Raw genomic sequence first — 114,135 nt, forward strand, 5'->3', positions numbered from 1 at the left:
GCGGCGTGCACCCGGTAGGAGTGCACGAGCTGGCGCCAGGAGCCGGCGACCGCGTCAGCCGAGTTGAACGGGGTGGCGCGGCGCTCGAAGGGCTCCGCAGAGGCCCAGGAGCGGCGCTGGCCGAGTCCGCGTCCGCGACGGTCGCCGAGGCTCAGGTCCAGGTCGTCCACGATCTCTGCAGCCACAGCCCCACACCCCCGATCCGCCAAGTGGAATGGGCATGAGGCTATACGCGCCAATCGCGTAGTTCATCACCTTCTGTCCGGTTTCACCCGATGCTCGCGCAGGTGGGGGACGCCTTCACCCCTTCGTGTGAAACCGGAGCTGCGCGGCCTCGAGCCCGTCCAGGACGAGCAGCTCCACGGCGTCCGCCGCCGCGTCCAGCAGCCAGGGCAGGTCCTTCAGCTCGTTCTTCGCGAAGTCGCGCAGGACGAAGTCCGCGGGGTCCATCCGACCGGGCGGGCGGCCCACCCCCACGCGCACCCGGACGTAGTCCTTGGTGCCCAGCGCCTTCGTGGTGTCGCGCAGGCCGTTGTGGCCGCCCTCGCCGCCCCCGCGCTTGAGGCGGAGGTCGGCGAACGGGATGTCGAGCTCGTCGTGCACCAGCACGGTGCGCTCCGGGGGCACGTCGTAGTACTTCGCGAGCGCCGCCACGGGGCCGCCCGAGACGTTCATATAGGTGGTCGGCTTCGCCAGCACGACGCGCGGGCCCGGGGCACCGCCCGGCAGCACCCCGAGGCGCGCCTCGGCGACCGCCGCCTGGGGCCGGCGCGAGAGCAGCCCCGACGCGCGGGCGCCGAACGTGGCGCCCGTCCGCCGTGCCAGCTCGTCGAGCACCATCTGGCCGACGTTGTGGCGGTTGCCCGCGTACTGCGGGCCGGGGTTGCCCAGGCCGATCACCAGCCACGGTCCGTCGCTCATCGGGTCTCCTCGTGCGGGGTACGTGCGGGAACGACGACGCCCGGCACCGTCAGGAACGGTACCGGGCGTCGCGCAGCGTGCTGCTGGGTCAGCTGCCCAGCTCGGTCTCGGAGGCGGCGGCGGACGCAGCGGACTGCGACGCGGCCAGGTCCGCCGCGGCGGCGTCGGCGGCGACGTCCTCGGCGGAGGCGTGCGGGACGCTGATCGCGATGACGGTGAGGTCGGGGTCGCTGAGCAGGGTGGCACCCTCGGGCAGCGTGATCTCGCCCGCGGTGATCGTCGAGCCACCGGTGAGGCCCTCGATCGAGACCTGGACCTCGGACGGGATGTGCGTGGCCTCGACCTCGAGCGACAGCGCCTGCGTCTCGAAGACGTGGATCGTGCCGGGGTAGGACTCGCCGACCACGGCGACCTGGACGTCGACGGTGACCTTCTCACCGCGCGTGACGATGAGCAGGTCGACGTGCTCGATGGTGTTCTTCACGACGTCGCGCTGGACGTCCTTGGTGATCGCCAGCGTGGTCGTGCCGTCGAGCTCGATGGAGAACAGGGCGTTGGCCTGCTTGACCGCGAGCATCGTGGCGTGGCCCGGAAGGGCGACGTGCAGCGGGTCGGAGCCGTGCCCGTACAGGACGGCGGGGATCTGGTCGGCGCGGCGCAGGCGGCGCGCGGCACCCTTGCCGAACTCGGAACGGGTGGTGGCGACGAGCTTGACCTCGGACACGTGTACTCCCCAGTGCTGACGTCGGCGCAGTGTCGCCGACGTGACGGTGTGATGGCGTGGCGTGCGCGGCAGGAGCCGGCGACGCGGATCAGACAGGTGTGGTGGCCTCGACGCGGGACGCAGGACGGGCACGCGGAGGCGCTCGCCCAGTCGATCACGGAGCGCAGGTGGTCGTGGAACTTCGTCGACCGTCCTTCGTCCCTCGCCGAGGCAACCTGGAGAGCCTACCCGAGCGAGCGCGTGGATCCCAACCCGCGGGTCAGGGGGACGAGGTGTCCTCAGCCCACGCCCACCGCACGGTCACGTCCGCGGACACGGTCTGCTGGCCGGCCTCGACCGGTACGGACATGGCCTTGGCGACGCCCATCGTGCGACCCATCCGCAGCGGGGCGGCGTCGGCGCCACCCTCGGTCACCCACTGGACCTCGCCCAGCCGGCGGCCGGACAGCGTGGCCCAGTGCGTGGCGCGCGCGACGGCGTCCGCCCAGGCTGCCTCGCGCGCCAGGACCCGCGGCTGCGTGGGATCGCTGACCTCGAGCCGGATGCCGTCCATCCGCGCCGGCTCCCCGCCGGCCACGACCGCGGCACCGACCACGTCGCCCGCCACCGCGACGTCGTGCAGCCGGACCTGGAGGCCCAGCCGCGCCACCACCCGCGACGACCCGCGCGCGGACCCGTCGGTCCAGGTGCTCGACTGGGTGGTTCGCAGGAACCGGTCCTCGACGCCGGCCTCACGCAGCACGGCACGCATCCGGTCCAGGCAGTCGCCGGCCTCGGCCAGCGCCCGCTCCGCGTCCACCGCCCGCGCCTCGGCCCCGAGGTCCGCGATGGCCACGTCCGGCACGGCCTCGGCCTCGCCGAAGCCCGTGACGGTCACGCCGCCGCGCGGGCCTCGACGGCCGGCGTGCTCGTCGTCGCGCCCGGTCATCGGTCAGGCCTGGCCGTCGAAGAGCGACGTCACCGAGCCGTCGTCGAACACCTCGCGGATCGCCCGGGCGATGAGCGGCGCGATGGACAGCACGGTCAGCTGCGGGAACCGGCGGTCCTCGGCGATGGGCAGCGTGTCCGTGATGACGACCTCGCGGGCGCCGCAGTTCTGCAGCCGGTCGACCGCCGGGTCGGACAGCACACCGTGCGTGGCCGCGACGATGACGTCCTTGGCCCCGGCCTCCATGATCACGCGGACGGCGCCGGCGATCGTGCCGGCGGTGTCGATGAGGTCGTCGACGAGCACGCAGCTGCGGCCCTCCACGTCACCGACGACGCGGTTGGCGACCGTCTTGTTGGGGCTGCGGATGTCCCGCGTCTTGTGCACGAACGCCAGCGGCCCGCCGCCCAGCTTCGCGGCCCACTGCTCGGCCACGCGGATGCGGCCGGCGTCGGGCGAGACGACCGTGACGTTGGAGGTGTCGACGCGGCTACGCACGTACTCCGTGAGGATCGGCATGGCCCACAGGTGGTCCACCGGGCCGTCGAAGAAGCCCTGGATCTGCGCGGCGTGCAGGTCGACGCTCATCAGCCGGTCGGCACCCGCCGTCTTGAACAGGTCCGCCATCAGCCGCGCGGAGATCGGCTCGCGCCCGCGGTGCTTCTTGTCCTGGCGGGCGTAACCGTAGAACGGTGCGACGACCGTGATCGTCTTGGCGGACGCGCGCTTGAGGGCGTCGACCATGAGCAGCTGCTCCATGATCCACGTGTTGATCGGCGACGAGTGCGACTGGAGCACGAAGGTGTCGGCGCCGCGCACGGACTCCCCGAACCGGGTGTAGATCTCCCCGTTGGCGAACTCGTACGTCGTGGTCGGCAGCAGGTCGATGCCGAGGTGGGCCGCGACGCTCGTGGCCAGGTCGGGGTGTGCCCGACCCGTCAGGAGCACGAGACGCTTCTCGCCGTCCGAGGAGATGATCCCGGTCATCGTGCGGAGTCCTTCGGGTTCGAGCCGGTGGAGTCCGGCAGTGCAGGCGGCGGGGTCGGGGGTGCGTCGGCGGCTGCTGCGGTGGCGCGTCCGCGCTCAGCGCGGGCCTGCGGGGAGAGCTCGGTGTCGTCGCCGCCCGGCCGACGGACCACGGCCTCGGCGGCGGGCGTCCCGGCACGGGCGCGCGCGACCCAGCCCTCGATGTTGCGCTGGGCGCCGGCGCTGACGCCGAGGGCGCCCGAGGGCACGTCACGCCGGATCACGCTGCCGGCTCCGGTGTAGGCACCGTCCCCGACGGTGACCGGGGCCACGAACATGTTGTCCGCACCGGTGCGCGCGTACGAGCCGATGGTGGTGCGGTGCTTGTTGACGCCGTCGTAGTTGACGGTCACCGACGCCGCACCGATGTTCGTGTGCTCGCCGATCGTCGCGTCACCGACATAAGAGAGGTGCGGGATCTTGGAGCCGGTGCCGATCTGCGCGTTCTTGGTCTCGACGAACGTGCCGATCTTGCCCTGGTCCCCGAGCACCGTCCCCGGCCGCAGGTAGGCGAACGGTCCGACGCTCGCGCCGGCGCCGATGACGGCCAGGTTCCCGTGCGTGCGCACGACGCTGGCCCCCGCACCGACCTCGACGTCCGTCAGCGTGGTGTCGGGGCCGACGGTCGCGCCCTCCCGGACCACGGTCGCTCCGAGCAGCTGCGTGCCGGGCAGGATCGTCACGTCCCGTTCCAGCTCGACGTCGACGTCGACCCACGTGGTGGCCGGGTCGACGACCGTGACGCCCTCGCGCATCCAGTCCTCGAGGATGCGGCGGTTCATCTCGGCCCGCAGCACCGCCAGCTGGACACGGTCGTTGACACCCTCCACCAGCACCGGGTCGTCGGTCCGCAGCGCGCGCACGTGGCCGCCGTCGGTCCGCGCGATCGCCAGCACGTCGGTGAGGTACATCTCGCCCTGCGCGTTGTCTCGGCCCAGGCGGCCGAGCGCGCCGCGCAGCACGTCGGCGTCGAACACGTAGATGGAGGAGTTGATCTCGGTGATCGCGCGCTGCGCGTCGTCGGCGTCCTTCTCCTCGACGATGCCGAGCACGTCGCCCGTGCCGGGCTCGCGCAGGATGCGGCCGTAGCCGGTGGGCTCCGCCACCTCGGTGGTGAGCACGGTGACCGCGTTGCCGTCCGCGTGGTGGGCGGCGAGCAGCTCGTGCAGCGTGGCGGCGTCGAGCAGCGGGACGTCGCCCGCGATGACGACGACCGCACCCGCGACCTGCGCGTGCGTGGCCGAGCCGGCGGTCGTGTCGTTCGCGGCGTCGGCCTGGGCTGCGGCGTCGAGCGCCCTCATGGCCGCCTGGACCGCGCGGCCGGTGCCGGGGATCGCGTCCTGGTCCGCCAGCAGCGCCTGCGGGTCGATCTCGGTCACGTGCGCGGCGACCTGCTCGCGCTCGTGCCGGACGACCACCAGGACGCGGCCTGGCTCCAGGGCGCGGGCGGTGGCCAGCGCGTGGCCGAGCATGCTGCGACCGGCCAGGGTGTGCAGGACCTTGGGAGTCGCCGAGCGCATCCGGGTTCCTTCACCTGCGGCGAGGACGACGACGGCGGCCGGGCGGGGGAACGTCACCAGCGGGTGCTCCTCGCGGATCTGCCCGGGTCTCGGGCGGTGGATCTCGTGCGCACGGTGCACTCTACCCGGGCACGGAGGTCGCTCCCGACGGACCATGGTCCTCCGGCGCCTCCGCCGGGGCCGGGGTGATCCGGGGCCGCACGGGCGGCGGAATCCGTCTCTGGCGGACGATCAGCACACCGGTGACCGCGGCGCCGATCGCCGCCACGACGATCACGCCGGTGCGCACTCCGACCTCGGTGGCACCCGCCAGGAGGTCGACGACCTGGGACACCACCGCGAAGAGAAGAACACCGAGAAGAAGGTACAGAGCACGCGTCGAACGAGTCGTCGCCATGCCACGCACCGTACCGCGTGGCTCCGCCCCCAGGATTCGAACCTGGACTGCACGGCTCCAAAGGCCGGCGTGCTGCCATTACACCAGGGCGGACCGACGCCCTCATGCGTCGTGGCCGCCAAGTCTGCCAGGCGGGGCGGACCGGTCACGGCATGATGGGCGCGTGGCCAACGACAGCAAGCGCGCAACCCGCTCCCGCATGACGGGGACGCAGCGGCGGGCGCAGCTGCTCGACGTGTCGCGTCGCCTGTTCGCCGAGAAGGGCTTCGACGGCACCAGCGTCGAGGAGATCGCCGCGCGCGCCGAGGTGTCCAAGCCCGTGGTGTACGAGCACTTCGGCGGCAAGGAGGGCGTGTACGCCGTCGTGGTCGACCGCGAGATCCAGGCGCTCACCAGCGCGCTGACCGGCGCGCTCGAGGAGGGCGGCCACCCCAAGGCGCTGGTGGAGCGGACCGCCCTGGCGCTGCTCGGCTACATCGAGGCGTCCGAGGACGGGTTCCGGATCCTGGTGCGTGACTCGCCCGTCGCGCAGGCGACCGGCACGTTCTCGAGCCTGATCGGGGACGTCGCCACGCAGGTGGAGCACCTGCTGGCGGACCAGTTCAAGAAGCAGGGGCAGGACCCGAAGACGGCGCCGATCTACGCGCAGATGCTGGTCGGGATGGTGGCGCTCACCGGGCAGTGGTGGCTCGACGCCCGCAGCCCCAGCAAGAACGTGGTCGCGGCGCACCTGGTGAACCTCGCGTGGAACGGTCTGTCGGCGCTCGACCGCCGGCCCACGCTCACCCGCACGGTCTGAGGGGATCTCTGTTGACGTCGAGTAATCTCACGTCATGGTGACACGCACCTCCCCGGACGCCCCGGGGGCCCGCGACGAGGTCGATCGCATCGTCCTCGCCTGGGAGCGCGAGCGCCCCGACCTGGACGTCCGACCCCTCACCGTGCTCTCCCGCGTGAGCCGGTTGGCCCGCCACCTCGACCTGGCCCGCCGCTCCGCGTTCGCGCGGCACGACCTGGAGACGTGGGAGTTCGACGTCCTCTCCGCGCTGCGGCGGGCGGGGGCCCCGTACCGGCTCTCCCCCGGAGCGCTCCTCACCCAGACGCTCGTCACCAGCGGGACGATGACCAACCGGATCGACCGGCTCGCGGAGCACGGCCTCGTGCAGCGGCTGCCCGCCCCGGACGACCGCCGCGGGGTCCTGGTGCAGCTCACCCCGGCGGGCCTCGAGCGCGTGGACGCCGCGTTCTCCGACCTGCTGGACGTCGAGCGCGGGCTGCTGGGCGACCTGGACGAGGCCGACCGCGACCGGCTGGCCGACCTGCTGCGCGAGGTGACCGCGCCCTTCGACGCGTCGTGAGGGCATGACGGCGGCACGGTCCGCCGCCCGTGGACTCCTGCTCGCCGCCGTCCTGCTCTACGCCCTCAACCTGCGGGCCCCGATCACTGCCCTGGCGCCGGTCGTCGACGACGTCCGCCGCGATCTCGGCCTGAGCGCCGCCGGCGTCGGGGTGCTGACCGGCGTCCCCGTCCTGTGCTTCGCCCTGGCCACACCGGTCATGGCCGTGCTGCTCGGGCGCCTGGGCACCGGGCGGGTCGTCGCGGCGTCGCTGGTGACCGTGCTGGCGGGGACGCTGCTGCGCTCCGCCGACGGGTTCGGCACCGCGCTCGTCGGCACCGTCCTGATCGGCGTCGCCATCACCGCGGGCAACGTCGCCGTCCCCGTGGTGATCGGTCGCGACTTCCCCGGGCACGTGCCCCGGGTGACCGGCCTGTACACCGCGGCCCTGAACGGCGGCAGCGTGCTGACCACCACCCTGACGGCGCCGCTGGCCGACGTGGTCGGCTGGCGGTGGGCGCTGGCGTCCTGGGGGCTGCTGGCCGTCGTCGCCCTCGTGGTGTGGCAGCGGGCGTACCCGTTCGGCCGGCCCGAGCCGGTCGTGGTCGTGGCCACCACCGGAGCGCCCGACGTGTGGCGGCGGCCCGTCACATGGTTCCTGGCGGTCGCCTTCGCCGGGCAGGCGTTCGGCTACTACGCCGTGAGCGCGTGGCTGCCGTCGCTCCTGCACGACACGCTCGGGCTCGAGCGCGCCGCGTCCGGGGGCGCCGCGGCACTGTTCCAGCTGTTCGGCATGGTCGGCGGGATCGCGGTGCCGGTCGCGCTCGGTCGGCGCGCACCCGTCGCCGCCGTGTCCGCGGCGATCACCCTCGGGTGGGTGGCGCTGCCGGTGGGCCTGCTGCTCGCACCCTCGTGGTGGCCCGTGTGGTGCACGTTCGCGGGGGTCGCGCAGGGCGGCAACTTCGCGGTGATCTTCACCGTCATCGCAGGCAACGCCGGGTCGCAGGCGGCCGCGCGCCGGATGTCCGCGACCGTGCAGAGCGTCGGCTACGGCTGCGCCGCCCTGGGCCCCAGCCTGCTGGGCGCGGTGCACGCGGCCAGCGGCGGGTGGACGGCCCCGCTGCTCGTCGTCCTGGCCGCGCTGCTGGCGATGGGAACCGCGTCGGGGCTCGCGCTGCGCAGCGTGCGCCGAGAGTCCTAGCCGACGATCTCCGCGGCCTCCAGCCAGGCGACCTCGAGCTCGTCCTTCTCGGCGGCGAGGGCCCGGAGCTCCTCGTCGAGCACCGCCACCGCCTGGTGGTCCGTCGCCTGGTCGGACATCCGCTGGTGCAGGACGGCCTCCTGGTCGGCGATGCGCGACAGCCGCCGCTCGATCCGGGCGATCTCCTTGCGGGCGGTGCGCAGGTCCGCGGTCGAGACCGCGGCGGGCGCCTGCGTGCTCACGGGCCGGGCGTCCAGCGGCGACGAGACAGTCGACGACGCGGCACGGCGCAGGTCCAGGTACTGCTCGACGCCGCCGGGCAGCTGGCGCAGCAGTCCGTCGCCCAGCAGGGCCATCTGCGTGTCGCACACGCGCTCGAGCAGGTACCGGTCGTGCGAGACGACGATCAGGGTGCCCGGCCAGCCGTCCAGCAGGTCCTCGAGCGCGGCCAGCGTGTCGGTGTCCAGGTCGTTGGTCGGCTCGTCGAGGAGCAGCACGTTGGGCTCGCCGACGAGCAGCCGGAGCAGCTGGAGCCGGCGTCGCTCACCACCGGACAGGTCCCGCACGGGGGTCCGGGAGCGGTCGCGGTCGAACCCGAGCCGCTCGACCAGCTGCGCCGCCGTGAGCTCCTTGCCGCCGACGACGACCGACCGCTTCTCGCTCTCGATCACCTCGATGACGCGCAGCCCGGCCAGCTCGTCGAGGTCCTCGACGTCCTGCGTGAGCTCCGCCACCTGGACCGTCTTGCCGCGCTTCACCCGGCCGGTCGTCGGCTGCTGGCGACCGGACAGCAGGCGCAGCAGGGAGGTCTTGCCCGCGCCGTTGACGCCGACCAGCCCGACCCGGTCGCCCGGGCCGAGCCGCCACGTGATGTCGTGCAGCAGCACGCGGTCGCCGTAGACCACCGACGCGTCCTCGATGTCGAGCACGTCCTTGCCCAGCCGGGCCGTCGCCATCCGGGTCAGGCTCAGCTGGTCGCGCGGCGGCGGCTCGTTCTCGATCAGCGCGTTGGCGGCGTCGATCCGGAACTTGGGCTTCGACGTGCGCGCAGGCGCCCCGCGGCGCAGCCAGGCCAGCTCCTTGCGCAGCAGGTTCTGCCGCTTCTCCTCGGTGGTCGACGCGGTCCGCGCCCGCTCGGCACGCGCCAGCACGTACGCCGCGTAGCCGCCCTCGTACTGGTCGACCCCGCCGTCGTGCACCTCCCACGTGCGGGTGCACACCGCGTCGAGGAACCAGCGGTCGTGGGTGACCACCACGAGTGCGCCGTTGGTCCGCGTGTAGCGGTCGACCAGGTGCGCGGCCAGCCACGCGACGCCCTCGACGTCGAGGTGGTTGGTGGGCTCGTCCAGCACCAGCACCTCGTCGTCGCGGACCAGCAGGGCGGCCAGGGCGACGCGGCGGCGCTGCCCCCCGGACAGGGTGGCGACGTCGGCGTCCAGCGCGACGTCGGCCAGCAGGCCGGTGTGCACGGAGCGGATGCGGGAGTCGGTGGCCCACTCGTGCTCGTCGGCGGACCCGTGCACGACGTCGAGGACGGTGCTCCCCGCCAGCAGGTCGTCGCGCTGGTCCAGGATGGCCACCCGCACGCCGCCCGCGCGGGTGACGCGGCCGTCGTCGGGCTCCTGGAGCCCGGACAGGACGCGCAGCAGGGTGGACTTGCCGGCGCCGTTGGGGCCGACGACGCCGATGCGCTGCCCGTCGTCGAGCCCGAGGGAGACGCCGTCGAGCAGGGTGCGCGTGCCCAGCGCGAGCGTGACGCGATCCGCGCCGAGAAGGTGAGCCATTTCCTGTGAAGGCTACCCGTACACCCGCACAGGTCCTCCACTCAGACGGCCCGCACCGCTGCTGACCTGCGCACTAGCGTCCGGAGGATGACGCAGCACGCGCGGGCCGACCGGCGGACCTGGCCTCGGGCGATCGGCCTGGGGGTCGTCGCCGTCCTGGTGTTCGGGGCCGCCGGCGCGGCCGCGGTCTACCTCGAGCTCCAGTCGAACATCGGCGAGGTCGACCTCGCCGGCCTGGTGGGCGACGAGAGCGCGCGGCCCGAGGTGACGCAGCCGCCGCCCGGGGACGCGCGGGCCGGTTCGCCCGTGAACCTGCTGATCGTCGGGTCGGACGATCGCAGCGGCGAGAACGCCACGCTCGGCGGCGAGGAGGAGGGCATGCAGTCGGACACGACGATCGTCGCGCACGTGGCCGCGGACCGGTCCCGCGTCGAGCTGGTGTCCATCCCCCGGGACCTGCTGACCGACCGGCCGTCGTGCTTGATGACGGACGGCAGCACGACACCGGCACGCGAGGCCCGGCAGTTCAACGAGGCGTTCCGGATCGGCTGGGACCACGGCCACGACGTCGCGTCCGCCTCGGCGTGCACGTGGAAGACGGTCGAGAGCCTCACGGGGGTGCGCCTGGACGGTCTGGTGCTCGTGGACTTCGTCGGTCTGCGCGACATGGTCGAGGCGATCGGCGGCGTCCCCATGTGCCTGGCGACGGACCTCGACGACCCCGAGTACACCGGCCTGCACGTCAAGGCCGGTGCGCAGGTGTTCGACGGCGCCACAGCCGTGCAGTTCGCCCGCGCCCGGCACAACATCGGCGACGGGTCCGACACCGGCCGGATGAAGCGTCAGCAGGACCTGATGGCCGCCATGGTCCGCTCGGTGCTGAGTCGCGAGGTGCTGACCAGCCCCACCGCCCTGTTCCAGTTCGCGCAGGCCGCGACCAGCTCGCTGACCGCGAGCTCGGGGTTCCGGGACCTCACCGACCTGACCGGGTTCGGGCTCTCGCTGCGCGGCCTGCAGGCGGACCGGATCGTGTTCGCCTCGATGCCTACCGTCGCCTCGACGAGGCAGCGCTACCGGGTCGAGGCCACCGCGGACTCCGCGGAGCTGTGGGCCCGGATCGCCGCCGACCAGCCCGTGGGCGAGGCACCAGCCCCGCCGGCCGCGCCGACCGACCCGGCCGCCCCGCCGCCGCCTGCGGAGACCCCGTGGTCCCCGCCCGGCGGCGTGCTCACCTCGGCCGACGACTCGTCCGCCTGCGCCTGACCTGGGCCGTCAGCGCGCGAGGTACTCCGCGAGCATGTCGAAGATGCCCTGGAAGCCGGCCTCGCGCTGGCTGCCGTCCTCCTGGCCGTCCAGGAACACCCCCTGCTCGGTGTACGTGAGCCGGGTGCCGCCCTCGACGGCCGTGAGCTCGGTCGTCGTCAGGGACGTGGAGAGGTGCGTGCCGCCCACCCACATGTCGTAGGTGGACACGATCCGCTCGCGCTCCACGATGTCGGTGTACGTGGCGACGTACCGACTCGTGGGGCCGTCGTGCCACTGCCCGTCCTGCACGGCCTGGCCGCCCACGCGGAAGTCGTCGGAGGCCTCGGACTCGGTGAACCCGGGGTCGCTGCCGAACCACTGGGCGTGCTGCTCCGGCACGGCGAACGCGTCCCAGACCCGGTCGAGGGGCGCGTCGAACGTGCGGTCGACGACGAAGGTCGCGTGGGCGACCGAGCTCGTGGCGGTGGTGTCGGTGGTCTCGGTGGACATGGTCAGGCTCCTGTCGTCGGGGTGTCGGTGGTGAGGAAGTCGCCGAGCCGGTCCAGCCGGCGCTCTGCCGGGAGTCGTTGGCGGCCCATCCACTCCCCCGCGCCGGTGAGGGCGTCGGGGGCGAGCTGGACCGTGCGGACGCGGCCGATCTTGTGCGAGGTGACGATGCCGGCGTCCTCGAGCACCGCGAGGTGCTGGTGCACTGCCGGGAGCGACATCGCGAACGGGGCGGCGAGCCCGCTGACCGAGACCGGGCCGCGCACCAGTCGTTCGACCATCGCGCGGCGGGTCGCGTCGGACAGGGCCTTGAAGACCTTGTCCAGCTCGCCATTGTTAAGCATGTGCTTAAGTATTGCTCCTGGCCGACGATTGTCAAGAGAGAGAGGAGTCAGTCGGTCGTGCTGACGACGCGCGCACCGGCGACCGGGCCGGAGGCCGTGAGCACGCGGTCCGCGACCCCGGAGGCCGTGAACGCGGCCGCGAGGACGAGGGCGTGCTGACGGCTGCGTCCCAGGGCGGCGACCGTAGGCCCCGAGCCGGACACCACCACCCCGAGCGCCCCGGCGTCCTGCGCGACCGCGAGCGGCTCGGCAAGCCCCGGGTCGAGCTCGAGCGCCGCCATCTGGAGGTCGTTGTGCAGTGCGGCGCCGAGCGCGCGCGGGTCCCCGGCGCGCAGGGCCTGCATCAGGGGGACGTCGTCCTCCGGGTCGGGCGGGACGGCCCCACCGTGCAGGTCGTCGTACGCGGCGTACACCGCGGCGGTGGACAGCCCGCGGTCCTGGACGGCGAACGCCCAGTGGAACTCCCCCCGGCTGAGCGCGGCCGTCAGCAGGTGGCCGCGGCCCGAGCCGACCGCGGTGTGGCCGGCGAGCGAGAACGGCACGTCCGACCCCAGCTGCGCGGCGAGCTCGAGCAGGTCGTCGCGGCTGAGCCCGGTGCGCCACAGGGCGTCGCACGCCACCAGGGTCGCGGCCGCGTCGGCCGAGCCGCCCGCCATCCCCCCGGCCACCGGCACGCCCTTGGTCAGGTGCAGGTGCACGCCGTCGTCGACGCCCGCGTGCTCGGCGAGCAGGTCGGCCGCGCGCAGGGCGAGGTTGGTGCCGTCCGTGGGCACCAGCTCGGCCTGCGGGCCGCTCACGCTGAGCGTGCGGTGCTCCGACGAGGTGGCGACGACCTCCTCGAACACCGACACGGCCTGGAAGATCGTCGACACGGCGTGGTACCCGTCGTCCTCGCGCGGACCGACCCGCAGCGAGAGGTTGACCTTGCCGGGCGCGCGGACCTTGACCTCGTGCTCGGGCAGCGGGGCCACGGGGGTCAGCGTCACGGCTCCACTGTGCCAGGTCGGCCGCCGACGGGCTCGGGGTGCCCGAGGTGCTCGGCGATGCGCGCGAACCCCGCGATGTCCACCCGCTCGCCGCGCGCCTGCGGATCCACACCGGCCTCCTGGAGCGCCACGACCGCCGCCTCGGACGAGCCGGCCAGGGCGGACAGCGCGGACCGCAGCATCTTGCGGCGCTGCGCGAACGCGGCGTCGACCACGGCGAACACCGCCTCCCGGGACGCCTCGGTGACGGGCGGCTCGCGCCGGTCGAAGCGGACGAGCGCCGAGTCGACGTTGGGGGCGGGCCAGAAGACCGTGCGGCCCACCGTGGCGGTGCGGCGGGCCGACGCGTACCAGGCCGCCTTGGCGGACGGGATGCCGTAGGTCCGGCTGCCCGGCGGCGCGGCGAGGCGGTCGGCCACCTCGGCCTGCACCATGACGAGCACCCGCTCCAGCGAGCCGAACCGCTCGAGGAACGTGAGCAGGACGGGGACGGAGACGTTGTACGGCAGGTTGGCGACGAGGGCCACGGGCGGCGGTCCCGGCAGCTCGTGCAGGTCCAGGGCGTCCGACAGCACGATGGTCAGCCGGTCGCGGCCGTCCTCGTCGCGCAGCACCACCGGCTCGTCGTCGGCCCCCGCGTGGACCGTCAGCCCGGGGACGTGACGGGCGACCGTGCCCGGCAGCAGCCGCGCGAGCGTGGGGTCGATCTCCACCGCGACGACGTCGGCACCGGCCTCGAGCAGCCCCAGGGTCAGCGATCCCAGGCCGGGGCCGACCTCGACCACCCGGTCCCCCTCGGCGACGTCGGCCTGCCGGACGATCTTGCGCACCGTGCCGCCGTCGAGGACGAAGTTCTGGCCGAGAGCCTTGGTCGGGCGCACGCCCGCGCGCTCGGCGAGCTCGCGGATCTCCGCAGGCCCGAGCAGCGTGGTGGTGGTCGGCATGCGCACGAGCCTAGGCGAGCGGGGACGACGAACCCCCCGCCCGGAGTCCGGGCGGGGGTTCGAGGGTGCGTCAGGTGAAGAGGTTCTTCCCGCAGTGCGGCCACTGGCCGGCACCGGAGCGGTTGTAGAGCATCTTCGCGCGGGCGGTCTGCTCGTCGGCCGAGGCCTGCGAGGGCAGCCCGGCGCCGCCGACGGCCGCCCACGTGCTCACCGAGAACTGGTAGAGCCCGTGGTACTTGCCGGTGCTCGAGACGGCCGTGGGGTTGCCGCCCGACTCGCACCGGGCCAGCGCGGCCCAGTTGAGCGAGTCGGCGTCGCCCCCGGCGGTGACCGGGGTTCCGGTCGCCGCTGCGGCGGGCGCCTTGGCGACCACCGGGCGGGTCTTGGTGCCGACGCTGAGGACCTCGTCCACCGGGGCCTGGGTGACGGCGTCCGACAGGGTGACGCGGCCGGACTCGACCCCGTCCACCGTGGTGACGCGCTCCACGAGCGTGCGGACGCCGGGCACGCCGGCCGTCAGCGTGCGCTTCTGGTCGGTGTACCGCGCGGCGTCCTGCTGGGTGCTGGACGCGAAGGCGACCTCGGCCGTGGTGGTGACGTCCTGCACGGCGACCCGGTTGACGACCACCTGGACACGCCCGGTGTCGCTGTGGACCACCGAGACCCGGTCCAGCGGGTTCAGCGTGACGCCCAGCTCGCCGAGCACGTGCGCGACGCTCGCGTCGGCGTCGGGGACGGCGAGCGTGGTGCCGTCGACGACCACGTCCGCGGGACCGTGCAGCGCCAGGTCGAGCGAGAGCGAGGGGCGGCCGCCCGCAGCGGACCGGGAGGCGACGAGCGCCACGGCCTGACCGCGCGCGGACAGCGAGTCGAGGGCCTCGTCGGCGGACAGGGCGGTCGTCCACACGGACGTCTCCTGGCCGTCGATGGTGACCGCCACCTGGTGCGCGTGGCGCACGACGATCTCGGCGCCCTCGGGCAGCGTGCCCGTGCGGCTCACCTCGTCGCGGGCCCCGACGACCACGCCCTGGTCGTCCAGGAGCCCGTCGACCGAGCCGGCGAACGTGCTCAGCCGGGAGATCTCGCCGTCGACGTCGAGCGTCACGGACTTCTGCGCGTGCGCGAACGCGGCCGAGCCGCCGGCGAGGACGAGCGCCACCGCGGCGGCGGTGATCGGCAGGACGCGCGTCCGACCGGACCGCTGGTCCGTCGGGAGGAGCTCGTCCGGGGTGGTGTCGGGCTCGGACGTGGCGCGGGATCGCGCGGACAGACCAGGGATCAGGGTCGAGAACTGCACGGGGCTCCAGCCGTCGAGGTGCCCGGGCACGGGGTGCGGAGCGCGCCGCGTGAGCAGCAACCCGGCGGTGATCCTCACGTTCGAGGCTCTGCGGACACCCGGAGGGGGGCGTCTCCCGTCGGTCCCGGATCCCCGATCCGGCCGTCACGGCGGCCCGCCTGGAGCGGGCGCCGACCACTCGGCAGGAAGGACGGCCGCCACCGAGGGGGTTGCCGTCCAGATCACCGAGCGTGCACGACCGTAACCGGATCGTGACCGAAACGCCAGGCGCGCCTCCCGCCGAATGCGCTAGGAGCGTCGCTGATCCGGCCGTTCTCCCACGTCAGAGGGCGTGAGCACCGTCACAGGGGCAATTGCCCCGGACCCGTGCGGATCAGTACCAACCCTTGGCCTGGCTGTGCGCGTACGCCCCGCACGGGTCGCCATAACGGGCGCCGATGTAGTTCAGGCCCCAGGTGATCTGCGTGGCCGGGTTGGTCCGCCAGTCGTCGGCCACCGTCGCCATCTTGGTGCCCGGGAGGGCCTGCGGGATGCCGTAGGCGCCGGACGACTTGTTCTCGGCGTTCACCCGCCAGCCGCTCTCCTTGTTCCACAGCGCGAGCAGGCAGGCGAACTGGTCGTCGCCCCAGCCCCGGGCCGCCGCCATCTCCTTGCCGAGCGCCTGCGCGGTGCCCGGCTCGACGGCGACGACGGAGGGGTCCGGCAGCTCGGCGGTGCCGACCTTGGTGACCTGCGCGACGGGGGCGACGGTCACGACCGAGGCGATCGGCGTGCGTCCGACGACCACGCCGCCGACCACCTGGAGCTCGTAGGTGGTGGTGCGGACGCCGGCCTTGCCCTTGGTGGCGATCACCGTGTTGCCCTTGACCATCCCGGGGTCCTCGACCTCCTGGGACTCGAACGGCATCGCCTCGGTGACCGTCTCGCCGCTCGTGCTCGCGCGGGTGACCAGGACCACGAGGCCGTCGACGGCCGTGGCGTCCAGGGAGACCGACAGCTGGTCGCCGTCGTTGAGCACCAGGCCGATGTCGCGCAGCGAGTCGCGCACGGTGGCCGCGCTGCTCACGCCGTCGATGATCTGTCCGTCGACCACGAGGTGGAGGGTCTTGAGCGTCGAGACGCGCAGGGTGTCCCGGCCGAGGGACGCGGAGCGGGACGCCGAGAGGCGCACCTCGTCGCCGCGCAGCCCGAGACCGTCGACCGCCTCGCCGACGGTCAGCGCCGTCGTCCAGACCGAGCGGTGCGATCCGTCGACCTCGACCGCGAGCTCGCGCCCGTGCCGGACGACGATCTGGCCGGACCGCGCGATGGGCTGGTCCACGGCGGGGGCGACGAGGTCGCGGTCGCCGACCTCGATGTCCGCGCTGGCGAGCATGTCCCCGACGGTGCGCCCGAACGCCTCGACCTCGACCGAGGAGCCGTCGACGTCGACGGTGACGGTCTTGTGCAGGACGGCGAAGGCGCTGGTCGCGGCGGCGACGACGGCGAGCACGGCCGCCTGGGCCACCACACGCGCAGCACGTCGACCACGGAGTCCGCGACGCCCGGTCGCACGCTCCTGGTCCGGCCTCACGCGGTAGGTCCTCTCGACGTGCTGGAGGCGTCCGTCCTGGACGCAGGTCCGACCGTAACCGATCCGTGACCGACGCGGTAACCCGAGGTCCGCCCTCCGGGACCGGGATCACCCGACTGTCCGGCGACAGACCGGGTCATACCGCTCACCACGAGCCGTAGACCGCCTCGGACGTGGCCGCGAGCGCCGTGCACACGTCGTCCAGCGGTCGACCGGTGACCTCCGCGACCGTGCGGACCGTCCCGGGCAGCAGGTAGGGGGCGTTGGGGCGGCCGCGGAACGGGTGCACGGTCAGGTAGGGGGCGTCCGTCTCGACCAGCAGCAGGCTGGGCGGGACCTCGCGGAGCGCGTCGCGCAGGGCGTCGTTGGCGCCGAACGACACCGGGCCGGCGAACGAGAGGTACCACCCGTGCGCCACCGCCAGGCGGGCCAGCCCGGCGTCGCCGGAGAAGCAGTGGAAGACCGTGCGGTCGGGGGCACCGTCGGCCAGCAGCACCTCGACCACCTCGTCGTGCGCGTCGCGGTCGTGGATCTGCAGGGCCAGGCCCAGCTCCTTGGCCAGCGCGACGTGCGTGCGGAACGCCTCACGCTGGACCGCGCGGCCACGCGGCCCGGCGCGGAAGTGGTCGAGGCCGGTCTCCCCGATCGCGCGGATGCGGGGGTTGCCCCTGGCCGCTCGTTCCACGACGTCGATCGCGTCCGCGAGCCCCACCTCGTACGGCTCCTCGGGCTCGAGCCCGTCCGGCGCCGCCTCGACGACCCCCGCGTGCCGGACCGCCTCGTTCGGGTGGATGGCGACGGCGCCGAGCAGCTGGGGGTGGTCCTGGACGACACGGTCGGTCCACGCGATCGCCTCGACGTCGCACCCCACCTGCACCATCCGGGTCACCCCGACGGCCGCGGCGCGCTCCAGGTGCGCGGCGAGGTCCGCCGCCGGTCCGTCCGCCGCCCTGCCGTCGCCGTCGCGGTGCCAGCCGTCGGCCCGCCACGTCACCACCGAGTCGAGGTGGGTGTGGTTGTCGACGACCGCAACCGGCAGTGCCTCGGGCGGCGCGGGCCAGCCGCGCTCCCCCTTCGACCGCGCCATCAGGCCTGGCGCAACCGCTCGAGCTCCTCCTCGACGATCGAGTCGTCGAGCTTGGTGAACACCGGCACCGGCTTGGCGACGGCCGTCCCCGGCACGACGGGTGCCGACGCCCAGGGCGCGACCGTGCGGCCGAGCTCGTAGTCGCCCGTGATGATCGGGTAGTGGCGCGAGTCGTCGTCCAGGTCCGTGACCTCGTCGATGCGCGGCAGCGGCGAGAACGTCCCCGTGCGGCCGAACGTCTCGTGCACCGCCTGCGCCGAGTGCGGCAGGAACGGCGCCAGGAGGGTGTTCGCGTCGCTGATCGCCTGCGCGGCCGTGTGCAGCACCGTGCCCAGGCGGTCGCGGTCCTGGGTCAGCTTCCACGGCTCGGTCTCGGAGATGTACCGGTTGGCCTCCTGGACCACGCGCATCGCCTCGCTCACCGCGGCGCGGTTGCGGTGGGTGCCGAGGAGGTCGCCGACCTTGCCGAAGCCCGCCGACGTCGTCGCGAGCAGGCCCTGGTCCACGGGCTGGAGCTCCCCTGGAGCCGGGATCTCGCCGAAGTTCTTGTGGATCAGGCTCGCGGTCCGGTTGACCAGGTTGCCCCAGCCCGCCACGAGCTCGGAGTTGGTGCGCGTCTTGAAGTCCGCCCACGTGAAGTCCGAGTCCTGGTTCTCCGGCCCGGCCACCGACAGGAAGTACCGCAGCGCGTCCGGCTGGTACCGGGACAGGACGTCGCGCACGTAGATGACGACGCCGCGCGACGAGCTGAACTGCTTGCCCTCCATGGTGAGGAACTCGCTGGAGACCACCTCCGTGGGCAGGTTCAGCGTGCCGAACTGCCCCGGCGAGCCGCCCTTCGTCCCGCGACCGTCGTACGCCAGCAGCTCGGCCGGCCAGATCTGCGAGTGGAAGGTGATGTTGTCCTTGCCCATGAAGTAGTAGCTCAGGGCCTCGGGGTCGTTCCAGAACGGGCGCCACGCGTCCGGGTCGCCCTGGCGGCGCGCCCACTCGATCGACGCCGACAGGTACCCGATGACCGCGTCGAACCACACGTACAGGCGCTTGTTCGGGTTCTCCTCCCAGCCGGGCAGCGGCACCGGGATGCCCCAGTCGATGTCCCGGGACATGGCCCGCGGGCGCAGGTCGTCGATGAGGTTGAGCGAGAAGTTCAGGACGTTCGGGCGCCAGTCGGTGCGCGTCCGCAGCCACGCCTCGAGCGCGCTCGCGAACGCGGGCAGGTCCAGGAAGAAGTGGGTCGACTCGACGAACTTGGGCGTCTCGCCGTTGATGCGGCTGTGCGGGTTGATCAGGTCGATGGCGTCCAGCTGGTTGCCGCAGTTGTCGCACTGGTCGCCGCGCGCACCGTCGTACCCGCAGATCGGGCAGGTGCCCTCCACGTACCGGTCCGGCAGGGTGCGACCGGTGCTCGGCGAGATGGCGCCGAGGGTGGACTGCTCGATCATGTAGCCGTTCTTGTGCACCGTGCGGAACATCTCCTGCACGACCGCGTAGTGGTTGCGCGTCGTCGTCCGGGTGAACAGGTCGTACGACAGGCCCAGGTTGGTCAGGTCCTCGACGATCACCCGGTTGTACCGGTCCGCCAGCTCCTGCGGGCTCGCGCCCTCCTGCTCGGCCAGCACCAGGATCGGCGTCCCGTGCTCGTCGGTGCCGGAGACCATGAGCACCTCGTTGCCCGCCATCCGCATGTACCGGCTGAAGATGTCGGAGGGGACACCGAACCCGGCGACGTGACCGATGTGGCGGGGGCCGTTCGCGTAGGGCCACGCGACGGCCGAGAGGATGCGAGACATGCGCCCGATCCTAGGTGAGCAGGGCGACGGCTTTCAGTCGACGACCACGCGCAGGATGCGGTCGTCGCCCGGGCGCGGGTCGCCCCGGCCGTCGGTGTTCCCGGTGATCACCCACAGCGATCCGTCCGGCGCCGGCTCGACCGCCCGCAGCCGGCCGCGCTCCCCGTCGAGCAACGCGTGCGGGGTGCCGACGCCGTCGTCGGTCAGCGGGACCCGCCACAGCCGCTCGCCGCGCAGCCCGGCCAGGTAGACGGCGTCGGCGGTCACGGCCAGGCCGCTCGGTGACGCGTCGTCGGTCGCCCAGACGGCCACGGGCTCCACGAAGCCGTCGACAGCACCCGCGCCCTCGACCTCCGGCCACCCGTAGTTGCCGCCAGGCTCGATCAGGTTGAGCTCGTCCCACGTGTTCTGGCCGAACTCCGAGGCGAACATGCGTCCGTCGGGCGCCCAGCCGATCCCCTGCACGTTGCGGTGCCCGAGGCTCCAGACCGGTGAGTCCTCGTCCGGGTTGCCGGGAGCGGGGTCACCGTCGGAGGTGAGGCGCAGGATCTTGCCGTTCAGGCTGTCCGGGTCCTGCGCGGAGGGCGGGTCGCCGGCGTCGCCGGTCGTGACGTACAGGTACCCGTCGGGCCCGACGGCCAGCCGGCCGCCGTCGTGGTTGCCCGCCTTGGCGATGCCGGTGACGATCGGCCGCAGCTCGCCCAGGGTCGACCCGTCGAGCGTCCCACGTAGGACCCGGTTGTCGTCGGCCGCGGTCGCGTACAGGGCCAGGTCCACGGCGCCTCCCGACGACCCGAGCACCGCGACGCCCAGCAGCCCGCCCTCACCGCTCGGCACCACGACGTCGGCGAGCTCGTCGGCACCCGGTCCGGTGACGTCCGTCGCGGCCCCGTCGGGCCCGACCAGGACCAGCTGCGCGGCGTCCCGCAACGTGATGACGGCCTGGCCGTCCGGCAGGAACGCGATCCCCCAGGGGACGGCGAGGTCCCCGATGATGTCGTCGACCCCGCTGACCTGGCCCGTGGCCGGAGCCGAGGACGACGGGCTCGCGGCGGCGGTCCGGCTCGGCCCTGTCGTCGGGTCGGACGACTCCGCCGGGGACGTGCAGCCCGCGAGCGCCGAGACGGCCACTGCCAGCCCGACCCACGCCGTCCGTCGCACAGTCATGCCTCACCCGATCACGCGCGGGGCGGCCGCGCACTCGGGGGACCGCCCTGACCAGGCCGTAGGCGCCGTGTTCACCCGAACCCGCTCGGTCGAGGACTGCCGGAGTCACGTTCGGCCACCCGGGACACGACCTCGGTCAGCTGGGCGGCGCCGCCAGCCGAGGCGGCTTCGCCGCCAGCGCAGCCGCGTAGAGGTCCCGCTTCGGGACGCCGGCCGCCATGGCCACCTCGGCGACCGCGTCCTTCAGCCGCTCCCCGCCGTCCGCCCGCGAGAGCACCTCGGCCACCAGGTCGGCGGTCGACAGCTCGACGGCCTTCACCGCACCGCCGACCACGACGACGATCTCCCCCCGCACCTGGTCCGCGGACGCCCACGCGGCGAGCTCGGCGAGCGGTCCCCGCACGATCTCCTCGTACGTCTTGGTCAGCTCCCGGCAGACCGCGGCGGGCCGGTCCGCCCCGAAGGCGTCGGCCATCGCGGCCAGGGTGTCGTCCAGGCGGTGCGGCGCCTCGAAGAAGACCATCGTGCGGCGCTCGTCGGACAGCAGCTCGAGCGCCCGGGCGCGCTCGCCGGGCTTGCGCGGCGGGAAGCCCTCGAAGCAGAACCGGTCGGTCGGCAGGCCGGACAGCGCCAGGGCGGTCAGCACGGCGCTGGGTCCGGGCGCGGCGGTGACCGGCAGACCCGCGGCCACGGCGGCTCCCACCACCCGGAAGCCGGGGTCCGAGACGGCGGGCATGCCGGCGTCCGTCACGACGACCACCGTGCCCCCGCCGGCGACGACCGCGAGCACCTCCGCCGAGCGCTCGACCTCGTTGTGCTCGTGGAAGCTGAGCACCCGGCCCCCGATCTCGACACCCAGGCGCGCGGCGAGCGACCGCAGCCGGCGGGTGTCCTCCGCGGCGACCACGTCCGCCTCCGCGAGCAACCGCCGCAGGTGCGCCGACGCGTCCTCCGTGTTGCCGATCGGCGTCGCGGCCAGCACGAGGCGGCCGGGCGTGCGCGGGACCGTGGTCGGGGTGCTCACGCGGTCAGCCTGCCACCTCCCCGCGGGCCCACTCGCAGCACGGTGCTCTCCCGAAGCCCAGGCGCCGCCCCTACGATGACCGCGTGCCGCCCATCGGAGACGACGACGCCCCGACCCTGACCGCCCGTCAGGGAGACGCCGCTCCCCTCGACGGTCCCGACGACGTCGGGACGCCGCTGGACGACACGGCCACCGAGACCGTCACCGAGACCGTCCCGCCCGGGGAGCCCCGCGAGTTCGAGGGCCCCCAGGAGCCCACCCACCGCCAGCTGCTGCGGCGCCTGCTCGGCGACGACACCCTCGCGATGGACGCCACCCGGCGTGCCCGCCTGACGGGCTGGCTGTGGCCGCTGGCCGTCACGGTGCTCGCGGCGGTCCTGCGGTTCTGGGACCTGGGTCGGCCGCACACGCTGGTGTTCGACGAGACGTACTACGTCAAGGACGCGTTCTCCCTGCTGGTCAACGGCTTCGAGGCCACCTGGGGCGAGGAGCCCAACCCGGCGTTCGAGGCCGGCGACACCAGCGGCCTGACCAGCACCGGCTCCTACGTGGTGCACCCGCAGGTGGGCAAGTGGCTGATCGCGCTGGGCATCCAGGTCGGCGGCGGGGTCGGCAGCTCGGCCGCCTGGCGCCTGGCGGCGGCGGTCTGCGGGGTGCTGGCGGTCCTCATGGTGGCGCGCATCGGTCGGCGGCTGTTCGCCTCCACCGCGCTGGGCACCCTGGCGGGGCTGCTGATGGCGGTCGACGGCGAGGCGATCGTCATGTCGCGGATCAGCCTGCTCGACCCGTTCCTCATGTTCTTCGTCCTCGCCGCGTTCGGCGCGCTGCTGCTGGACCGCGACCAGGCCCGGCGACGCCTGGCGGACCGGGCGGCGCGGATGCTCGACGCGGGAGACGACCTCGGCCACGGCCCGCGGCTGGGCGTGCGCTGGTGGCGGCTGGCCGCGGCGGTGCTGCTCGGCCTCGCGCTCGGCACCAAGTGGTCGGCGATGTACTTCCTCGCGGTGTTCGGGCTGCTCAGCGTGGCGTGGGACCTCACCGCCCGCCGCACGATCGGCGTGCGGCACTGGTGGCGTGCCGGGATCCTCAAGGACGGCGTCGTCGCGGGGGTCTCGATGGTCGGCATCGCGGTCGTCGTCTACGTCGGGTCGTGGTGGTCGTGGTTCGCGCACTCCGAGGCCTACGGCCGGCTCTGGGCGGTGCAGAACCCCGAGCTCGGGGTCCAGTGGCTGCCGCCGGCGCTGCGCTCGTTCTGGAAGTACCACCAGGACATGTGGGCGTTCCACAACGGCCTGGAGACGCCGCACTCCTACGCCGCGCACCCGCTGGGCTGGATCGTCCAGTGGCGGCCGACGTCGTTCTTCTACCCGACCGAGGTGTCCGGGCTCACCGGCCAGGCGGCCCAGGACGCGTGCGGTGCGGCCAGCTGCTCGCAGGCGATCGTGGCGCTCGGCAACCCGGTGATCTGGTGGTGCGCCGCGGCGGCGGTCCTCGTCGCGGCGGTCTGGCTGTTCCGGTACCGCGACTGGCGGGCGGGCGCCGTGCTCTCCGGCATCGTCGCGGGCTGGCTGCCGTGGTTCGCCTACGCGCACCGCACGATCTTCACGTTCTACTCGATCGCGTTCACGCCCTGGGTGATCCTCACCCTGGTCTACGTCATGGGCCTGGTGGTCGGCCCGAAGGACCTGGACCCGCGCGGCCGGCGCTGGGCGATCGTCGGCTGCGGGGCGCTCGTGGCCCTGATCCTCGGGGTCAGCGCGTTCTTCTACCCGGTCTGGACAGGGTGGATCGTGCCCTACGACTTCTGGCACTCGCACATGTGGCTCCAGACCTGGGTGTAGCGCCTCAGCGCGGCCAGTCCACCTGCGGGCTCGCGGTCCAGGCCAGCTCGAGGCGGTCCCAGAACGGTGCCTGCTGCGCGACCCGGGTGCGGAAGTCCTCCCAGTCGCGCCGCTCGGGCGCCGACCACGCGACCTCCGCGACCGCGGCCAGCCGCGGCAGCAGCATCTGCGTGAGGCCGGACAGGTCCCGGATCGTCTCGGTCCACACGGCGGCCTCGACGCCGATCACCGAGTCCGCCGGCACGCCCTCGATCAGCGTCGACGGCTCCCACTCGTAGGCGTCGCGCAGCTCGATGTGCCCCGCCCACTCCAGGCCCAGCTCGGTGCTCGCGTCGTACTTCATGTCGAGGTAGGCCTTCGACGCGGGCGACATCAGCAGCAGCGCACCGGCCCGTGCCGCCGCGGCGAACGGTTCGGGGTCCACCCGCGTGTCCCAGTACTGCACGACCGTGCCGGGCTCCAGCGGGGTGTGCGCGATCTCCTGCCAGCCGACCACCTTCTTGCCGGCGGCGCGCACGGCGGCGGAGGCGGCCGCGACGAGCGTGGCGTACTCGTCGGCGGCCATGGTCAGCACCTCGTCGCCGCCGATGTGCACGTAGTCGCCCGGCGTCATCGCGGCGACGTCGGCGAACACGTCGGTCAGGAAGGCGCCCGTGGCGGGCAGGTCCGCGTGCAGCCGGCTGAACCCGACCTCGATGCCGGTGTAGGTGTCGGTCGGCTCGCCCGACGGGGTCAGCTCCCCGTAGGCGTGCGTCGCCGCGTTGACGTGGCCCGGGACGTCGATCTCGGGCACGACGCGCACACCCCGCACCGCCCCGTACGCGACGAGGTCCGCGAAGTCCTCGGCCGAGTAGAAGCCGCCCGGGTCCCCGTCGACCGACGTGCTGCTGGAGAGCCTGGTGAGCAGGGGCCGCGACGGCACGTGCAGCCGCCAGCCCTGGTCGTCGGTGAGGTGCAGGTGCAGGACGTTGAGCTTGTAGTGCGCCATGACCCCGATGACGACCTTGAGGTCCCGCGCGGGGAGGTAGTGCCGGGCGACGTCGACCGACAGCCCCCGCCACTCGTACCGCGGCGAGTCCTCGATGCGCACGGCGGGCACCCGGAGCACGCCACCCGGAGCGGACACGATCAGCTGGCGCAGCGTGACGACGGCCCGGACCAGCCCGGCGGGCGTGCGCGCCTCGAGGTCGATCCGCCCGTTGCGCGCGATCAGCCGGTAGGCCTCGTCGCCCGGCGGCAGGTTCTCGACCAGCCGCAGGCGCACGATGTCCGACGCCCCGCTCTCGGCGTAGCGCACCTCGACCGACCGTCCCCCGACGCGGCCGAGCAGGTCCGCGACGAGCACCGCGAGGCCGATCAGGTCGGGACGACCCTCGGCTACCACGGTCGTCGCCTCGGTCAGGACGAAGGGGGCGTCCCCGGTCCGCTCCAGCGCGGCGGGCTGCGGGATGACGGCGATCACGTCGGGCACGGGGCTCCTCGGCGGGACGGGCGGCGGACGACCTGATCGAATCGTTCCGGGCAGACGCTACTCGACCTGCGCCGCGAGCCGCCGCGCGAGCACCGCGCAGGTGGCCAGCTGGAGCTGGTGGAACGCGATCACGGGCAGCGCCACGCTCGCCGCGAGCACCGGGTCGAACAGCACCGCGGCCATCGGCAGGCCCGTGGCCAGGCTCTTCTTCGACCCGCACATGAGCAGGGCGATCCGGTCGCCCCGCTCGAGCGCGAGCCACCGGCCTCCGCTCCACGTGAGCGCGAGCATCGCCGCGAGCATGGCGGCGCACACCACCACCAGGGCCACCAGGGCCACCCAGGTGACGTGCGACCACGCCCCCGACACGGTCGCCTCGCTCACCGACGTGTACGCGACGAGCACGAGCGTGCTGCGGTCGGTGACCCGCGTGAGCTGCGGGCGGGCGCGCAGCCACGGTCCGATCCAGCGCTGCACCAGCTGCCCGAGCGCGAACGGCAGCAGCAGCTGGAGCAGGATCCCGGTGATGTTGCTCCCCGACACCGCGGCGGTGCGGACCATGAGGACGGCGACGAGCAGCGGGGTGAGCACGATGCCGACGACGTTCGAGATCGTCGCGCCGGTGATCGCCCCCGCCACGTTGCCGCGCGCGATCGACGTGAACACGACCGACGACTGCACGGTCGACGGGAGCAGCGCGAGGTACAGCAGGCCGGTCTTGAGCTCGGACGCGAGGACCGCGTCGGGCAGCAGCTGGACCAGCAGGCCGAGCACCGGGAACGCCACGTAGGTGGACGCGAGCATCGACCCCTGGAGACGCCAGTTGCGCAGGCCGGCCCAGACGTCACCCGTGGCCAGACGCGCGCCGTACAGGAAGAAGAGCAGGACGATCGCCGCGGTCCGCACCACGTCCAGCACGTCCGCGACGCCGCCTCGCGCCGGCAGCAGCAGCCCCAGCAGGAGCGCCGAGAGGATCATCACGACCAGCGGGTCGACCCACCCGCGAATGCGGTGCCAGCGGCTCTGTGAAGCGATTCGGGTCGGCACGCCAGAAGGCACAGCGGGGGGCACGGCCACAGTGTGCCACTCGCGCTCGACGCGCGAATCCGACAAATCACCCCTAGATTCATCGGTCGTACCCGATCGAACCCCTCGAAGTCTAGGAGTTCCACATGACACCCGAAGGCATCATCTCCGCGATCATCATCGGCGCCGTGATCGGCATCCTCGGCCGGCTCCTGGTGCGCGGTCGTCAGCGCATCTCGCTGCTGCTGACCATCGTGATCGGAATCGTCGCCGCCCTCATCGGGACCTACCTGGCGTCGCTCGTCGGCGCGCAGACCACCGCTGGCGTCGACTGGATCGAGCTGTTCTTCCAGGTCGCGCTCGCCGCGGTCGGCGTGGCAGCGGTCTCCGGCAACCGCCGTCGCGGCCGCAGCATCCTCTGACGCCGGCACCCGCTGCACGACGAAGGCGGCCTCCCGATGGGGGGCCGCCTTCGTGCTGCGGGTGGAGCTGAGGGGATTCGAACCCCTGACCTTCTCATTGCGAACGAGACGCGCTACCAACTGCGCCACAGCCCCGCGAGCGGGCTAAAGACTAACACCAGCGCCCGGTGGATCGCGAAATCCGGGCGGTCACTCCCCCGCGACGCGGCGCTTGGCCAGGACCGCGTTCAGGTCGATGCTCCCGGTGGTCTCGACGGGTGCCTCGAGCGGCGCGCGGTCGGTCCCGGCGGGCGCCTCGGCGTCCGCGGTACGGGCGGCGGTCGACCCCTCGAGGTTCTCCAGCGGGACCGGCTCCCGACGCGGTGCGGACGCCTTCATCGTGTAGGTGGGGCGCGGCACGGGCACCGGCGACCAGGCGTCGTCGTCCTCGTCGGCCGCCGTCTCGGTGGTCCGCTCGGCGACCGACCGGCGGACCACGGGGACCTGCCCCGTCGACGCGTGACGCGCGGGGCCGTCGGACTCGCCCTTGTCCTCGACGATGCGCTCGAACACCTCGGTGCTGGCGTCGGAGGGGTGGACGGCGCGGCCGGTGACGAACGCCATGGGGGCCTCGAGCGGAGCAGCGGCCGTCTGCGCAGACTTCTCTGCGGCCTGCTCGGCAGACTTCTCGGCAGATCTCTCCGCGGCCTTCTCGGTCGGAGCCGACGCTCGCGACGCCGTCGCCACCGCCCGCATCGCGCCCGTGCGCGGCCCGGAGGCCACCCGGCGCTCGTCGGCGATCTTCCGGGCCCAGGCCTCGTCGGCCTCGCGCCCGGCGAGGACCGCGCGACGGCCGAGCACGAGGACGGAGCCGAGCAGGACGGTCGGCACGGCGCCTGCCACCCAGGTGACGAGCGGGCTGAGACCGACGACGGCCCAGCCGACGACGGTCGCGACGACGAGGAGGCCGGCCAGGAGCGCGCGACGGCGCGCGGCAGCGGCGCGACGGGCGACGGAGGCCGCCCTGGCGGCACGCGCCTGCGCAGCGCGGCGAGCCGCGTCGGCGGTCATCCGGTCCTGGGTGCCGTGCGGTCGGTCCACGGTGGTGCCTCCTGTCGCGCTCCCGGTGGCCACCGGGAGCCCCTTGCCCGGGGTCAGCAGCCCCGCGGTACTGCTCGCTGTCGGCCCGCACTCCGCGGACGAGGCCTCCAGACGGATGCGCCGGTCGCTCACCGCGACCACGCGCAGCGCCTCGGAGAACCGGTCGTCCGCCCGGGACTCGAGCAGCTGCTGCCGGTGCCGCAGCTTGTGCGGCACCAGGTATGCCACCCACAGGCCGACCAGCGCGAGCGCGACCGGTCCTGCGAGATCGTTCACGTCACGACGGTAGGCGTCCGCACCGCGCGCGCTCGGGACCAGTGCGGCGTGTCGGCCTGTGCGTCACCCGTTCCGGGTCCGCCAGCGGGCGAGCAGCCCTCCCGGCACGTCCTCGACGGTGAGCGCGAACGAGCGGTGGTCGCACCAGCGGTCCTGGATGTGCAGGTACCGCTCGCGCAGCCCCTCGTCGCGGAAGCCCAGCTTCTCGACCACCCGCAACGACGGCCCGTTCTCCGGGCGGATGTTGATCTCGACGCGGTGGAGCTGGAGGGCGTCGAAGCAGTGGTCCGTGGCCAGGGCGACCGCGGTCGGGGTGATCCCCAGGCCGGCGACGTGCTCGGACACCCAGTACCCCACCGCCGCGGACCGCAGCGACCCGTACGTGATCGACGAGACGGTCAGCTGCCCGACGAGCCGCCGGTCGAGGTCGATGGCGAACGGCAGGGTCACGCCGGCACGGGCTTGGGCGGACAGGGACCGCACGAAGGTGCCGAACGACGGCCGCGGGCCGGTGACGGGGATCGGGCTGGTGGCGTCCCACGGCTCGAGCCACGACGCGTTCTGCGCCCGCAGCGCCATCCACGTGTCCTGGTCGCGCCGGCGCAGGGGCCGCAGCCGGACGTTGTCCTCGACGAGGACGGCGGGCCATCCGGGCGCCATCAGCCCTCCAGGACCAGGCAGTGGACCACCTGTCCGGGATGCACGGTCAGGTCCTGCTCGCCGACGACCGCGAGCGCGTTGGCGTGCGCGAGCGCGCTCACCGACGGAGCCGAGGGGTCGCCGATCGGCGTCACGCGGTAGCCCTCGTCGGGCGAGCCCAGCACGGTGGCCGGCACGAACTGTCGCAGCCCGGGCGGGGAGACCCAGCCCTCGGTCACCTCGGCGGCGACCGACGGGCGGAACAGCTCGGCGTGCCCGGCCATGGACCGCAGCGCCGGCCGGACGAACACCTCGAACGACACCTGCGCGGCGACGGGATGCCCCTGGAGCGCGAAGATCGGCACGGACTTGTCGCTGGCCAGGTCGTCCGCCACGGTGCCGAACCCGTGCCGCTGGCCGGGCGTCATCGCGATCTGGTCCAGCCGCACGCTGCCCATGGGGGCCAGCACGTCCTTGACCGTGTCGTGCGTCAGCTCCGACAGGCCGCCGGTGATGACGATCAGGTCGGCGCGCACCAGCTGGTCCTCGATGGCCTCGCGCAGGACCGCGCGGTCGTCGCCCAGGATGCCGACCCGCACGGCTGCGGCGCCGGCGTCGCGCACGGCCGCCTCCAGGGCGTGACCGTCCGCCTCGAACACCCCGCCCCCGGACCGGTCGGCGTTCGTCCCGGGCTCGATCAGCTCGTCACCGACGGAGAGGAGGACCACGCGCGGGGTCGGGTGGACGCGCAGCCGTCCCCGGCCCATGGCGGCGGCGAGGGCCAGCTGCCGGGCGCCGAGCCGGGTGCCCGCCTCGAGCACGACGCTGCCCGCACGGACGTCGGACGCGGCAGCACGCACGTGCTGACCGGCCACCGCCGGGCGCTGCATGGCCACCCGCGCGGTCCCCCGGTCGGTCTCCTCCAGTGGCACCACGGCGTCGGCACCCAGCGGCAGCGGCGCACCGGACGCGATCCGGACCGCCGTGCCGGGCACCAGCCTCAGCGGTCCGCCCGAGCCGGGGCGCACGTCGTGGGCGACCGGGAGCGCCTGCGCGCTCGCGTACCCGGCACCGGCCGTCTCGTGCGCGGCCACGGCGTACCCGTCGCGCGACGCCACCGCGAGCGCCGGCAGGTCGTGCGACGCGGTGACGTCGGCCGCGAGGATGCAGCCCACGGCGTCGCGCAGCACGACGTCGAGGGGTGCGACCGGTCCGACGGCGGCCAGCACGGCCGCGAGGTGATCCTGGACCGATCTCATCCGGGCATTGTGCCCTGAACAGCAGGTCAGTCGGGCGGCGGCGTGCTGAGAGTCTTTGCGAACTCGCCCCGCCACGCGCGGAAGTCACAACTCATCCCTCGGACGGTCGTCGAGGGGTCGGTGGGTTTGCGACACTGGTCCCATGAGCAGCGTCGCCCAGCCGTATCCGCGCGTGTCCGAGGGTGACGAGGTCGAGGACGTCAAGGAGCGGCTCCGGGTGGCCATCCGCAACGCCCGCAAGACGCGTTCCGTCCGCCTCCGCGAGGCCGCCGCACGATCGCTGGCGGACGTGGTCCTCACCATCCCGGCGGTCGCCGACGCCACGTGCGTCTCGGTGTACGCCGCACGTGCCACCGAGCCCGGCACCGGACCGCTGCTGGAGGCCCTGGCCGCTCGTGGCGTCCGGCTGCTCCTGCCCGTGCTGGGCAGCGGCCTCCAGCGGGACTGGGCCGAGTACGCGGGCGTCGACGACCTGCGCGAGCGCGCCCCCGGCCGCCCCCCGGAGCCCGGCGGGCCGACGCTCGGCGCGGCGACGCTGGCGGAGGCCGACGTGGTGATCGCCCCGGCGCTCGCGGTCGACACCACCGGCGCACGGCTGGGCCAGGGCGGCGGCTGGTACGACCGCGCCCTCGAGCACGCCCGGCCGGGCGTGCCGGTGGTCGCCCTCGTCTTCCCCGAGGAGCTCTACGACGCCGCCACCCGTCCGCTGCCGCGCGAGCGGCACGACCGGCTGGTCGACGCGGTGGCGACCCCGCTGGAGTGGCACCACATCACGGCGTGAGCGTCAGCCTGTCCCGGGCGTCCGCCTCGGTGGCCGCCCCTGTGAACGGCCACGGGAACGTCTCCCCGCGCGACCACGGGCCCAGCTGGTCCGCGTAGTGCACGCTCGCCGGGTGGCCCGAGGCGCCGGTGAGGGTCACCCACGTGGACGCGTCGAGGTCACCGAGGTCCACCACCATGCGCATCGACGGCGCCGCGGTCACCCCGAACGACCCGGAGCTGGCGTCCCAGGCGGTCGCGTCCACGATCGAGGACCCGCCGCCCACGGGGACCGGGTCGGGGTTGACCAGGTTGCGGATCACCCCGGGCAGCGACGACCCACCCAGGACCGGGTGCTCGGGTGCCGCGGTGTGCACCCGCCCCCAGCGCCACTCGGACGCGTCGCGGCCCAGCTGAGCGGTGAGCTGCCGGCGCGCCTCGACCATGGCGCGGGTCAGCACCTCGTCGCGACCCTCGACGACGCCCGCGGTCGTCTTGTCGTCCCACCACGGTGACGCCGGCTCCTCGAGCAGCCGACGGACCACCTCGAGCCAGCGCGACCCGCCGTTCGGCCCGTAGCCGTCCGGCAGGTCGTCCGCGAAGGCCGAGCTGAGCACGTCGACCCAGACGGCCGCGAAGTAGGCAGCGGCGGCCGAGTCGGGCGACTGCACCCGGTCCCACGTCCGCAACAGCTCCTGGCCGTCGTCGTCGAAGGAGTCGTCGATGTCGAGCGTGAGCAGCACCGGGACGAGCACGTCCGCGAACGGGCTGTGCTGGTCGTTCTGGATGCGGGCCATGTCCGCCACGTCCACCTTGCCGTTCGCCGTGGCCGCGGTGAGCAGCTCACGGATCCGCTGCGCGCGGTAGCCGTAGTCCCAGTCCTCCGTGAGGAACGGGCCGACGCCGGCGGGGGTGACCGCCTGGTTGGCCGTGACGACGACGCCCTCGACCGGGTCGAACGCGCGCGGCATGGCGGCCGCGTCGACGAACCCCTGCCAGTCGTACCGGCTGTCCCAGCCCGGCCGCGGCCACGTGCCGTCCGAGGGGACCGGGCTGTCGGGGACGTTCGCACGGATCGGGATGCGCCCGGGCGCCTGGTAGCCGATGTGGCCGTCCGTCGTCGCGAAGACGATGTTCTGCGAGGGCACGTCGAACAGCGCGGCCGCCGCCTGGATGTCCGCCGCGGACGTCGCGACGTTGATCGCGAGCACGGCGTCCATGGTCCGGCCCGGCTGCAGGGCGGTCCACGCGAGCGCGACCTCGAAGGTCCGCCCCGGAGCGCCCTCGGGGACCGGTGCGGTACCGACGCCCACGAGGTCCAGCACGTCGGACACCAGCGGCCCGTGCACGGACTCCCGGACGGTCAGCTCCACGTCGTCGCCGCCGTTGACCTTGATGACCTCGGTGCGCTCGGTGATCGGTGCGGACCCCTCGTCGAGCCGCGTGGTGTCCTCGTCGACCCGCTCGAGGACGAAGTCGGTGACGTCGGCGCCCAGGTTGGTCAGGCCCCACGCGAGCGAGCCGTTGTGCCCGATGACCACGCCGGGCATGCCCGCGAACGCGAAGCCGGAGACGTCGAACGGGCAGGCGGCCGACACCTCGTCGCAGCGCAGGCCCATCTGCTCCCAGATGCCCGGCGCGGAGATGCCGAGGTGCGGGTCGTTGGCCAGCAGCGGCTTGCCCGACTCGGTGAGCGCGCCGGACACCACCCACGAGTTCGAGCCGACGCCCTCGCCGTCGCCCATGAGGTGCGGCACGGCGGCGAGCGCGGCGGATGCGGACGCCATCGCCTCCTGGAGGTCCGCGCTGCCGAGGTCGAGGGGCACGGCGCTCGTCGACGCGGCCTGCTCCGCCGTGGTCACGGGCAGGTTCGCGGCGGTGAGGATCGGCAGGTTGAGGTCCTGCGGGTAGGTGGGAAAGAGCTCCTCGACGCGGGCGACGTCACCGATCGACGAGAACGAGGCGGCGCGCTCCAGCTCGGCGTCGTAGTTGCCGCGCAGGTCCCACGCCATGGCCTTGAGCCACGCGAGCGAGTCGATGGGGTCCCACTCCTGCGGCGCCCCGACCTCCACCTGGAGCCCGAGCACGCTGTACTCGACGGCGACGGCACCCGGGTCCCGGCCGTCGAGGTAGTCGTTGACCCCGTCGGCGTAGGCCTGGAGGGCGTCGCGCGTGGCGGGCTGGAGCAGGGTCCACTCCTGCTGGGCCACCCGGCGCCAGCCGAACGTGCGGATCACCTTGTCCGCGGCCAGCGCGTCCTCGTTCTCCCCCACCAGCTCCGAGAGACGCCCGGACGTCACGTGCCGGCGGTAGTCCATCTCGAAGAAGCGGTCCTGCGCGGCCACGTAGCCCTGGGCGCGGAACAGGTCGCCCGACGTCGTCGCCGTGATCGTCGGCACCCCGCGGTCGTCACGCGTCACGACGACGTCGGCGTCGAGCCCGGTCAGCTCCTTCTCGCCCGAGACCTCCGGGAGCGGCCGGCGCACGACGATCACGGCGGTGACCATCACGGCGACGAGCGCGACGACGACCACCGCGGCGACGGTGACCAGGGAGACACGAAGGAGGCGACGACGAGGCACGCTTCGGAGGGTACTTCGCCGCTGCGGGTCCGGCCGTCGTGGCGACCGGCGCGGGCGGTCGGAATGTCCCGAGCGGCACAACGGTTAGGATTGGCACTCGGATGATGCGAGTGCCAGACCATCGCGACCCGCTCGACCAGCTGCCAGGAGACCTTCAGTGCCCACCTACGCCTACGCCTGCACGGCGTGCGGTCACGCCTTCGAAGCCGTCCAGTCGTTCAGCGACGACTCGCTGAGCGTCTGCCCCGAGTGCGACGGACGCCTGCGCAAGGTCTTCTCCTCCGTCGGCGTCGTGTTCAAGGGCTCCGGCTTCTACCGCAACGACGCGCGCGCCGGTGCCAAGTCGTCGGCCCTGAGCCCCGCCGCCAGCACGCCGAGCTCCACGCCGGCGTCGACCTCGTCCTCCTCGTCGGACTCCTCGACCTCCAGCACGCCGTCGACGCCCGCTCCGGCAGCGAAGCCCGCAGCCTCCGCCTGACCTTCTCCGCCTGAGCCTCGGCGCCGTCACCCGCGGGTGACGGCGCCGTTCTCGTCTCTCGAGCCGTCCGCAGCCCGGTCGCACGGCCGGGCGTCCACAGCCTCTCGGCGCGCGGCATGCTGCCCCGGTGGCCCGCCTACGGTCGGCCGTCATGCACCCTCAGCAGCTCGCCGGACGTCCCGCGCCGCTCCCCCACCGCCGCCGACCGTTCGCGGTGGCCCTGCGGTCCGCGCTGTGGCGCTGGCGGTTCGCGGTCGCGGCGGTGCTCGTCGGCACCGCCGCCGCCTGCACGGTGCAGTCGCTCCGCCCAGCCGACCCACCCACGTCGGCGGTCGTGGTGGCGTCCCGCGAGATCCCGGCCGGGACCACGCTGACCAGCGCCGACGTTCGCGTCGCCCGGTTCCCGCGATCCGTCGCGCCTGCCGGGGCGGTGGCGGACCCGGCGGAGGTGATCGGCGGCTCGGCCGCCGTCCCGCTCGGGGTCGGCGTTCCCGTCCTGTCCGGCCTGCTGGCCGACGACGAGGTCCGCGGTCCACCCGGCACCGTCGTCGCGACGGTCCGCTTCGCCGACCCGGCGGTCGCCGGGCTGCTGTCGCCCGGAGTCCGGGTCGACGTGCTGGCTGCCACGCCGGAGGGCGGGCCGGGCGGGGTCGTGGCGACACGTGCGCTCGTCCTGCCGGTCGCCCGCCAGGACTCCCCCGGTGGGGCCTTGGGGCTGAGCGGCTCCGGCGACGCGTCCGTCCCGGTCCTGCTCGCCGTCTCCCCGACCGAGGCGCCAGCCCTTGCGGGAGCGGCCGCCTCCGCCTTATTGTCGGCGGTCGTCGTGCCATGATCGTGCAAACCGGACGAGTTGCGTCGACGGAGCACGACAACCCCCAGACCTCCGACCCACCTCAGTGACCGCAGAAGGCGGACCACCGACCGAAGGGAATCGCGACGATGCTCCAAGGATTCAAGGACTTCATCTCCCGCGGCAACGCGATCGAGCTGGCCGTCGGTGTCGTGATCGGTGCCGCGTTCGGCCAGGTGGTCGCGGCGCTCGTCGACGGGTTCATCGGGCCGCTGATCGCCGCCATCCTCGGCCAGACGGATCTGAGCTCCGTCTGGACCTTCTCGATCAACAACGCGGTGTTCTCGCTGGGTCTGATCCTCCAGGCCCTGATCCTGTTCCTGTTCACGGCCGCTGCCGTGTACTTCTTCATCGTCGTCCCGATGAACGCCCTGGCCGCGCGCCGCAAGCGCGGCGAGGAGGCCGAGCCCGAGGCTCCGGCCGAGGACATCCTGGTGCTCCAGGAGATCCGCGACCTGCTGGCCCGCAACCTCACCCCGGCGATCGTCAACGACGCGGGGACCGGTGCCACCACCACGCCCCCGCCGTCGATCCCGCCGGCCGTCTGACCCGACAGCCACGAACGCCCCGGGTGAGCTCACCCGGGGCGTTCGTGTTGCTACCGGAGAGCGTCGAGGAACGCGAGGGAACGCTCGGTGAGCAGCTGCGCCGCCGCCGGGTCGTACGAGGACAGGCTGCTGTCCGCGAACAGGTGCTGGTCGCCCGGGTAGACGAAGAGCTCGGCGTGCTCGGCCTCCTTCACGAGGGCGCGGGCCGCGTCGATGTCCCCCTCGCCGGCGAAGAACGGGTCGGCATCCATCCCGTGGATCTGCACCGGGACCCCCTTCGGCCACGGGCTGTCGAACTCCGCCGTGGGGACGCACGACTGGTAGAACAGCGCGCCGCGGGCACCGGGACGCGTCTGAGCGAGCATCTGCGCGGGCAGCACCCCGAGGGAGAACCCGGCGTAGACCAGCCCGGTGGGCAACGTGTCCACGGTCTTCTGGCCGCGGCCCATCACGGTGCCGAACCCGACCTCGTCGGCATAGGCCAGGCCCGACTCGAGGTCGTCGAACACGTGCCCGTCGAACAGGTCCGGCACGTGCACGGTGTGCCCGGCGGCGCGGAGCGTCTCCGCGAACTCCTGGACGCCGGACGTCAGCCCCTGGGCGTGGTGGAACAGCAGGACCTCAGCCATCGATCTCTCCTTCGTGGGGTGCACCCGCGCAACCCGGCGATCCTCTCGCACGGGTCCGACACGCGCTCTACCAGTGCGGCGGCTTGTCCTGGCTCAGCCGGTCGTCGTTGGAGCCGGCGTCGCGGTCGCCCCAGCCGACGTCGGAGTCGTCGACGCTGCGCCGCGCGACCGCCGGCTCGGGCGCGGGCGTCGCCGACCCCGTCGGGACCGGAGTCTCAGCGGCGGGGTGCGTGGAGACGAGGTTCGCGTCGTCGCCGCCGACCGTGCCCGCGTGGCGGACTGCCCGGCGCGGGCGACGGGCAGGAGTCTCGGACGCGGTCACGCCTCGATGATCCCACCTGGTCGGTCAGCGCATCGCCCGGGTGATCGCGCTGCGCACCGCGGTGTCGATCCGGTACGACCGACGGGTGATGCCCAGCTCGTCACGGAGCGCCGCCGCCAGCTGCTCGCGCGTCCGCTCCTGCTCGTCGGACTGGAGCCACGTCACCAGCTCGTCCAGCTGGTCGTCGCTGTACGCGCCGATGGGCAGGCCGCGGCGCACGTCGGGCCGCTGCCGGGTCGGAACCGCGAGGGCGAGCTGGAGGGCACGGCTGGGCGGCTCCTCAGTGGGCTCATCGACGGGCGCATCGACGGGCTCTGCGGCGGCCGGCCCCACGTCAGTCGGATCGGCGTCGGCGGCCTCGATGACCTCGACCGTCGACCACACCCCCGTCGCGGGACGGGGCTCGTTCGGGTGGGCCGATGCTCGCGCCGCCGCCCGAGCGGCCGAGGACTCGGGCGTCGGCAGCTCCTCGGCGTCGTCGGCCTCGTCGAGCAGACCCAGCTGCAACGGGGCGCTGCGGGGCGGTGCCGGGGCGGGGACACGCGCGTGCACGGCGCGGCGGATGCGGTCGACCTCCGCCTGCGGGTCCATGAACGCGGCCGCGGACCAGACGCGGATGACGCTCCAGCCCACGCGCTCGAGGCGGTCGGCGGTGAGGCGGTCCCGGACCCGGACGCTGGGCTCGGCGGTGTACTCGGCGTCGTCGGTGAGCACCGCGACGAGCATCTCGCCCGGCAGGTCCGGGTGGCCGACGACCAGCGGGATCCGGTCGCCGCCGGGGATGCCGTGGTCGGCCTCCACCAGCAGACCGTGCTTCCAGAGGCGCTCGGCGAGGTCGAGCAGCAGGCGGTCGGGCTGGGCCGCCGCGGCCAGTGCCTCGTCCGCGGCAGCCGCGGCCGCCGACAGCGACCGCAGCAGCGGGTCGGTGGGCTCGGGCGGCGTCACCAGGTCGGCGACGTCGTGCCCGGCTCCGCGGCGGGCAGCGAACGCGAGCAGGTCGGCCAGCAGCCGCGGGCCGGGCCCGCGCAGCCGCTCGGGGTCGAGGTCGTCGGACCCGAAGCACGCCACCAGCGTGAGCCGGTGCCGGGTGGACCCGAGGGCGTCGAGCAGCAGCGCGTCGCCGCCGGGCGCGGAGATCGGACCGAACGTGTGCAGCACGCGGCGGTGCGGGGTGCGGCCCAGGCCGAGCGACAGGATGATCGCCTCGCGGCGCAGACCGGCGACGTTGGGCAGGTCGGTGACCACGAACGGGTCGACGCGCCCGGAGTCGAAGAACGCGGCGAGCGCGGGGTTGCCGCGGACCTCGGACAGGACGGCCTCGCGGACGGCCTCGGCGTGGGTGGAGGTGACCGTGATGACCGCGAGCGTCTCGTCGGGCCGCAGCAGGGCGTGCGTGAGCACCAGCTCGACGACGTGCTCGACCTCCTCGCGCGTCGAGTCCACGGACCCGGTGTCGCGGTCGGGCATGCCCGTGCCGTCCACGACGTCGAGGCCGACCAGCGGGCGGTACTGCGGCAGGGGCGTCGCGCGCAGCACGCCGGCGTAGCCGTGGGCGGCGAGGAACGCGGTGAGGTACGGGTCGCGGCGGGACGAGTCGGCGCGCAGCGCCACCGACGGCAGCACGTCGGCCAGCTCCCGGACCGCGGAGCCGGACGCGCACCGCGCGTCGCCGACCACGACGACCTGCCGCCCGCGCGCCACCGCGGCGAGCGCGACCTCGACGGGCAGGTGCGCGGCGGAGTCGATGACCACCAGGTCCACGGTGCGCGTCGGCGGCAGCACCTGCGGGACCAGCATCGGGCTGGCGGCGACGACCGGCCGCAGGCGTCGCGCCACGTCGGGGTGCCGCACGACGGTGTCGCGCAGCGAGGTCAGCCGGTCCTCGACCAGGTCCGCGAACAGGGCCTCGGCCTGCTCCCGGTGCTGGCGCAGCGCGTGCGAGACGTGGCCGACGACGGCGCCGAGCACGGGTCCGGACAGGCTCTTCACGTGCGCGCGGTCGAGCGTCGCGTACTGCGCGGACAGCGCGCCGAGCGCGGTGCCGTCGTACCCGGCCAGCGCGGGGTCCTCCGAGAGGATCTGCTCGATGACGGTGCTCCACCACGCAAGGTCCAGCTCGGCCGGCGCGATCGCGGGGTCGATGCGACGGGTCGCCAGGTCGTCGACGAGCGCGCCGAGGCCGGCGTTCCGCAGCCGGTGCAGGAGGCCCGTGCGGTCGGGCAGGTCGGTCAGCGCGTCGGTGTCGGACCGCAGGCGGGTCAGCCGCTCGGTCAGCGCCGCGAACGGCAGGCTGGACAGGCCGCCTCCGCCGGGGGTGGTCGCCAGCACCTCGTCGAGAGCGTCGAGGTCGGCGCGCACCGCGGCGAACTCCTCCTCGATGTGCTCGAGGCCGTCGGGCAGCCGCGGCCACCCGCCGGACGGGCAGTGCGCCTGCCAGATCTCCCGCTGCGCCTGCACCTCCAGCAGCCCCGCGTGCAGGTCGGCCACCGGGCGGCCCGGCCGGACCATGTCCTTCGACTGCTTGCGCAGGCGGCGACGGAGCCAGTAGCCCATCTCCATCCCGCGCTCGGCCCGCCACTCCTTGGTGGCCGTGGCAGCGACGAGGTCGGCGGCGGTGCGCTCGAACACGATCGGCTGGAACACGTCGAGCGCCGCGCGGACCCCGTCGAGCATGGTCAGCTGCTCGGCCCACGCCACGACGGTGGTCGCCTGGGTCAGGCCCGTCTCGGCGGCCACCTGTGCGGTGCGCTCGACGAGCGCCGGGAGGGTGGAGTCGAGCACGCGAGCCAGGCGGCGGACCACGTTGTCGGCGTCGGCACGCGTGCGCAGGTCGGCGCCGTACCAGGGGGTGTCCGTGGGCCGCATGCGGAAGGCGCCCAGCTCCCCCACGCGCACCAGGTCGGCGGTCAGGTCCGCGCGGCGGGGCGCGTCGAGCACCCGCGCGACGTCCGGCGACAGGCGCACGGTCGTCTTGGGCGTCGGGCGCGTGGAGGTCAGGCGTGCCAGCTGCTGGAGCGCGTCGTACGCCGAGACCCCCCACGGGGTGCGCTCGGCGTGCAGCGCGTCCACGTAGGCCCGGAGACGCTCCCGCGTGCTGACGAGCTCACCGCGCAGCGCCACGACACCGTGCGCGTCGACCGCGGGCGCCTCGAGCGTCATGGCACCGAGCAGGCGTCGGGCGATCGCCGAGCGCCAGCCGGCCTCGGGCGCGACGTCGAGCAGCAGGTCACCCAGGCCCAGCACGCCCAGCCGGTCCGCGAGCGCGGTGGCCGCGCGGCGGTGCCCAGGCACGTACAGGACGGTGCGGCCGCTGGCGGCGGCGTCGGCGACGAGGGCGGCCAGCGTGCCTGTGACGTCGGCGCCGGCGGGGGCGTCGACGAACAGGTGCGCGCCGGTGGCCACCACGTCGAGCACGTGCTGCTGCGCGGGGTCCAGGTCCCCGACGCCTCGCTCGTGGCCGGGGTCGCGGTCGCCGCGGACGGGCACGGGCAGCACCCGACGCAGGCGGGTCCGGGACTCCTCGACCCCCGCGAGCGCGGAGACGACCTCGTGGCGCTCGAGCGTGCCGGACAGGTTGTCCAGGTCGTCGACCAGGATCTGGCCGGGGTGGACGAAGGTGCCGACCACCACCCGCTCACTCATGGAGAAGTCGTCGAGCACGGCCTCCCCCAGCGACGTCAGCCGCTGGAGCGCGCCGCGCGGGTCGAAGCCGTTCGAGGTGAAGGTGCCGCGTGCGACCGCGCCCGGGTCGAGCAGGGCACCGCGTGCGCGCAGGGCCCGTGCGAGCACGGGGTTGACCTCGAGCGACGGCTCGAGGGCCAGCTCGTAGTCGCTCTCGCCCGACCCCCGGGCGCGCAGGGTGACGGGCCGCAGGAGCACGGGGGCGCGAACGGTGCGCGGGGCGGCCGCGTCGTGCTGCTCACCCTCCCCGGCGCGCTGGCGGGTGACCGAGGCGAGCGCGGCGACGTCGTCGCTGGCGATGTCCGGCGTGGTGCGCTCGGTCCAGGTGGCCACACCGATGGCCAGCGAGGTGGGCGCGATGCCGTACCGCTGCGCGTACACGGCGGCGCGGGCGCTCACGGCCCGGGCGCGACGGCGGGCAGTCGAGAGGGCCGACCCCTCACGGATGAGGTTGGACAGGCGCGTCTCCCGGCCGGCGAACAGCTGCGAGATGCCGGACGGGTGCGCGGCCGACAGGTCGAGCGCGGCGTCGCCGAGCAGCTCGACGTCGACGAGCGTCGACCCACCTGCGGCCTCGACGAGGGCAGCGCGCCACGTGGCGACGGCTCCTTCGAGGAGCTCGGCAGGCGTGGGGGGCTCGACGAGCACCGGGCGGTCGGCTGGGTCTGCGCCGGTCTCAGGAGCCTGGTCGGGTCCCGGGCCGGTGGTGCGCACGGGGATGGTCACGCTGGAACGCTAACCGCGCTGCCGCATGTTCTCGGGCATGGCGCGCCGTAGGTGCCCGACCCGGACACACAGAGAGCGGGACGGGTCAGGGGACCCGTCCCGCTCTCCGGACGCTACGACGGTGCGCACCGCGCAGGGGGCAGGCGATGCGCACCGTCAGGACGAGTGTGCGGCACGAATACGGTGCTGGTCAAACGTCCAGGCCGCCCATCCGGGTGAATCCCGCGGGTGGAATGGCGAACCTGGGAGCCGTCTGCATGCGACCGGTGAACGGCGGCCCGGATGGCGTCGCCGCACCGCTGTCGGAGGGTGCGGCGACGCGAGCGGAGGCGTCGTCAGATGGCGCTCTTGCAGCACGGCTGGATGGACAGCTGGGCCTGGGCGGACGACGCGGTGGCACCCGTGATTCCGGTGACGGCGGCGAGGGCGATGGCCAGGGCGATGCTGAGCTTCTTCATGAGGGGACCTTCCCGAGGATGTACCGGACTCTCCCGTACACCTGGAATGGTCCCTAGCCCATGTCTGGACCGCAATGACGCAGGACACTAGGGGGTAGACATCACGCTCGCGGAGGGATAGGGAGCACCCCCCGGATGCCCGCCGCCGCGAGCGCACGGCCGTACGCCTCGACCACCCGCTCGTCCTCGTCGCCGGCCACCCGCAGGCGGTCACCGATGCGCCGCCACAGCGTCGCGGCCGACCGCCCGGACGAGATCATGTCCAGCAGCTCGGCCGCCGACCGGTACTCCTTGACCGCCTCGGTCCGGGCGCGCTGGGCGAGCATCGCGTCGCCGAGAGCCTCGTGCGCGGACGCGGCGTCGCGACGCACCCCCTCACGCAGCAGCTCGACAGCCCGCTTGGCGTAGTGCTGCGCCTGCGCGGGGTCGTCCAGCAGCAACCACGCGCGCGACCGGACCGAGTCGGCGCGGGCCAGCTCGATCTGCGACTCGCCCACCTCCAGCGCCGTCTGCGCGGCGTCGAGGTCCGCCAGCGCCTCGGCGGCCCTCGGGGGGTCGACGGAGACGAGCAGCAGCGCCCGGTCCAGCCGGAGGCGGGGCAGGTCGCGGTCGATCTCGTCGGCACCCGCCAGCGCGATCGCGGCCTCCAGCTGCGCCAGTGCGGAGTCGGGCTCCCCCAGCGCGTCGTCGATGAACGCCAGGTTCCAGTGCACGGACGACACCGCACGCGCCGAGCCGTGCCGACGGGTGTGCGCGAGCAGCTGCCGACCGCGGTAGCGCGCGTACGTGGTGTCCCCCCGGGCGATGTACGCCCAGACGATCGTCGACTCCAGGCGCACCACCTCGTCGCTGCCGGCCACCGACTCGGGCAGCTGCGCCAGCAGGGCCTCCCCGCGTGCGACGGCGCGGTGCAGGTCCGCGGACTCGGTCAGGGCCATGACGATCCGCATCGCCGAGTAGGCGGCCTGCGTGTACCGGCGCGCGCCGATCAGCTGCGCACACACGCGTTCCAGCGCCTCGACCGAGCCCTCCAGGTCACCCGCGAGGTCCAGGGCCTCGGCGTGCGCCAGCCCGACGCGCGCGGCGGTGTCGACGTCCAGACCGCCCAGGTCCACCTGCGCCAGGACGTCGGCCGCCTCCCGCGCGTCCCCCATCCGGGACAGCCGACGCGCCTCGACGAGCGCGTCCTCGGCCGAGCGGTAGTCGGGCGCCTGCTCGCCGTCGAGCAGGTAGGCCACGGACACGCCCAGCACCTCGGCCACCCGGGCCAGCGCGTCCTCGCCCAGGGTGCGACGGTCACGCTCGACGTGGGAGATGTAGGTCGGGTGCACGCCCGCACGACGCGCGAGCTCGCCCTGGCTGAGCCCGGCCTTCTGGCGCGCGTCGCGCACACGTCTGCTCAGCGGATTCACGTACTTACGATAGGGACCCCCGACGACCATCGGAAGCGGAGGCCCCGCGACCGCAACCCGTCCGAGTGAACGATCCGGACATTCCCCCTCAATCTCGGCATAGCGACCACGGGCGATGTCCCGCACACTGGCGGGATGAACCCGCCCGCCGCAGTCCCGACGACGGCAGGCGTGCGCCAGCTCGACGTGCTGGTGGTCGGCAGCAGCAACGTCTGCCGGTCGCTCGCGGCGGAGCGCCTGGTGCGCGACCGCCTCGGCGCGGGCGGCGGCGTGGCGGTGACCAGTGCCGGGACGCGCACGGAGCCCGGCGAGCGGGTTCCGGAGCTGTTGAGCGAGCTCCTCACCGGCGCCGGTCTGGGGACGGACGCGCACCACGCGCGCGAGCTGACCGCGGAGATCATCGCGTCCGCCGACCTCGTCCTCACGACCACCCGGTCCGAGCGCGCCACCGTGGTCCGGCAGGTCCCGGCGGCGGTCGGCCGGACTTTCACCCTCCGCGAGCTCGCCCGCGTGGCCGGATCTCTCGGTCCGGCGGCGCTCCCGGAGGGTGACGTGGCCGCGCGCCTGTCGGCCCTGGTCCGGGCCGCGCCGGCGCGCCGCGGGCCCACCGCGCCCGCGGATCCCGCCGACGACGACCTGCTGGACCCGGCCGCCCTGGGCAAGGGGGCGTACCAGCGGTCGTTCGACCAGGTGCGGGCCGCGGTCGACGCCATCGCGTGGGCGGTGCTCTCGAACCCGAGCCAGCCGGTCCCCGCCCCACCCGAGCCAGTCGTGGCGCCGGTGCGGCCCAGCCACCGCCTGCGGAACGCGGCGATCGCCGTGCTCGGTTCCTTCCTGCTCCTCATCGTCGTCGCCACGTGCGGCGCTCTGCTCGTGGCCGGTGTGCTCGACAGCCGGGTCGACCGCTTCCCCGACCCCTTCGCCGGTCTGACCGACCGCCCGGCCCCGTTCGCGTCGGGTCCGGGCGAGGCGGCTCCGGTGACGATCCTGGTGCTCGGCTCCACCGACGACGTGCGCACCGAGGACACCGAGGACTGGGCCGCCGCGGCCGCGCAGACCGACGTCGTCATGCTCGCGCACGTCTCCGCAGACCGCTCCAGCGCCCAGGTGGTCGCCATGCCGCCGGACCTGTGGGTGGAGGTGCCCGGCACCGGTCCGGGCACCCTGCGCTCCGCGTTCGCGGCCGGTGGGCCGCCCGGGGCCGTGGAGACGGTCGAGCACCTCACGGACGTCCGGCTGGACCACGTGGCGCTCACCGACTCCGAGACCTTCGCCCGGGTCACGCAGGAGCTCGGCGGCGTGTACCTCGACCTCGAGTCCGACCTGGTGGTGAACGGCCGGGTGGCCGCCGCGGCCGGCGAGCGCCGCCTCAGCGGGGAGCAGGCGCTGGCGTGGGTGCGCGGGACCGGCGCGGACGACCTGGCGCGGGCCGAGCGGTCGGCGGTGTGGCTGCGCGCGATCCTGGACCGGCTGGGCGACAGCGACGTGCGCGGGAACCCGATCACCTGGCTGCGGCTGCTGGGTGTGGTCTCCGGCTCGGTCGCGGTGGACGAGAGCTTCGACCGCGCCGAGATGGTGGGGCTGCTCACGAGCATCCGCGCCCTGGGCCCCGGCGAGGTGGAGGTGGTCGGCGCCCCGACGACCGTCTCCGCGGCCGGCGAGCAGCCCGTGCTGGTGCCGGACGCCGTGCCGTTCGGCACCCTCATGGACGCGCTGCGGGCCGACACGCTCGACGAGCACCTGGACGCCGGCGGCTAGCCTCCCGCATGGACGGTGACGACCACCTTTGCCCGGGCGTGCTCGCCCTCGAGGTAGCGCATGGCGTCCGCGGCCGCGGGTAGCGGATAGGTCCGGTCCACGGCGGGCACGATCGTCCCGGCCTCCGCCAGCTCCCGGAGGGTGTCGAGGTGCTCGGCGCCGGGACTCGTCGACAGCGCGACGATCCGGTGCCGCACGAACGGCGCCGCCAGCTTGCTCCGCAGCAGCAGACCGATCGGGCCGAACAGCGAGCCACCCTCGGAGACCCCGCCGCCGGACAGGACGAGGGTCCCGTCGGGCGTGAGCGCGCGACGCAGGTCGCGCAGGGAGCGGTTGCCGACGAGGTCGAGGACGACGTCGTACCGGCGGCCGGCACGGAACGCGTCGTCGCGCGTGTAGTCGACGACGTGGTCGGCGCCGAGCGACCGCACGAGCTCGACGTTGCGGGTGCTGCACACTGCGGTCACCTGGGCGCCGTACGCGTGCGCCAGCTGCACCGCGAACGTCCCCACGCCCCCGGACGCGCCGTTGATCAGGAGGCTCTGACCGGGACCGACGCGGCCTCGCAGCCCCTGCAGGGCCGTCGTCGCCGCCAACGGCATCGCGGCCGCCTGCTCGAAGGTCAGGTGGTCGGGCTTGCGGGCGACCCGGCGCTCCGGCGCGCTGACGTACTCCGCGAGCGCGCCGTCGGACTCCCCGTAGACGTCGTCGCCGGGACGCAGGCGGGTCACGTCGCTGCCGACCGCCTCGACCGTGCCGGCGAAGTCCGAGCCCCGGATCAAGGCCTTGGGGGCACGCCGACCGAAGTCGGGCGACAGCCGGGCGACGTAGGGGTCGCCGCGCATCAGGTGCCAGTCGCGCGCGTTCAGCGATGCGGCCCGCACCCGGACCAGGACCTCGTCCGCAGCCGGGACGGGAGTGTCGACGTCGGCGAGCGTGAGCTCGTCGGGTGAGCCGTACCGATGCTGCACGATCGCCTTCATGGCGCCTCCCTTACGTTGTAAGGAGAGCCTGCCTTACAACGTAAGGGTGGTCAAGGGGTCGTGGCCACCCGCCGCCGGTCGAGGCCGTCGAGCAGCAGGTCGAGCCCGAACTCGAACTCGGTCTGGTCGTCGCACCAGCCCAACGTCGACGCGGGGTCGTCGTGCGCGATCTCGGACAGCATCGCCACGAGGTTCGGCAGCTCGGCGGCGACCTCCGGCGGCAGCGAGTCGGCGGACCCGCCGTCGCCCGGGTCGAACAGCTCCTGCGAGAACCCCATGGCGCGGCTGCCCAGCGCGTGCAGCGCGTGGTGGGCGAGGTCGAAGGAGAAGCCACCCGCGCGCAGGAGGCCGACGAGCCGGTCGTGGTAGCGCACCACCTCCGGGCTCGTCGCCGCCCGGGTGGACAGCAGCCGCGACGCCCACCGGTGCCGCAGCAGCACAGCGCGGGCGGCGAGGATCCGCGTCCGCACGGCGACCTGCCAGTCACCCCCGGCGTCCAGCTCGTCGACCGCCTCGTTGATCTCCCGCACGACGAGGTCCACCGCACCGTCGAGCAGGGCGTCCTTGTTGGCGACGTGGTGGTAGAGCGACATCGCCTCGGCGCCGAGCTCGTCGCCGACCCGGCGCATCGTCACCGTCTCGATGCCGTGCTCGTCGGCGATCGCGACCGCGGTCCGCAGCACGCGCTCGCGGCTGAGCGGGAGCCGCTGCTCCGACCTCGACGACGCCACGTCTCCCATGCTCGGATCGTACGGCCGGCGTTCCCTGGGGTCGGCCTGGGGTTTCCCCACCGATCTGGGGCACCCCAGGGTCCTCGTTCATGGCAACCAGGCCGGCACGCGGCCTGACCCACCATGAAGGGCACGATCATGACCACCGTCTTGGACGACATCAACGACGCAGTCAAGGACTACCCGACGAACTACCTGACCATCGAGATCATCGACGTGAACTGGCCGGGCGTGGCCATCAACGACGGTGAGGAGGTGGAGTTCCGCTTCCAGGTCACCAACAGGGGCCCGCTCACGATGACCGACCTCTCCTTCAAGGTCGAGGGACGCAACGGCACGGAGATCAAGGTCAGCGGCGCCGCCGCGCAGTGGGAGGACTGGCACGAGACCAGACCCGGCTGGTTCCCCGACCTGAACGCGCACGCGGGAACGACCCCGGTGACCTGGACGGGCGATCCGTTCCTGTTCCGGGCCACCAACGCGTTCACGACGCCCCGCGAGCTCGTCCGGGTCTCGGTCGCCGGCTGGCAGACGACCTGGGACCACATGCTCACCAACCACACGGAGGCCGACCCCGACCTGCGGGGCAGCTACAGCAGCGCCGTCGCGGTGCAGTGAGGGCCGACCGATGCCCACCGTCAGGCACGCCCACTTCGAGTTCTTCGAGGCCAACGGCTTCGTGGCGGGCGACACCCGCACCATGAGGCTCTTCCTGCCCGCCCGAGCCGCCGGCTCGTACGTGCAGACCGCGGTCGCGGCGAGCGCCAGCCCGTTCCACGCGTCCAACGAGAACCGTCAGCTGCGGGTCACCACCCTGTCCATCAAGTCGGACGACCCGAACCCCAACACCAACAACCTCCCCACCGTCCGGGTGAAGGTGGAGAGCATCGGGCCGGACGCGCCCCTCATCTGGTACCTCAACCTCAGCTTCATCGAGCCGTAGGACGGAGACCGACCATGAAAGCGCACGTCACGTACGCCGACGACGGCACGATCCTCTCGATCGGCCTCGGGGGCGGCCTGCTGGCCGACGACGAGTCGACTTCCGGGGAGTTCGAGCTCCCCGTCGGCTTCCCCAGCCTCTCCGGCCCGGATGCCGAGGCGGAGGTCTCCCGGGCCGTGGCCCAGCTCGTGGCCAGGCCCGGGGGCACGACCCTGACCGCCCGGTCCTGAACGGCCTCGCGCGATCCCTCCGTCATCCCGGAGGGATCGCGCGAGCCATGTCAGGCGGTGGGGACCCGCCCCTTGACGCGTCGGGGCACCCCGCGGCGCCGCACCCGCGTGATCCGCCTGCGGACCACCGCTGCCGCCGCCACCGTGGCGTCGGCCCCCGCGAGCCTGCGCTGCGCGGCCGCGTAGGCGGGCACCAGGAGGACCACGGCGCCGATCCACGCCAGCGGGTTGCCCCAGACCACACCGCTGTACCCGTAGGCCGCGCCGAGCACGCCCGCGGCGCCGACGCGGCAGACCAGCTCGATCACGCCGGTCAGGGTCGGGACCACCGTCTGCCCGAGACCCTGGAGCGCACCGCGCAGCACGAACAGGACGCCGAGCACCACGTAGAGCACCCCGTTGACCAGCAGGTAGTGCGCGGCCATGTCGACGACGCGCTGCTCCCCCTCGCCCACGAAGACGCCGATGATCGCCGACCCGCCGGCCACGAGCACGAGCCCGAGCACCGCCGAGCCGACCACCGAGATGCCCATCGCCTGCACGACTCCCTGCCGGATGCGGTCCGGCCGGCCGGCGCCCAGGTTCTGCGCGACGAACATCGACACCGCCAGGCCGAGCGACGCCAGCAGCGCGACCGCGAGCCCGTCCACGCGGGCGGCCGTCGTGTAGGCGGCGACGGCGTCGGATCCCAGCGCGTTCAGGCGCACCTGCACGGCGAGCGTGCCGATCGCGATGATCGACGCCTGGAACCCCATCGGCAGCCCGAGCCGCAGGTGCTTGCGCAGCTCGGCGCCGCTGACCCGCCAGTCGTCGCGGTGCACGTGCAGGACCGGCACCCGGCGCCGCACGAACTCGAGGCAGAGGGCCACCGAGACGCCCTGCGAGACCACCGTCGACCATGCCGCACCGGCCACGCCCATGCCCAGCCCGGCCACCGCACCGACCACCAGCACGATGTTCAGGACGCAGCTGAGCGAGAGGAAGATCAGGGGCGTGCGCGAGTCGCCGATGGCCCGGATGACCGCCGACAGGAAGTTGAAGGACATCATCGTGCTGACGCCGAGGAAGCTGATGACCGCGAAGGTCGTCGCCTCCGGCAGCAGCTCCTCGGGCGTGTGCATCAACCGCAGCGCCGGGCCCGCGAGCAGCGGTGCCGCCACGGTGAGCACCACGCTCGTCGCCGCCGACAGGACCGCGCCGGCCGCGACCGACCGACGCACCGCCGCGTGGTCCCCCGCGCCGAACGCGTGCGCGGTCGGGATCGCGAAGCCGTTGGTCATGCCCCACGCGAAACCGAGCAGGAGGAACAGCAGCGCCCCCGTGGCACCGACGGCGGCCAGCGAGTCGACGCCGAGGACGCGGCCGACGACGACGGCGTCGGCCGCTTGGTAGAGCTGCTGGACGACGTTGCCGACGAGCAGGGGGACGGCGAACAGGAGGATGACGCGCCAGGGGCGACCGGCGGTGAGGACCTTGGGCACAGCGGAACCTTGAGACGAAGGGGCGGGGGTCGAACGTCCGCGGAGGTCGGGGGGCCGGGTCGCGTCGCACTCGATCGTATCGATACGATCCCGCGCGGTCGACGCTAATTGATGCAGGTCACAGGGCGGGAGCACCCGGATCCGGAGGACTCGGGCATCCCGGACCCGAGCGCGGCTGCGGGCGCCGGCGATGCTCGCCGACGCCCGCGGTGGGGTGATGCGTGCCGTGCCTACACCGCGCGGTTCCGCAGGTTCCGGGCGTGGTGGTACGCGTCGATCGTCGCCTGGTCCCAGATCCCCGTCGCCGGGCGACCGATCGCCTGCTGGATCGCCGCCGTCGTGCGGTCGTGGGCCGCGCGGGACTGGTTGCCCCACACGCCGTCGTCCGCGACGCCGACCACCCGCTGCGTGAAGTCGATCCCGAAGGGGAAGGTGACGCCCATGATGTTGCTGGCCGCCTTCACCGCCTCGGCACGCATGTCGGTGTCCGCACCCCACACCTGGTCGTCGCTCGTACGGACCGCGCGCTGGAGTGCCGCGGTCAGGACGTCGCCGCCACCCCGCGGCACGAACGAGTCCAGCCCCAGGTGGCTGAACGGTCCGACGTCCACGTGCAGGTGGTTCTTGTGCTGGCCGGCGATCCCGTTGACGCCGTCGCGTGCGTAGATGACGCCGAGCCCGAGCTCCTGCGCCCGGTCGAGGGCCGCGATGAGCTGCTCGCGCTCGTCGGGACCGTTCTTGTTGATGTCGGCTGCCTTGCCGAAGCCGCCATCGGAGTCGAAGTGCCACGACCCATGCGTGTGCACGTCGTGGACGGTGGCGAAGCCGTGCATCTCGCCGACCGAGTAGCCGTTGCGCTGGGCCCACAAGCAGAACGTCACGAGCGTCTGCGTGGGAGACAGCTGAGCGCCGAGTGCCATCAGAGGTCCTTCCCTTCCAGAGTCGCGCGCCGTTGCGACGCGTGCGTTGAAAGGGAAGGGGGGCCATGGGTGGCCCAGATACGTCAGTCGGCGGCTGCTGCCTCGATCGCGTCGAGGTCGCGGACGGCGTAGCGGTGGTGCTCCCACTCCTCCTCGAGGATCGTGTGCAGGCAGGACAGGACGGTCTCGGGGTACTGCGGCGACCACGGATTGGTGCGCGGCGCGGCCAGCTCCTCGGGTGTGACGGTCGCGAGGAAGTCCCGCACCATCGCCACGCGCTCCGCCCGGACCGCGAGCACCTCGTCGTACGACGGCAGCTCGGTGACGAAGATCGACAGGTCCAGCCCGTCGCCGCTGGCCGCCGTGTTCGGCTGACCGATCGGGTGGTACGGCTGCTCGACCTCCAGGATCGCCCGACGCAGCCACGTGTCGGTGGCCATGACCAGGTGCCGCAGCGTCTGCGCGAACGACCACTCCCCGTCGACGGACACGTCGACCGTGCCGGGCGGCATCGCGGCGGCCCGCTCGAGCGTCGCCGCCCAGGTGCTCTGAAGCACCTCCCACGCCGCGCGCAGGCCCCCGGGGTCGCCGGCGCGCTGGTCGGCGCGGCCGGGGAACCGGCGGTTGAGCTCCGCCTCGACGAAGGGCACGACGTTCACGCCGTTGACCAGGAGCACGCCGCCGGTCTCCAGCAGCCACGGCGCGTCGATGTCCGCCCCCGCCACATCGACCCCGCGCATCACGACCCCGCCCAGGTCGGTGCCGACGAACCGCGCGCCCCGCAGGTCGGCCCCGCGGAACTGCGCGCCCTGAAGGTCGTCGGACCCGGTGAAGGTGGCCATGGGCTCCAGTGTCGCGGCGAGCGATCGGGGCTGTCCACGACCTACGCTGATCCGGTGGAGTCGACTGTCAGCGACGTGCTCGCCCAGCTCGCGGCGTTGGAGGACCCCAAGATCCGGGCCGTCAACGAGCGCCACGGCGACGACCACGGGGTCAACCTCTCCAAGCTCCGGGCGGTCGCCAAGGACCTCAAGATCCAGCAGGACCTCGCCGTCCAGCTCTGGGCGACCGGCGACACCGCCGCCCGCCTGGTCGCGATCCTGATCAGCCGTCCGAAGCTGTACACCGCCGCCGAGCTGGACGCGATGCTGCGCGACGCCCGGGTGCCCAAGGTCCACGACTGGCTGGTCAGCTACATCGTCAAGAAGAGCCCGCACGTCGAGGAGCTGCGCACCGCATGGTTCGCCGACCCGGACCCGGTGGTGGCGAGCGCGGGCTGGGCGCTGACCAGCGACCGTGTGGCGAAGTCGCCCGACGGCCTGGACCTGCCCGGACTCCTGGACCTCATCGAGGCGCAGATGAAGGACGCTCCCGACCGGCTCCAGTGGGCGATGAACGAGTGCCTGGCCGGGATCGGGATCCACCACCCGGAGCACCGCGCCCGCGCGCTCGCGATCGGGGAACGGCTCGGGGTGCTCGAGGACTACCCGACGCCGCCCGGGTGCACGTCCCCGTACGCGCCGATCTGGATCAACGAGATGGTCCGCCGGCAAGCCCTCGTCTGACGCGCCGGTCGACTGAACCGGCCGACCACTCGTCCTCGAGCACGGCGTACTGGTAGGCGTCGTGCAGCTGCGGTAGCTCTTCCCGTCGCATCCCGAGCCGCTCGAGCAGCCGCCACGAACGGGTGTTCTCGGGGCTGCATCGCGCGATCACGCGGTGCGCACCCCAGCTGCGGAAGCAGACGTCCAGCAGCGCGGTGGCCGCCTCGGTCGCGTAGCCCTGACCCCACTGCGCGGGGTCGAAGACGTAGCCCAGGGTGTACGTGCGGGGGTCGTCGCGGTGCAGGTACAGGTTGCCGATGAGCCGCTCGTCACCGGCACGGCACACGGCCCAGAACGCCTCGTCGCCCTCGCGGTCGAGCGCGAGCTCGTGGCACTGCAGGCGGGTCTGGACGCCGTAGGGCTCGAAGCGGACTGCCTCCGGTTGCGACAGGTAGCCGTGGAGCGCATCGCCGTCGGCCGCGGTGAAGCGGCGGACCGTCAGCCGGTCGGTGCGGATCTTCTCGAGGGCGCCGGCGCCCTGCACGGTGATCACGGGACCAGCCTGGCCTCGGCGTCGGGCCGCTGGGGTGGACCTTGGTCACCGTCCGGGTCGGATCTCTCGTCCGACCCGCGGCCGCGTGTCGGAGGTGCCTCCTAGCGTGTGCGCATGACCGTCCGACCGTTCGCCGTCGACATCCCGCAGCCGGTCCTCGACGACCTGCGTGGCCGCCTGGCGCGCACGCGCTTCCTCGACGACTCCCCCCGTCGGCCCGCATCGGGCATGAGCGCGGCATACCTGAGGGAGCTCGTCGCGTCGTGGCTGACCTTCGACTGGCGCAGCCGCGAGGTCTGGCTGAACCAGCACCCGCAGTTCCTCGCCGACGTCGACGGCAGCACGCTGCACTTCGCCCACCGGCGGTCGACGACCCCGGACGCCCCGGCGCTCCTGGTGATGCACGGCTGGCCCCACACCTTCGCGCTCCAGCTGGACTTCGCCGAGCTGCTGCCGGACCTCGACGTGGTCGTCGTGAGCATGCCCGGCTTCGCGTTCTCCCCGCCGCTCGACGAGCCGCCCACCGAGCAGCGCCTCGCCGCGCTCATGCACACGCTCATGACCGACGTCCTCGGCTACTCCGGCTACCTCACCTACGGCGAGGACTTCACCGCGAACGTCAGCGACCTGATCGCCTCGACGCACCCCGAGGCGGTCGCCGGGATCGTCGTCACGCATGCGCACTTCCTGTCCCAGGCCGAGCGGGAGTCGACGAGCGACCCCACCGAGCGCGCCTTCTACGACCGCATGGCGGCCGGCTGGTACCACCAGGCGGGCTACGCGCACGTGCAAGGCACCCGACCCGACACCCTCGCGGCCGGGCTGAACGACTCCCCCGCCGGACTGCTCGCGTGGATCACCGAGAAGCTCGTCGAGTGGAGCGACACCCCGGCCGGCGACCCCGCCGGGGTGGAGCGGCGCATCTCGCGCGAGCGCATCCTCACCGAGGCGACGCTGTACTGGGCGACGCAGACCATCGCCTCGTCGTTCACGACCTACTTCGACGGGGCGGACGCCGAGATCTCCGCGGTCGAGGTGCCGGCCGCCGTCTTCGTGCAACGGCACGAGCACGACAACCCGGAGTCGGTGGCGCGGCGGTTCTACCGCGACCTGCGGGTGTTCGAGCGGCTGCCCGAGGGCGGCCACTTCACCGTCGCCGAGGTGCCGCGCGCGATGGCGGAGCGGGTGCGGCGGTTCGCTCTCACGCTCCGGTGACCGGGATGGGGCAGCAGCTTCACGGGCCCCCCGATCGGTCGCGAGAGTCAGACCGGCCCAATCGAGGAGCGAGCCATCGCCGGACCAGGGCGCCCATGCCCGCATCGTCGTCCGGCTAGCGACGCGCGGCCCAGACGAGGACGTCGGACCCGTCAACGGCATGCAGCTCCACGACCGGACCGCCGACGCCCGCCGTCAGCACGTCACCCGCCTGCGCGGTGCCGACCTCCCACGTCCCGTCGGACCGCTCGAAGGTGAACGCGGGCCCCGGTCCGGCGTCGTACGGCAGCGACGCCGTGCCGTCGTCGGCCCGCAGGCACACCGACCCGTCGCGGCCGGCGTACGCGCTCGCGCCGCCGGGCAGCTCGGTGATCGTCCCGGCCGGCGGCTCGTCGCACGCGTACACGACCGGGCGCGTGGGAGGCGGGGTCAGCGTCGCGACGACCGCCCACACGACCAGCGCCGCGGCCATCGCGCCGGGCACGAGCCGTCGGACGGGCGGCAGCGGCGGGCGGCGGACGGCCGCCAGCACCGCTGCGGTGAACGCCAGACCGAGCAGCCCTCCGACCGTGTTGAGCAGCAGGTCGTTCACGTCGAACGCGCGCCACGCCCACCCGACCGACGCCGACACCAGCAGCTGCACGGTCTCGATCACGAGCGTCACGCCGACGCACGCGAGGACGAGCACCTCGTACCGCCACCGCACCACCAGAGGCAGCAGGATGCCGAACGGGATCGTCATGAGGACGTTGCGCTGGACCTCCCACCCGCCGAGCAGGTCGGGTCGCCGCAGCGCGAGGTCGTAGGACGGGCCGGTGCCGCGCTCGAGCTGCATGGACGGCAGGGGCAGGAACGCCGCACCGGCCAGCACGACCAGGTACGCGACGAACGCCACGGTGGCCGCACGGCGGAGGGCGGGAGTGCGCTGATCGGTCACCGCCCCAGCGTCACCGCGCGACGTGGGCCGGCGCGTCCCCCGACGGCCGGACCGTCAGTCAGCCCACGGTCGGACCTGGCCCCTCAGACCACGCCGTCGGCGGTGAGCGCGTCGGTCAGCAGCCCGACCAGCGCCTCGAGCTGCACGTCCGTGGAGGCGCCGTTCTCGTCGAGCGCGCCGTCCAAGGCGCGAGCGGCCAGCCCCGCCTTGCTGTCGATCAGCTCGGCGATCTTGGCGTCGATGGTCTGCGCGGCGATGATCCGCCACGCCGTGACGGGCTCGTCCTGGCCGATCCGGTGGATCCGGTCGATGGCCTGGGTCTGCTCGGCGGCGGTCCAGGACAGCTCGGCCAGCACCAGGTTGGACGCGACCTGGAGGTTGAGCCCCACGCCGGCGGCCATCAGGGAGCACACGACGATCTGCACCTCAGGGTCGTCGGTGAACGCGGCGATGTTCTTGTTGCGCGTCCTCGTCGTCTGATCGCCGCGGATCGACGCGTACTTGATGCCGCGGTCGGCGAAGGTCTGCTCGGCCTGGTCCATCACGTCGACGTGCTTCGCGAAGAACACCACCTTGCCGACGTTGCGGACCAGCTGCGCGGCGTAGTCGGCGGCCAGCCCGGCCTTGGCCTGGCCGATCCGACGGACCATCGTGAACACGTTCTCGCCACCGGCCTGCGAGCTCGACTCCTTGAGCTCGGCGGCCGCGACCCGGCGCACCAGCTGGTCGTCGATGCCCTCCACCACGGCGCCGCCGCTGGTGTGCCACTCCACGGCGGCCCGGTAGCGCTCGACCAGCCGCTTCGCCAGAGCAGCCTCGGCAGCGCGGATCGAACGGCCGGCCGCTCCGTCGAGCTCGACCGGCAGGTCCGCCACCCGGCGGGCGGGGATGTCGGCGACCACGTCGATCTTGCGACGCCGCACGATGCCCATGTCGATGACGCTGGCCCGCGCGGCGGCGGAGAACCCCCGGTCGGCCGGGGTGAGCCCGGACTCCTCGAGGGAGGTCACCAGCGCGCCGAGCGGCTTGGCGTCGTCGATCCAGCCGAGGAACTGCCAGATGGCCCGGAAGTCCTCGATGTCGTTGATCAGCGGCGTGCCGGTGAGGGCCATCATCAGCGGCCGCGCAGTGCGGGCACGGATCCGGTCGGCGATCGCGAGGACGTGCTTCGAGCGCTGGGAGGTCTTGTTCTTGATGAAGTGCGCCTCGTCGACGACCATCCCGCGGAACCCGTGGTCGCCGAGCCAGCCGGCGTGCCGGTCCAGCAGCTCGTAGTTGACGATCACCACGTCCGCGAACCCGTCCATCCGGTCGCCGTCGCCATGGACCACCGTCGACCGGCGGAACGGCGTCCACATGCCGACCTCGTGCGCCCAGTTGGTCTTCACCACGTTGGGCACGACGACCAGCAGCGGGTAGGCGTCAGCCGCCTGGGCCGCCAGCAGCGCCTGCGCGGTCTTGCCGAGGCCCGGCTCGTCGGCGAGCAGGAAGGTGCGATGACCGCCGGCCGCCGCGGTGACCACCTGGGCCTGGTGCGGCATCAGCGCCCGGCCCGCGGGGACGGACACGGGGCGAGGCTCGGGCAGCTCCATGCAGGCGGGCGCGCCGGTGGCGGCGACCTCGAAGGACCGGAAGAGAGGCTCGAGCAGCTCCCAGCCGGCCAGTCGGTGGGTCCGCGGAGCGGTCCGGGCGGCCGCCGCCTCGAAGTCCGGGGCGAGGAACGGGTTCGACAGCTGGCGCGAGATGACCGACCTCGGGACCACGCGGTTCTCGACGCCGGGCGCGGGCGCGGCCGGCGCGACGGGCGCGGGCGCCTCCGGCGGCTCCAGCCCTCCTTCGCGCATCAGGGTGGCCTTGTAGGCGTGCGCCGCGTCGGACACCTTGGCATCCTCGGCCAGCAGTGCGAGCAGCGAGGTGTCCCGGGCGGCGATCTTGGCCAGCATCGTCGCCACCCCGTCCAGCCGCTTCAGCTGCTCGACCCGCCGCGACGCCGTCAGGTCGGCGTCGGCCCTGACCTTGGCGCGCTCCTCGCGCACCAGCAGCGCCACCACCTGGAACTTCGTGCGCACCACCGGGCGCGTCGGCGGTCGCTGCACCGCGCGGTCGACCTCGCGGGCCACCTCGGCGAGCACCGGGATCATGCCTTGCTCGGTGGGACGCGGGGCGCGGCGGCGCTGAGCACCGGGATCCGTGCGCGCGCGACCGGACCCGCGTTGGCCTGGTCGAGCCACGTCTCCTCCTTCGCCAGCATCGCGCACCGCGACTGCGGCGCCGAGCGTCGTGCAACGAGCGCCGGGCCACAGGCTCGGGCCGGGGCGCTCGGATCGGTCACCGCGCAGCATCCCCGCGTGCGGGGCACGCGGTCCGGCACCGACGCCGACGGTGACACGCCGCCGGGCATCCTCGTGAACACCGCGCGGCACGGTCATGGTCCGGCGTGATCGCCGGAGCACTGGGAGCCTACCGCCGAGTACGTGCCGGGGTCAGATGCTGGCGCAGATGTCTCACCCCAGGTTCACCAGGGCGAGCGCGACGAGCCCCGCGACGGCCACCACCGCACCCGCGTAGTAGCCGCGAGGAGGCCGGTAGCCCTCGAGCCAGCGCGCGAACGGGATGGCGACGAGCGGCGCGGTCGCCGCGACGGCCTGGGCGATGCCCGGCTGAAGGGTCTGGAGCGCCCACACCATCGACGTCACGCCGAGGACCGGTCCGAGGAGCGCGTTCGCGGTGATCCAGAACGCCGCGCGGTCCGGGAGCACGTTGCCGAGCGGCCCGAGGTCCGCCGGTCGTGGGGTGTCGCGCCTCGCGGACACCCGGCCCGCCACGGCCAGGGCCACCAGGGCGACGACGAGGCCACCGACCAGACGGTCGAACGCGGCCGAGCTCACCACGTCGAACCGGCCCGTCACCGGGGTGCCCGGCGACGCCTTCTGGAGCGCGAGCAGCGACTCCCGGCTGATCACCGCGGCCACCGCCTGCGCGACGCCGGCCGCGCCCGCGAGCGCCACGCCGAGCGTTGCCCGGGGTGCGCGGCCCGCACCGCGGACGTACGGGAGGAGCCCGAGGACGACCCCGCCGAGGATCACCAGGCCGCAGACCACCTCGGCCGGGGTCAGGGCGTCCGCGAACCACACCCAGGCGAGGACCCCGGCAGCGACCGCCGCGGTCGTCTCGACCACCAGGGAGGTGAGCGGCGCCCCGACCAGGGACAGCGCGCGGAAGACGCCCAGCCCGCCGAGGCCGAACCCGACCACCCCGGCGACCGCGAACATGGCGGACCGGTCGGCCGACGCCCTCCCGAGCGCGAACGCGGGCACCGCCATCACCGCCGTCGCGACGGCCAGCCTGCCGGCGTTCGCGCGGACGTACCCGACCAACCGGATGGCGCGACGGGCGCACACCGGCGTGACGCCGTAGAAGATCGCCGCCAGGAGGGCCGCGGCGAGGCCCGAGGTCATGTCGGCCGCGCTTCGCCACGCAGGCTCGCCACGAGCGCGGCCGCGTCGGCCGGGGTGACGTCGTCGAGCGCGCGGTCGTCGACGAGCAGTGCGGGCGCATGGTCGCACCGGCCGATGCAGTGCACCCGCTCCACGACGACGGCTCCGTCCGAGGTGGCCTCACCGGCGGGCGCGCCCACCTCGCGCTCCAACCGGGCCCACACGTCCGGCGCGCCGGCAAGCTCGCACGCGAGGGTGCGGCACACGCGCACCACGTGCCGCGCGGAACCGCCCCGGAGGAACGAGTAGAAGGTGACTACCCCGAGCACCTCGACGGGCGGAATCCCGAGGCGGGCGGCGACGAGCTGCATGGCCGCGTCGCTGATCTCGCCGTGCCGACGCCGGAGCCCGGCGAGCACCGGCAGGAGCGCGCTGCGGTCGGCGCCGTGCTCGGCCAGCAGCGCGTCGAGGTCCGCGACGAGTGCCAGGTCCGCGACCGGTGGCGTCAGCATCCCGATCACCTCGTCGCCCCGACGTAGGTCCCGCGCCCGGTGTACGTGGTGTGCAGCAGACGGTGGCTCGTCGGCCCGCCCGGACCGTCGGTCAGCAGGTCGCGGTAGAGGCGCAGGACCGCCGGGTTCTCGTGGCTCTTGCGCGCGCGGCCGGTCTGCCCGTACCGGGCGTCCTCCGCGTAGATCGACCGTGCGCGGGCGGCCCGCACCGTCGCGCTCGTCGGCACCGGCTGCCCGCCACCACCCAGGCACCCGCCGGGGCAGGCCATGACCTCGATGAAGTGGTACGTGGAGAAGCGCCCGCCCGCACGGAGGTCCTCCATCACCGCGTGGGCGTTGGCAGTGCCGTGCGCGACGGCGCACCGCAGCGTGGTCCCGCGCAGCCACTCGAGGTTCGGCAGCAGGTGGGCCAGGATCGGCGGCACCGGCCCCACCCTGTCCAGGGTCACCTCGATCGACCGGACCCCCTCGAACCCCCGCACCGGCGTGATGTCGGCGTGCGAGAAGTAGTCCTCCGCCGGGCGCCCGGTGACCAGCTCGATGACGGTGCGCAGCGCGGACTCCATGACGCCACCGGTCACCCCGAAGATCACGCCCGAGCCGCTGGCGGTGCCGAACGGGTCGTCGAAGTCACTGGCCGGCACGTCCGCCAGGCCGATGCCGCGCGCGCGCATCATCGCGGCCAGCTCCCGCGTCGTGAGCGCCATGTCGACGTCCGGTCGGCCGTCGTGCGTGAGCTCGGGGCGTGTGGCCTCGAACTTCTTCGCCGTGCACGGCATGAGGGAGACGGACACGATGTCGGCCGGGTCGCGCCCCTCCTGCTGGGCGTACCAGGTCTTGATCAGCGAGCCGAACATCTGCTGCGGGCTCCGGCACGAGGACAGGTGGGCCAGGTGGTCCGGGTCGCGGTGCTCGAGGTCCGTCACCCAGCCGGGACTGCACGAGGTGAGGAGCGGGAGCGGGTGCGTCGAGGAGCCGAGCACCAGGTTCTCGTAGAGCCGCACCAGCAGCTCGGCCCCCTCCTCGATGACGGTCAGGTCCGCGGCGAAGCTGGTGTCGAAGACCCTGTCGAACCCGAGGCGTCGCAGCGCGGTGTTGAGCTGCCAGGTCAGCGGGGTGCCGGGCTCGAACCCGAACTCCTCCCCGATCGCCGCCCGGGGCGCCGGTGCCGTCTGGATGACGACGTGCTTGGTGGGGTCCGCCAGTGCGGCGAACAGCTCCGCCGTCCGGTCGACCGGGCGCAGCGCTCCCGTCGGGCAGCGGTTGATGCACTGGCCGCACGCGATGCAGCTCACCTCGGCGAGCGGGAGACCGAGGTACGTGGAGACGGCGGTGGACGAGCCGCGTCCGACGACGCCCAGGATCCCGAGGTCCTGAAGCTCGGCGCACGTCCGGACGCACCGGAGGCAGCCGATGCACGCGTCGAGGTCCACGGTCACGGCGGGTCCCAGCAGGTCGACGAGCTGGAGCGGTCGGGAGACCCGCGCGGGGGCAGGCCCGACGCCGTACTCCGTGGCGAGCGCCTGCAGCTCGCACTCCCCCGTCCGCACGCACTCCGGGCACCGGTCCGGGTGCTCCCCCATCAGCAGCTCGAGCACGCCCCGCCGCGCGTCGACGACCCGTGGGCTGTCGGTCCGCAGCCGGAGGTCGGCCGTGACGGGGTAGGTGCACGCGGCCTGGAGTCCCGCCTGTCCCTCGACCTCGACCATGCACAGCCGGCACGAGCCGACGTCGCGCAGGTCGGGGTGGTGGCAGAGCGTCGGGATCCGGACGCCCGCGGCGTCGGCCGCGTCCAGGGCCGTCGTGCCGGCCGGGATCGTGACCCGGCGTCCGTCGATGTCGACGGCGACCTGCGTGGTCATCTCACTCACCCCCTGTTCCGACGGGGACCCGCATGTCGGCGGGGAAGTGCTCGAGGAGCGACAGGAACACGTTCGGGCTCGACTGGCCCAGCCCGCACTTCGAGGTCAGCCGCATGGTCGCGCCCAGACGGCGCAGACGCGCGACGTCGTCGGGGGTGCAGTTGCCCGCACGCAGCCGGCGCACGCCATCGAGCAGGGCCACGGTCCCGAGCCGGCACGGCGCGCACTGCCCGCAGGACTCGTCGGCAAAGAACTCGGCCACGTTCTCCGCCACATCGATCAGGTCACGGTCCGGCCCGAGGACGATGAACGCGCCACCCGTGGCCACGTCCTCGTAGCTCACCGTCCGCCCGAACTCGCTGGCGGGCACGCAGCTCCCCGCGGCACCCCCCACGACGACCGCCTTCGCGTCGGTGCCCCCGGCGGCGCGCAGCACCTCGGCGATCGGCACCCCGAGGGGGAACTCGTACACACCCGGACGCGCGACGTCACCGGACACGCTCAGCAGCTTCGGCCCGGTCGACCGATGGGTGCCGATCGACGCGAACCACTCGGGCCCCCGCGCAAGCACCGCGGTCGCCCAGGCGAAGGTCTCGACGTTGTTCACCACGGTCGGCGCACCGTGCAGCCCCCGCACCACCGGGTACGGCGGGCGGTCACGAGGCTCGCCGCGCCGACCCTCGAGGCTCTCCAGCAGCGCGCTCTCCTCCCCGCACACGTAGGCACCGGCGCCCATGTGCACGCGGATGTCGAAGTCGAAGCCCGGCGCCACCTCGCGGCCGAGCAGCCCCTGCTCCCGGCGCTCCCGCAGGCTGTCCAGCAGCGAGTCGCGCAGGTAGACGTACTCCGCGCGCAGATACAGCAGACCCTCACGCGCACCGATCGCGTAGCCGGCGATCGTCATGCCCTCGAGCACCAGGTCGGCATGCTTCGCCAGCAGAACGCGGTCCTTGAACGTCCCCGGCTCGCCCTCGTCGGCATTGCAGACGACGTAGCGACGACCGTCGGGCGCATCCGCCTCCGCAGCGAGACGCCACTTCAGGCCCGTCGGGAAACCTGCACCACCGCGGCCGCGCATGCCGGAAGCGACCATCTGGTCGACCACCTCAGCCGGCGGCCTGCTGAGGGCCGCACGCAGGCCCGCCCCCGCCTCGACGGCGGAGAGTGTCATCGGCGTGCGGACAGTCACGACGCACCTCCCACCGACCCAGATCGGTCGGCCCCTCACCTCCAGGCTAGGAACGCGCGGCGGCCGCTACCCGGGCCGTTGGACCCCAATCCGGGCGCTGCCGAGCGGGGTCCGCGTCCCGTGTCGGCGGCCGCCGTCGCCCGAATCACCGGTGGGCGTCCCGCCGGGCACGCTGGGCGAGTTGAGCGGTAGGAAGTGCCGGGTGAAGGCGCACCACAGTCGGGTACGTCCCCGAGTCGACACCCGCTTTAGGAGTTCGATTCATCGGAACGTTCGAAGCCCTGAACTGGGAAAATACATGCTGGTAGTTCTAGGAGCGCCGACGTTCCACGACTTCTGCTGACCACACGCTGACCACGAAAGAGTGCGGCGACGGACTAGCGCGGGGAGGTCGCACGCCGAGCAAGAGGCCAACGGTCCTCACCACTCCTACATCCGGTACCACTTGCCGAGCGACTCGTCGCTGTGCGGCAGGTCAAGGTCGCGGTTCTCTGGATGGGTGGACAACCAGCCACGGATGCTCGACAGCCACTCATTCACGTCTTCGAGCAGGGCAACCTGTCTGTGGATGTAAGTACGGTCGGTGACGTTGGCCCTAAGTGCATGCGCCGGCCCCTGTCGTGCTGCTCGGATGTTCCGCATCGGCTCCATCACCGCCCTTGCGGCATCCGGCCGGACTCGCTTCGTCACCATGAGAGCCTGCATACGGCCCAAAGTCCCGAGGCTTTCCGCGGCAGCGTTCTGCTTCGGAGCTCCTGCGGAAGACAGCGCCTTGCCGTCCATGTTCTCCGAAAGCAATTTGTCGAGCTGGTGAACGAACTCGTCCCAGTCGCGCTGAGACGGCCGAAGCAGCCATCCCAACTCTCGAGGCCGACTGGTCGTCCTGAACTGTCAACGACGGCTGAATCCTGAGCAGGTATCGACGGCTGAAAACTGAGCAGGTCGGCCGTGTGCGATTGGGGTGTCATGGCCGCTCTGCGATCTGTGCGGTCATGCCGACGGGCGGACGACTGGCCGGTCTGGGCGGCCGCTACGTGGTCGCTGCGATCTTCTGTGCGACGGTGGCAGGCAGCGGATAGGGGCGTTCGTCTGGCAGGGGGTCCAGGCCGCGGCGGCGGCGTTCAAGGGTTCCGGTGATGTCCTCGATACCGCGGGTCCACTCGGTGACGTAGCGAGCGACGGCCGACCCGGACAGCCCCAGCTGGAGTGAGCGGTGCGCTTGGGGTTGACCGTCGAGCGTGCGTTCCGGGTCCCACTGGACGCGCGTCGGGCAGTCCCCGAGCTGTTCTCGCCAGGTGTCGTGATCGGCGTGCAGCGTCGGCTCGAAGTGACTCAGGCACGATTCGCTCAGGGCCTCCTCGAACCCCGCTCGACTCATCCGGACTGCAAGAACCCGTTCCTGACCGGGCTTGGACGCCCAGCCCGACCGGTACATCATCCACAGAAAGGACGGCTTGACCCACGTCATCCGGCTGAGGCTGAAGGGGGCGACGAACCTGCCGGCCGAGAGGGCCGCCTCGGCGATCTCGTGGCTGAAGGCTTGGTAGACGGTGATCGACTCGGCGTCGAAGGACGCACGTACCTGCCTGACCGGCGGAGTCACTGACGCAGCCACGCCGCAAGCACTTCCACCGGCGCGGTCGCCGACGGGACGTCGGCGAAGAACGATCCCGACCGCCACTGCTGCGCAGTTGACTCCATGTCGCCGTTCCACTCGCCGTTGACCCACGCGAGCAGGTCCTGAAGACCCGCTGAACGCGCGAACTCGGCCGTCGCGGCAACCCCCTGGGGGGCAAGGAACACGGAGTCGATGTAGCAGTGGGTATCGAAGTTGATGCTCTTCGCACGCCAGACCAAAGCGCTGTCCTCGGCCCGGCCGACCATGAAGAGCAGCCAACAGCACGCAAGGAGCACGTCGCCGCATCCGTCCCCCGAGTCCTCCACGGCCGCGGTCTCTCGACGGGTTAGCTCCGCGATCAGGGGTGCATCCGAAGGGGCGAAGCTCGACAGCAGCGCAGCCGCCAAGGCCGCACGCACGACCTCGTCGGGGAAGTCGTCCGAAACGGGCCAATGGGGCCGTGCGTCAGCGGCGGCCAGCATCGTCCTCGCCGACTCCAACAGCTCCAAACCCGTGGTCACGGACACAGCCTGCCAGCAGTCAGACAAGGGCGGGCGGCTCCCCGCCGCGCGCCCGTGCGCTGCGCCGTCCGGTGCGAGCTGTCGCACCCCCAGCCGAAATAGGACAGGTCGAGTCAGTTGTCGCGGTCTTTGGCGAGTAGTTCGCGGCGGGCGCGGGTGCGGTAGGACTCGCCGGCCAGGGTCAGGACTTCGGCGTGGTGGACGAGTCGGTCGATCATTGCGGCGGCGACGACTTCGTCGCCGAAGACCTCGCCCCATCGGCCGAAGGGCAGGTTCGAGGTGACCATGATCGAGCCTTGTTCGTAGCGGGAGGCGACGAGCTGGAAGAACAGGTTCGCGGCGTCGTGGTCGAAGGGGATGTAGCCGACCTCGTCGATGATGATCAGCCGGTAGCGGCGGATCTTCTTCAGCTCGGCCTCCAGTGCCCCGCCGTGGTGCGCGGCTGCGAGGCGGGCGATCCAGTTGGTGGCGGTGTCGAACAGCACGGAGTAGCCGGCCTGGGCGGTCTTGATGCCCAGGCCGATGGCCAGGTGGGTCTTGCCGATCCCGGGCGGGCCAAGCAGGACCACGTTCTCGGCCTTGGGCACGAACGTGACGGTGGCCAGGTGCGCGAGCAAGTCCTTCCTGAGTGAGGGCAGGTGCTCGAGGTTGAAGTCCTCCAGGGTTTTGACCGCCGGGAAGTGCGCGGTGCGGATCCGCATGATCGACCCGGCGGACTCCCGGTCGGCGACCTGACGTTCCAGGACCGCGGCCAGATACTCCTCATGCGACCAGTTCTCCGAGCGGGCCAGGTCGGCCAGGTCGGCCCAGGTCCGACCGATCGTGGGGGTCTTCAGGACCCGGGTCAGGTAGGCGAGCTTGGACCCCAGCTGGTCGGGTCGTGGTGCGTCGCTCTTGGCGGTCCTGGTCGTGGTGGTCATCTGTGCTCCTTGGTCATCGGCCCGGTTCGTGGTGGGCCTGGGTCGAAGTCGACGCCGAACAGGGCGTCGTAGTCCGGCAGCGCCCGGATCGCGACGACGTGCCCGTCGAGGTGGGACCGGGTGGCCTGGGTGCGGCGGCGCTGGGCCAGGTCCGCGCGCAGCAGCCGGGCGGTCTCGCGGTGGGCAGGGTCGGTGATCGTGGCCGCGTGAGCCCAGCACCGGTCGTGGTCGGCCACGACCTGCCCGGCGCAGGTGGCCACGACCCGGGCGGGTGTCGCGAGGACGTCGACGAACCGGCCGATCGCCCGCGGGTCCACCGAGTAGTCGCACGACCCGATCCGCACGTAATAGTCGCGGGCCAGGCGGACCCGGTTCGTCAGCCCGACGGCCGGGGCGACCGGCGGCAGCGTGACCATCGCGGCCTTGTCGACCGCCCACCGGTCGACCGGTCGGGCGCCGATCGAGCGCAGGTGGCGGGTGTTGGCCCGCTGCGCCAACCACTGGGTGAGCTGGGTGTTGAAGTCGAACGGGGAGGTGAACGTGCGCCCGGGCAGGAACGAGGTCTCGAAGAACCCGTTGCGCCGCTCGACCAGGCCCTTGAACTCCGGATCCCTGGCTGGGGCGAGCTTGATCCGGACCCCGAGCGTCCCGGCGAACCCGGCGGCCTCGGCGGTCAGCTTGCCCGTCCCGCCGATCGCGGACTCCCGGTCCCAGACCAGCGTCCGCGGGCAGGCGCCCCAGCTGGTGGTCGCCTCCCACATCCCGGCCAGGATGTCCCCGGCCTTGCGCGAGGGGATCATCAGCGCGTCGGTGACCCGAGAGTATCCGCAGGTCATCGCGAGCACGGGCAAGATCCGTTCCTGGCCGGCGCCGACCGGGATCGCCACCGGTGGGAACCACAGATCACACTGCGCGACCTGCCCCGGGTCGTACTCGACCCGATCGGCCGGATCCGGCGGGACGAACAACGGGCGCAGCTGGCGGACCCGGTCCTTCAAGACCGTCAACGACCGATCCCACCCGATCCGCTCGGCGAGCACCGTGGCCGGCATCGTCGGGAACTCCGCCAGCAGCAGCCGGATGGCGGGCTCCACCGCATCCACGCTCGAGCCCGCCGGCGTCCGCTCGTACTTCGGCGGACGATGCGAGGCCAACGCCTTGGCCACCGTGTTCCGCGAGATCCCCAACCGCCTGGCGATCCCCGCCTGCGAGATGGCCTCCGACCGATGCAGCCGACGAATCTCGGCCCAGTTCTCCACAGTGATCACACCCCAAGCCGTACTCCCGGGGTGCTCAAGATTCACCCGTCGATTACGGCTCAGTGTTCAGGCGTCGTCGACATGAACAGGGCCGTTCCGAACGCGTTCTCCCAGAGGTAGTTGATGTTCTCCATCTCGGCGACCATCCGATGGAACGGCCCACTCCCGTCGGGCCAGTGCCCCATCTGCATCCCAAACCACACCGGGTGCGGCTCAAGGCCGTCGTCCGGCACTTGGTAGGTCTTCCACCGTTGCTGATGCTCAGCCGTGAGCTGGGCCAGGTCTCGATAGAACGCTGCGACGCGGCGAATCACCGGCGACGTAGGATCATTCCTGTCATACGCACTGAGGTCGTAGGCGAACCCGATGTGGCTGAGACTGACTTTGTCGCGCTCGGGCTCCGTGCTGTCGAAGTAGACCTCGTCGCTGACTCCCATGTCGGCACCAAAGTCGTCGAATCCAAAGCTGTACCGCGGATCATTGCGGTACGGCTCGAGAACCCCAAAGTCGAAGTACGCGAGTTCAAGCGCGCCACGTCCGCGGGCGAGGGCAGTCTCATAGGGCCGACCAACGAACCGCCTCGGAAGACGAACGCCCTTCATGCCGAGCTCCGTCGGGTACAGGCATACCCCGAACCCGTCGGAGAGCGCCTCAAGCGAGCCGACTTGTTGCTCGCGCGTCCGTCGGGACGCCCACGGCCGAATGTGCGGATTGGGGAAGTCTTCGTCGGACACCACCTGCAGACGCCCGTCACGAACCAGATTGGCAGCGCTGTCGCGGACGATCTCGGCGGTGCGTCTGTCGATGAACAGGCCGTTGAAGTCGCCGGATTCGAGGTACTTCGACCGCACTGCCTTGAGCAGCACCTCGTCGATGGTCAGCTCGGGTGTCCGTCGCGCTTCGCCATCGGTCACGCAGCGCACGGTACTACTCACGCACGACGAGCTCGGGCTCTCAGACCCCGGGGAAAGGTTGGCGTAGAGGTGGCCCTAGGACATGCGGAGGCTGTGAGGGCCTGTGATCTCATTGGCCCGTGACCGCCAAGAAGCATCAGAGCAAGCGAGGAACACGGCCGGGCCGGCAGGGACGCCGGACCGGAACTCCCGACCGCCATGCGGCGACAGTCATGCGGTCTATGAACGACATGTTCGAGGCAGCGGCTGCGTTCCTGGACGCGCCGGATCCGGTTGACGCACTGGAGAAGGCGCTCGACGAGACTACGAGTGAAGTCGCGGAGCGACTGGCTGGAGCGGACCCAATCAGGCTCATCGAAGTCGCGAGGGTCGCCTGCCTTCCATGGTCCTTCCCCGGGGCGTCGACGCCCTCGGACGTTGAAGCGGCTCCAGCGCTGGCCGAGCTCCTCGCACTTGTCGCACTAACGTCTGGTGAGCTCGACGACGACCCCCGAGATGACGCGTCGGCCGGTCCCCGCCCAGCCTGGGCTCGGGCCGAGCGGGCGCCACGCGCGAATGACACAGCCACCGGGCAGCCGCTAACCGACCAGGTTCAGAATGCATTACCATTCCTCCAAAAGCTCCTTCATCTCAGCCAAATCCGTAGCATGGTGAGTATTGACCCTCAAGACGGATTCGCGCGCATCGCAGCAATGGTCCAGAGCGCGGAGTTATGGGTTCGCAACTCGTCGTATCCGGATGCTGTCGAAGAATCGCTGCGGGAGCTCTTCGACGAACCGAGCGTCGTGACGACCCTTGTAGAGTCTCTCGGTTTCAATGCCACCCAGGCGATTGCCACACTCGAGGCGTGCCACTCTCTGCAAGTAGAGAGCCTCAATCGCCGCATGCATACAATGTTTGACAAAATGGAGAAAGAGTATCGAGCCAGCTCGGGTGGGCGACCGGATCCCAAAACTGTAGCTCGGCTTCGGGAGGATTGGCTTTCTGCTTGGGAGCCGACGGTCGAAATGGCGACCGTATCGGCAGGTGACATCGGGGCTCGGGTCGGCATCTCGGAAGAAACTGTCGTTGCCGTCATGAAGCATTTCTCCTTCCAGCCCGACGGATTACAGCCGAGAATCGCCGTCGAACGGTTCACCGAAGGCAGCAGTCCCCTACGAATACGACCCGTTATCGCCGCACCAAACGGACGCTTCCTCCTTATACACAATGGCCTCGTTCCCACGGCGGTGCGGGAGTCTCTCGAGTCGGCGCTCAAGAGCACGGCTGTCTGGGAAGTCTTCCAGTCGAACCGCGGCAGGCTCCTAGAACGCCGCACACACGACGCTTTGGCGCGTGCACTACCGGACGCGATTTACCGCGATGGCTTTCAATACTTCGTTCCCGCGGACGACGCGGAGGCTGCCTCGTCGGTTCCGGGGAAGTACACGAAGCGGGTCGAGGGCGACCATCTAGTCATCCAGGATGATGTCGCGATCATAGTCGAGGATAAGGCCGTCGCAATGGCCGCTAGTTCGCGTGCAGGAAACTCCAAGCGCCTCCGCAAGGATCTCGTGGGCATCGTGACCAGGGCCGCCGAACAGGCGGGTAGGCTTCAGGACTGCATAGAACGCGACCGTGGCTTGCGGATACATGGCGAAGGATGGCTCGACCTCTCGCACATTAGAGAGATCCATACAATCGCGGTTAGCCTTGACGACCTACCGTATATCTCAACAGCAACGGCAGAATTGGTGAAGGCGCAGTTTCTTGACAGCGGACACATTCCTTGGACGGTGTCCATTCATGATCTCGACTTGATCACTGATCTCATAGGCCGCCCAGCAGAGTTCTTGTTGTACCTTCAACGGCGTCGCGACCCGGAAGCAACTGTTTACTACACCGCGCCCGACGAGCTTGATCTGTTCCTGTATTTCTTCGAAGCTGGTCTCTACGTCGAGCCGGATCCAGACGAGGCACGAAAGGTGCTTCCGTTCCTCCCGCCCCCAACGACGGCCGAGCGGCGACGGCGTCGCGGTCAGGTGCCGGCGCTGATTACAAGTCGGACGGATGAGCTCGATAACTGGCACTACTCGGTGAGCGGATCGGCAGATCAAAGCGCAAATCGTGACGGTCTTTCTGGCAAGCAGCCTAAAGAGGAAACGAGCGCAGGACCTTCCATCTTCGCCCCAAAGCCAAAGATGACGCCTAGTCCGCTGACCTCGTTGATTGACGCGATCTACTCCGACAAGCAGTACGGCAGGCTGAGCATTGGCGCGATGCTTCTATCTGGCTCGTCGGAGTTCCAGAGCAAGTTGGCGCGTATCCCACGGCAACTGCTGGAGAATCCCCGAAGCGATGGTCGCGAACGGACCGTTACTATTCCCCTTGGCACCAATCGGGAAAACGCATGGCTTCTAGTGTGGGCTACCCGACCGATCGGTCGGGACGCGCGCGACTTTGAAGCGGACATGCGCGACTACCTTCGGACTAAGAAGCATCAGCTCGGCTTGCGGCGCGGGGTAATTCTCGCATTCGACCAAGCCACGAAGGTACTCGCCGGCGTCTACTACGACGGCCATGAAGGACCTCTCGAACCCCGACTCGAAGCACGCCTTTCCGAGCTGAAGCCCATCGAGGCGATGCAAGGATGGGCGCCTCCCTCGCCGCCGAAGTCCCGCGCAGGCTCCGGACGCCGAAACACCCGGGGCAACAAGAGTCGCAGAGCGAGGAAGGGGCGGAGATAGCCCGGGTCGCTCCCGGCTCAGGCCTCTCCCCTATGCCTCCCCAGGAGAGAAGGTCGTGCATCGGACGGCCTCGCAGCGTCGTGCCGTAGTGCCTGGTATCGCGTCCGTGGAGCCCGGTCACCGACGAGGTGCAAGAAGAGTCGAGGCTGTGATCGATGGTGGTGTGGTCGGACCGCTACCCGCTGCGGCGCTCTGACCGCTTCGTCAGCCGGATCCACCAGTTCCGTGGCCCAGGTTCGCGGCTGACGCCGGCATGATCGCGTGCCAGGAAGTCCTCGACGTTCTCAACTACCACTGCCAGCGCACCGTCAACGTCCTGGAAGTGGGGGCTCCGATCTACGACCTGGTCGTCGCGCACATAGCCAACGTCAGCCCAGCCGCCAGTCCAGACGCAGACCTCGAGCTCGTCTACTTGACCTCGTCGCACTCGCAGGCCCACTGACTCCGGCACCTCGATGCTCGATCGGTCGGTGAGGATCGGCTGTGGCCAAGATGCGAGCTCGTCCCGCCAGGTCAGCGGTCCCACGTCGATGCCTGATCGGCTGCGCCACTCGCTGACGACCGGCCTCAATCTGCTAGCAAGGACGTCCAGGTCGACGAGGTGATCCACCTGCCACATCCTGCCCGATGACGGATACGCGTACCTGACCAGGACAGGTGGCCGCTGGCGACGCCGCCCTGTCTGGCAGGGACTCGCTCTCCGAGCACCAGCCCCGAGCGGCTGGGGGCCCTACTCATGCCGCGCGGTGGGGCCAGAGATCTTGACCGGATCCATTCCTGAGCCGAGATCGCGCGTCTTGCGGTCGCCCGCGCACACCTGCTCCCGGGAGGGGCACGCAACGCGATGTGTGCGCACCACTCCAGCTCCTATCGCTAGGTGGACGTCGCGTCTTACGCACATCCCGGCGCACCTATCACCAGGAGCAACCGCTGCTCGAGCCGCGTGAGGAGGTGGCGCCGTGGTGATGTCGATGCACAAGCTGACGGTCGGCGATGGATACACCTACCTGACCAGGCACGTTGCCGCCGGTGATGCCGGCCTGTCGCCGGCCGACTCGCTCACGGCCTACTACGAGCAGACCGGCAACCCCGCGGGTCGCTGGCTCGGACGCGGGCTCGAGTCGCTTGGAGCCGGCGACTTTGAACCCAGGAGCGTCGTCGCCGAGCTGGCGATGACGCACCTCTTCCGCGACGGCTGCGACCCTGTGACGGGCGCACCGGTAGGAAGGCCGTACCGGGCGACTGCGCCAGGCGAGGGCCGGCACGCGGTGGCCGGCTACGACCTGACCTTCACCGCGCCCAAGTCGGTCTCGGTGGTCTGGGGGCTGGCCGACGATTCGACGCGCGCGACGCTCTACGACGCCCACCGAGCCGCGCTGGCTTCTGCGTTGGAGTTCGTCGAGCACTCCGTCATCCGGACGAGGGTCGGCGCAGCCGGCTGCCGGCAGGTCAAGACGCGCGGCATGATCGCGGCCGCGTTCGACCACTGGGACTCCCGCGCCGGTGACCCGAACCTCCACACGCACGTCGTGATCGCCAACAAGGTCCAAGGCCCAGACGGCGTGTGGCGGTCGCTGGACGGCCGGACCCTGCACGCCGCGACAGTGACGGTCTCCGAGCTGTATGACGCCTTGCTCGCCGACGAGGTCACCCGGCGACTCGGCACCACCTGGTCTCCACGCGACCGCGGCGAGCGCCGCAACCCGGCCTTCGAGCTCGACGGTGTCGGCGAGGACCTGCTGGCCGACTTCTCCACCCGTTCCGAGCAGATCCACTGCGCGCAGCAGCGCTGGACCGAGGAGTTCGCCGAGCGACGCGGACGAGCGCCGTCTCGCACGGAGACGACCCGGGCTCGCCAGCACCTGACCCGCGAGACCCGACCGCCGAAGGTCGTCCGAGCGCTGTGCGACCTGCTCGCGGACTGGGCCAACCGAGCCCGCGCGCTGACCGGGCTCGAGCCGGCCGACCTGGCAGCACGTGCCTTAACCGGAGGTTATGGCCGCCCGCTGCATGCAACCGACGTGGGCCAGGAGGTCCGCGCCGCGATCGTGGCGCAGGTCCTCGAGGACGTCTCGACCCGTCGCTCGGTCTGGTCGACGTGGAACCTCGGCGCGGCCGCCCTGCGCTCCTCTCTCGCGCTGCGCATGGCCTCCGCGGAGGACCGGCTCGCACTGACCAACGGCCTCGTCGCTGCGGCCGGCGACGCCTGCGTGCGCCTCGACGACAACCCCGAGCAGACGCACCGCCGGGTCGGGGAAGAGACGTTCACCTCTCTTGAGCTCCTCCAGGCCGAGCGCACTCTCCTGGACGCCGCCGAGACCGACATCCCGCTGGGGATCCACCCGCTCGCCGAGCGCATCGCGGACCGCCACCTGGCCGAGCTGTCCGACGACCAACGCGACGCCGCCAAGGCCGTGCTGCTCTCGACACGATCGTTGGACGTGCTCGTCGGACCGGCCGGGTCCGGCAAGACGACCACCCTGTCCGCCCTCGCCGACGGGTGGCGGCGGATGCGCGGCGACGTCGTAGGACTGGCACCGTCCGCCAGCGCGGCCGCGACCCTGTCCGAGGCCCTGGGTGCGCGCTGCGAGACCGCCGCCAAGTGGATCTACGAGTCCATCGGCGACGCCGCCGCCCGACGAGCCCTCGCCTACCAGCAGGCGAGGGCCGCCCTGGGCGACCCCGACGCGACCTACTGGGACCGCAACGACGCGAACCAGCGGCGAGGTGCCCTCGTCGCGACCCAAGACCAGTGGCGGTTCCGCCGAGGGGACCTGGTTGTCGTCGACGAAGCCTCCATGGCCGATACCCGTACCCTGGCCGCCCTCGTCGACCAGGCCGCCGCGGCGGACGCGAAGGTGCTGCTGGTCGGGGACCACCTGCAACGTGGCGCGGTCGACGCCGGCGGGGCGTTCGGGATGCTCGCCCGCCGCGGACCCACCGCCGAGCTGCGCACCCTTTGGCGTTTCAGCCACCCGTGGGAAGCGCGCGCCACCCTCGACCTCCGCCACGGTGACGCTGCCGCCCTGGACGCCTACATCCAGCACGGCCGGGTCAGCCACGGCACGCACGACGACATGCTCGACGACGCGCTCTCTGCGGCAACCGATGCCGAAGCGCAGGGCCGGACCGTCCTGCTCGCGGCCGCCGACCGGCGCACCGTCAACGAGCTCAACGCCCGCGCCCGCGCCGAACGCATCCGCACCGGCACTGTTCGCACCACTGGCATCACCCTGAGCGACGGACTGACCGGCGGCGTCGGCGACCGCATCGTGACCCGCCGCAACAACAGGCGCCTGCGCACCAACGACGGGTTCGTCCGCAACGGCGTCCTCTGGCAGATCACCGACGTCCTGCCGGGCGGCGGCCTGCGCGTCCGGCCGGTCGGAGATCCGGCTAGCGGCACTCTGCGACTGCCGGCGGCCTACGTCGCCGAGTCGGTCGAGCTCGGCTACGCCACCACTACCGCCCGCAGCCAAGGCATGACCGTCGGCGAGACCCACACCGTCATCACTGCCGGAATGGGCCGCGAAGACCTCTACGTCGCCGTCAGCCGCGGCCGCCACCTCAACCGGCTCTACGTCGCCACCGACCGCCCCGACCCCGACTGCCTCCCGTCGGGCGAGGCCGCGACCGCCCGCGAGGTCCTCGACCGGATCCTCGCCACGACGCATGCCGAGGCCTCCGCCACCGAGACCTGGGCCACCCACCACCCCGACGCGCCACAGCCGCCGCTCCCGGCGACCCGCCCACAGCCCGTCATCCCGCCGCTGCGTCCACAGATGACGCCGCGCCCCTTGACGCCCTCGCCCAGCCCGGTCCTCGATGGATCGGTACTGGAGCGGTGGTGAGCACCCCAACCCACCGAAGGAGAACGACCATGTCGACGACCACGCAGACCGCCGTCACCGCTGCTCGGCAGTACTACCGCGTCAAGGACGCGGCAGCCGTCCTCGGGGTGCCGGTGCGGACGCTCTACCACCTCGCCGAGACCGAGCAGATCCCCTGCCGCCGGCTCGGGACCGTCATCCTCATCCCGGCCTCGTGGGTCGATCGGGAGCCCGCGCAGCCGCGCCGTCGCTGATGTCCGTCACTCGGCGAACACTGCCCTTGGGCACGGTGACCTGGCGCGCGAAGGTCTTCTTCGAGCACCGGGTCATCGCCGAGAAGTCGTTCCAACGGAAGACCGACGCCAAGCGCTGGGAGGCCGACCAGCTGGTCAAGCTCCAGAGCGGCACCTGGATCGACCCGACGCGCGGTCGGGTGTCGTTCGGGACGCTCGCCGAGGAGTGGCAGGGCTCGCGGCAGCACCTCGCGGTCCGCAGCCAGGAGACGACGCAGTTCCTGCTCGACTCCTACGTCATCCCTCTGCTCGGTCGCTTGCCGATCGCCGTGATCTCCGCGACGGACGTCGAGCGCGTCCTCACGTCAATGACGGTCCGCGGGCTGGCGACGGCCACCCGTCGACGCGTCCTGTCCGTCATCCGACTCGTCCTCGACTACGCCGTCCGCGACCGGCGGATCTCGGTCAACGTCGCCCGCTCGATCCCGCTCCCCAAGGGCACGACGAAGCGCGAGCCGCACTGGCTACGCGCGGAGCAACTCGGCAAGCTCGCGGACGCCATGCCGCCGAACTGCCGGCCAGTCGTGCTCTTCCTCGGCTTGGCCGGCTGCAGGTTCTCGGAGATGTGCGCGCTGCGGGTCGACGACGTCGTCCAGACACCGCACGGCCTCGGGGTCCGGATCCACCGCGCAGCCCCGCAGTCGAAGCGGACCAGTGGAGCGGTCTTCGGCCCGACGAAGACACACCAAACCCGCACCGTGCCGGTCCCGCCGACACTCGAGACCTACGTCCGGGACCGGATCGACAGCGCGCCGTCCGGCTCGTACCTGTTTCCCAGCCCGACGGGAGCGATCTGGACCAACACCAACTTCCGAGTCCGCTCCCGCTGGACCGAGACCACACAGTCGGTCGGCCTGGCCGGCACGACGATCCACGACCTCCGCCACACCGCCGCCTCGCTCCTCATCGCCGCCGGCGCCGACGTGAAGGCGGTCCAGATGATCCTCGGCCACGCCACCGCGACGATGACGATGGACCTGTACGGCCACCTGTTCTCCGAGGCACCGTGGGTGGCGATGGAGCGGATGCCGATGTTCCCGGAGTCCCCACCTCCACCTGTACCCGGCGTCGACTAGCAAGCGGTCGAGGCTCCTTCGCGCTGCCCTCGCGCCATGGTTGGTGTTCGCGAAGGAGCGGCGCTCGAATGCTGATGGCCACTCGACGCTGTGACGCGATCCGGCCCTGCGCCGTGGGTTCCGACCGATACGGTCTGCAGCGTGTGGAACCTTCGCCGTCGACGTCCTTCCGTTGCTGCACCTGAGTCCGATCGCGACATCGTGACGCGGATCGCTGCTGAGCACCTGGCACCCGACGTCGCTCAGCGGTGGCTCGCGCTCGCCCGGCCGGCGATCCGACTGGTCCCAGCGCGCTCGAGCGAGGCACCGGTCGCGCTCCTTGGTGGCACCCCGAACCTCCCGGCGAGCCACCAGTGGCCCTCGTGGGAGGGCGTCGGCCCGCTGACCTTCATCGGCGAGCTCGACCTTGCCGTCGTCGCTCAGTTCCCCCTCGACATCACGCTCCCGGCGGACGGCCGGCTGCTGTTCTTCTACTTCGACGGCAGCTACAACAACTTCGCCGAGACAGTCGGGTACTTCGAGCCCGCGTCCCTTGTAGGCGCTCGCATGATCCACGTGCCGGCCGGCACGCCATCGCATCCCCGCCAGGCTCCCGAGGAGCTACAGGTTCTGCCGCAGATCCCATTCGCTGGCCAGGAGGTGGTGACGTTCCCCAACTTCGAGCACCCCGACTTGCGGGCAGCGTTCGAGGCGACTGACGTGGACTACAAGGAATGGATCGAACACCCTGTGTGCGCAGACGCGTTCACCGAAGAGATCTCGGGACGCCACCATGGGGTCCAGCATCAGATTGGCGGCTACGCGAACAACATCCAGGCGCCCGTCGAGATGGAGGCCGCATGGGGTGTCCTCGGGGGCGACGTCAAGGCCATCGACCCCGCGGAGGCTGCAGTCGAAGCTGCTCGGTGGCGGCCGTTGTTCCAGGTCGACAGCGACGACGACCTTGATGTCATGTGGGGTGACGCAGGGATCTTGTACTGGCTCGCTCGGCCCGAGGACCTGAACGCGGGCGACCTGACACAGGCAACCTTCACCTGGCAGTGCGGCTGAGTCGTCGGCCGGCTGATGCGTAGCGCCGGAGCCAGCCCGTGCACCACAACCGCCGACTCGCTGCTCATCGCGGCCGACGCCGACGTGAAGGTGGTCCAGATGATCCTCGGACACGCGACCGCAACGATGACGATGGACCTGTATGGGCATCTGTTCTCCGAGGCGCCGTGGGTGGCGATGGAGCGGATGCCGATGTTCCCCGAGCCGCCGCCGGTCGACGGTGAGTCGGGTCCGGGCACTCCTCGACGTGAGGCCCCAATCATCGGTGCCCATGAACTCAGCGCCAGATGGTGGGGCACGACGCGCTCGAAGCTGCGGCGACTACGTGCGGTCGCCGGTCCGGAGCACGTCGAGCGCTTCGCCCGCGCTCGTGCGAACTAGCGGCCAACTGGTGTCGCCGAACCACAGGCTATCCACGTCGTCGGGTTGCCGACGACGTGCGACGGCGAGCACTGCCTCGACCACGCGACTTACGGCCGCCGCCTCACGCTCGTCGCACAGAGTCCCGCCGATCGATTCGCTCGGGTCCGTGGTATCCCACCAGGTGTCATCAATCAGCCAGTGGATCGCGTTCCTGACATCTGGCCAGCGCGGATCGACGTCAGTGCCAGACAGGTGGGGAGGCTCCCCTGCCAGGCATTCCAAAGCCGCGAGCACGTCCTCACGCCGGTCAGGAAACTCCAGCTTCATGAAGACGCCCCACGGATCCCGTTCTCGCGTCCACGCATGGGCGAAGGCTAGCGGCGCTGCGCAGCCGCTCCGTCGACCGAATCGGCGCGGGACGGGACCATGCTGCTGACCACATGCTGACCACGAACCGGACATTGCGGTCGCGGCCACCACATCAGTCGCACCCAAGATCGCGCTGACCTGCAACAACACACTGTGCGCCTGGGCAGATTCGAACTGCCGACACCCGCTTTAGGAGAGCGGTGCTCTATCCCCTGAGCTACAGGCGCGCGATCCACGGGGAACGCCGCAGAGCCTACCGAACGCGCGGGCGAACGACCGAAGGCCGGCGCCACCGGAGCACGTCGCGGACGGGCCGCAGCTGCACCCCTTCGGCGGCGAGCTCGGTGCGGGTGCGGCGCCGGTGGTGCAGGACGCCCGCGAGGCCGACGAGCCACGGCAGGAGCAGCACCGCGAACGCGACTCGGTAGGCATCGAGCGTGTAGATAGAGGCGCCGGGGGGCGAGACCAGCTGGAGCACCAGCCCGACGGCGAGCACGCCGAGGATCGTCGAGGTGAACCCGCCCATGTTGACGAACCCCGTCGCGGCGCCGAGGCGTTCCTGGGGCGTGGAGGTCCGCGCGAAGTCCACGCCGACCAGCGAGATCGGAGCGCCGGCGCCGAGGACGACGACGAACACCAGCAGCTGCCACAGCGGTCGCGGGGTGTCGAACGCCAGCAGGACGGACCAGGCCACGAACGTGGCGCCGGCGGTCGCGAGCACCGCCCAGGTGCGGCGCAGCGGGTGTCGGGCGGTGAACTGCCCGGCCAGCGGTCCGGTCACCATGGCGGACAGGGTGAGGACGATGAGCAGGAGGCTGGCTTCGCCGGGCGTGCGGTTCTGGGCGGTGACGAAGAACGGCACGCCCCACAGCAACGCCACCACATTGGCGGAGAACGGGCACAGGAAGTGGCTCCAGAAGCCCAACCGGGTGCCGTGCGGGCGTGCGGCCGAGCGGACGGCGGACAGGAAGCGCTCGGGTACGTGCGAGGCGGACGACGGGGCGGAGCGGATGCCGACGAACGCGACGGAGGCTGCCACGACCCCGAGGCCCGCCAGCGTCGCGAACGCGACCGTCCAGCCCTGGGAGTGCAGCAGCCAGGCCACGGGGATCGCCGACGCCAGCTGACCCGCCTGACCGATCAGCCCCGTGGTTTGGACCATCACCGGGATGCGGCGTGGGGGGAACCACTCGGCGACCAGCCGGCACGCGCCGATGAAGATCGGGGCGTCGCCGGCACCGATGAGCACGCGGGCCACGAGCGCCCACCCGACCTGGTCGGAGAGCGCGAGCAGCAGCTGTCCCGCGGCCATCACCAGCGAGCCGACGACGAGCACGGACCGGGCGCCGAACCGGTCGAGCAGCTGCCCGGCGGGGAGCTGCATGCTCGCGTACGCGGTGAGCTGGACCACCGAGAAGAGCGCCAGCATGGTTGCGGACAGGCCGAACCGGTCGATGGCGTCGACGCCCGCCACCCCGAGGGCCGTCCGGTGCACGACGGCCGCGAAGTACACGACGACCGCGGCGGTGAACACGAGGCCGGCGGTCCGTGGAGCCCCTGCCGATCGCGTCGTTCGCACCCGGCACCGTACCCCGCAGCCAGGACTGCCCAGAGGCGTCGGCCGCCGAGAATCACCCCAAACACCCATAGACCCGCGCACACCGACCGCGGGACGATCGCCACAGGGACATGCCCAGCGGAGGGGGACCGCGATGGCTGCGCTGCGTGAGTCAGATGTCGCCAGGGAGACGTACCGGCACCTGAGGATGATCCTCGTCGCGCTGGCCGCGTTCCTGCTGATCGGCTCGATCTTCGGGCTCGTGTTCTTCGGCAAGTTCGAGGGGTCGATCAGCGCCAACTACCTGGGGCCGCTGCGGGACGTGTTCGTCGCGGCGCTGGTGGGGATCGCGGTGTGCCTGGTGGCGTACCGCGGGCGGACGCTGGAGGACTTCGCGCTGAACCTGGCGGGGTTCTACGCGCTGTTCGTGGCGTTCGTGCCCACCGACCTGGACGACACCCTGCGGGGCATCGAGGACCCGGCCATCCGCGAGGAGATGGTCAACGGCATCCGGGTGTCCACCAGCTCGGTGCTCGTCGCCGCTCTGGTGCTGGTCATCGCCGAGAAGATGACGGGCAACTGGCCCGGCGACGCCATCGGCAGCAAGCCCGTGCGTGCGAAGGCTCTCTACCGGCTGTCGTGGCCGTTCGCGGTCCTCTTCGTCGGGCTGGTGGTCTACCGCATCTGGGAGGGCGAGGAGTTCGCCTGGATCCACTACGCCGCGACGTTCCTGCTGATCATCAGCATGTCGGTCGCGGTGGCGTGCAACGGGTGGCCGAAGGCGGCGGGCGAGGACGACCTGACGGACCAGCCGCTGTACAAGGCGATCGCGGTGGGTATGACACTCGGCGGGATCGTGGTCCTCGCCGTGGCGTACTGGCTGTTCCGCGGGTACCACGTGGCCATCGCCGAGTGGTGGGAGGTCGGGCTGTTCCTGGTCTTCTGGGTGCGCGAGACGTTCCGGAACTGGGACTCCCCCGCGCGGGCGAAGAAGGCAGCGGAGGCAGCGGCCGGAGCGGTCTAGCGCTCGACGCGAGACAGTCGGTCCCGCGTGGCAGGATCGCGGGATGACGACGGAGCAGAAGCAGGCGCCCGACATCACCAAGAACGCGGGCGACACCGAGCTGTGGGTCGAGCGCACGGGCAAGCGCCTCTACACGGGACGCAACTCGCGCGGCGCGGAGGTGCTGATCGGCAGCGTGGGCGTCGAGAACGTGTTCAGCCCGGGTGAGCTGCTGAAGATCGCGCTGGCCGGGTGCAGCGGGCTGGCGGCGGACGCCAAGCTGAGCCACTACCTGGGCGACGACGTCGACGTGACCATCAAGGCCTCGGGCATGAGCGACACCGAGGAGGACCGGTACCCCGCGATCGCGGAGGAACTGGTCGTCGACCTCAGCGCGCTGGACGCGGCCACGCGGGAGCGCCTCATCAACCTGGTGCACCGGGCCATCGACTCGCACTGCACGGTCGGCCGCACGCTCGACGCCGGCGCCACGGTGCAGCTGACGGTCACCGGGGAGCGCTGATGCCGGCCCTCGTCGAGGCCGCGCTGGCCAAGGCCGTCACCATCCCGTCCGCCACGATCCACGCGCACGTCGACTCGCTGCGCCGCAAGAACCCGGGCGCGACGCCCGAGCAGCTGGTGCGGCTCCTGGAGAAGGAGTACCTGCTGGTCGTGCAGAGCACGGGCGGCGCGGTCGGTGCGACCGCGGCGGCTCCGGCGGTCGGCACGGGCGTCGCGCTGGCGCTCACGGCCAGCGACGTGGCGACGTTCTTCGCGGCGTCGGCCGCGTTCGCGCTCGCGGTGGCCAGCGTGCACGGCATCGAGGTCGAGGACCACGACCGGCGTCGCGCGCTGCTGCTCACCACGATCCTCGGGGACTCCGGCGGCAAGATCGTCACCGACGGCGCAGAGCTGACCACCGTGAGCGTGGCGCGGGCGCTGCTGACCCGGATGCCGATGGCGACGGTCCGCAAGGTGAACACGACGATGACTCGCCGGCTGGTGCGCACGCAGCTGACCAAGCAGACCGGGCTCGCGATCGGGCGGCTGATCCCGTTCGGCATCGGCCTGGTGGTGGGTGTCGCGGGTGCTCGGGCGCTGGGCAAGAACGTGATCGAGGGGGCGCGCACCGCGTTCGGCCCGCCGCCGCTGACGTTCCCGAAGGTCATCGAGATCGCGGGCCCGAACGACACACCGATGATCCTGCCCGCCGAGCCCAAGCGCGTGACGGGCAGGTTCAAGCGGATCGGCTCGAAGAAGTAGGTCCTACCAGCGCGCGTGCACGTGCTGGCGGATCCGGCCGTCGTAGATCCCCCGCAGCCCGCCGAGGGTCTCCTCGTCGACGGGTGACAGCGACGCGGCCGCGGCGTTCCCGACCGCCTGGGCGGCTGAGCGCGCACCGGGGATCACGACGGACACACCCGGCTGGTCGATGATCCAGCGCAGGGCCAGCTGGGCGGTGGTCCAGCCGGAAGGCGTCAGCGACGCGACCTCGCGGGCGGCCGCGACGCCGACCTCGAACGGCACCCCGGCGAACGTCTCGCCGACGTCGAACGCGTCGCCGCCGCGGTTGTACGACCGGTGGTCGTCGGCCGCGAACTGCGTGTCCTCGTCGTACTTGCCGGACAGCAGGCCCGACGCCAGGGGAACGCGAGCGATGATCCCGACGCCCTCCTTCGCTGCCAGCGGGAGCACCTGCTCGAGCGGCTTGCGGCGGAACACGTTGAGGATGATCTGCACGGTGGCCACGTGCGGCCGGACGATCGCCTCGAGGGCCTCGTCGACTGTCTCGACGGAGACGCCGTAGGACGCGATCCGGCCCTCGTCGACCAGCACGTCGAGGGCGTCGTAGGTGGACTCGCGGCGGAACACCTCGGTGGGCGGGCAGTGCAGCTGCACCAGGTCGAGGGTGTCGACGCCGAGGTTCTCGCGCGAGCGGTCGGTCCAGGCGCGGAACCACGACAGCGTGTAGGCCTCTGCGGTGTGCGGGTCGGCGCGGCGGCCCATCTTCGTCGCCACCGTGATGCCGTGGTCCGGGCCGCGGGAGCGCAGGAACGTGCCGATGAGCTTCTCGGAGCGCCCGTCGCCGTAGACGTCGGCGGTGTCGAGGAACGTGACGCCGGAGTCGACGGCCGCCTCGAGCACCGACAGCGCGGCCTCTTCGGTGACCGATCCCCAGTCCGCACCGAGCTGCCAGCAACCCAGCCCCACCACTGCGACCGACCGACCCGTACGTCCTAGAAGCCTCGTCTCCATGGACAGCGACGTTACCCGCGCGGACGATGGCCAGGTGACGAGCATCCCGATCGACGCCGTGGTCCGTTCCTTCCCGGTCGACGCCGCGACTGCGTGGGACCTCGTCACCGACCTGCGCAACCACGAACGGTGGATCCCGCTGACCCGGGTCACCGTGGACGGGTCGACCGTCACGGCCGTGTCCGGCCCCCTGGCGAAGCGCGGGTTCCCCGGCCTGACGGACGTGATGACGATCGACACGTACGAGCCGCCGGCCGGCGACGAGCCCGGCATCGCCACGTATACCAAGGTCGGACGCGTGCTCAAGGGCCACGCGAGCATCGTGGTGGTGCCCGCCGGGCCGTCGTCGAGCCGGGTGTTCTGGAGCGAGGAGGTGTACCTGGCCGGGCCGCTCTCCCGGCGACTCACCGGCGCATTGCTCCGACCGTTCCTCGGCGTGATGGTCCGGTACGCACTGATGCGCGCCCGGAACGAGGTCCGCGCAACAGATCGCAACTCGTAGCCGGATCTGCGCAACAGATCGTGCCCCAGCGCGCAATCCGAGATGAACGGCCCGGGCCGTACCGACTCGTACCCTCGTGGGAACGACACGCCACGAGGAGCCTTCATGACCCCGACCGCCCCCGGACGTACCGATCGCCGCTACCTGATGTGCGAGCCCGTCCACTACACGGTGTCCTACGAGATCAACCCGTGGATGGACAAGACCCGGTTCACCGACGCCGACCTCGCGGTCCGTCAGTGGCGCACCCTGCGCGACACGTACCTCGACCTCGGCCACACCGTCGAGACGATCGACCCGATCCCCGGCCTGCCGGACATGGTCTACGCGGCCAACGGCGCCACCGTGCTGGACGGCGTCGTGTACTCCGCCAGGTTCCGCTACGCCGAGCGCCAGCCCGAGGGTCCCGCGTACCAGAAGTGGTTCGCCGACCGCGGCTACGTCACGCACACCGCCGCCGAGACCAACGAGGGCGAGGGCGACCTGCTGGTCGTCGGCGACCTGGTCCTGGCCGGCACGGGCTTCCGCACCGAGCGGTCCGCGCACGCCGAGCTCCAGGAGCTGTTCGGCCGCCCGGTCATCTCGCTCGACCTGGTCAGCCCGCACTACTACCACCTCGACACCGCGCTGGCCGTGCTGTCGAGCGACCCGGCCGACCCGCAGATCGCCTACTTCCCGCCGGCGTTCTCGGCCGGCTCGCGGTCGGTGCTCCAGCAGCTGTTCCCGGACGCCATCGAGGCCACGGAGCGCGATGCGGTCGCCCTCGGCCTGAACGCGGTGTCCGACGGCTACAACGTGGTCGTCGCCCCCGGTGCGGTGGACCTGGCTGCGGCGATCGCCGAGCGCGGCTACAACCCGATCCCCGTGGACACCAGCGAGCTGCTCAAGGGCGGCGGCGGCGCCAAGTGCTGCACGCTCGAGATCCGGCCCGCCTCCGGTTCCGGGCGATGACTCTCGTGGAGGTGGCCCCGGCGTCGGTCCTGGCCCCCAACTACCACCCGCTCCCGGTCACCCTGGTCGACGGCCTGGGCTCCTGGGTCACCGACGACGCCGGCCGGCACTACCTGGACCTGCTGTCCGGGTACTCGGCGCTGAACTTCGGCCACCGGCACCCCGTGCTCACGGCCGCGGCGCACGCGCAGATCGACAAGCTGACGCTCACGTCCCGCGCGTTCGACCACGAGCTGCTCGAGCCGTTCGCCGCGCGGCTGGCCGCCCTGATCGGTCCCCTGGTCGCCGGCCCGCCGATGGTGCTGCCGATGAACACGGGTGCCGAGGCCGTCGAGACCGCCATCAAGGCCGCCCGCAAGTGGGGCTACGACGTCAAGGGCGTGCCCGCCGACCGCGCGACGATCCTCGTGGCCGACGGCAACTTCCACGGCCGCACGACGACGATCGTGTCGTTCTCCACCGACCCCGACGCGCGCCGCGGCTTCGGCCCGTACACGCCCGGGTTCCGGGTGGTCCCGTACGGCTCGGTCGAGGCGCTGCGCGACGCGATCGACGAGACCACCGTCGCCGTCCTCCTGGAGCCGATCCAGGGCGAGCAGGGCGTCGTCGTCCCGCCGGTCGACTACCTGCCCGGCGTCCGGGCGCTCTGCTCCGAGCACGACGTGCTCTTCATCGCCGACGAGATCCAGTCCGGGCTCGGCCGCACAGGCACCACGCTCGCGTCCGAGCTCTGGGGCGTGAAGCCCGACCTGGTCACCCTGGGCAAGGCGCTCGGCGGCGGGGTGCTCCCCGTGTCTGCGGTCGTCGGACGCGCGGACGTGCTCGGCGTGCTCACCGCCGGCACCCACGGGTCCACGTTCGGCGGCAACCCGCTGGCGTGCGCGGTCGGCCTCGCGGTCGTCGGCCTGCTGGAGACCGGGGAGCTCCAGGCGCGCGCCACGACGCTCGGCATCGAGTGGGGCGCCCGCCTGGACGCGCTCGTCGACGCCGGCCTGCTGGCCTCGTCGCGACGCGTGGGGCTCTGGGCGGGGCTGGACGTGGCCGAGGGCCGCGGCACCGGGCGTCAGCTGTGCGAGCGCCTGCTGGCCCGCGGCGTGCTGGCCAAGGACACCCACGGCAGCACCATCCGCCTGGCTCCCCCGCTGACCATCAGCACCGAAGACCTGCACCTGGCCACGGACCGCCTGACCGACGCCCTCCGCTGACCACCCAAACGTCCGCACACGTGGGGGCTGGAACCCGCCGGAGTGCGGACGCACGGTGCTCACCACGCACGACGTCCGCTCTCGTGGGGGCTGGAGCCCTCTCGAGTGCGGACGTTGTGGTGAGGGTCAGCTGAAGCGGACCGCGCCGAAGAGCCAGCCGTTCAGGCCCGCGCCGCCGACCGACATGCTCGACACGTCGGTGCGGCGCATCTGGGCGTCGTGACCGGAGGACCGCGACCAGGCGGAGACCATCGAGGACGCGGAGCCGTTGCTCACGCAGGCCACGATGTTGTCGCCACCGGAGTGCCAGATGCCGCCTGCGTTGGCCATGGTGATCGAGTGGCTGACCAGGCTGCCGCTGCGGGAGACCGACAGCTGCGAGAGCCCGAGGGACGCGCGGTAGGCGTTGATCGCCGAGCCGATGGCCGACACGCTGGACTCACCGGCGCCGGAGCCCCCGGAGCCGCTGCACACCTTGCCGCCGCTGGGGATGCTCGCCGACGGTGCCACGGGAGCCGCGCCGGCGGCGACCCGGGGAGCCGTGGCACGGGCCGCCGACCGGGTGGGCGCCTTGGCGGACCGGGCTGCGGCAGCCGCCTGCGCAGCGGCGGCCGCGGCGGCCTGCTCGGCGGCGATGCGGGCGTTCTCGGCGGCCTGCCACGCGGCCTGCGCGTCGACGGCGGCCTTCTCGGGTGCGGCGACCCCGGCGACCAGCGAACGCAGGGACGTGAGGCTGACATGGGGAGCGGCGATCGCGGTGCCCACCGCGCCGGTGGCGCTCACGAGGGCGGCGCGCGGGGCGTCGCCCGCGTTCGGCACGGCGGCGAGCGTGGCGTTCGCGTGGTCGACGGTCGCCTGGGCGCCGGTCGTCGCGGCGGCGCGGCTGGTCACGTACGCGGTCTGGGCGACGACCGCGTCGGTCTGGCGCGCCACGACGGCGTCACGGGCCGCGGCCTGCACGGACTGGTCCACCCGGAGGCCGGCCTCGAGTGCCCGGGCCTGGGTGGCCTGTGCCTTCTGGTCGGCGGCGTACACGCCACCGCCGGCGGCCACGGCGAGCGCGACACCGGCGGCGAGGCCGACCCACACGGATCGTCTGACCGCGACGATGCGCGCGGCGGTCTCCTCGACGAGCGGGGACGGCGCGGTCCTCTGGTGGGGAACATCGACCTGGGTAGGGACATCGACCTGGGTAGGGACGTCGACCACCGGGACGGGTGCACTGATGACCGACGGTCGCTGGCTCGGCACGACGTCGAGCAGCTTCTTCGTGTCCTTGGCCACGTCTTCTCCTTCGGGCGTTCCTTTGCAGGTGTTCCGCGAGTGGGGCTTCCACTCATCTCGGCACGCGGAGCGTCCGCCTTGAGGCCAGATGCCCCTTTTGGTAAATCACCCGTTTGGACTAGTACGTGTCGCAGAGTGCCATTTTTCCGGGGGTTTCACCAATCGGACCGGGAACGGCGATGATGTGAACGTGACCGACGACTCCGGCCTGGACGCGCTCGACACCGCGATCCTGCGGGTGCTCGCACTCGACGCCCGGGCGACGTTCGCGCAGGTGGGAGAGCACGTGTCCCTGTCCGCGCCGGCCGTGAAGCGACGGGTGGACCGGCTGCGCGAGCGGGGGGTGATCCGCGGGTTCACGGTCCGACTGGACCCGGCGGCCATGGGCTGGCAGACCGAGGCCTTCGTCGAGCTGTTCTGCCAGGGCTCCACCAGCCCGGCGACCATGCGCTCGGCCGTCGAGCACTACCCCGAGGTGGTCGCTGCGAGCACCGTGACGGGGGACGTCGACCTGATGGTCCAGGTGCGCGCGCGGGACATGCGGCACCTGGAGCGGGTGGTGGAGAGGCTCGCCGCGGAGCCGTTCGTGGCGCGCACGCGCTCGACCGTGGTGCTCTCGGCGCTGGTGCGCCGACCGGACGTGCCGCCGGCGCCCGAGGGCTAGTCAGCCGGCGATGGCCTCCGCGGTGGCGCACCGGTTGGTGACCACCATGACGGGGCAGTCGGAGTGGTGCAGCACGGCCTGGCTGGTGGAACCCAGCAGCAGCCCCGCGAACCCGCCGCGCCCGCGGGAGCCGACGACGATCAGGTCCGTGGCCACCGAGAACTCGGTGAGCAGCTCTGCGCCGGTGCCGTCCAGCGCGATCCGCCGGACCGTCACGCCGGGGTGGTCGGCCAGTGCGCGGTCGACCACCACGTGCAGGCCCTCGGTGACGTCCCGCAGCACCTGCTCGTGGTCCACCGTGGCCGGCAGCCATGCCAGCACACCCGTCATCGACCCCACGGGCACGCCCGCGACGGCGGTCAGCTCGGCACCCCACGCCTCGGCCTCCCCGATGGCGTACCGCAGCGCGTGCTCGGCCTGGGGCGAGCCGTCGACGCCCACGACGATGCGCTTGACGGGTCGAGGGGCCGGGATGGGGGCGTCGTCGGGCAGCGTCTTGCCCGCCTCCCGCAGCGGGACGACGACCGTCGGGCAGTACGCGTGCGCCGGCAGGGCCGACGAGACGGTGCCGAGCAGCCGGTCCGCGAACCCGCCGCGCCCGCGCGTGCCGACGACGGCGAGCCGGACCTGGTGCGAGAGGTCGACCAGCACGCCCGCGGCGTCGCCCGTGAGGACCTTGGCGGTCACCGGGACGCCCATCGACGCCACCCGCTGCGTGGCTTCCGCGAGCACCGCCTTGGCGCCCTCCTGGATTGCCGTGTCGTCGAGCGCGGCATAGCCGCCGTCGAGCGAGGCCGCCGTGAACGACGGGAGGGAGTAGCTGCAGATGAGCCGGATGCCCCAGCCGTGGGTCTTGGCCTGTGCGGCGGCCCAGTCGAGCGCGTGCAGGCTCGCAGCCGACCCGTCCACCCCGACGAGGACCACATCGTCACGCGTCATCCGGAGCCTCCGTGCTTGTGCCGAGCCCACCGTGCGCTCGTCCCAGTGTCCTCCCGCGGTGCACGGATGCACCCGGCAGTAGCCGGAATGATGCCATACGTTGGTGGATTCTTGACGAAGACGAGGGTCAGGCGACGACGTACTGCGACCACAGCGGCTCGGACCGGACCGAGGTGGTGCCGAACGCCACCGACCATCGCGGCGCCCGCGGCACGAACGCGAGCTCCCAGCCGATCTCGTGCAGCAGCCGGTCGGCCTTGCGGTGGTTGCACCGCACACAGGCCGCCACGACGTTGGTCCACTCGTGCCGACCGCCGCGCGAGCGCGGGTTCACGTGGTCGACGGTGTCCGCTCCCCCGCCGCAGTAGGCGCAGCGGTGGTTGTCGCGCTGGAGCACCGTGCGACGGGTGGGGGGCACGGGGCGGCGGACGGGGACGTGCACGTAGCGCGTCAGGCACAGGACGACCGGTAGGGGGACGGACACATGCTCGGAGTGCAGCAGGCGACCGTCGGTCTCGAGCACGGTCGCCTTGCCGGTCATCACGAGCACGACGGCACGCCGCAGGCTCACGATGCACAAGGGTTCCATGCTGGCGTTGAGCAGCAGGGTGCGTGCTCCGGACGCGATCAGCCCTGGTGAGCCGACCTCAGTGGCTGCCCCACCGACGGCCTCGGTGGACAGCTTCGACGCATTCATGAGCACGGCGTTCTCCCGACCTCGGGGGTCGAACCGGCTGGCTGCCGGCCCGGCGAAGCGAAGCAACAGCGTGGTGCATGGTCAGAGTACGCGCCGGTCGGGCCGGAGGTCGGCAGGAAAACGACGAGGCCCCGACGACGTCGATGTCGTCGGGGCCTCGTCGTGAGGGGGCGGCTGGGGTCAGCCGATCCGGATGAAGACGGGCGAGCTCTGCCAGATGCTGCGGAACTGGACCGTCTTGCCCGGGCGGGGCGAGTCGATCTGCTCGTTGCCACCGGCGTAGATCGAGATGTGACCGGGGCTCCAGATGAGGTCACCGGGCAGGGCGTCCGCACGCGAGACGATGGTGCCCGCGGCCTTCTGCCCCGTCGAGGTGCGCGGGAGCGAGATGCCCAGCTGCGCGAAGACGTAGCTGGTGAAGCCGGAGCAGTCGAAGCCCTCCGGCGTGGTCCCACCGGACAGGTACGGGGTGCCGACGTAGCGGGCCGCGATCTCGAGCACCGCGTTGCCGGAGACCGACGACGGGGCCGGGGCGCTGGCGACGGCGGCCGTGGTGGTGGCTGCGGCGGCGCGCGTGGTGCTGCGCGAGGCGGCGGCCTTCACCTTGACGGGCGGCGGGGGCGGCGGCGTCTCGGCGGTGACGACCGGGACGTCGAACGTCCAGGCGGCATCGACCGGAGCGGTCACGACGGGGGCGGTGTTCAGCACGGCGCGGGCCGAGGCCGTCAGCGCTGCGGTGTCGACCGCGGGGAGTGCGCCTGCTTCACCGCCGGCAGCGGCGCTGGCCGGCGAGCCGAGCATCGAGACGACGAGGCCCGACGATGCGGCGACGACGGCGGTACGGCGTCCGACGGTGCCCATCTGGTCCGAGGCGGCTGCAGCAAACTCGGTCAAGGGCGTCGATGGACGGCGCGCCGCACGATGGCGGGCGCGAGTGGTGCTCACGGTCACGCGTTGCCTCTCCTGATGCCTACGAGGTCAGCTGTCGGGTTCGGGTGGGAGAACACCCGGCCGTGTCCCCGATCAAGATCGGATCTCCGGCTTCACCCCAAGGACACCGAACTTCCGGTGCCCGCAATTGGGTCCCCCGCCCCTGCCGGCGGTCAGTGCGGACCTCGTGGCGGCGGCAGGGTTAGGCGTTCCGCTCGAGGGCTTCTCCGGAGGAGGGTTCTGGAGAAGCAGGTCGAACGTACAGGACGTCCGCAGCGATTGTCACGTTCCGATCACGGGAATCTCTGCTCTTGTCGGACGGGCGTCCTGGACGCGTGGTCCAATCCCCCGGGTGACCTGCAAAGACGCCGATCAGAGGCGTGGGAGCGCGCACACGAGGCGCCCCTGAGGGTTCGGTGAAAGATCACGGTGCCGTCCCCAGGGGGCGTCCAGGGGCCTCCCAGACGGGCCTTGCGAGCGGCTCTCGGACGGCTCAGAGAGCGCCGACGAAGATGTGCCGGGCGACCTCGTCCGGCAGGTCCAGGAGGCTCGATGAGCCGGGCGTGGACACGGTCACGACGCCGAGGGACCGCTCGATGACGATCTCCTGGTGCGGCAGCACGCCGGCCTCCGACAGCCGCGAGAGCAGTTCGACGTCCACCTGGAGCGGCTCCGCGATGCGCGCCACGACCGCCCGCTCGACGCCGTCGGCACCCACGTCGCCGCGGTAGGCCACCAGCGACGTGACGCCGTCGAGGAAGGCCACCCGCGTGGTCTCCTCGCCGATCTCCCCGAGGCCCGGGATCGGGTTGCCGTACGGGTCGAAGTGCGGGTGGTCGAGCAGCGAGGCCAGTCGCTTCTCCACCCGCTCGCTCATCACGTGCTCCCAGCGGCAGGCCTCCTCGTGCACGTACGGCCACTCCAGGCCGATGACGTCCGTGAGCAGCCGCTCTGCCAGCCGGTGCTTGCGCATGACGCGGACCGCCTTGCTCATGCCCAGCTCCGTCAGCTCGAGGTGGCGGTCCCCCGTGACGACGACGAGCCCGTCGCGTTCCATGCGGGCCACGGTCTGCGAGACGGTGGGACCGGAGTGGCCCAGGCGCTCCGCGATGCGGGCGCGCAGCGGGGTGATGCCTTCCTCGGTGAGCTCGTAGACCGTCTTGAGGTACATCTCCGTCGTGTCGATCAGGTCGCTCACTGCATGGCCTCCTGCGTCGCGGCATCGTGGCGCGGCCCCCACGGGGAAAGGCACCGTGGGCTGGTCGGCCGCGCTGTGCACATCTTAGTTGGTCGGGCAGACAGTCGGGGTCCGGGTCCACGAGCGCCTATCCTCGGCGACGTGCCCGACGCTCACGAGATCACCATCCCCGCGCACCTGCTGCCCGCGGACGGCCGCTTCGGCTCCGGCCCCTCCAAGGTCCGACGAGCCCAGGTGGACGCGCTGGCCGGGCCCGCCGCGGAGCTGCTGGGCACCTCCCACCGGCAGGCCCCCGTCCGGGCGCTCGTCGGACGCGTACGCGCCGGGCTCGCCGCACTGTTCGACCTGCCCGAGGGCTACGAGGTCGTGCTGGGCAACGGCGGCTCCACCCTGTTCTGGGACCTGGCCACGCTCTGCCTGATCGAGGACCGTGCGGCCCTCGGCGCGTTCGGCGAGTTCGGCGCCAAGTTCGCGGCAGCCGCGGCGCGTGCCCCGTTCGTCGGGGAGCCGCTGGTCACCAGCGCGGCGCCCGGTGGCGTGGCGGTCCCGGCCTTCGCGGACGGCGTCGACACCTACGCCTGGCCGCACAACGAGACGTCGACCGGCGTCGCCGCCCCGGTGCGCCGGGTCACCGGGTCGCACGCGCAGGGCGCGCTCGTGGTCGTCGACGGCACGTCGGGCGCGGGCGGCCTCGCGGTCGACGTCGCCCAGACCGACGTCTACTACTTCGCGCCGCAGAAGTCGTTCGCCTCCGACGGGGGGCTCTGGCTCGCCGTCGCCTCCCCCGCGGCCATCGAGCGGGCCGCCCGGATCGAGTCGAGCGGCCGCTGGGTCCCCGAGTCCCTGTCGCTCACCGCGGCCGTGACCAACTCGAGGTTGGACCAGACCCTCAACACCCCGGCCATCGCGACCCTCGTGCTCCTGGCCGAGCAGCTCGACTGGATCCTCGGGAACGGTGGCCTGGCGTGGGCCGCCCAGCGCACCGCGACGTCGGCCGGCCACCTGTACGGCTGGGCCGACTCGCGCGACTGGGCGACCCCGTTCGTCACCGACCCGGAGCTGCGCTCGAACGTCGTCGGCACCATCGACCTGGACGCCGAGATCGAGGCGCCGACGGTCGCGCGCGTGCTGCGTGACCACGGGGTCGTCGACGTCGAGCCCTACCGCAAGCTGGGCCGCAACCAGCTGCGCGTCGCGATGTACCCCGCGGTCGACCCGGACGACGTGCTGGCCCTCACGGCCTGCGTCGACCACGTGGTGGACCAGCTGCTCTGACCGCCCCGGACATGACGGACGCCCGCCCCCCGTGGTCAGCACGGGGGACGGGCGCCTGTCGCCGGAACGGCTGCTCAGTAGGTCGGACGGCGGCGGCGGGCGATCGCCACCCCTGCGACGACCAGAGCACCGACGACGACGAGTCCGGCACCCGCGAGGACGAGCGGGCCGGCGTCAGTACCCGTGGCGGACAGAACGACCGTCTTCGGGTTGTCCGCGAGCACCTCGTCGTCCGGCGGGTCGGTGATGCACACCGGGCTGGACGGCGGGTAGCTCACGGTCACGGTGGCCTCGGGGTTCACCTGGAAGAGAACCTTCACGTTCGGGCGGACCCAGTCGTACGCGTCACCCTCGACCCACGAGCCGTCGGGCAGCTCCGTCCAGCCCGGCCAGTCGATCCCCTTGCCGTCAGGACCCTCGACCGCGCCCGGCCAGTTGACCGTGCCCTCGAGCGGGAGGTCGGGGTACACGACGTCAGCGCCGCTCGGGTTGTCCCACGTGATGGTGACCTTGGTGCTCGGCGTGCCGGTGGGAGTGACCTTGTAACGAAGCTTCGGGACGTCGTTGTCGCACACCGGCGTGACGATGTTGATCTTGAGCTGGCACTGGCGCTCGACGCCGTACTCGTCCACCGGGTCGATGCAGCCGTACACCGGCTCCTCGATGGTGGGCTTGGGCGACGGGTCGTCAACGGCATTGGAGGGCAGCGCGCCACCAAGGCCGATGAGGACCGCGAAGAGCGCGACGAACGCGCCGCGGATGAAAGTGGCCATGATGGGATTCGCCCCCGTCTGGGATTCGGACATTTCGTACACATTGTTGCTCGGCGGAGGCCGATCCTGGCCTGCTCAGACGGGTGATTTCGTCCGATCTGTCCGATTCACCCGTTCAGCAGGCGGCGGAGACGAAGCCCGGGCTGGTCAGCGTGGGGGTGGTCCAGGCCGACACCACCCCGTCGCGCACCGGGACCGTGACGCGGTAGGTCTCCGTGGCGCCCGGGACAAGGGTCGAGGTGACCACCTGGACGTCGCGGCCGGCCACGGTGGCGGTGGTGCCGGAGACGTAGCCGTCGTCCAGGCCGAGGGCCTGCAGGGGCGCACCGACGGGCGCGTAGACCGTGACGTTGGTCGACAGCACCCCGACCGGCAGCCCGGTCTGCGCCGTGCCGGTCACGTACTCCGGCAGGGAGGCGACGTCCGCGGGCGGCTGATAGTCCAGATCGAGGCGGACGGTCGCCGTCGGCTCGTCGCCGCTGCACTGGAGGTCCTCGACCGTCAGCGTGGTGGTCAGGTAGTAGTCGAGCTTGCCGGCCGAGCCGTCGTTGAGGAACACACCGACCGCATCGGGGAAGTCGCCGGTGAGGAACGCCGCACCAACCGTCGTCTCCGCCAGCGTCTCCTGCTCCTCGGGATGCGCCGACCAGATCCGGATGCGGCCCTCGGTGCCTGCCCGCGCCAGCGCGCTGACCAGCCCCTGCGGGTCGCCCTGCCCGGAGCCGACGGCCATGAAGATCGAGGCCGCCACGCCCGCGTAGAACGCGTCCGCGTCCCTGGGGTCCGGGATCGTGCGGTAGGAGTCGCGCAGCAGGACCTCGAGCACGTCCGCGGCGTCGATCTTGGTCCCGCCCGGCTCGATCACCGGGCCGGTGGCCTTGAGCACGTACCGGGCGCCCACCGGGTCGGCGGCGATGACCCCGTCCACGCGCTGGCCCATGTCCCGCTCCCAGCGGGCGGAGAGCAGCTGCGCGCTCCGCGGGAAGTCGGGGGTGATCACGGCGTCCTGCACCCACCGGCCCAGCCGGTCGGTGTCGACCACCAGCTCCTCGGGGGACAGCGGCAGGATCGACTCGTCGATGCCCTGGAGGTCGATGGTGGAGCGCTGGTCGGTGAGCGTCACCGCGCCGTCCTCGGCGTGCAGCACCGCGAAGGCGCCGACGATGCCGCCCGCGCTGCGCAGCTCGGCGGAGTTCAGGGAGACCAGGAGGTAGGTGCGGGGGCCGTCAGCGCCGAGCATCGGCGGCAGCAGCGTCGCCACCTGCGCGCCCGCCTCCAGCGCTCCGGTCACCTGGTCCAGCCCGTGCTTGAGCTGGCCGACCGGGCCGGCCAGCGGACCGACCAGCCGGTCGACGTCGATGTCAGCCACCGCGGCCTGCGCCGTCCGCGCACTCTCGGCCGCGGCGATGACCTCCGGCCCAGCCGCGACGAAGGGCGCCAGGTCCACGCGTCCGTCGGCACCCCGCACGTTCGGCGCCTCGAGGACGTCGTTGAGCCGCACGACCGCCGGCAGGGAGTCGCGGGTGACGTCCTCCAGCGAGGCCGAGACCACGCGCAGCGCGGCGAGGTTGGGGCCGAGCCCGGGCACGACCTCCGCGACCCGCCACACCGGGTCGCTGGTGGCCCGGCGTGCCGTGGCGAGGTCCTCCTGCACCTGCGGGAGCTTCGCCTCGATCTGGCCGGTGCTGCCCTCGTCGAGCTGGGTCTTGAGGTCGGTGAACACGGACTTGGCCGAGAAGAGCGCCTCGGACGCCTGGAGGCCGCGGTAGGTCAGCCAGCAGGCGGCGACCACCAGCACGGCCAGGACGACGAAGACGGCCGTGACGACGCGACCCGCGATGCGGCGGCGGCGACTGCGCGGACGACCGGGGTCAGGCTCCGGGTCCGGCTCGTCCTCGGGGCGCGTCTGCGGCGCGATCGGGCCGTCCACGGTTGCGCTCACCGGACGATCGTCACATGTGGGACATAGCACCCGACACGCTTGGGGGCGCTATTCACCCTCATGCAGCCGTCTGGCGGTCCGCGGCCTCCTGGGCTCCGAGCCGGGCGGCGGTCTCCGCGCGGCGGGCGGGCAGGGTCGGGTAGAGCACCTCGAGGTGGGGCCGGGTGCGCACGTGGTAGCGGACGGTGACGTCCCACTTCTTCCATGCCCACAGCGCGGCGCCGGTGGCGACGAGCAGCGCGGAGATCGAGCCGATGCCGATGGCCCAGCGCGGTCCGTACGTCTCACCGATCCAGCCGACGATGGGCGACCCGATGGGCGTCGCGCCCAGGAACACCATCATGTACAGGGCCATGACGCGCCCGCGTACAGCGGGGTCGGTGCTCAGCTGGATGGTCGCGTTGGCGGCCGTCATCATGGTCAGCGACGCCAGCCCGACGGGGATGCACGCGATCACGAACGACAGGTACGTGGGCATCAGGGCCATGACGCCGGTGGCGATGCCGAACCCGAAGGCGGCGCCGATGACCAGCCGGACCCGCGGCCGTTCCCGCCGGGCGGCCAGCAGCGCCCCGGTCAGCGACCCGATGGCCAGCACGGACCCGAGGATCCCGTACTCCTGCGCGCCGCGGCCGAACTCGGTGCGCGCCATCATGGCGCTGGTCAGCTGGAAGTTCAGGCCGAACGTGGACACGACGCCGACGACCACCATGATCACCAGGATGTCGCTGCGGCCGCGCACGTAGGCGATGCCCTCGCGCAGCTGCCCCTTGGCGCGCACCGCGGTCGGCATCGGGCTCAGCTCGGACGTGCGCATGCGGGTGAGCGCGAGGATCGTCGCGAAGAACGTCACCGCGTTGATGAGGAACACCCAGCCGGTGCCGACGGCCGCGATGAGCAGGCCGGCGACGCCCGGACCGATCAACCGTGCGGCGTTGAACGACGCGCTGTTCAGGCCCACCGCGTTGGCCAGCTTCGACGCCGGCACGAGCTCCGCGACGAACGTCTGCCGCACGGGGCCGTCGATGGCGGTGACGCACCCGAGCATCAGGGCGAACAGGTACACGTGCCACAGCTGCGCGTGCCCGCTGAGCACCAGGACGCCCAGTCCGGCGGCGAGCACCCCCTGGCCCACCTGCGTCGCCATGAGCAGCTTGCGGCGGTCCACCCGGTCCGCCAGCAGGCCCGCGTACGGGGAGAGCAGGAGCACGGGCGCGAACTGGAGCGCGGTGGTGATGCCGACCGCCACACCGGACTCGTCGGTGAGCTGCGTGAGGACCAGCCAGTCCTGGGCGACGCGCTGCATCCAGGTGCCGACGTTCGCCACCAGCGCCCCGGCGAACCACAGCCGGTAGTTCCGGAACTTCAGCGAGGAGAACGTGGGACTCATGACGCGGCGATCCTCCGCAGCAGCTCGGCGGCGTCGGCGAGCAGCGCGCGCTCGTCCTTGGTCATCTTGCTGAGGCGCTCCGCCAGCCACGCGTCGCGGCGTCGGCGGGTCTCGTTGACCTCGGCGACGCCCGCGCCCGTGAGGGTGACGACGACCTGCCGGCCGTCCGTCGGGTGCTCCGACTTGGCGACCAGGCCCAGCTCCACCAGGCCGTTGACCGTGCGGGTCATCGACGGAGGCTGGATGCGCTCACGCTCGGCCAGCTGCCCCGGCGTCAGGGGGCCGTCCTTGGTCAGCCACGCGAGCACGGTGAACTGCGGGTCGGTCAGGCCGGCCTCGCCGCGCTCGGCCCGGATGCGCCGGGACGCCCGGCCGACGGCGATCCGGAGCTCACCGGCGAGGGCGGAGGCTGAGTGCATGATCCTTACTCTAACTCATTACCTTGCGTAACGACACTCGCTCCCGCCGCGCGGGTGAACTCCACATCGGGACATATCACCCACCGCGACTCGCGCCTTAGCGTGGGCACCGACAACGGGGAGGTCGGGTGCAACGAGCACGCGTGGACGTCGCGAGCGCGCCCGCGGCCACCGAGACGGTCCGTCGGGCTCCGTTCCGACCGGACATCGAGGGCCTGCGGGCGATCGCCGTGGCCCTCGTCGTGCTCTACCACGCACGCGTGCCAGGGCTGGGCGGCGGGTACGTCGGCGTCGACGTCTTCTTCGTCATCTCCGGGTTCCTGATCACCAACCACCTGGCCGCCGAGCTGACCCGCACCGGCCGGATCGGGTTCGCGCAGTTCTACGCCCGCCGCATGCGCCGCATCCTGCCCGCGTCCTTCGTCGTGCTGGCCGTCTCGACCGTGGCCGCGGCCCTGGTCATGCCCCCGCTGCGGATGCCCGAGGTGGTCAAGGACGCGATCGCCACCGCGCTGTACGTGCCGAACATGTGGTTCGCCCGGCAGGGCACCGACTACCTGGCCGAGACCGCCCCCTCCCCCATGCAGCACTACTGGTCGCTCGGGGTCGAGGAGCAGTTCTACCTGCTGTGGCCCCTGCTGCTGCTCGTGGTCACCCTGCTGGTCAAGCGGTCCCGCAGCCGGCTGGTCGCGGCGCTGGCCGTGGTGGTGGCCGGCTCGTTCGCGCTCAACCTGGTGGTCATGACGATCGCGCCCACCTGGGCGTTCTTCTCCCTGCCCACCCGCGCCTGGGAGCTCGGCGTCGGCGGCCTGGTCGCCCTGCTGCTGCCCCAGGTGGTCGGCCGACGGTTCACCGGCTCCCCCGTCGTCGTCGGCGTCGGCCTGCTGCTGGTGCTCGCCTCGGCCGTGCTCTACGACGAGAGCACCGCCTTCCCCGGCCTCGCCGCCGCCGTCCCCGTGCTCGGCACCGCGCTGGCCATCCTGGGCGGCGCCCAGGGTACCGGCGCGCTGCCCGGCACCGTGCTGCGGTCCCGCCCGTTCCAGTACCTGGGCCGGCTGTCCTACTCCACCTACCTGTGGCACTGGCCGCTGCTGGTCATCGTCGAGTCCCGCCTGGCCAACAAGGTCCCCCTGTGGGCGAGCCTGGCCCTCGCCGCGGCGTCGGTACCCCTGGCCGCGCTGACCTACCGGTACGTCGAGGACCCCATGCGCCACCTGGGCGCCCTCACCCGCCGCCCCGCCCGCACCACCCTGCTCGCCGGGCTGGCCGGCTCCGTGGCCCTCGTCGTGCTCGCCGTGGGCATGGGCCAGTGGTCCGCCAGCAAGCCGCTGGCCACCTCTCGCGACGCCGCCAGCACCGGCCTGACCGCCCCGCCCGCGTTCGCCGACGACGTCCCCGCCAACCTGACCCCGTCCCTGCGCGGGGTCGACGCCGACATCCCCGCCGCGTACGCCGACAGCTGCCAGCTCGAGTACGCCGCGTCCGCGCTGCGCGACTGCCCCTACGGCGACCTCACCTCCGACCGCGTGGTCGCCCTGTTCGGCGACTCCCACGCCACCCAGTGGCTGCCAGCCCTCGACGCCCTCGGCACCGAGCAAGGCTTCCGCGTGGACCTGTACGCCAAGTCCGGGTGCCCGTCGGCAGACGTGGTGCAGACCTCCGACTACGACGCGCAGTGCGCGCAGTTCCGCCAACTGGTGCTCGCCCACCTGGCCGAGAACCCGCCCGAGCTGGTCCTGCTCAGCACCTCCGGCCGCCAGTACTGGCGGGACCCCGCGACCGCCGAGGCCGAGTGGCGCGACGGCCTGGCCGCCACCCTCGACGCCCTCCCCGCCACGAGCACCGCCGCGATCATCGGCACCACACCCAACTTCGACGGGTCCATCCCCACCTGCCTGTCCTTGCACCTGGCCGACGCCGCCGCCTGCGCCGACGACCGCGACCACGTGATCGAACCCGAACGCCTGGCCGACGAGGCCGCCGTGGCCGCCGAGCACGGCGCCCTCTACTTCCCCGCCGTCGACTACCTGTGCGACGCCGAGACGTGCGGCGCGATCGAGGGGAACATCCTGCTCTACCGCGACGAGCACCACCTGACCACCGTCGCCAGCCTGGACCTGGCCGACGAGCTGGGGGCGTTCCTGTTCGAGTAGCGGCGGCTATGCGCCGAGAAACACCTGCGAGCAGAGCATCTCGTCGCCGTCGAGCAGGCAGCCGATGCCGACCTCCTGGACGTCCGGATCGAGCAGGTTGGCGCGATGCCCCGCGGAGTCGAGCCAGGCGTCGACCACGTCGTGCGGCGTCGCGGCGGCTCGCACCAGGTTCTCGGCGGCCGTCGTCGCCGGCGCGCACGCCTCGAGCACCGGCGTGAGCGACGCGTGCTCGAGCGGCAGATCGCCGTCGAGCGCCGTGGCGCGCTCGGCCGCCTCGTCCGTTGCGCAGTCTGAGACGTCCAGCAGCGCCAGACCTTCGTCCGCCCTGACCGCGTTCGTCTCCGCCACCAGCTCGGCCGCGTACGCCGCCGGGTCTGCACCGTCGGCCGACCACGGCTGAAGCCCGGTCGAGGACGGCCGCGCGACGAGGTAGATCGCGACCCCGGCGAGGATCACACCGAGACCCACCAGCCACCAGCCCAGGTGGCTCCGGCGCTGCGCGATCAGGGACGCCCCAGCGCTCGGTAGGTCCAGCCGGCGGCCCGCCAGTGAGCGGGCTTCAGCACGTTGCGGCCGTCGAGGATCCGGCGGTGCGCCACGACCGCCGCGAGCGCGTCAGGTTCGATCTCGCAGTACTCGGTCCACTCGGTGGCGAGCAGCACGACATCGGCGTCCTTCGCGGCCTCCAGGGCGGTGTCGGCGAAGTGCAGGTCCGGCCACTTGGCCCGCGCGTTGGCGACCGCTTGCGGGTCGGTCACGGTGACGTGGGCGCCCTGGAGCTGCATCTGCGCGGCGACCGAGAGGGCCGGCGAGTCCCGCACGTCGTCGGAGTCGGGCTTGAACGCAGCGCCGAGCACCGCGATCCGCTTGCCGACGATCGACCCGTGGCACACCTCGCGCGCCAGGTCGACCATCCGGACCCGGCGACGCATGTTGATGGAGTCGACCTCGCGCAGGAACGAGAGCGCGTCGCTGACGCCCAGCTCGCCCGCGCGGGCCATGAACGCGCGGATGTCCTTGGGCAGGCACCCACCGCCGAAACCGAGCCCCGCATTCAGGAAGCGACGACCGATGCGCGCGTCGTACCCGATCGCGTCCGCGAGCCGCGTGACGTCCGCACCTGTCGACTCGCAGAGCTCGGCCATGGCGTTGATGAACGAGATCTTGGTGGCCAGGAACGAGTTCGCTGCGACCTTCACCAGCTGCGCCGTCGCGTAGTCGGTGACGACCAGCGGGGTGTCCTCCGAGAGCGGGGTGGCGTAGACCTCGTCGAGCACCGACCGAGCCTTGCTCCCCTCGGCCGTGGGCTCACCGTCGTCGTCGGTCGGCAGGCCGTAGACGAGGCGGTCCGGGTGCAGCGTGTCCTCGACCGCGAACCCCTCCCGAAGGAACTCGGGGTTCCACACGAGCACGGCACCGGTCGCCGAGATCGCCTCCGCGATCGCCTCCGCGGTCCCCACGGGTACGGTCGACTTCCCCGCGACGACATCGCCAGGGCGAAGGTGCGGCACCAACGCCTCCACCGCCGCGTTCACGAAGGTCAGGTCGGCGCGGAACTCCCCGTGCACCTGCGGCGTACCCACGCAGATGAAGTGGACGTCCGCACCAGCAGCATCGGCGATGTCGGTGCTGAATGTCAGCCGACCGGTCGCGCCAACCTCGGTCAGGAGCTCCGGCAGCCCGGGCTCGTAGAACGGAGCACGGCCCGCGCGTAGGGCGTCGACCTTCTTAAGATCGACGTCGATGCCGATGACCTCGTGCCCGAGCTGCGCCATGCTGGCGGCGTGAACGGCTCCGAGGTACCCGCAACCGATGACTGAGAGACGCACGAGATATCACTCCAAGTGGTATCGGGAAGCGCCGACTATATCGTCCGAATCGTCACATAACCTGGCCCGATGCGGGTGATACCTCGGGGGCGGCGGGCGGTGTTCGCGCTGTTCATCGCGTACCTCCTCGCCGTCGCCGCCATCACCCTCGGACCCGCGCCGGCGCCCGACGAGACCCTCGGTATCGTGCGGGCCACGGTCACCTGGTTGAACGCCCACGGAGTGGGGGTTAGCTACGACGGTGTCGAGTTCGCGGCCAACGTAGTGATGTTCGTGCCGTTCGGGGTGTTCGTCAGGGGCCTCTTGCCAACACGTCCAGCCCTGCTCGTCATCGCGATCGGCGCTGTGACGTCCCTCGGCATCGAGTGTGCCCAGCTCCTCCTGCCGACGCGAGTCTCCGATCCGCGTGACATCGTCGCCAACACGCTCGGAACCTGGCTAGGTGTAGGGATTCGCGCCGGTGCCGCCCGTTGGCACACGGCACGCCAACGCCCGGATCGCGACGACATTCCCACGCTCTCCTCGCCTGGCTAGCGGCGCAAAGTCCGGCCATATCGGTTGTTATCGCCCCATCGATGAACCGAAGCGCCGGTCGATGCGATAGTTGCTGCTGCACCAGACTCTTCCGACGCGGCATGTTCCGATCCGCCCGGCAAACTGACGGAGAACGCTCGTGACGGAGCTCGGCACCAAGGCCAGCGCACCCGGCCGACTTCATGCACTCGACTACATGCGGCTCGCGGCGGCACTGTCGGTACTGGCCTTCCACTACTTCTTCAACGGGATTCTGAACGGGAAGATCGCGTCTCTCCAGGAGCCGACACGGTTCGCGGACGTCGCGAAGTACGGACATCTCGGTGTGAACTGGTTCTTCCTCATAAGCGGCTTCATCATCTTCCAGTCCGCACATGGAAAGTCCGCTCGCGAATTTGCGGTCGGCCGTGCGGTACGCCTGTATCCGGCGTTCTGGGCGGCGGTCGCTCTGACAACCGTCGTCACCATATTTTGGGGGGCGAGGTCCCACCTGACGGTGTCGCCGGTGCAGGTCCTGGCCAACCTCACCATGGTGCCCAGAGTGTTCGGCGCTGCACCGGTTGACGGCGTCTATTGGACGCTCCAGCTCGAGATCTTCTTCTACCTCGTCGTGTTCTCGTTTCTCCTTGCGCGCCGCTTGGACCTCTTCGCCCGGCTCTTACCGCTTTGGGCCCTTGCGAACGCTGCGGGTGTCCTCGTGCTCCACGTCCCCGACTCGACGCCACTTCTTGGTGGCTATTTCGCACTATTCGCCGCCGGCGCGATCATTGCTGAGGTCCAGCGCGACGGCTGGACCGCCTGGCGGACAGTGGGTCTGGTCGCGGCGTACGTGGCATCTGCCGTGACAGCGACGCGGCACATTCAGGACCTTGCCCGGGAGCTCGAAACGTCGTTCAACCAGGCATTCGTCGCTGCGTCGATGCTGCTGATCTTCGGTTCCTTGCTGCTCCTCGCCATTCCCGCCGTCCGCGACGTCCGACTGCCGGCTGCTGTCGCACTGGGAGCCCTGACGTACCCGCTGTACCTGATCCACGCGCACATCGGCTACATCGCACTCACGCACTTTGCCCGGCCGGCGAGCCGTGCGGCCGCTTACATAGGCATCATTGCCGCGGTCGTCGCGGTCGCATGGGTCATTCATCGCGTCGTCGAACGGCGACCGAGGTCGGCGTGGTACCTGGGGTTTGACTGGGTCTACAGTGCATTCGCCTCGATCGGGTCGCGTCTCACGAGCCGGTCCCGGTCCGGTCCGCCGGTGCAGGAAGACGCACCGCCAGAGCGTTCGCTCGGGGACGCAGGATCGCCTCGGGCCAACTCGCCGCGCACGAACTAGGAACCCGTCCCACTCGTCCCGACGTCGCCTCGTGGAGCCGCGAACCGTCGCCGCCTTCATTTCGGCAAGCCGCCCCGGGTCGGCCGCAGAACTCAGAGGCCCACGCCGGGCTGGGAGTCGATCCACGCCGCGAGCCGCGCCACGCCCGCTTCAAGCCCGAACTCCGGCTCCCACGCGAGAACATCGGCCGCGTGCGAGACGTCCGCCCACGCGTGTCTGACATCGCCCTGCCGGAACTGACCCGTCACGTGGGGCTCAGGAGCGCCGTAGTAGTCCGCGATGAGAGCAGCGGCGCGTGCGATCGTCTGGTCCTCGCCCGATCCGATGTCGATCGGAACCGACCCCGGCGACTCTGTCAGCACCCCAGCAACAACAGCCCGAGCGACGTCGTCAATGAGAACGAAGTCCCGTCGCACAGCCCCGTCTTCATACAGCGGTATCGACCGACCGGCCTTCGCGACGCGGCAGAACAACGACATGATGCCCGTGTAGGGGTTGATCAGCGACTGACCTGGTCCATAGACATTCTGCAGGCGCAGTACCACCGGCTCGACGCCGACAGACTGCGCCCACGACGTCAGCACGTGCTCCTGGGCCAGCTTGGTTGCGCCGTAGACACTGACGGGCGCCGGCGACACCCGCTCGGCGGCCATGGCGACCGGTTCGGCGCCAGGAAAGTCCCACTGCGCCGCCGCGAGAATCGCGCTGGTGCGCTGTCCCGGATAGAAGAGCGAACCGTCGGGGCGCGTCCACGCCCCCTCGCCGTACACGGCCCTGCTGCTGGAAAGGACGACTCGCGCGGGCAAGGCGTCGTGCCTCAGCAGGCCGTCGAGCATCTGAGTGGTGCCGACCACGTTGACCTGCGCGTGCCTGGACGCCTCGGCCAGGGACTGACTCGTGCCCGTCTCTGCCGCAAGGTGTACGACTACGTCGGGACGCACTTCGGAGAGCACCGCATCCCAGACGGATGGATCCGTCACGTCTCCGACGTGCAGCTCTACTCGTGCGTCCAGACTGGTCGGACGCTGAGCCGTGGGGTGGACCTGGGGGTGGAGGTTGTCCACCGCGATCACGCGTCCAAACTCGTTCGCCAGAGCCGGAGCGATGGCAGTTCCGATGAAGCCGGCGCCCCCACTGACGAGAACAGTGCCCCGCCGTCTTCCCGACTCGATAGGTGTAGCCATGATCACTGATCTCCCCAAGACGTCGACAACATGCTGAACAGTTGGTGCTGCCCGCACCCCATCGATTGGTGCGTCCGGCGCCGACCGACGATCGGCTTCACGATCGGACGCTCGAGCGCAACACATCCATCAGCTCGCGCAGGGCGGTGCAAGCCCGGGCAACGGCAACGTCCAAGGCTGCGCTGTCACCGACCCGCGGATCACTCTTCATGGCATCCGCTGCCTCCATCGGCTCTGAGAGCCCGAACTCACGGGCAAAAGAACGAACCTTGGCGAGGTCGCCGACCGGGATCGCGGGCGTGCCCGCCATGAGTGCCAAGTACAGCGCGTGCATGCGAGACGCGATCACGACGTCCGCACCGGCGACCACAGCTGCGGCCTCACGCCAGGAGAGACCGTCCGTGACACGGGCAAACCCGTTCCGCGCAGGGCGGGAGAGCGTCGACGCGTCCCCGACGGACTCATCCTGGAACATCTGGACGAAGACGAGCGAGCCCCAGCGCGCCACGGCCTCGAGCACCGCGGGGTGCGTAAGCCCCTCGCTGTCGGCCTTCGCCAGAGCGACGACGCCATGATTCGGTCCATCGCCGCCCCTCATTGCCGCGATCTCGTCCGCCAGCAACAAGCTCACGTCAGATCCGAGCGACAGCGAGGCTGCGGCTACGCCGAGTCCCGAGCACCGCTGCATCGACTGCTCATCGCGAGCCCACACACGGCGTCGCCACAACGCGGCGCGCAAGAGGCTCCGCGGGACGCGGCGGTGGACGGGGTCGCACCCGACACCGAAGAACACGACAGGGGTCCGGAGAAGCCAACCCAAGAGCGAAGTGACGGCCATCAGCCTCGGGAGTCCGCCGACGCGACCACCCACGTCGTCCTGCAACAGCGTTCCGCCGCCGATCACGACGGCGTCGGCTGAGCCGATGGTCCGGGCAAGCCCGGAGAATCCCGAGACCGATCGGCGGGCACCGTAGCCCTCTCGTCGACGACCCCCGAAGTCCACGGCCTCGACCGTGGCACCCTCCTCCGAGAGCGCCTGGACCAAGGCATCCGTCAAGAACGAGTCACCGAGGTTTGCTGCGTACCCCGACGCGAGAGTCCGATCAGCGGACAGAACCACCAGCTTCATGAATCGGTTCCTTCTGAATTTCGCTTGAGCTTGATAAGTACGATACCGAGGCCGACCGCGAGCAGGATCTCGCTGACCACCATCGTCGTCGCGAGTCCTTCTGCGCCGAATCGGCCTACCAGAAGTAGACATGACGCGATGGAGAATCCCGCGACTGTGCAGGTTGCCAGCAGACGCCACCGAATACCGCCATAGCCCATCGCGCCCGCGGCAAGGAAGTAGTTCCCCGCCTTCGGGACAAGCGCGATTGCGACAAGAAGATACACAAGACTGTTCCAAGAGCTGAGGCCGAACAGCTTTTCAATGTACGGGGCGGCGATCAGTGCGCCTGTCGCCAACAACGCCCCGGTCAACAAAAAGGCAAGCCACCACTGCGACAGTCGACGCTTCAGTCTCCGAACGCGAGGGAGCAGCTGGAGGCTCGCGGTGCCTGGAAGTATCTCCAGCGGTTGGATCACCCGGCACGCCACGGTCAGCATCGCTGTCACCGACACGGGAAGTACCGCGGCAGACACGATCACTGGAAGTTGCGAGTACATCGAACTCACCGATCCTGTGAGCCCGAAGGGGATGATCTCGCGCGCCACGTGGCCGACACGGGCACGCTCCGGGAGCAAGTCGCGTCGGACCGATCGAATGGTCCATGACGCGATCACCAGCGAGATCACGGGAAGCGCGAAGAGCGTCCCAAGCTGGGCGGTCGCGAAAGCCACACCGATAGTGGAGATCTTGCCGACTGCAAGGAGGAACTCAGGGAGAGCATATGCAGCGTCGCGTGAACCGAGCAGCAGAGGTGCCCTGGCGGCGCGGAGCAGGCTGTCGAGAACCTGGCTGACAGCGACGGCGACGAGCACGAGCCAGTAGTGCACAGGAACTATCCCACCCGATCGCGTGAGCGACAGGGTGACTGCTGCGGCCGCACCCAGCAGTCCCAGGAGAGCCTGGAAGGCTAGTGCAGTGCGGTAGTCCCCCCTCCCAAGATGCCCCTGTCGGCGGGAGAGTATGTAGTTTGCGGCACCGGACTCGGTCACGATCGTAAACGCTGAAAGCGTCCCGACGGCTGCGACCAGCACATTCCGCACCGGAGACGAAGGAATCTGGCCCAGCACCACCAGGACGAGAAACTGGCTCAACCTGAGGGAGACGGTTGCCGCAGTCGGCAGGGCAAGTGCTACGAGTCTGGCTGCGCGCGCCTGCTCCTTAGCCACCGTGCAGGCCCCAGTTCTCAAAGCCGCGTTGTCGCTCCCGGGTCCGTTCGATCCGCAGTTTGGAGACACCACCGACAATGAGAACCAGAACAACCAGTTGCAGGACCGACAAGTAGCTGAGCCGGTAGAAGTACACGAGGAGGTCCTCGAGGCAGAGATAGACCACCAGGGCCCAAGCCGTGCCGATCGGCGTCTGCAGTGGTATCACCTGACTCGCCACTGCCGCGATCAGTCCGACGAAGAATCCGCTGAGCAGGCAGACCGCGATCACACCCGCCCAGTCGAACGAGACATAGCCCCATATCGGAGCGGGGAGGCGCAGACCACCGGAAACGATCGCGGAGACGTTCTGGCCGGGATTGACGACCGACAGTGACCAGACGGAAGGGTTCCACTCGAAGTTTCCCGGAACGAGCCCCCCGAAGAACGTCTTGCCGAACGTGTACTCAGGGTTCGCGAGCCATGCACGTAGGAAAGTTGCCTGGTCCGCGACGTCGGGGGCGCCGGCCGCGACCTGCTGCGCGAGGCTCCCTCCTCCCGCCGATACGAACGAGTACGAGGAGAGACCCAGAGCGCCCAGCACGAAGTAGACGGCGCTGCCCAGGGCGTTGACGCCTACGAGAATGGCGATGTAGACGACCATCGAGATTCGCCTGATCGCGAGGAGTACCCCTAGACACATCACGATGCCGGTCACCGCGGGAGCCCGCTGAAGAGACAGCAGCATGACGCCGACGCACCCGATCAGCACGACCCAGTCCCGGATCATCCTGCGCTTGATGGCGACCATCATGATCACCGGGAGCAGGAGCGCGATCGCAGTTGTCGCGGTTCGATAGATCGGCGCGACGGGGGCGTACGCGGCGGCATAGATGCCGCGGAAGAACTTTGCCTGGAACGGGTCCGCCGCGAGTGCGGGAACGAATCCCATGACCGCGAAGCACCCAAGCAGCGCGAGCAGCGATCCGCCCGCCACGATCCGGAGCCGCCGCAACGCGGCGGCTTCACCCACCTGATCGATGGGCCAGGACGCGAGAAACCTTCGGGTCTTAGCGAAACCCGAACGGTGTCGCGAGCGACTGACTGCATTGGCGAAGATCCTGCCGCAGATCACACCGACGACCGTGAGCGCGAAGCCCGCCAGAGCCAATGACGCATACAGGTTGAGCACTGCCGGCGACATCTGCTCAAGCCGACCCAGGCCAGCGATGGGCAGGACGTAAGCGATGAGCGCGAATGCGAGCTGCGTGTGGGCGGGGATGTTCCAACGGCTCGGCCACGCGATGTATCCGGCGCACGACATACCCAACAGACCGATGCACAGAGCGGCACCGCGGATGGCGTTAGCGCCAGGAGAAGTCACTGTTCCGGATAGCGCCGTGGTCGTCGCGACGACTCCGACGCCCAAGAGCCAGATAGCGGCCAGCGAGGCCGCCACGCCCGCTGCGATCTTCATCTGACGGGACCAGCCGGCCGCCCCCCGGCCACTCGATCGGAAGCCCTCCCGCGGCTGCCGCGTGGTCAATTCATGCGTCACGAGGCATGATCTTCCCGGTCTTCCTAGAGCCGAACTGGCCCATGTCGACCCGACGCTTCGACACTGCGGGGACCCCCGCGTACAGATGACCCTCTTCGGTCAGCCCTCTCACCACCACGGCACCCATTGCAACGACGGATCGCGGCGGCACCGTCGAGCCGAGAACCATGTTGACGCAGCCGCCGACCATCGCATACTCCCCCACGACGATCGGTGCGGTGTCGAGGACGCCGTCCGCGACGTCGATGCCGTGGGTCATCAAGACAGACCTCACACCAGCGACGATGGCAAAGCGCTCCAGCCGAACCCCGCCGGACACGTCGACGTAGTGCCGGTTCGTCAGCGACGCATGCTCCCCGAGCTCCAGGTGTCCAGCCGAGGCACTGCCCGACGCATCCAGCAGGAACGGGGCGGCCGACACCCAGTTGAGCTGCCCGAGCTCTGCACCGTCCCCGAGCTTGACCGACACGACGTTCCGAAAGGCATTGAGCGCGCCGATCCGAGCGTCACTTCCGACGATCAACCGGGTCCTGCCGACGACGAAGATCGGGGATATGTGAGCCGAGGGCGCGACGTCGTGCCCGAGCTTTCGCAGGATCCAGTTCTTCGCCTGCGAGGCCGGTAGGAGCGCTGCGAGCGAGATCCTCATGTCATCACGCGTTCTCTCTCGTGGAGTCAGAGGCCGGGCGTCGAGCTCGGACAGAACCGGCGGCTGTCCGCCCCTGGCTGGCTCGGAGTCGGGGCCGTGGCTGCGCCGCTGTGGTGGTCGCGATCATGACACTGCCTCGGCTTCGTCTCGTGCCGCACGATCGAGAAGCCGCGCAGCCAGCACGCGCAGCTCACGCGCGGTCTGCGCCCACGTTCGGATGTCTCGTGCACCCGGCTGCACGCCTTGCCCCACGGCGAGCTCGAGCGCGGAGCTCAGCCTCTCCGGATCCGGAGCCGAGACGATCAGTCCACGGTGGATGTCGTCGAGGCCACTGTCCGAAGCGACCACGACGGGCACCCCGAAGAACTGAGCCTCGGCAACAGGAAGACCGAAGCCCTCATCGCTCGACGCCAGAACGACCACGTCGGCTCCCGCGATCGTCGCTTCGTAGGTTGCCGGTTCCACAAACCCGGGCAGCTTCACGGCATCGCCGATGCCCGCCGCTTCCGCACGCCCACGAAGAGCAGTCGCGTAGTCGCCGCGGGCGCCCAGAACTGTCAGGGTCGCGTCGGCGTGACGGAGCTCAGCGGAGTCCGAGAGCGCATCGATCACCATCTCCGGCCGCTTGTTCGGGTGGTGCCCGAAGGTCACCAGCGCCGGTGGACCCCCGGTTCGACCGACCGCTCCCCAGCGTCGCGGATGGTCACGGCCGTTCTCGACCACGACCGGACGTGCGCCTGGGTTGATTGCTTGCGTCTCTGCGCCAGTCTTGCGAGAGATCACTGCGACGCAGCCGGCCCACCGGACGGATGCACTCCACAGCTGACGGTAGAGGCGCTGAGCCCGGGAGAACTCCTGCGGGTTCTTGACGTGTCGCCAGTCGTGGACGACGCACATGCGCGCGGAACGAGGTACGAGCGGGGTGACGATCGGACTTGCTGAGATCACGACATCGGAGCGCGACAGCCAGTACACCAGTGCGGTCCCGAACAGCTGAGTCAAGCTCCGACCCACGATGCCTCGGTCGGGTGCTGTTCGAACTCTGACGGTGTCGAGGTCGCGGAACGCTGCGGTAGCCCACGTCCCGCCAATCACGATCAGCTGGTCACCGCCGGCGACCTCATGCCATGCACGGACGACCTCGACCGCGTACAGGTTCATCCCGCCCGACTGGTCTGGCGCGCCCATCACGTCGAACACGACCTTCACCGTTGACGACCCCCGGGACCACGTGTGTGCGAAGTGCGCGCAGGACTGGCAGTCACCAGACTCAGGATGTCAGTCACCCACGAGTGGATCGAGTACGCCGAGAAGGATGCAGGAGGAGTTGCGGCCGCACCGGATGCAAGCATCGCCCGCACGGCTTCTGTTGTCGCTGCTGGATCGTCGTGTGGGACGACCGCGATCCGGTCCGAGTCGTAGAACTGCTCGGCGAGGATGCTGGAGTTCGACGTGACCAGCGCGGCTCCTGAGGCGATCGCTTCGAAGGTCCTCATGGTGAGGCCGCCCTGTCCTGCCTTCTGCTGATCGACCACGACCCGCGACTGGCGGAACGCCTCAGCGACGGCGCTGCGTGGCAGTTTCGCCGTCGACACATGGCGGGTGTCGATCGAGCGGAAGCGCGCGGACCGCACCTTTTGCATCGGCACGTACCAGCGCGCAGGCGCGTAGAGATGAACGAAGGAACTCGGGAACTCGATCGAGAGCGCTCGGGCGACTGCGTATCGCTCCGGGTTCACCGTCCCGATGAAGGCGACTTCGTGCGAGCGCGCAGCCTCCGGTGCCTGAGGAGAGAACTCGCTCGTGTAGAAGAGGGGCAGGTACCCCAAGGAGTCGCTCTGAGCAACGTCCTGTCGATCGAACGAGAGAGGAACGTCGACGAGGCCCTCGAGGTTCGCGTATCCGGCCGACTCGACCAAGGAGTCGTAGGCGTAGTACGTCACCACCGCGCGGGGGTGATCGCGGCGCAGGTCCTCGAGGAAGGACCGAGGAGTCGACTCTCCCTTGATGACGAGGATGAAGTCGAGATCGAGAGACTCAAGCCGACTGCGCGCCTGACGGAAGTACGTGGCGGCCCATGGCCGCGTGACGCCCGGGGCCGCGCGTAGCAGGGCTCGTGCAAGTGGGCTATTGGAAGGTCTCTCGTCCAGGAAGTACGTCTCGATCCCGGCGTCTCGGATCGCGTCCGCGATCGCGTGCTCGTAGCCGAAGAACGAGGGCGAGATGACGAGCGCCCGACGAATGATCCGAACGTCGCGCTCGTCACTCGCGACTCCGCCGTGTACATCAGCCGCCATCAATAGGCTCCTGCAGCGGACACCATGGCCTTGGCTGTCTTCGCGATGATCAGTGCATCGCCGAACAGCGTCCAGTTCTCGACGTAGCTGACGTCCATACGGATCCCTGCCTCCGGCGACAGATCCGAGCGCCCGGAGATCTGCCACAAGCCGGTGAGCCCTGGCTTCACGAGGAGTCGGCGATGCGCCGCGCGGTCGTAGTGGGCGACTTCGGCGTCCACCTGAGGTCGTGGCCCGACGAGACTCATCTCGCCGCGAAGCACGTTCAGGAGCTGAGGAAGCTCGTCGAGCGAGTACCGACGGATCAGGCGCCCCACCTTGGTGACTCGCGGGTCGTTCTTGGGCTTGTAGAACATCCGGATGTCATCGACCCCCTCGAGCGCGAGGACCTCGCCGAGCCGGGAGTGCGCGTCCGTGACCATCGATCGGAACTTGATCATCTTGAATCGCCGGCCGTCCTTGCCGATCCGCTCCTGCGTATAGAACACGGGTCCAGCGCTGGTGAGACCGACGAGCGCCGCCAGAACCAAGAGCAGCGGCGAGAGCGTCACGGTGATGACAACCGCAGCCACCCAATCGAACATCGACTTCGCCACGTATCGACCACCGGTGAAGCGAGGCTCGTCCACGTACATCAACGGGAGGCCGTTGACCGGCTGCATGATCACGCGCGGCCCAGCCACGTCGAGCAGTGTCATCGTGAGGGCGAGGTCGATGCCCTTGCCCTCCAGATCCCAGCCGAGCTGGCGGACTGTCTCGGAGGTGATCGTGTCCGCACCCGTCACCGCGACGGCGGACGCGCCGATCGACTCTGCGATCGCTGCTGCGTGGTTCATCGACCCGAGCACGGGCACCCCGCCGACCATCTCGCCCGCGCTCACCTCGCCGGTGGGGACGCACACGCCGACCACCGCATACCCCGCGAGCGGGTTGTGGTGCAGTTCCCCGATCAGCCGTGCCGCCTTGTCGCGATGGCCGATCACCAAGACGCTCGACTGCATGTCGCCGCGCCTCCGACGCCGATGGAGCCAGCGCCTCCAGCCGAGCCGGCTCAGGAGGATCAGTACGAGGCCGACCGGCGCTGCGAATCCCAGATAGCCGCGCCCGATCTCCATGCGGAACAGGAAGGCGATGACGGCCACGGTGGCGAAGAGCCGCCAGGTGGCGGTGAACACCTGGGAGTACTCCGCGGTGCCGGAGCCAACTACTCGCCGATCACGGGTACGCCCGAGGGCGAGCGCTGCGAGCCAGGCACCCGCGAGCGTGATCGACACAGCGAGATACGTGGGCGCAAACTCGCCCGAAACGGTGGCCAAGCCGGAGATGTCGAACCTCACCAAGTAGGCGACGGCAACGGCTGCAAGGACGGCGAGCGCATCAGTAACCGCAACCCGCCTCGAGTAGTTTCGCCACCAAGTGCCAGAGCCTGCAGCAATCGGCTGAGGCGCGACTCGGCCCCTCTGGGACGGGATTATCGACGCGCGCTGATGCGTGGTCTCCTGATCAGTCATGCCACGCCCCCGCGATCGTCGGCCATCTGGTCTCAGGTCAGCCAAATGAGTGGCAATCGTACCCCGGCATATTGTCGCTAGCATTGGCGCGAACGCGACATTTCGCTCACGCCCGGCAACGTCACCCGGAAGATCCTCCGGCAGAGATGGCGACGGGGATCGCATGAGAGAATCGGGCCCGCGCCACACGTCGTGCGCAGGGGAGCGGGAGAGAGTCCGTGGAGCTACAAGACTATTTGGTCATTCTGCGCAAGCGCTGGCTGTCCATACTCGCAATCGCTGTGCTCAGCGTGGGTGCGGCGATCGCCGCGTCCCTCGCGGCCACGCCGATGTACCAGGCCACGACGCAGCTGTTCGTGTCCGTGCAGGGTGACGCCACGAACAGCGACCTTCTCCAGGGTGCCAACTACAGTCGGCAGCAGGTCACGACGTACACACAGCTGGTCACCAGCCCGCTCGTTCTGAGCCCAGTCATCGACGACCTGGGACTCGATGAGCGCGCCGAGACGCTTGCAGAGCGGGTAGCCGCCGAGTCGCCCGTCAACACATCGCTCATCAACGTCACTGTCACGGACGAGAACCCCGCCATCGCTGCCGCCCTCGCCGACGCCATCGCCGAAGAGTTCAAGGACGTCATCAGAGAGCTCGAGGCACCCGAGGACGGCACAACCTCCGCCGTGAAGATCTCGCTGGTGCGGGACGCGACTGCGCCTCTCGCGCCCGCCTCCCCCAACCTCAAGCTCAACATCGCGCTCGGTCTCTTCCTCGGTCTTGCTCTGGGAATCGGCGTGGCCATCCTCCGTGCCATCCTCGACACCCGCGTCCGCTCCGACGCCGACGTCGCCCGCGTCACCGACACCTCCGTCATCGGCATCATCCCGAACGACGAGGACGCCCCTCAGCACCCCCTCATCGTGCAGAGCAGCCCGCACAGCCAGCGCTCCGAGGCCTTCCGTCGCCTGCGCACCAACTTGCAGTTCCTCGACATCGCCGACCGCCCGCAGTCGATCGTCATCACGTCGTCGCTGCCCGGCGAGGGCAAGTCCACGACATCGATCAACGTGGCGATCACCCTGGCGGACGCAGGCACGCGCGTCGCTCTCATCGATGCGGACCTGCGCCGCCCCTCGGTTGCCAAGTACATGGGCCTCGAGGGCAGCGTCGGCTTGACCACTGTGCTCATCGGCCGCGCCAGCGTCGAGGACGTCATCCAGCCCTGGGGGAACGGCTTCCTGCATGTCCTCCCGGCCGGCCAGGTGCCGCCGAATCCCAGCGAGCTGCTCGGTTCGCTCGCCATGGCGAACTTGCTGGACAAGCTGACCCAGCAGTACGACGTCGTGATCGTGGACACCGCTCCCCTGCTGCCGGTGACGGACGCCGCGATCCTTGCCAAGCTGACTGGCGGCGCTCTCCTGGTCGTGGGAGCGGACAAGCTCCACCGCAGCCAGCTGGCCGAGTCCGTGGGCAACCTGGAGACCGTCGGTGCTCGGATCCTGGGGATCGTGGTGAATCGGCAGCGGCGCAAGCAGGGCGAGCAGTACGCCTACTACGACTACACCCCGACGCCGGCGACGGCCGCCGACTCCGGGCGGACGAGCCGAAAGAAGCGCAAGAACCCGATGACGGGCCGGATCCCGAAGGTCACCGAACCGACGGAGGCAATCTCGGGGCCGACCACACTGTGGCCGGGCGACTCCTTGAGTGAGACACAGCTCAGGGACTTCCGGCGCCAGCAGGCGCAGAGCGCTCCGGCGCAGCACCAGCGCCCGGGCACCTGACCGCACCACGTCTTCGACGACGGCCTCGGACCTCACGGTCCGGGGCCGTCGTCGTCTCCCGATGGGGAGCTGCTCGTGGCATCACGCCATCGCCTGGGCCGGGGCCAACGTCGTTGTGGCCTTCTGGCGCGAGCGCACGCAGAGGCCGGTCGATCGGCCGGGTGCGATCGACGCGTTCTCGGATCGGCGCGGTCTGGACGCTAGCGCTGCCGGCCAGAGCGCCGCACCCCCGCCGTCGCCGACATCAGGAACTGCGTGGCGGGCTCGACTTCGGCACCGACCGCGAGAAGCGTCTGCCGCTGACACGCCCTGGACGCACGAGAGCCCCGCACCATCAGGTGCGGGGCTCTCGGTGAGGTGCTAGGCCATTCAGGCCGCGGCGCCAGCCTGACGACGACGGGCGACGACGACGCCGCCAGCGCCGACGAGCACCAGCGCACCGGCGCCGAGGGCGATCGGCAGCGCGTTCGAGCCGGTCGAGCTCAGGCTGCCCGCGGCACCCGCGGCGGCCGCGACGGACACGGTCTGGGTGCTGAGGACGGCGCCCGAGGCGGTGTCGGTGGCGACGAGGGTGTAGGTGCCAGCCTGGCTCAGCGTCACCGTGAAGACCGCGACACCGGAGGCATTCGTGACCTTGGCGAGCGACTTCGTCCCGGCGATCGTGATCGCCGAGTCGGGGATGGAGGCCGGGTTGCTCGTGATGGTCAGCGTCACTGAGGCTCCGGCAGGGCCGACGACCGTGACGGTGAAGCTCTCACCGGCGGCGGGCGTGGTGTCGGACACCGTGCCCTTGTTGGTGTAGTCACTGGCGCCGTACGAGAAGGCGGCAGACGGGACGAGCGCGAGTGCCACGGCAGCAACTGCGACCAGAGCGGTGCGACGAATCTTCATTTGGGTGTCCCCCCGGACGGTCGTGTTACAGGAGTGGCGAGATGTGACTAGGGGCAACCGTACCTGCTACTTCTCACATGCGGAACCCAGGACCACGTCACCCTTTTGCCGGGCAGTAGGAGTGGATCGGATATGCACGTTTCCGGCTTGTTTCTTGCCGGTCACGATCTGCATGTCCAGCGTCCCACTCTCGCCCGGTTTGAGCGTAAATGTCCGAGCCCCTACTCCTAGATTCTCGTGCACCTGGGCGTTCAACCCCTGCGGATCAGGTTTCACCCGAACCGTTTCGATACCGCCCCCGTCGGGCGCATATATCAACACATTTGTCCGAATTTCACCGACGGGCACAATGTCGTCGAAGCCCACCAGGTAGGTGGGCAGCTCGGCCGCGTCGGCTGGCGCGTTGTACGCCAGCGTCACCATCGCGTGCACGATCTGGGACCCGTCCGGCCGGCACTCCGTCGCCTCCGCGTCAACGGTCAGATCCAGGTAGTAGCCGAGCTTCGCCTGTGTCCCGTCGTTCAGGTAGACGCCGATCACAGCCGAGTCGCCATCGGCCCCACGGAGCGCACCGCCGAGGACGGTCGGCGCCAGGCGCGCCTGCTCGTCCTCGTCGGCGGACCACACCATGAGCCGGCCCTGCCGGGCTGCCTCGGCCAGCGCGTCCATCACGCCAGGAGCGTCGCCCTGCCCGCCGACGACCGCGGCGAACACCGAGCGGGACGTGTCGGAGAAGAACGCGTCCTGCTCCTGGGGGTCCTCGATGTCCAGGTAGACCTGGTTGAGCAGGGTCTGCGCGGCGTCGTCACCTCCCAGGGAGCTGCCGTCGGAGAGCGTCACGGGGCCTGTCGCCTTGAGGACTAGGCCGAGCGCGACGGGGTCCATGGACAGGACGCCGTCGATGGACCCGCCCACCTTCTGCTCCCAGATGGCCTTGGCCAGCGCACCGGTGCGGGGGAAGTCGGGTGTGAAGGTGACGTCGCGCATGTCGGTGCCCAGCAGGGGGCCGAACAGGGCGTTCTCGGCGTCCGTGAGGGGCAGGGCAGGCTCCGCCAGCCCGCTGAGCGAGCCCCCCGCCCGTTCTTCGACCACGGTGACCGCACCGGCGTCGGCGTGCAGGAGCAGCACCGAGCCGGGAATGCCGCCGGTGGCGCGCTGCTCCGCGTTGTTCTGGACCAGTACCAGGTAGTTGCGCGGCCCCTCGGCGCCCATCATCGCGGGCACCAGCAGCGCGGCGCGGGCGGCGGTGGCGGTGGTCACGGCGACGTCGGCCACCTGATCGCGCAGGGTCTCGACGGGTTCGGCGACGAGGGCCAGCAGCGAGGACGTGTCGAGGTCCTCGAGCCGCTGGGCGGTGAGCTGCACGGAGTCGTCGGCCGCGACGATGGCGGGCGCGGCGTCCTGGAGGGGGCGCAGGTCCACCCGCCCGTCGACGGGTGCCAGCGCCGCGGGGTCGACGAGGGTCGTGGCCTGCATGAGGGACGGCAGGGCGTTCTGCGCGAGGTCGTCGACCGCGTCGGCCACGGTGTGCACGGCCCGGACGTTCGGTCCGACCCACGGCAGGACGCCCGCCAGGGTCCACGCGGGTCCCTGGGTGGACCGGGCGGCCGTCGAGGAG

General features: G+C 71.5%; 105 protein-coding genes, 3 tRNA genes and 1 riboswitch (2 of these 109 running past the window's edge). Of the genes, 33 read left to right on the forward strand and 75 right to left on the reverse strand.

What is annotated here, in order from left to right:
• The 8 genes from HP550_RS06375 to HP550_RS06410 form a co-directional block, all read right to left on the reverse strand.
• On the reverse strand, positions 1–185 hold the 5' end (the start) of the coding sequence (locus HP550_RS06375) for an exopolysaccharide biosynthesis polyprenyl glycosylphosphotransferase (protein ID WP_175346755.1). 1,339 nt of this gene lie to the left of the window's left edge; only the first 185 of its 1,524 coding nucleotides appear in the window; the start codon lies at positions 183–185; its stop codon lies beyond the left edge, outside the window.
• A 115-nt stretch (positions 186–300) separates the two neighbouring features.
• Positions 301–921 carry an aminoacyl-tRNA hydrolase gene (gene pth / locus HP550_RS06380; protein WP_175346756.1) on the reverse strand — a complete coding sequence of 207 codons (621 nt, stop codon included), beginning with the start codon at positions 919–921 and terminating at the stop codon, positions 301–303.
• A gap of 88 nt (positions 922–1,009) precedes the next feature.
• Complete coding sequence (locus tag HP550_RS06385) at positions 1,010–1,645, reverse strand: 50S ribosomal protein L25/general stress protein Ctc (RefSeq protein WP_175346757.1); 636 nt, start codon at positions 1,643–1,645, stop codon at positions 1,010–1,012.
• Between the two features lie 259 nt (positions 1,646–1,904).
• The gene (locus tag HP550_RS06390) at positions 1,905–2,573 is read right to left on the reverse strand and encodes an SIMPL domain-containing protein (RefSeq protein WP_175346758.1); all 669 of its coding nucleotides are present in this window, start codon (positions 2,571–2,573) and stop codon (positions 1,905–1,907) included.
• Positions 2,574–2,576: 3 nt separating this feature from the next.
• Positions 2,577–3,560, reverse strand: a complete 984-nt coding sequence (locus HP550_RS06395) for a ribose-phosphate diphosphokinase (protein ID WP_175346759.1) — start codon at positions 3,558–3,560, stop codon at positions 2,577–2,579.
• On the reverse strand, positions 3,557–5,176 hold the full coding sequence (gene glmU / locus HP550_RS06400) for a bifunctional UDP-N-acetylglucosamine diphosphorylase/glucosamine-1-phosphate N-acetyltransferase GlmU (RefSeq protein ID WP_175346760.1): 1,620 nt from the start codon (positions 5,174–5,176) through the stop codon (positions 3,557–3,559). The genes HP550_RS06395 and glmU overlap by 4 nt, the downstream gene beginning before the upstream one ends.
• 64 nt (positions 5,177–5,240) lie before the next feature.
• Positions 5,241–5,516, reverse strand: coding sequence for a hypothetical protein (locus HP550_RS06405; protein WP_175346761.1), 276 nt, complete (start codon positions 5,514–5,516; stop codon positions 5,241–5,243).
• An 18-nt stretch (positions 5,517–5,534) separates the two neighbouring features.
• Positions 5,535–5,609, reverse strand: a tRNA-Gln gene (locus HP550_RS06410).
• Positions 5,610–5,715: 106 nt separating this feature from the next.
• Here HP550_RS06410 and HP550_RS06415 point away from each other — a divergent pair.
• From HP550_RS06415 to HP550_RS06425, 3 genes are read left to right on the forward strand one after another with little or no spacing between them, the layout of a single operon-like run.
• On the forward strand, positions 5,716–6,315 hold the full coding sequence (locus HP550_RS06415) for a TetR/AcrR family transcriptional regulator (RefSeq protein WP_175346856.1): 600 nt from the start codon (positions 5,716–5,718) through the stop codon (positions 6,313–6,315).
• A gap of 34 nt (positions 6,316–6,349) precedes the next feature.
• Entirely contained in the window at positions 6,350–6,874 is a 525-nt protein-coding gene (locus tag HP550_RS06420) for a MarR family winged helix-turn-helix transcriptional regulator (protein WP_175346762.1), read from the forward strand.
• Positions 6,875–6,878: 4 nt separating this feature from the next.
• Positions 6,879–8,054, forward strand: a complete 1,176-nt coding sequence (locus tag HP550_RS06425) for an MFS transporter (protein ID WP_175346763.1) — start codon at positions 6,879–6,881, stop codon at positions 8,052–8,054.
• Here the strand turns inward: HP550_RS06425 and HP550_RS06430 are convergent.
• Positions 8,051–9,838, reverse strand: a complete 1,788-nt coding sequence (locus tag HP550_RS06430) for an ABC-F family ATP-binding cassette domain-containing protein (protein WP_175346764.1) — start codon at positions 9,836–9,838, stop codon at positions 8,051–8,053. The genes HP550_RS06425 and HP550_RS06430 overlap by 4 nt on opposite strands.
• 87 nt (positions 9,839–9,925) lie before the next feature.
• Here HP550_RS06430 and HP550_RS06435 point away from each other — a divergent pair, with 87 nt between their 5' ends.
• Complete coding sequence (locus HP550_RS06435; RefSeq protein ID WP_175346765.1) at positions 9,926–11,101, forward strand: LCP family protein; 1,176 nt, start codon at positions 9,926–9,928, stop codon at positions 11,099–11,101.
• 9 nt (positions 11,102–11,110) lie between these two features.
• Here HP550_RS06435 and HP550_RS06440 read toward each other — a convergent pair whose 3' ends face one another.
• From HP550_RS06440 to rsmI, 10 genes are all read right to left on the reverse strand, one after another.
• The gene (locus tag HP550_RS06440; RefSeq protein WP_175346766.1) at positions 11,111–11,593 is read right to left on the reverse strand and encodes an SRPBCC domain-containing protein; all 483 of its coding nucleotides are present in this window, start codon (positions 11,591–11,593) and stop codon (positions 11,111–11,113) included.
• A gap of 2 nt (positions 11,594–11,595) precedes the next feature.
• Entirely contained in the window at positions 11,596–11,934 is a 339-nt protein-coding gene (locus tag HP550_RS06445) for an ArsR/SmtB family transcription factor (protein ID WP_175346767.1), read from the reverse strand.
• 47 nt (positions 11,935–11,981) lie between these two features.
• Positions 11,982–12,920: a 4-(cytidine 5'-diphospho)-2-C-methyl-D-erythritol kinase gene (locus tag HP550_RS06450; RefSeq protein WP_175346768.1), complete on the reverse strand. Its 939-nt coding sequence runs from the start codon at positions 12,918–12,920 to the stop codon at positions 11,982–11,984.
• On the reverse strand, positions 12,917–13,864 hold the full coding sequence (gene rsmA / locus HP550_RS06455) for a 16S rRNA (adenine(1518)-N(6)/adenine(1519)-N(6))-dimethyltransferase RsmA (RefSeq protein ID WP_175346769.1): 948 nt from the start codon (positions 13,862–13,864) through the stop codon (positions 12,917–12,919). The genes HP550_RS06450 and rsmA overlap by 4 nt, the downstream gene beginning before the upstream one ends.
• Before the next feature lie 70 nt (positions 13,865–13,934).
• A complete protein-coding gene (locus tag HP550_RS06460) occupies positions 13,935–15,239 on the reverse strand; it encodes a resuscitation-promoting factor (RefSeq protein ID WP_343048013.1) in 1,305 nt (434 codons plus the stop codon).
• 295 nt (positions 15,240–15,534) lie between these two features.
• Positions 15,535–16,671, reverse strand: coding sequence for a resuscitation-promoting factor (locus HP550_RS06465; RefSeq protein ID WP_343048014.1), 1,137 nt, complete (start codon positions 16,669–16,671; stop codon positions 15,535–15,537).
• A 208-nt stretch (positions 16,672–16,879) separates the two neighbouring features.
• Positions 16,880–17,821 (reverse strand): TatD family hydrolase, encoded by a 942-nt coding sequence (locus tag HP550_RS06470; protein ID WP_175346771.1) that lies wholly within the window; start codon positions 17,819–17,821, stop codon positions 16,880–16,882.
• A complete protein-coding gene (gene metG, locus HP550_RS06475) occupies positions 17,821–19,614 on the reverse strand; it encodes a methionine--tRNA ligase (RefSeq protein ID WP_175346772.1) in 1,794 nt (597 codons plus the stop codon). Before metG ends, HP550_RS06470 begins: the two co-directional genes overlap by 1 nt.
• A 33-nt stretch (positions 19,615–19,647) precedes the next feature.
• Positions 19,648–20,781 (reverse strand): PQQ-dependent sugar dehydrogenase, encoded by a 1,134-nt coding sequence (locus HP550_RS06480; RefSeq protein ID WP_175346773.1) that lies wholly within the window; start codon positions 20,779–20,781, stop codon positions 19,648–19,650.
• A gap of 136 nt (positions 20,782–20,917) precedes the next feature.
• Positions 20,918–21,805, reverse strand: coding sequence for a 16S rRNA (cytidine(1402)-2'-O)-methyltransferase (rsmI, locus tag HP550_RS06485; protein WP_175346774.1), 888 nt, complete (start codon positions 21,803–21,805; stop codon positions 20,918–20,920).
• 83 nt (positions 21,806–21,888) lie between these two features.
• Here rsmI and HP550_RS06490 point away from each other — a divergent pair, with 83 nt between their 5' ends.
• Positions 21,889–23,646: a dolichyl-phosphate-mannose--protein mannosyltransferase gene (locus HP550_RS06490; RefSeq protein ID WP_343048015.1), complete on the forward strand. Its 1,758-nt coding sequence runs from the start codon at positions 21,889–21,891 to the stop codon at positions 23,644–23,646.
• A 4-nt stretch (positions 23,647–23,650) separates the two neighbouring features.
• Here the strand turns inward: HP550_RS06490 and HP550_RS06495 are convergent, their stop codons facing one another.
• Positions 23,651–25,117 carry a family 20 glycosylhydrolase gene (locus tag HP550_RS06495; protein ID WP_175346775.1) on the reverse strand — a complete coding sequence of 489 codons (1,467 nt, stop codon included), beginning with the start codon at positions 25,115–25,117 and terminating at the stop codon, positions 23,651–23,653.
• 57 nt (positions 25,118–25,174) lie between these two features.
• Complete coding sequence (locus HP550_RS06500) at positions 25,175–26,098, reverse strand: bile acid:sodium symporter family protein (RefSeq protein WP_343048016.1); 924 nt, start codon at positions 26,096–26,098, stop codon at positions 25,175–25,177.
• Positions 26,099–26,289: 191 nt separating this feature from the next.
• On the opposite strand from HP550_RS06500, the gene HP550_RS06505 reads away from it, so the two are divergent.
• Positions 26,290–26,565, forward strand: a complete 276-nt coding sequence (locus HP550_RS06505) for a GlsB/YeaQ/YmgE family stress response membrane protein (protein WP_175346776.1) — start codon at positions 26,290–26,292, stop codon at positions 26,563–26,565.
• Positions 26,566–26,627: 62 nt separating this feature from the next.
• Here the strand turns inward: HP550_RS06505 and HP550_RS06510 are convergent.
• The 4 genes from HP550_RS06510 to HP550_RS06525 form a co-directional block, all read right to left on the reverse strand.
• A tRNA-Ala gene (locus HP550_RS06510) sits at positions 26,628–26,700 on the reverse strand.
• Between the two features lie 54 nt (positions 26,701–26,754).
• Entirely contained in the window at positions 26,755–27,921 is a 1,167-nt protein-coding gene (locus HP550_RS06515) for a hypothetical protein (protein ID WP_175346777.1), read from the reverse strand.
• 63 nt (positions 27,922–27,984) lie between these two features.
• Complete coding sequence (locus HP550_RS06520) at positions 27,985–28,581, reverse strand: GNAT family N-acetyltransferase (RefSeq protein WP_175346778.1); 597 nt, start codon at positions 28,579–28,581, stop codon at positions 27,985–27,987.
• Positions 28,581–29,819, reverse strand: a complete 1,239-nt coding sequence (locus tag HP550_RS06525; RefSeq protein WP_175346779.1) for a molybdopterin molybdotransferase MoeA — start codon at positions 29,817–29,819, stop codon at positions 28,581–28,583. Before HP550_RS06525 ends, HP550_RS06520 begins: the two co-directional genes overlap by 1 nt.
• Before the next feature lie 142 nt (positions 29,820–29,961).
• Here HP550_RS06525 and HP550_RS06530 point away from each other — a divergent pair, with 142 nt between their 5' ends.
• Positions 29,962–30,600 carry a 5-formyltetrahydrofolate cyclo-ligase gene (locus HP550_RS06530; protein ID WP_175346780.1) on the forward strand — a complete coding sequence of 213 codons (639 nt, stop codon included), beginning with the start codon at positions 29,962–29,964 and terminating at the stop codon, positions 30,598–30,600.
• Here HP550_RS06530 and HP550_RS06535 read toward each other — a convergent pair.
• The gene (locus tag HP550_RS06535; protein WP_343048017.1) at positions 30,590–33,160 is read right to left on the reverse strand and encodes a penicillin acylase family protein; all 2,571 of its coding nucleotides are present in this window, start codon (positions 33,158–33,160) and stop codon (positions 30,590–30,592) included. The two genes, HP550_RS06530 and HP550_RS06535, sit on opposite strands and share 11 nt — an antisense overlap.
• A 157-nt stretch (positions 33,161–33,317) precedes the next feature.
• Between HP550_RS06535 and HP550_RS06540 the strand changes: the two genes are divergently transcribed.
• The 3 genes from HP550_RS06540 (at position 33,318) to mscL (ending at position 35,036) form a co-directional block, all read left to right on the forward strand.
• Positions 33,318–33,638 carry an FmdB family zinc ribbon protein gene (locus tag HP550_RS06540; protein WP_175346781.1) on the forward strand — a complete coding sequence of 107 codons (321 nt, stop codon included), beginning with the start codon at positions 33,318–33,320 and terminating at the stop codon, positions 33,636–33,638.
• Between the two features lie 151 nt (positions 33,639–33,789).
• The gene (cpaB, locus tag HP550_RS06545; protein WP_175346782.1) at positions 33,790–34,470 is read left to right on the forward strand and encodes a Flp pilus assembly protein CpaB; all 681 of its coding nucleotides are present in this window, start codon (positions 33,790–33,792) and stop codon (positions 34,468–34,470) included.
• Positions 34,471–34,577: 107 nt separating this feature from the next.
• Positions 34,578–35,036: a large conductance mechanosensitive channel protein MscL gene (mscL, locus tag HP550_RS06550; RefSeq protein ID WP_175346783.1), complete on the forward strand. Its 459-nt coding sequence runs from the start codon at positions 34,578–34,580 to the stop codon at positions 35,034–35,036.
• A 50-nt stretch (positions 35,037–35,086) separates the two neighbouring features.
• On the opposite strand, the gene HP550_RS06555 is transcribed toward mscL, so the two are convergent.
• From HP550_RS06555 to HP550_RS06570, 5 genes are all read right to left on the reverse strand, one after another.
• Positions 35,087–35,716 carry a dienelactone hydrolase family protein gene (locus HP550_RS06555; protein ID WP_343048018.1) on the reverse strand — a complete coding sequence of 210 codons (630 nt, stop codon included), beginning with the start codon at positions 35,714–35,716 and terminating at the stop codon, positions 35,087–35,089.
• A gap of 16 nt (positions 35,717–35,732) precedes the next feature.
• Positions 35,733–35,987, reverse strand: a complete 255-nt coding sequence (locus tag HP550_RS06560) for a hypothetical protein (protein WP_175346785.1) — start codon at positions 35,985–35,987, stop codon at positions 35,733–35,735.
• 24 nt (positions 35,988–36,011) lie between these two features.
• Positions 36,012–40,394, reverse strand: coding sequence for a hypothetical protein (locus HP550_RS22965; protein WP_175346786.1), 4,383 nt, complete (start codon positions 40,392–40,394; stop codon positions 36,012–36,014).
• Positions 40,395–40,729: 335 nt separating this feature from the next.
• Positions 40,730–40,852, reverse strand: a complete 123-nt coding sequence (locus tag HP550_RS22670; protein WP_281362150.1) for a hypothetical protein — start codon at positions 40,850–40,852, stop codon at positions 40,730–40,732.
• A 101-nt stretch (positions 40,853–40,953) separates the two neighbouring features.
• Positions 40,954–42,264 (reverse strand): helix-turn-helix domain-containing protein, encoded by a 1,311-nt coding sequence (locus HP550_RS06570; protein ID WP_175346787.1) that lies wholly within the window; start codon positions 42,262–42,264, stop codon positions 40,954–40,956.
• A 135-nt stretch (positions 42,265–42,399) separates the two neighbouring features.
• On the opposite strand from HP550_RS06570, the gene HP550_RS06575 reads away from it, so the two are divergent.
• Complete coding sequence (locus HP550_RS06575) at positions 42,400–44,022, forward strand: LCP family glycopolymer transferase (RefSeq protein ID WP_175346788.1); 1,623 nt, start codon at positions 42,400–42,402, stop codon at positions 44,020–44,022.
• Here HP550_RS06575 and HP550_RS06580 read toward each other — a convergent pair.
• Both HP550_RS06580 and HP550_RS06585 read right to left on the reverse strand, forming a co-directional pair.
• Complete coding sequence (locus HP550_RS06580) at positions 44,019–45,005, reverse strand: NAD(P)-dependent alcohol dehydrogenase (RefSeq protein WP_175346789.1); 987 nt, start codon at positions 45,003–45,005, stop codon at positions 44,019–44,021. The two genes, HP550_RS06575 and HP550_RS06580, sit on opposite strands and share 4 nt — an antisense overlap.
• A gap of 50 nt (positions 45,006–45,055) precedes the next feature.
• Positions 45,056–45,745: a TetR/AcrR family transcriptional regulator gene (locus tag HP550_RS06585; protein WP_175346790.1), complete on the reverse strand. Its 690-nt coding sequence runs from the start codon at positions 45,743–45,745 to the stop codon at positions 45,056–45,058.
• Between the two features lie 129 nt (positions 45,746–45,874).
• Between HP550_RS06585 and HP550_RS06590 the strand changes: the two genes are divergently transcribed.
• The 3 genes from HP550_RS06590 to HP550_RS06600 are packed head-to-tail and all read left to right on the forward strand — an operon-like array spanning position 45,875 to position 46,909.
• A complete protein-coding gene (locus HP550_RS06590; RefSeq protein ID WP_175346791.1) occupies positions 45,875–46,354 on the forward strand; it encodes a hypothetical protein in 480 nt (159 codons plus the stop codon).
• Between the two features lie 10 nt (positions 46,355–46,364).
• A complete protein-coding gene (locus tag HP550_RS06595; protein ID WP_175346792.1) occupies positions 46,365–46,679 on the forward strand; it encodes a hypothetical protein in 315 nt (104 codons plus the stop codon).
• A 14-nt stretch (positions 46,680–46,693) separates the two neighbouring features.
• Complete coding sequence (locus HP550_RS06600) at positions 46,694–46,909, forward strand: hypothetical protein (protein WP_175346793.1); 216 nt, start codon at positions 46,694–46,696, stop codon at positions 46,907–46,909.
• A gap of 50 nt (positions 46,910–46,959) precedes the next feature.
• Here the strand turns inward: HP550_RS06600 and HP550_RS06605 are convergent, their stop codons facing one another.
• The 3 genes from HP550_RS06605 to HP550_RS06615 form a co-directional block, all read right to left on the reverse strand.
• Positions 46,960–48,390 (reverse strand): MATE family efflux transporter, encoded by a 1,431-nt coding sequence (locus HP550_RS06605; protein WP_175346794.1) that lies wholly within the window; start codon positions 48,388–48,390, stop codon positions 46,960–46,962.
• A gap of 230 nt (positions 48,391–48,620) precedes the next feature.
• The gene (locus HP550_RS06610; protein ID WP_175346795.1) at positions 48,621–49,310 is read right to left on the reverse strand and encodes a hypothetical protein; all 690 of its coding nucleotides are present in this window, start codon (positions 49,308–49,310) and stop codon (positions 48,621–48,623) included.
• An 83-nt stretch (positions 49,311–49,393) separates the two neighbouring features.
• Entirely contained in the window at positions 49,394–50,152 is a 759-nt protein-coding gene (locus HP550_RS06615) for a DinB family protein (RefSeq protein ID WP_175346796.1), read from the reverse strand.
• 54 nt (positions 50,153–50,206) lie between these two features.
• Here HP550_RS06615 and HP550_RS06620 point away from each other — a divergent pair, with 54 nt between their 5' ends.
• Positions 50,207–50,875 carry a DNA alkylation repair protein gene (locus HP550_RS06620; RefSeq protein WP_175346797.1) on the forward strand — a complete coding sequence of 223 codons (669 nt, stop codon included), beginning with the start codon at positions 50,207–50,209 and terminating at the stop codon, positions 50,873–50,875.
• Here the strand turns inward: HP550_RS06620 and HP550_RS06625 are convergent.
• Complete coding sequence (locus tag HP550_RS06625; protein WP_343048019.1) at positions 50,841–51,407, reverse strand: GNAT family N-acetyltransferase; 567 nt, start codon at positions 51,405–51,407, stop codon at positions 50,841–50,843. The genes HP550_RS06620 and HP550_RS06625 overlap by 35 nt on opposite strands.
• 114 nt (positions 51,408–51,521) lie before the next feature.
• On the opposite strand from HP550_RS06625, the gene HP550_RS06630 reads away from it, so the two are divergent.
• Positions 51,522–52,622: an epoxide hydrolase family protein gene (locus HP550_RS06630; protein ID WP_175346798.1), complete on the forward strand. Its 1,101-nt coding sequence runs from the start codon at positions 51,522–51,524 to the stop codon at positions 52,620–52,622.
• Positions 52,623–52,737: 115 nt separating this feature from the next.
• Here HP550_RS06630 and HP550_RS06635 read toward each other — a convergent pair whose 3' ends face one another.
• The 12 genes from HP550_RS06635 to HP550_RS06685 form a co-directional block, all read right to left on the reverse strand.
• Complete coding sequence (locus HP550_RS06635; RefSeq protein ID WP_175346799.1) at positions 52,738–53,559, reverse strand: VanZ family protein; 822 nt, start codon at positions 53,557–53,559, stop codon at positions 52,738–52,740.
• Between the two features lie 83 nt (positions 53,560–53,642).
• The gene (locus HP550_RS06640; RefSeq protein WP_210767747.1) at positions 53,643–55,700 is read right to left on the reverse strand and encodes a DEAD/DEAH box helicase; all 2,058 of its coding nucleotides are present in this window, start codon (positions 55,698–55,700) and stop codon (positions 53,643–53,645) included.
• A gap of 363 nt (positions 55,701–56,063) precedes the next feature.
• Positions 56,064–57,017, reverse strand: a complete 954-nt coding sequence (locus HP550_RS06645; protein ID WP_175346801.1) for an EamA family transporter — start codon at positions 57,015–57,017, stop codon at positions 56,064–56,066.
• Complete coding sequence (locus tag HP550_RS06650; protein ID WP_175346802.1) at positions 57,014–57,508, reverse strand: NADH-quinone oxidoreductase subunit NuoE family protein; 495 nt, start codon at positions 57,506–57,508, stop codon at positions 57,014–57,016. Before HP550_RS06650 ends, HP550_RS06645 begins: the two co-directional genes overlap by 4 nt.
• Positions 57,509–57,513: 5 nt before the next feature.
• A complete protein-coding gene (locus HP550_RS06655) occupies positions 57,514–59,370 on the reverse strand; it encodes a [FeFe] hydrogenase, group A (RefSeq protein WP_175346803.1) in 1,857 nt (618 codons plus the stop codon).
• A 1-nt stretch (position 59,371) separates the two neighbouring features.
• Positions 59,372–60,559, reverse strand: a complete 1,188-nt coding sequence (locus tag HP550_RS06660) for a complex I 51 kDa subunit family protein (protein WP_210767748.1) — start codon at positions 60,557–60,559, stop codon at positions 59,372–59,374.
• Between the two features lie 429 nt (positions 60,560–60,988).
• Entirely contained in the window at positions 60,989–61,420 is a 432-nt protein-coding gene (locus tag HP550_RS06665) for a hypothetical protein (RefSeq protein ID WP_175346804.1), read from the reverse strand.
• A 169-nt stretch (positions 61,421–61,589) separates the two neighbouring features.
• Complete coding sequence (locus HP550_RS22970; protein ID WP_343048020.1) at positions 61,590–62,162, reverse strand: DUF4291 domain-containing protein; 573 nt, start codon at positions 62,160–62,162, stop codon at positions 61,590–61,592.
• Positions 62,159–62,698 carry a hypothetical protein gene (locus HP550_RS22975; RefSeq protein ID WP_343048021.1) on the reverse strand — a complete coding sequence of 180 codons (540 nt, stop codon included), beginning with the start codon at positions 62,696–62,698 and terminating at the stop codon, positions 62,159–62,161. Before HP550_RS22975 ends, HP550_RS22970 begins: the two co-directional genes overlap by 4 nt.
• A 113-nt stretch (positions 62,699–62,811) precedes the next feature.
• Entirely contained in the window at positions 62,812–63,618 is an 807-nt protein-coding gene (gene istB, locus HP550_RS06675; RefSeq protein WP_175346806.1) for an IS21-like element helper ATPase IstB, read from the reverse strand.
• Positions 63,615–64,886, reverse strand: coding sequence for an IS21 family transposase (gene istA / locus HP550_RS06680; protein WP_175346807.1), 1,272 nt, complete (start codon positions 64,884–64,886; stop codon positions 63,615–63,617). The genes istB and istA overlap by 4 nt, the downstream gene beginning before the upstream one ends.
• 50 nt (positions 64,887–64,936) lie before the next feature.
• Positions 64,937–65,791 carry a hypothetical protein gene (locus HP550_RS06685; RefSeq protein WP_175346808.1) on the reverse strand — a complete coding sequence of 285 codons (855 nt, stop codon included), beginning with the start codon at positions 65,789–65,791 and terminating at the stop codon, positions 64,937–64,939.
• A gap of 221 nt (positions 65,792–66,012) precedes the next feature.
• Between HP550_RS06685 and HP550_RS06690 the strand changes: the two genes are divergently transcribed.
• A complete protein-coding gene (locus tag HP550_RS06690; RefSeq protein WP_210767749.1) occupies positions 66,013–68,517 on the forward strand; it encodes a hypothetical protein in 2,505 nt (834 codons plus the stop codon).
• Positions 68,518–68,692: 175 nt separating this feature from the next.
• Here the strand turns inward: HP550_RS06690 and HP550_RS06695 are convergent, their stop codons facing one another.
• On the reverse strand, positions 68,693–69,127 hold the full coding sequence (locus tag HP550_RS06695) for a hypothetical protein (protein ID WP_175346809.1): 435 nt from the start codon (positions 69,125–69,127) through the stop codon (positions 68,693–68,695).
• Between the two features lie 361 nt (positions 69,128–69,488).
• Between HP550_RS06695 and mobF the strand changes: the two genes are divergently transcribed.
• The 4 genes from mobF to HP550_RS06715 all read left to right on the forward strand — a co-directional run bounded on the left by mobF (position 69,489) and on the right by HP550_RS06715 (position 74,766).
• Positions 69,489–72,368 (forward strand): MobF family relaxase, encoded by a 2,880-nt coding sequence (gene mobF, locus HP550_RS06700; RefSeq protein WP_246280622.1) that lies wholly within the window; start codon positions 69,489–69,491, stop codon positions 72,366–72,368.
• 29 nt (positions 72,369–72,397) lie between these two features.
• On the forward strand, positions 72,398–72,601 hold the full coding sequence (locus tag HP550_RS06705) for a helix-turn-helix domain-containing protein (protein WP_175346810.1): 204 nt from the start codon (positions 72,398–72,400) through the stop codon (positions 72,599–72,601).
• A gap of 35 nt (positions 72,602–72,636) precedes the next feature.
• Positions 72,637–73,716, forward strand: a complete 1,080-nt coding sequence (locus HP550_RS06710; protein WP_343048022.1) for a tyrosine-type recombinase/integrase — start codon at positions 72,637–72,639, stop codon at positions 73,714–73,716.
• Between the two features lie 141 nt (positions 73,717–73,857).
• Positions 73,858–74,766: a YwqG family protein gene (locus HP550_RS06715; protein WP_175346812.1), complete on the forward strand. Its 909-nt coding sequence runs from the start codon at positions 73,858–73,860 to the stop codon at positions 74,764–74,766.
• Positions 74,767–75,087: 321 nt separating this feature from the next.
• Here HP550_RS06715 and HP550_RS06720 read toward each other — a convergent pair whose 3' ends face one another.
• The 3 genes from HP550_RS06720 to HP550_RS06730 form a co-directional block, all read right to left on the reverse strand.
• Positions 75,088–75,456, reverse strand: a complete 369-nt coding sequence (locus HP550_RS06720; protein WP_175346813.1) for an SCO4402 family protein — start codon at positions 75,454–75,456, stop codon at positions 75,088–75,090.
• A gap of 196 nt (positions 75,457–75,652) precedes the next feature.
• Positions 75,653–75,725: transfer RNA gene (locus tag HP550_RS06725), tRNA-Arg, on the reverse strand.
• A gap of 26 nt (positions 75,726–75,751) precedes the next feature.
• Positions 75,752–77,077, reverse strand: coding sequence for an MFS transporter (locus HP550_RS06730; RefSeq protein WP_343048023.1), 1,326 nt, complete (start codon positions 77,075–77,077; stop codon positions 75,752–75,754).
• A gap of 133 nt (positions 77,078–77,210) precedes the next feature.
• Here HP550_RS06730 and HP550_RS06735 point away from each other — a divergent pair, with 133 nt between their 5' ends.
• From HP550_RS06735 to HP550_RS06745, 3 genes are read left to right on the forward strand one after another with little or no spacing between them, the layout of a single operon-like run.
• Positions 77,211–78,080, forward strand: a complete 870-nt coding sequence (locus HP550_RS06735; protein ID WP_175346815.1) for a hypothetical protein — start codon at positions 77,211–77,213, stop codon at positions 78,078–78,080.
• Between the two features lie 43 nt (positions 78,081–78,123).
• Positions 78,124–78,582: an OsmC family protein gene (locus HP550_RS06740; RefSeq protein WP_056095419.1), complete on the forward strand. Its 459-nt coding sequence runs from the start codon at positions 78,124–78,126 to the stop codon at positions 78,580–78,582.
• Positions 78,582–79,322 carry a hypothetical protein gene (locus HP550_RS06745; RefSeq protein WP_246280623.1) on the forward strand — a complete coding sequence of 247 codons (741 nt, stop codon included), beginning with the start codon at positions 78,582–78,584 and terminating at the stop codon, positions 79,320–79,322. Before HP550_RS06740 ends, HP550_RS06745 begins: the two co-directional genes overlap by 1 nt.
• A gap of 3 nt (positions 79,323–79,325) precedes the next feature.
• On the opposite strand, the gene HP550_RS06750 is transcribed toward HP550_RS06745, so the two are convergent.
• Positions 79,326–80,315 (reverse strand): aldo/keto reductase, encoded by a 990-nt coding sequence (locus tag HP550_RS06750; RefSeq protein ID WP_175346816.1) that lies wholly within the window; start codon positions 80,313–80,315, stop codon positions 79,326–79,328.
• Here HP550_RS06750 and HP550_RS06755 point away from each other — a divergent pair.
• From HP550_RS06755 to rocD, 3 genes are all read left to right on the forward strand, one after another.
• Positions 80,314–80,817 (forward strand): SRPBCC family protein, encoded by a 504-nt coding sequence (locus tag HP550_RS06755; RefSeq protein WP_210767750.1) that lies wholly within the window; start codon positions 80,314–80,316, stop codon positions 80,815–80,817. The two genes, HP550_RS06750 and HP550_RS06755, sit on opposite strands and share 2 nt — an antisense overlap.
• Before the next feature lie 105 nt (positions 80,818–80,922).
• Complete coding sequence (ddaH, locus tag HP550_RS06760) at positions 80,923–81,768, forward strand: dimethylargininase (protein WP_175346818.1); 846 nt, start codon at positions 80,923–80,925, stop codon at positions 81,766–81,768.
• Positions 81,765–82,973 carry an ornithine--oxo-acid transaminase gene (gene rocD / locus HP550_RS06765; RefSeq protein WP_175346819.1) on the forward strand — a complete coding sequence of 403 codons (1,209 nt, stop codon included), beginning with the start codon at positions 81,765–81,767 and terminating at the stop codon, positions 82,971–82,973. The genes ddaH and rocD overlap by 4 nt, the downstream gene beginning before the upstream one ends.
• Before the next feature lie 126 nt (positions 82,974–83,099).
• On the opposite strand, the gene HP550_RS06770 is transcribed toward rocD, so the two are convergent.
• A complete protein-coding gene (locus HP550_RS06770) occupies positions 83,100–84,257 on the reverse strand; it encodes a CAP domain-containing protein (protein ID WP_175346820.1) in 1,158 nt (385 codons plus the stop codon).
• A gap of 190 nt (positions 84,258–84,447) precedes the next feature.
• Here HP550_RS06770 and HP550_RS06775 point away from each other — a divergent pair, with 190 nt between their 5' ends.
• A complete protein-coding gene (locus HP550_RS06775; RefSeq protein ID WP_315095687.1) occupies positions 84,448–84,921 on the forward strand; it encodes an Lrp/AsnC family transcriptional regulator in 474 nt (157 codons plus the stop codon).
• Here HP550_RS06775 and HP550_RS06780 read toward each other — a convergent pair whose 3' ends face one another.
• The 4 genes from HP550_RS06780 to HP550_RS06795 form a co-directional block, all read right to left on the reverse strand.
• Positions 84,922–85,860 carry a universal stress protein gene (locus HP550_RS06780; RefSeq protein ID WP_175346821.1) on the reverse strand — a complete coding sequence of 313 codons (939 nt, stop codon included), beginning with the start codon at positions 85,858–85,860 and terminating at the stop codon, positions 84,922–84,924. It abuts the gene before it with no gap.
• A 127-nt stretch (positions 85,861–85,987) separates the two neighbouring features.
• Positions 85,988–86,449 carry an HNH endonuclease gene (locus tag HP550_RS06785; protein WP_246280647.1) on the reverse strand — a complete coding sequence of 154 codons (462 nt, stop codon included), beginning with the start codon at positions 86,447–86,449 and terminating at the stop codon, positions 85,988–85,990.
• Positions 86,450–86,737: 288 nt separating this feature from the next.
• Positions 86,738–87,508, reverse strand: a complete 771-nt coding sequence (locus HP550_RS06790; protein WP_343048024.1) for a C40 family peptidase — start codon at positions 87,506–87,508, stop codon at positions 86,738–86,740.
• Positions 87,509–87,510: 2 nt separating this feature from the next.
• Positions 87,511–87,676: riboswitch (cyclic di-AMP (ydaO/yuaA leader) on the reverse strand.
• A gap of 304 nt (positions 87,677–87,980) precedes the next feature.
• Entirely contained in the window at positions 87,981–88,685 is a 705-nt protein-coding gene (locus HP550_RS06795; protein ID WP_175346823.1) for an iron-dependent transcriptional repressor DtxR, read from the reverse strand.
• 141 nt (positions 88,686–88,826) lie between these two features.
• Here HP550_RS06795 and serC point away from each other — a divergent pair, with 141 nt between their 5' ends.
• Positions 88,827–89,960: a phosphoserine transaminase gene (serC, locus tag HP550_RS06800; protein WP_343048026.1), complete on the forward strand. Its 1,134-nt coding sequence runs from the start codon at positions 88,827–88,829 to the stop codon at positions 89,958–89,960.
• Positions 89,961–90,034: 74 nt separating this feature from the next.
• Here serC and HP550_RS06805 read toward each other — a convergent pair whose 3' ends face one another.
• The 4 genes from HP550_RS06805 to HP550_RS06820 all read right to left on the reverse strand — a co-directional run bounded on the left by HP550_RS06805 (position 90,035) and on the right by HP550_RS06820 (position 94,484).
• Entirely contained in the window at positions 90,035–90,733 is a 699-nt protein-coding gene (locus HP550_RS06805; protein ID WP_246280625.1) for a peptidase, read from the reverse strand.
• Between the two features lie 115 nt (positions 90,734–90,848).
• Complete coding sequence (locus HP550_RS22980; protein ID WP_175346825.1) at positions 90,849–92,675, reverse strand: DUF4012 domain-containing protein; 1,827 nt, start codon at positions 92,673–92,675, stop codon at positions 90,849–90,851.
• A 58-nt stretch (positions 92,676–92,733) separates the two neighbouring features.
• Positions 92,734–94,065, reverse strand: a complete 1,332-nt coding sequence (locus HP550_RS06815; RefSeq protein ID WP_175346826.1) for an MFS transporter — start codon at positions 94,063–94,065, stop codon at positions 92,734–92,736.
• Entirely contained in the window at positions 94,062–94,484 is a 423-nt protein-coding gene (locus tag HP550_RS06820; protein WP_175346827.1) for a MarR family winged helix-turn-helix transcriptional regulator, read from the reverse strand. Before HP550_RS06820 ends, HP550_RS06815 begins: the two co-directional genes overlap by 4 nt.
• 143 nt (positions 94,485–94,627) lie before the next feature.
• Between HP550_RS06820 and HP550_RS22985 the strand changes: the two genes are divergently transcribed.
• Entirely contained in the window at positions 94,628–96,637 is a 2,010-nt protein-coding gene (locus HP550_RS22985) for an acyltransferase family protein (protein ID WP_175346828.1), read from the forward strand.
• A 6-nt stretch (positions 96,638–96,643) separates the two neighbouring features.
• On the opposite strand, the gene HP550_RS22185 is transcribed toward HP550_RS22985, so the two are convergent.
• Both HP550_RS22185 and HP550_RS06835 read right to left on the reverse strand, forming a co-directional pair.
• Positions 96,644–97,105, reverse strand: coding sequence for a CAP domain-containing protein (locus tag HP550_RS22185; RefSeq protein ID WP_175346829.1), 462 nt, complete (start codon positions 97,103–97,105; stop codon positions 96,644–96,646).
• 35 nt (positions 97,106–97,140) lie between these two features.
• A complete protein-coding gene (locus tag HP550_RS06835) occupies positions 97,141–98,466 on the reverse strand; it encodes a nucleotide sugar dehydrogenase (protein WP_175346830.1) in 1,326 nt (441 codons plus the stop codon).
• Between the two features lie 99 nt (positions 98,467–98,565).
• On the opposite strand from HP550_RS06835, the gene HP550_RS06840 reads away from it, so the two are divergent.
• A complete protein-coding gene (locus tag HP550_RS06840; protein ID WP_343048027.1) occupies positions 98,566–99,000 on the forward strand; it encodes a VanZ family protein in 435 nt (144 codons plus the stop codon).
• Positions 99,001–99,139: 139 nt separating this feature from the next.
• Entirely contained in the window at positions 99,140–100,333 is a 1,194-nt protein-coding gene (locus HP550_RS06845) for an acyltransferase family protein (RefSeq protein WP_175346832.1), read from the forward strand.
• Between the two features lie 92 nt (positions 100,334–100,425).
• On the opposite strand, the gene HP550_RS06850 is transcribed toward HP550_RS06845, so the two are convergent.
• The 8 genes from HP550_RS06850 to HP550_RS06885 form a co-directional block, all read right to left on the reverse strand.
• The gene (locus tag HP550_RS06850) at positions 100,426–101,517 is read right to left on the reverse strand and encodes an NAD-dependent epimerase/dehydratase family protein (protein WP_175346833.1); all 1,092 of its coding nucleotides are present in this window, start codon (positions 101,515–101,517) and stop codon (positions 100,426–100,428) included.
• A 97-nt stretch (positions 101,518–101,614) separates the two neighbouring features.
• Complete coding sequence (locus HP550_RS06855; protein WP_175346834.1) at positions 101,615–102,646, reverse strand: polysaccharide pyruvyl transferase family protein; 1,032 nt, start codon at positions 102,644–102,646, stop codon at positions 101,615–101,617.
• Positions 102,643–103,854 carry a lipopolysaccharide biosynthesis protein gene (locus HP550_RS06860; RefSeq protein ID WP_175346835.1) on the reverse strand — a complete coding sequence of 404 codons (1,212 nt, stop codon included), beginning with the start codon at positions 103,852–103,854 and terminating at the stop codon, positions 102,643–102,645. Before HP550_RS06860 ends, HP550_RS06855 begins: the two co-directional genes overlap by 4 nt.
• Entirely contained in the window at positions 103,847–105,310 is a 1,464-nt protein-coding gene (locus HP550_RS06865) for a hypothetical protein (protein ID WP_175346836.1), read from the reverse strand. Before HP550_RS06865 ends, HP550_RS06860 begins: the two co-directional genes overlap by 8 nt.
• A gap of 70 nt (positions 105,311–105,380) precedes the next feature.
• Positions 105,381–106,040: an acyltransferase gene (locus HP550_RS06870; protein WP_175346837.1), complete on the reverse strand. Its 660-nt coding sequence runs from the start codon at positions 106,038–106,040 to the stop codon at positions 105,381–105,383.
• 123 nt (positions 106,041–106,163) lie between these two features.
• Positions 106,164–107,249: a glycosyltransferase gene (locus HP550_RS22685; protein WP_175346838.1), complete on the reverse strand. Its 1,086-nt coding sequence runs from the start codon at positions 107,247–107,249 to the stop codon at positions 106,164–106,166.
• Complete coding sequence (locus HP550_RS06880; protein WP_175346839.1) at positions 107,246–108,337, reverse strand: WaaS/CpsH family glycosyltransferase; 1,092 nt, start codon at positions 108,335–108,337, stop codon at positions 107,246–107,248. The genes HP550_RS22685 and HP550_RS06880 overlap by 4 nt, the downstream gene beginning before the upstream one ends.
• Complete coding sequence (locus HP550_RS06885; RefSeq protein ID WP_175346840.1) at positions 108,337–109,848, reverse strand: sugar transferase; 1,512 nt, start codon at positions 109,846–109,848, stop codon at positions 108,337–108,339. Before HP550_RS06885 ends, HP550_RS06880 begins: the two co-directional genes overlap by 1 nt.
• 218 nt (positions 109,849–110,066) lie before the next feature.
• Here HP550_RS06885 and HP550_RS22990 point away from each other — a divergent pair, with 218 nt between their 5' ends.
• On the forward strand, positions 110,067–111,626 hold the full coding sequence (locus HP550_RS22990; protein ID WP_175346841.1) for a polysaccharide biosynthesis tyrosine autokinase: 1,560 nt from the start codon (positions 110,067–110,069) through the stop codon (positions 111,624–111,626).
• A 369-nt stretch (positions 111,627–111,995) separates the two neighbouring features.
• Here HP550_RS22990 and HP550_RS06895 read toward each other — a convergent pair whose 3' ends face one another.
• Complete coding sequence (locus tag HP550_RS06895; protein ID WP_175346842.1) at positions 111,996–112,517, reverse strand: peptidase; 522 nt, start codon at positions 112,515–112,517, stop codon at positions 111,996–111,998.
• 66 nt (positions 112,518–112,583) lie between these two features.
• A protein-coding gene (locus tag HP550_RS22995; RefSeq protein ID WP_175346843.1) for a DUF4012 domain-containing protein crosses the window boundary here: on the reverse strand, positions 112,584–114,135 show its 3' portion. Its footprint extends 314 nt past the window's final position; only the last 1,552 of its 1,866 coding nucleotides appear in the window; its start codon lies beyond the right edge, outside the window; its stop codon occupies positions 112,584–112,586.

The organism is Cellulomonas humilata (assembly GCF_013359775.1).
Taxonomy (GTDB): domain Bacteria; phylum Actinomycetota; class Actinomycetes; order Actinomycetales; family Cellulomonadaceae; genus Cellulomonas; species Cellulomonas humilata.

What these genes read in the sequence shown, in the direction of transcription:
- pth (WP_175346756.1), bottom strand. Translation starts at nt 921, where the DNA reads ATGAGCGACGGACCGTGGCTGGTGATCGGCCTGGGCAACCCCGGCCCG.
- HP550_RS06390 (WP_175346758.1), bottom strand. Translation starts at nt 2,573, where the DNA reads ATGACCGGGCGCGACGACGAGCACGCCGGCCGTCGAGGCCCGCGCGGC.
- HP550_RS06395 (WP_175346759.1), bottom strand. Translation starts at nt 3,560, where the DNA reads ATGACCGGGATCATCTCCTCGGACGGCGAGAAGCGTCTCGTGCTCCTG.
- HP550_RS06405 (WP_175346761.1), bottom strand. Translation starts at nt 5,516, where the DNA reads ATGGCGACGACTCGTTCGACGCGTGCTCTGTACCTTCTTCTCGGTGTT.
- HP550_RS06415 (WP_175346856.1), top strand. Translation starts at nt 5,716, where the DNA reads ATGACGGGGACGCAGCGGCGGGCGCAGCTGCTCGACGTGTCGCGTCGC.
- HP550_RS06420 (WP_175346762.1), top strand. Translation starts at nt 6,350, where the DNA reads ATGGTGACACGCACCTCCCCGGACGCCCCGGGGGCCCGCGACGAGGTC.
- HP550_RS06425 (WP_175346763.1), top strand. Translation starts at nt 6,879, where the DNA reads ATGACGGCGGCACGGTCCGCCGCCCGTGGACTCCTGCTCGCCGCCGTC.
- HP550_RS06430 (WP_175346764.1), bottom strand. Translation starts at nt 9,838, where the DNA reads ATGGCTCACCTTCTCGGCGCGGATCGCGTCACGCTCGCGCTGGGCACG.
- HP550_RS06435 (WP_175346765.1), top strand. Translation starts at nt 9,926, where the DNA reads ATGACGCAGCACGCGCGGGCCGACCGGCGGACCTGGCCTCGGGCGATC.
- HP550_RS06440 (WP_175346766.1), bottom strand. Translation starts at nt 11,593, where the DNA reads ATGTCCACCGAGACCACCGACACCACCGCCACGAGCTCGGTCGCCCAC.
- HP550_RS06445 (WP_175346767.1), bottom strand. Translation starts at nt 11,934, where the DNA reads ATGCTTAACAATGGCGAGCTGGACAAGGTCTTCAAGGCCCTGTCCGAC.
- rsmA (WP_175346769.1), bottom strand. Translation starts at nt 13,864, where the DNA reads ATGCCGACCACCACCACGCTGCTCGGGCCTGCGGAGATCCGCGAGCTC.
- HP550_RS06470 (WP_175346771.1), bottom strand. Translation starts at nt 17,821, where the DNA reads ATGGCGCGGTCGAAGGGGGAGCGCGGCTGGCCCGCGCCGCCCGAGGCA.
- metG (WP_175346772.1), bottom strand. Translation starts at nt 19,614, where the DNA reads ATGTCTCGCATCCTCTCGGCCGTCGCGTGGCCCTACGCGAACGGCCCC.
- HP550_RS06480 (WP_175346773.1), bottom strand. Translation starts at nt 20,781, where the DNA reads ATGACTGTGCGACGGACGGCGTGGGTCGGGCTGGCAGTGGCCGTCTCG.
- HP550_RS06505 (WP_175346776.1), top strand. Translation starts at nt 26,290, where the DNA reads ATGACACCCGAAGGCATCATCTCCGCGATCATCATCGGCGCCGTGATC.
- HP550_RS06520 (WP_175346778.1), bottom strand. Translation starts at nt 28,581, where the DNA reads ATGGCGCCCGGATGGCCCGCCGTCCTCGTCGAGGACAACGTCCGGCTG.
- HP550_RS06525 (WP_175346779.1), bottom strand. Translation starts at nt 29,819, where the DNA reads ATGAGATCGGTCCAGGATCACCTCGCGGCCGTGCTGGCCGCCGTCGGA.
- HP550_RS06530 (WP_175346780.1), top strand. Translation starts at nt 29,962, where the DNA reads ATGAGCAGCGTCGCCCAGCCGTATCCGCGCGTGTCCGAGGGTGACGAG.
- cpaB (WP_175346782.1), top strand. Translation starts at nt 33,790, where the DNA reads ATGCACCCTCAGCAGCTCGCCGGACGTCCCGCGCCGCTCCCCCACCGC.
- mscL (WP_175346783.1), top strand. Translation starts at nt 34,578, where the DNA reads ATGCTCCAAGGATTCAAGGACTTCATCTCCCGCGGCAACGCGATCGAG.
- HP550_RS22670 (WP_281362150.1), bottom strand. Translation starts at nt 40,852, where the DNA reads ATGAAGAAGCTCAGCATCGCCCTGGCCATCGCCCTCGCCGCCGTCACC.
- HP550_RS06575 (WP_175346788.1), top strand. Translation starts at nt 42,400, where the DNA reads ATGAACCCGCCCGCCGCAGTCCCGACGACGGCAGGCGTGCGCCAGCTC.
- HP550_RS06580 (WP_175346789.1), bottom strand. Translation starts at nt 45,005, where the DNA reads ATGAAGGCGATCGTGCAGCATCGGTACGGCTCACCCGACGAGCTCACG.
- HP550_RS06585 (WP_175346790.1), bottom strand. Translation starts at nt 45,745, where the DNA reads ATGGGAGACGTGGCGTCGTCGAGGTCGGAGCAGCGGCTCCCGCTCAGC.
- HP550_RS06590 (WP_175346791.1), top strand. Translation starts at nt 45,875, where the DNA reads ATGACCACCGTCTTGGACGACATCAACGACGCAGTCAAGGACTACCCG.
- HP550_RS06595 (WP_175346792.1), top strand. Translation starts at nt 46,365, where the DNA reads ATGCCCACCGTCAGGCACGCCCACTTCGAGTTCTTCGAGGCCAACGGC.
- HP550_RS06600 (WP_175346793.1), top strand. Translation starts at nt 46,694, where the DNA reads ATGAAAGCGCACGTCACGTACGCCGACGACGGCACGATCCTCTCGATC.
- HP550_RS06610 (WP_175346795.1), bottom strand. Translation starts at nt 49,310, where the DNA reads ATGGCACTCGGCGCTCAGCTGTCTCCCACGCAGACGCTCGTGACGTTC.
- HP550_RS06615 (WP_175346796.1), bottom strand. Translation starts at nt 50,152, where the DNA reads ATGGCCACCTTCACCGGGTCCGACGACCTTCAGGGCGCGCAGTTCCGC.
- HP550_RS06630 (WP_175346798.1), top strand. Translation starts at nt 51,522, where the DNA reads ATGACCGTCCGACCGTTCGCCGTCGACATCCCGCAGCCGGTCCTCGAC.
- HP550_RS06640 (WP_210767747.1), bottom strand. Translation starts at nt 55,700, where the DNA reads ATGATCCCGGTGCTCGCCGAGGTGGCCCGCGAGGTCGACCGCGCGGTG.
- HP550_RS06645 (WP_175346801.1), bottom strand. Translation starts at nt 57,017, where the DNA reads ATGACCTCGGGCCTCGCCGCGGCCCTCCTGGCGGCGATCTTCTACGGC.
- HP550_RS06650 (WP_175346802.1), bottom strand. Translation starts at nt 57,508, where the DNA reads ATGCTGACGCCACCGGTCGCGGACCTGGCACTCGTCGCGGACCTCGAC.
- HP550_RS06655 (WP_175346803.1), bottom strand. Translation starts at nt 59,370, where the DNA reads ATGACCACGCAGGTCGCCGTCGACATCGACGGACGCCGGGTCACGATC.
- istB (WP_175346806.1), bottom strand. Translation starts at nt 63,618, where the DNA reads ATGACCACCACGACCAGGACCGCCAAGAGCGACGCACCACGACCCGAC.
- HP550_RS06690 (WP_210767749.1), top strand. Translation starts at nt 66,013, where the DNA reads ATGAACGACATGTTCGAGGCAGCGGCTGCGTTCCTGGACGCGCCGGAT.
- mobF (WP_246280622.1), top strand. Translation starts at nt 69,489, where the DNA reads ATGCACAAGCTGACGGTCGGCGATGGATACACCTACCTGACCAGGCAC.
- HP550_RS06705 (WP_175346810.1), top strand. Translation starts at nt 72,398, where the DNA reads ATGTCGACGACCACGCAGACCGCCGTCACCGCTGCTCGGCAGTACTAC.
- HP550_RS06720 (WP_175346813.1), bottom strand. Translation starts at nt 75,456, where the DNA reads ATGAAGCTGGAGTTTCCTGACCGGCGTGAGGACGTGCTCGCGGCTTTG.
- HP550_RS06735 (WP_175346815.1), top strand. Translation starts at nt 77,211, where the DNA reads ATGGCTGCGCTGCGTGAGTCAGATGTCGCCAGGGAGACGTACCGGCAC.
- HP550_RS06740 (WP_056095419.1), top strand. Translation starts at nt 78,124, where the DNA reads ATGACGACGGAGCAGAAGCAGGCGCCCGACATCACCAAGAACGCGGGC.
- HP550_RS06745 (WP_246280623.1), top strand. Translation starts at nt 78,582, where the DNA reads ATGCCGGCCCTCGTCGAGGCCGCGCTGGCCAAGGCCGTCACCATCCCG.
- HP550_RS06755 (WP_210767750.1), top strand. Translation starts at nt 80,314, where the DNA reads ATGGACAGCGACGTTACCCGCGCGGACGATGGCCAGGTGACGAGCATC.
- HP550_RS06750 (WP_175346816.1), bottom strand. Translation starts at nt 80,315, where the DNA reads ATGGAGACGAGGCTTCTAGGACGTACGGGTCGGTCGGTCGCAGTGGTG.
- ddaH (WP_175346818.1), top strand. Translation starts at nt 80,923, where the DNA reads ATGACCCCGACCGCCCCCGGACGTACCGATCGCCGCTACCTGATGTGC.
- rocD (WP_175346819.1), top strand. Translation starts at nt 81,765, where the DNA reads ATGACTCTCGTGGAGGTGGCCCCGGCGTCGGTCCTGGCCCCCAACTAC.
- HP550_RS06780 (WP_175346821.1), bottom strand. Translation starts at nt 85,860, where the DNA reads ATGACGCGTGACGATGTGGTCCTCGTCGGGGTGGACGGGTCGGCTGCG.
- HP550_RS06785 (WP_246280647.1), bottom strand. Translation starts at nt 86,449, where the DNA reads ATGGAACCCTTGTGCATCGTGAGCCTGCGGCGTGCCGTCGTGCTCGTG.
- HP550_RS06805 (WP_246280625.1), bottom strand. Translation starts at nt 90,733, where the DNA reads ATGGCCACTTTCATCCGCGGCGCGTTCGTCGCGCTCTTCGCGGTCCTC.
- HP550_RS06815 (WP_175346826.1), bottom strand. Translation starts at nt 94,065, where the DNA reads ATGAGTCCCACGTTCTCCTCGCTGAAGTTCCGGAACTACCGGCTGTGG.
- HP550_RS06820 (WP_175346827.1), bottom strand. Translation starts at nt 94,484, where the DNA reads ATGCACTCAGCCTCCGCCCTCGCCGGTGAGCTCCGGATCGCCGTCGGC.
- HP550_RS06850 (WP_175346833.1), bottom strand. Translation starts at nt 101,517, where the DNA reads ATGGCTACACCTATCGAGTCGGGAAGACGGCGGGGCACTGTTCTCGTC.
- HP550_RS06855 (WP_175346834.1), bottom strand. Translation starts at nt 102,646, where the DNA reads ATGAAGCTGGTGGTTCTGTCCGCTGATCGGACTCTCGCGTCGGGGTAC.
- HP550_RS06865 (WP_175346836.1), bottom strand. Translation starts at nt 105,310, where the DNA reads ATGAAGATCGCAGCGGGCGTGGCGGCCTCGCTGGCCGCTATCTGGCTC.
- HP550_RS06870 (WP_175346837.1), bottom strand. Translation starts at nt 106,040, where the DNA reads ATGAGGATCTCGCTCGCAGCGCTCCTACCGGCCTCGCAGGCGAAGAAC.
- HP550_RS06880 (WP_175346839.1), bottom strand. Translation starts at nt 108,337, where the DNA reads ATGGCGGCTGATGTACACGGCGGAGTCGCGAGTGACGAGCGCGACGTT.
- HP550_RS06885 (WP_175346840.1), bottom strand. Translation starts at nt 109,848, where the DNA reads ATGACTGATCAGGAGACCACGCATCAGCGCGCGTCGATAATCCCGTCC.
- HP550_RS06895 (WP_175346842.1), bottom strand. Translation starts at nt 112,517, where the DNA reads ATGAAGATTCGTCGCACCGCTCTGGTCGCAGTTGCTGCCGTGGCACTC.